This window comes from Methylorubrum aminovorans (genome assembly GCF_022179725.1).
Lineage (GTDB): Bacteria > Pseudomonadota > Alphaproteobacteria > Rhizobiales > Beijerinckiaceae > Methylobacterium > Methylobacterium aminovorans.
In genome coordinates, this window is sequence record NZ_BPRC01000001.1 from 504,434 (window position 1) to 618,199 (window position 113,766).

At 68.2% G+C, this 113,766-nt stretch carries 102 protein-coding genes and 1 other RNA gene (1 of these 103 running past the window's edge); 66 read left to right on the forward strand and 37 right to left on the reverse strand.

Going from position 1 to position 113,766, the window contains the following annotated elements; all coding sequences use genetic code 11:
- Positions 1-76: 76 nt before the first annotated feature.
- Together MFF24_RS02290 and MFF24_RS02295 are read left to right on the forward strand one after the other, a co-directional pair.
- The gene (locus MFF24_RS02290) at positions 77-403 is read left to right on the forward strand and encodes an EthD family reductase (RefSeq protein ID WP_238222090.1); all 327 of its coding nucleotides are present in this window, start codon (positions 77-79) and stop codon (positions 401-403) included.
- Positions 403-711 carry a hypothetical protein gene (locus MFF24_RS02295; RefSeq protein ID WP_238222092.1) on the forward strand — a complete coding sequence of 103 codons (309 nt, stop codon included), beginning with the start codon at positions 403-405 and terminating at the stop codon, positions 709-711. Before MFF24_RS02290 ends, MFF24_RS02295 begins: the two co-directional genes overlap by 1 nt.
- 73 nt (positions 712-784) lie before the next feature.
- Here the strand turns inward: MFF24_RS02295 and MFF24_RS02300 are convergent, their stop codons facing one another.
- Positions 785-2,158: a methyl-accepting chemotaxis protein gene (locus MFF24_RS02300; protein WP_238222094.1), complete on the reverse strand. Its 1,374-nt coding sequence runs from the start codon at positions 2,156-2,158 to the stop codon at positions 785-787.
- A gap of 407 nt (positions 2,159-2,565) precedes the next feature.
- Between MFF24_RS02300 and nadA the strand changes: the two genes are divergently transcribed.
- Genes nadA through nadC form a run of 3 tightly spaced genes read left to right on the forward strand, consistent with a single transcriptional unit; the run spans position 2,566 to position 5,988 of the window.
- Positions 2,566-3,609 (forward strand): quinolinate synthase NadA, encoded by a 1,044-nt coding sequence (gene nadA, locus MFF24_RS02305; protein WP_238222096.1) that lies wholly within the window; start codon positions 2,566-2,568, stop codon positions 3,607-3,609.
- Positions 3,609-5,135, forward strand: coding sequence for an L-aspartate oxidase (locus MFF24_RS02310; protein ID WP_238222099.1), 1,527 nt, complete (start codon positions 3,609-3,611; stop codon positions 5,133-5,135). The genes nadA and MFF24_RS02310 overlap by 1 nt, the downstream gene beginning before the upstream one ends.
- A complete protein-coding gene (gene nadC / locus MFF24_RS02315; RefSeq protein WP_238222103.1) occupies positions 5,128-5,988 on the forward strand; it encodes a carboxylating nicotinate-nucleotide diphosphorylase in 861 nt (286 codons plus the stop codon). The genes MFF24_RS02310 and nadC overlap by 8 nt, the downstream gene beginning before the upstream one ends.
- A gap of 4 nt (positions 5,989-5,992) precedes the next feature.
- Here nadC and MFF24_RS02320 read toward each other — a convergent pair whose 3' ends face one another.
- The gene (locus MFF24_RS02320; protein WP_238222108.1) at positions 5,993-6,490 is read right to left on the reverse strand and encodes a GNAT family N-acetyltransferase; all 498 of its coding nucleotides are present in this window, start codon (positions 6,488-6,490) and stop codon (positions 5,993-5,995) included.
- 202 nt (positions 6,491-6,692) lie between these two features.
- Between MFF24_RS02320 and MFF24_RS02325 the strand changes: the two genes are divergently transcribed.
- Complete coding sequence (locus MFF24_RS02325) at positions 6,693-7,352, forward strand: L,D-transpeptidase (RefSeq protein WP_133088588.1); 660 nt, start codon at positions 6,693-6,695, stop codon at positions 7,350-7,352.
- Between the two features lie 77 nt (positions 7,353-7,429).
- On the opposite strand, the gene MFF24_RS02330 is transcribed toward MFF24_RS02325, so the two are convergent.
- A complete protein-coding gene (locus tag MFF24_RS02330) occupies positions 7,430-7,630 on the reverse strand; it encodes a hypothetical protein (protein WP_238222915.1) in 201 nt (66 codons plus the stop codon).
- A gap of 100 nt (positions 7,631-7,730) precedes the next feature.
- Here MFF24_RS02330 and MFF24_RS02335 point away from each other — a divergent pair, with 100 nt between their 5' ends.
- A complete protein-coding gene (locus MFF24_RS02335) occupies positions 7,731-7,973 on the forward strand; it encodes a DUF2171 domain-containing protein (protein WP_238222111.1) in 243 nt (80 codons plus the stop codon).
- Positions 7,974-8,080: 107 nt separating this feature from the next.
- Positions 8,081-8,239 carry a hypothetical protein gene (locus tag MFF24_RS02340; RefSeq protein WP_238222113.1) on the forward strand — a complete coding sequence of 53 codons (159 nt, stop codon included), beginning with the start codon at positions 8,081-8,083 and terminating at the stop codon, positions 8,237-8,239.
- Positions 8,240-8,288: 49 nt separating this feature from the next.
- Here the strand turns inward: MFF24_RS02340 and MFF24_RS02345 are convergent, their stop codons facing one another.
- On the reverse strand, positions 8,289-8,717 hold the full coding sequence (locus tag MFF24_RS02345) for a gamma-butyrobetaine hydroxylase family protein (protein ID WP_108940550.1): 429 nt from the start codon (positions 8,715-8,717) through the stop codon (positions 8,289-8,291).
- Positions 8,718-8,860: 143 nt separating this feature from the next.
- On the opposite strand from MFF24_RS02345, the gene moaA reads away from it, so the two are divergent.
- Together moaA and MFF24_RS02355 are read left to right on the forward strand one after the other, a co-directional pair.
- Positions 8,861-9,895 carry a GTP 3',8-cyclase MoaA gene (gene moaA, locus MFF24_RS02350; RefSeq protein ID WP_238222115.1) on the forward strand — a complete coding sequence of 345 codons (1,035 nt, stop codon included), beginning with the start codon at positions 8,861-8,863 and terminating at the stop codon, positions 9,893-9,895.
- 448 nt (positions 9,896-10,343) lie between these two features.
- Complete coding sequence (locus MFF24_RS02355) at positions 10,344-11,210, forward strand: NAD(P)-dependent oxidoreductase (RefSeq protein ID WP_238222117.1); 867 nt, start codon at positions 10,344-10,346, stop codon at positions 11,208-11,210.
- Here MFF24_RS02355 and miaA read toward each other — a convergent pair.
- On the reverse strand, positions 11,188-12,141 hold the full coding sequence (gene miaA / locus MFF24_RS02360; RefSeq protein ID WP_238222119.1) for a tRNA (adenosine(37)-N6)-dimethylallyltransferase MiaA: 954 nt from the start codon (positions 12,139-12,141) through the stop codon (positions 11,188-11,190). The two genes, MFF24_RS02355 and miaA, sit on opposite strands and share 23 nt — an antisense overlap.
- An 11-nt stretch (positions 12,142-12,152) precedes the next feature.
- On the opposite strand from miaA, the gene serB reads away from it, so the two are divergent.
- On the forward strand, positions 12,153-13,049 hold the full coding sequence (serB, locus tag MFF24_RS02365) for a phosphoserine phosphatase SerB (protein ID WP_238222121.1): 897 nt from the start codon (positions 12,153-12,155) through the stop codon (positions 13,047-13,049).
- A gap of 45 nt (positions 13,050-13,094) precedes the next feature.
- Here the strand turns inward: serB and MFF24_RS02370 are convergent, their stop codons facing one another.
- The 6 genes from MFF24_RS02370 to MFF24_RS02395 form a co-directional block, all read right to left on the reverse strand.
- Positions 13,095-14,630 carry a DegQ family serine endoprotease gene (locus tag MFF24_RS02370; RefSeq protein WP_108940555.1) on the reverse strand — a complete coding sequence of 512 codons (1,536 nt, stop codon included), beginning with the start codon at positions 14,628-14,630 and terminating at the stop codon, positions 13,095-13,097.
- Positions 14,631-14,744: 114 nt separating this feature from the next.
- Complete coding sequence (gene hflC, locus MFF24_RS02375) at positions 14,745-15,707, reverse strand: protease modulator HflC (RefSeq protein WP_238222123.1); 963 nt, start codon at positions 15,705-15,707, stop codon at positions 14,745-14,747.
- Positions 15,704-16,846, reverse strand: coding sequence for an FtsH protease activity modulator HflK (hflK, locus tag MFF24_RS02380; protein WP_108940557.1), 1,143 nt, complete (start codon positions 16,844-16,846; stop codon positions 15,704-15,706). The genes hflC and hflK overlap by 4 nt, the downstream gene beginning before the upstream one ends.
- 279 nt (positions 16,847-17,125) lie before the next feature.
- On the reverse strand, positions 17,126-17,626 hold the full coding sequence (locus tag MFF24_RS02385; protein ID WP_238222125.1) for a dihydrofolate reductase: 501 nt from the start codon (positions 17,624-17,626) through the stop codon (positions 17,126-17,128).
- Positions 17,626-18,420 carry a thymidylate synthase gene (locus MFF24_RS02390; protein ID WP_238222126.1) on the reverse strand — a complete coding sequence of 265 codons (795 nt, stop codon included), beginning with the start codon at positions 18,418-18,420 and terminating at the stop codon, positions 17,626-17,628. Before MFF24_RS02390 ends, MFF24_RS02385 begins: the two co-directional genes overlap by 1 nt.
- A 94-nt stretch (positions 18,421-18,514) precedes the next feature.
- Positions 18,515-19,342, reverse strand: coding sequence for a CPBP family intramembrane glutamic endopeptidase (locus MFF24_RS02395; RefSeq protein ID WP_238222127.1), 828 nt, complete (start codon positions 19,340-19,342; stop codon positions 18,515-18,517).
- A gap of 42 nt (positions 19,343-19,384) precedes the next feature.
- On the opposite strand from MFF24_RS02395, the gene ssrA reads away from it, so the two are divergent.
- Positions 19,385-19,761, forward strand: a transfer-messenger RNA (tmRNA) gene (gene ssrA / locus MFF24_RS02400).
- 55 nt (positions 19,762-19,816) lie between these two features.
- The gene (locus tag MFF24_RS02405) at positions 19,817-20,482 is read left to right on the forward strand and encodes an SspB family protein (protein ID WP_238222128.1); all 666 of its coding nucleotides are present in this window, start codon (positions 19,817-19,819) and stop codon (positions 20,480-20,482) included.
- 46 nt (positions 20,483-20,528) lie between these two features.
- Here the strand turns inward: MFF24_RS02405 and MFF24_RS02410 are convergent, their stop codons facing one another.
- Positions 20,529-21,932 carry a cytochrome P450 gene (locus tag MFF24_RS02410; RefSeq protein WP_238222129.1) on the reverse strand — a complete coding sequence of 468 codons (1,404 nt, stop codon included), beginning with the start codon at positions 21,930-21,932 and terminating at the stop codon, positions 20,529-20,531.
- A 124-nt stretch (positions 21,933-22,056) separates the two neighbouring features.
- On the opposite strand from MFF24_RS02410, the gene fumC reads away from it, so the two are divergent.
- The 3 genes from fumC to MFF24_RS02425 are packed head-to-tail and all read left to right on the forward strand — an operon-like array spanning position 22,057 to position 24,032.
- A complete protein-coding gene (fumC, locus tag MFF24_RS02415; protein ID WP_238222130.1) occupies positions 22,057-23,475 on the forward strand; it encodes a class II fumarate hydratase in 1,419 nt (472 codons plus the stop codon).
- A 60-nt stretch (positions 23,476-23,535) separates the two neighbouring features.
- Positions 23,536-23,724, forward strand: a complete 189-nt coding sequence (locus MFF24_RS02420) for a DUF4169 family protein (protein WP_108940563.1) — start codon at positions 23,536-23,538, stop codon at positions 23,722-23,724.
- Positions 23,724-24,032 (forward strand): ribbon-helix-helix domain-containing protein, encoded by a 309-nt coding sequence (locus MFF24_RS02425; RefSeq protein ID WP_238222877.1) that lies wholly within the window; start codon positions 23,724-23,726, stop codon positions 24,030-24,032. The genes MFF24_RS02420 and MFF24_RS02425 overlap by 1 nt, the downstream gene beginning before the upstream one ends.
- Here MFF24_RS02425 and MFF24_RS02430 read toward each other — a convergent pair.
- The 3 genes from MFF24_RS02430 to MFF24_RS02440 form a co-directional block, all read right to left on the reverse strand.
- The gene (locus MFF24_RS02430; protein ID WP_238222131.1) at positions 23,955-24,440 is read right to left on the reverse strand and encodes an MmcB family DNA repair protein; all 486 of its coding nucleotides are present in this window, start codon (positions 24,438-24,440) and stop codon (positions 23,955-23,957) included. The genes MFF24_RS02425 and MFF24_RS02430 overlap by 78 nt on opposite strands.
- 84 nt (positions 24,441-24,524) lie before the next feature.
- The gene (locus MFF24_RS02435; RefSeq protein WP_238222132.1) at positions 24,525-25,304 is read right to left on the reverse strand and encodes a cobalamin-binding protein; all 780 of its coding nucleotides are present in this window, start codon (positions 25,302-25,304) and stop codon (positions 24,525-24,527) included.
- 6 nt (positions 25,305-25,310) lie between these two features.
- Positions 25,311-25,832, reverse strand: coding sequence for a DedA family protein (locus MFF24_RS02440; RefSeq protein WP_133088572.1), 522 nt, complete (start codon positions 25,830-25,832; stop codon positions 25,311-25,313).
- Positions 25,833-25,947: 115 nt separating this feature from the next.
- Here MFF24_RS02440 and pdxY point away from each other — a divergent pair, with 115 nt between their 5' ends.
- Genes pdxY through MFF24_RS02455 form a run of 3 tightly spaced genes read left to right on the forward strand, consistent with a single transcriptional unit; the run spans position 25,948 to position 28,468 of the window.
- Complete coding sequence (gene pdxY / locus MFF24_RS02445; protein WP_238222135.1) at positions 25,948-26,799, forward strand: pyridoxal kinase PdxY; 852 nt, start codon at positions 25,948-25,950, stop codon at positions 26,797-26,799.
- 18 nt (positions 26,800-26,817) lie between these two features.
- The gene (locus MFF24_RS02450; protein ID WP_238222137.1) at positions 26,818-27,747 is read left to right on the forward strand and encodes a PhzF family phenazine biosynthesis protein; all 930 of its coding nucleotides are present in this window, start codon (positions 26,818-26,820) and stop codon (positions 27,745-27,747) included.
- Positions 27,737-28,468 carry an NUDIX hydrolase gene (locus MFF24_RS02455; RefSeq protein WP_238222138.1) on the forward strand — a complete coding sequence of 244 codons (732 nt, stop codon included), beginning with the start codon at positions 27,737-27,739 and terminating at the stop codon, positions 28,466-28,468. The genes MFF24_RS02450 and MFF24_RS02455 overlap by 11 nt, the downstream gene beginning before the upstream one ends.
- A gap of 18 nt (positions 28,469-28,486) precedes the next feature.
- On the opposite strand, the gene MFF24_RS02460 is transcribed toward MFF24_RS02455, so the two are convergent.
- Complete coding sequence (locus tag MFF24_RS02460) at positions 28,487-28,819, reverse strand: hypothetical protein (RefSeq protein ID WP_108940571.1); 333 nt, start codon at positions 28,817-28,819, stop codon at positions 28,487-28,489.
- Between the two features lie 420 nt (positions 28,820-29,239).
- Between MFF24_RS02460 and MFF24_RS02465 the strand changes: the two genes are divergently transcribed.
- The 4 genes from MFF24_RS02465 to dgcA all read left to right on the forward strand — a co-directional run bounded on the left by MFF24_RS02465 (position 29,240) and on the right by dgcA (position 35,086).
- On the forward strand, positions 29,240-30,802 hold the full coding sequence (locus MFF24_RS02465; protein ID WP_238222140.1) for a 2-isopropylmalate synthase: 1,563 nt from the start codon (positions 29,240-29,242) through the stop codon (positions 30,800-30,802).
- A 156-nt stretch (positions 30,803-30,958) separates the two neighbouring features.
- Entirely contained in the window at positions 30,959-32,794 is a 1,836-nt protein-coding gene (gene ilvD / locus MFF24_RS02470) for a dihydroxy-acid dehydratase (RefSeq protein ID WP_238222141.1), read from the forward strand.
- 287 nt (positions 32,795-33,081) lie between these two features.
- Complete coding sequence (gene dgcN, locus MFF24_RS02475) at positions 33,082-34,092, forward strand: N-acetyltransferase DgcN (RefSeq protein ID WP_238222142.1); 1,011 nt, start codon at positions 33,082-33,084, stop codon at positions 34,090-34,092.
- Between the two features lie 13 nt (positions 34,093-34,105).
- Entirely contained in the window at positions 34,106-35,086 is a 981-nt protein-coding gene (gene dgcA, locus MFF24_RS02480) for an N-acetyl-D-Glu racemase DgcA (RefSeq protein WP_238222143.1), read from the forward strand.
- A 12-nt stretch (positions 35,087-35,098) separates the two neighbouring features.
- Here the strand turns inward: dgcA and MFF24_RS02485 are convergent, their stop codons facing one another.
- Complete coding sequence (locus MFF24_RS02485; RefSeq protein WP_238222144.1) at positions 35,099-36,217, reverse strand: transglycosylase SLT domain-containing protein; 1,119 nt, start codon at positions 36,215-36,217, stop codon at positions 35,099-35,101.
- 315 nt (positions 36,218-36,532) lie between these two features.
- Between MFF24_RS02485 and MFF24_RS02490 the strand changes: the two genes are divergently transcribed.
- The 14 genes from MFF24_RS02490 (at position 36,533) to MFF24_RS02555 (ending at position 53,062) form a co-directional block, all read left to right on the forward strand.
- The gene (locus MFF24_RS02490; protein ID WP_133088561.1) at positions 36,533-37,726 is read left to right on the forward strand and encodes an inositol-3-phosphate synthase; all 1,194 of its coding nucleotides are present in this window, start codon (positions 36,533-36,535) and stop codon (positions 37,724-37,726) included.
- A gap of 54 nt (positions 37,727-37,780) precedes the next feature.
- Positions 37,781-38,659, forward strand: coding sequence for an HD domain-containing protein (locus MFF24_RS02495; RefSeq protein WP_238222879.1), 879 nt, complete (start codon positions 37,781-37,783; stop codon positions 38,657-38,659).
- 25 nt (positions 38,660-38,684) lie between these two features.
- Positions 38,685-39,866 carry a class I SAM-dependent methyltransferase gene (locus MFF24_RS02500; protein WP_238222147.1) on the forward strand — a complete coding sequence of 394 codons (1,182 nt, stop codon included), beginning with the start codon at positions 38,685-38,687 and terminating at the stop codon, positions 39,864-39,866.
- Positions 39,866-40,894: a Gfo/Idh/MocA family protein gene (locus MFF24_RS02505; RefSeq protein ID WP_238222149.1), complete on the forward strand. Its 1,029-nt coding sequence runs from the start codon at positions 39,866-39,868 to the stop codon at positions 40,892-40,894. The genes MFF24_RS02500 and MFF24_RS02505 overlap by 1 nt, the downstream gene beginning before the upstream one ends.
- A 183-nt stretch (positions 40,895-41,077) precedes the next feature.
- The gene (locus tag MFF24_RS02510; protein ID WP_238222151.1) at positions 41,078-42,697 is read left to right on the forward strand and encodes a YcaO-like family protein; all 1,620 of its coding nucleotides are present in this window, start codon (positions 41,078-41,080) and stop codon (positions 42,695-42,697) included.
- Positions 42,694-43,587 carry a sugar phosphate isomerase/epimerase family protein gene (locus tag MFF24_RS02515; RefSeq protein WP_238222153.1) on the forward strand — a complete coding sequence of 298 codons (894 nt, stop codon included), beginning with the start codon at positions 42,694-42,696 and terminating at the stop codon, positions 43,585-43,587. The genes MFF24_RS02510 and MFF24_RS02515 overlap by 4 nt, the downstream gene beginning before the upstream one ends.
- Positions 43,584-44,822, forward strand: a complete 1,239-nt coding sequence (locus MFF24_RS02520) for a glycosyltransferase family 4 protein (protein ID WP_238222155.1) — start codon at positions 43,584-43,586, stop codon at positions 44,820-44,822. The genes MFF24_RS02515 and MFF24_RS02520 overlap by 4 nt, the downstream gene beginning before the upstream one ends.
- On the forward strand, positions 44,819-45,577 hold the full coding sequence (locus tag MFF24_RS02525; RefSeq protein ID WP_238222156.1) for a PIG-L deacetylase family protein: 759 nt from the start codon (positions 44,819-44,821) through the stop codon (positions 45,575-45,577). The genes MFF24_RS02520 and MFF24_RS02525 overlap by 4 nt, the downstream gene beginning before the upstream one ends.
- A complete protein-coding gene (locus MFF24_RS02530) occupies positions 45,561-46,187 on the forward strand; it encodes a uracil-DNA glycosylase (RefSeq protein ID WP_238222157.1) in 627 nt (208 codons plus the stop codon). Before MFF24_RS02525 ends, MFF24_RS02530 begins: the two co-directional genes overlap by 17 nt.
- A gap of 186 nt (positions 46,188-46,373) precedes the next feature.
- A complete protein-coding gene (locus MFF24_RS02535) occupies positions 46,374-47,429 on the forward strand; it encodes a lysylphosphatidylglycerol synthase domain-containing protein (protein ID WP_108940586.1) in 1,056 nt (351 codons plus the stop codon).
- 23 nt (positions 47,430-47,452) lie between these two features.
- Positions 47,453-48,745, forward strand: coding sequence for an ATP-binding protein (locus MFF24_RS02540; RefSeq protein WP_238222159.1), 1,293 nt, complete (start codon positions 47,453-47,455; stop codon positions 48,743-48,745).
- Positions 48,746-48,917: 172 nt separating this feature from the next.
- The gene (locus MFF24_RS02545) at positions 48,918-51,413 is read left to right on the forward strand and encodes a heavy metal translocating P-type ATPase (protein ID WP_238222162.1); all 2,496 of its coding nucleotides are present in this window, start codon (positions 48,918-48,920) and stop codon (positions 51,411-51,413) included.
- Positions 51,410-51,826, forward strand: a complete 417-nt coding sequence (gene cueR / locus MFF24_RS02550) for a Cu(I)-responsive transcriptional regulator (RefSeq protein ID WP_238222166.1) — start codon at positions 51,410-51,412, stop codon at positions 51,824-51,826. The genes MFF24_RS02545 and cueR overlap by 4 nt, the downstream gene beginning before the upstream one ends.
- A gap of 63 nt (positions 51,827-51,889) precedes the next feature.
- Positions 51,890-53,062, forward strand: coding sequence for a M20 aminoacylase family protein (locus MFF24_RS02555; RefSeq protein ID WP_166059601.1), 1,173 nt, complete (start codon positions 51,890-51,892; stop codon positions 53,060-53,062).
- A gap of 221 nt (positions 53,063-53,283) precedes the next feature.
- Here MFF24_RS02555 and MFF24_RS02560 read toward each other — a convergent pair whose 3' ends face one another.
- The 7 genes from MFF24_RS02560 to rimP form a co-directional block, all read right to left on the reverse strand.
- Positions 53,284-54,963 (reverse strand): methyl-accepting chemotaxis protein, encoded by a 1,680-nt coding sequence (locus MFF24_RS02560; protein ID WP_238222167.1) that lies wholly within the window; start codon positions 54,961-54,963, stop codon positions 53,284-53,286.
- Between the two features lie 162 nt (positions 54,964-55,125).
- Positions 55,126-56,151 carry a tRNA pseudouridine(55) synthase TruB gene (gene truB / locus MFF24_RS02565; RefSeq protein ID WP_108940592.1) on the reverse strand — a complete coding sequence of 342 codons (1,026 nt, stop codon included), beginning with the start codon at positions 56,149-56,151 and terminating at the stop codon, positions 55,126-55,128.
- A gap of 116 nt (positions 56,152-56,267) precedes the next feature.
- Entirely contained in the window at positions 56,268-56,705 is a 438-nt protein-coding gene (rbfA, locus tag MFF24_RS02570) for a 30S ribosome-binding factor RbfA (protein WP_108940593.1), read from the reverse strand.
- Between the two features lie 104 nt (positions 56,706-56,809).
- Positions 56,810-59,785: a translation initiation factor IF-2 gene (gene infB / locus MFF24_RS02575; RefSeq protein WP_238222168.1), complete on the reverse strand. Its 2,976-nt coding sequence runs from the start codon at positions 59,783-59,785 to the stop codon at positions 56,810-56,812.
- Positions 59,786-59,849: 64 nt separating this feature from the next.
- Entirely contained in the window at positions 59,850-60,581 is a 732-nt protein-coding gene (locus MFF24_RS02580; RefSeq protein ID WP_133088531.1) for an RNA-binding protein, read from the reverse strand.
- A 29-nt stretch (positions 60,582-60,610) separates the two neighbouring features.
- Positions 60,611-62,263, reverse strand: coding sequence for a transcription termination factor NusA (gene nusA, locus MFF24_RS02585; protein ID WP_133088529.1), 1,653 nt, complete (start codon positions 62,261-62,263; stop codon positions 60,611-60,613).
- A 113-nt stretch (positions 62,264-62,376) separates the two neighbouring features.
- Positions 62,377-63,132 carry a ribosome maturation factor RimP gene (gene rimP / locus MFF24_RS02590; RefSeq protein ID WP_238222169.1) on the reverse strand — a complete coding sequence of 252 codons (756 nt, stop codon included), beginning with the start codon at positions 63,130-63,132 and terminating at the stop codon, positions 62,377-62,379.
- 280 nt (positions 63,133-63,412) lie between these two features.
- Between rimP and MFF24_RS02595 the strand changes: the two genes are divergently transcribed.
- Positions 63,413-64,054: a CatB-related O-acetyltransferase gene (locus MFF24_RS02595; protein ID WP_238222171.1), complete on the forward strand. Its 642-nt coding sequence runs from the start codon at positions 63,413-63,415 to the stop codon at positions 64,052-64,054.
- Between the two features lie 30 nt (positions 64,055-64,084).
- Here the strand turns inward: MFF24_RS02595 and MFF24_RS02600 are convergent, their stop codons facing one another.
- The 3 genes from MFF24_RS02600 to MFF24_RS02610 all read right to left on the reverse strand — a co-directional run bounded on the left by MFF24_RS02600 (position 64,085) and on the right by MFF24_RS02610 (position 66,994).
- Positions 64,085-64,486 carry a hypothetical protein gene (locus tag MFF24_RS02600; protein ID WP_238222173.1) on the reverse strand — a complete coding sequence of 134 codons (402 nt, stop codon included), beginning with the start codon at positions 64,484-64,486 and terminating at the stop codon, positions 64,085-64,087.
- A gap of 746 nt (positions 64,487-65,232) precedes the next feature.
- Positions 65,233-65,517 carry a hypothetical protein gene (locus tag MFF24_RS02605; protein WP_238222175.1) on the reverse strand — a complete coding sequence of 95 codons (285 nt, stop codon included), beginning with the start codon at positions 65,515-65,517 and terminating at the stop codon, positions 65,233-65,235.
- 442 nt (positions 65,518-65,959) lie between these two features.
- Positions 65,960-66,994 (reverse strand): aspartate-semialdehyde dehydrogenase, encoded by a 1,035-nt coding sequence (locus tag MFF24_RS02610; RefSeq protein WP_108940600.1) that lies wholly within the window; start codon positions 66,992-66,994, stop codon positions 65,960-65,962.
- Between the two features lie 370 nt (positions 66,995-67,364).
- Between MFF24_RS02610 and MFF24_RS02615 the strand changes: the two genes are divergently transcribed.
- Together MFF24_RS02615 and MFF24_RS02620 are read left to right on the forward strand one after the other, a co-directional pair.
- Positions 67,365-68,210: a hypothetical protein gene (locus tag MFF24_RS02615; protein WP_238222177.1), complete on the forward strand. Its 846-nt coding sequence runs from the start codon at positions 67,365-67,367 to the stop codon at positions 68,208-68,210.
- A gap of 113 nt (positions 68,211-68,323) precedes the next feature.
- Entirely contained in the window at positions 68,324-68,737 is a 414-nt protein-coding gene (locus tag MFF24_RS02620) for a hypothetical protein (protein WP_238222179.1), read from the forward strand.
- 66 nt (positions 68,738-68,803) lie between these two features.
- On the opposite strand, the gene speG is transcribed toward MFF24_RS02620, so the two are convergent.
- The 3 genes from speG to zigA form a co-directional block, all read right to left on the reverse strand.
- On the reverse strand, positions 68,804-69,352 hold the full coding sequence (gene speG / locus MFF24_RS02625) for a spermidine N1-acetyltransferase (RefSeq protein ID WP_060770138.1): 549 nt from the start codon (positions 69,350-69,352) through the stop codon (positions 68,804-68,806).
- A gap of 81 nt (positions 69,353-69,433) precedes the next feature.
- Positions 69,434-69,727 (reverse strand): hypothetical protein, encoded by a 294-nt coding sequence (locus MFF24_RS02630; RefSeq protein WP_238222181.1) that lies wholly within the window; start codon positions 69,725-69,727, stop codon positions 69,434-69,436.
- Between the two features lie 5 nt (positions 69,728-69,732).
- Positions 69,733-70,953 (reverse strand): zinc metallochaperone GTPase ZigA, encoded by a 1,221-nt coding sequence (gene zigA / locus MFF24_RS02635; protein ID WP_238222885.1) that lies wholly within the window; start codon positions 70,951-70,953, stop codon positions 69,733-69,735.
- Positions 70,954-71,172: 219 nt separating this feature from the next.
- Between zigA and MFF24_RS02640 the strand changes: the two genes are divergently transcribed.
- The 7 genes from MFF24_RS02640 (at position 71,173) to glgB (ending at position 88,726) form a co-directional block, all read left to right on the forward strand.
- Positions 71,173-71,799, forward strand: coding sequence for a TetR/AcrR family transcriptional regulator (locus tag MFF24_RS02640; RefSeq protein ID WP_133088514.1), 627 nt, complete (start codon positions 71,173-71,175; stop codon positions 71,797-71,799).
- Between the two features lie 74 nt (positions 71,800-71,873).
- On the forward strand, positions 71,874-72,356 hold the full coding sequence (locus MFF24_RS02645; protein ID WP_238222183.1) for a DUF2852 domain-containing protein: 483 nt from the start codon (positions 71,874-71,876) through the stop codon (positions 72,354-72,356).
- A gap of 249 nt (positions 72,357-72,605) precedes the next feature.
- Positions 72,606-74,411, forward strand: coding sequence for a malto-oligosyltrehalose trehalohydrolase (treZ, locus tag MFF24_RS02650; RefSeq protein ID WP_238222185.1), 1,806 nt, complete (start codon positions 72,606-72,608; stop codon positions 74,409-74,411).
- Positions 74,408-79,348, forward strand: a complete 4,941-nt coding sequence (locus tag MFF24_RS02655) for a malto-oligosyltrehalose synthase (RefSeq protein WP_238222187.1) — start codon at positions 74,408-74,410, stop codon at positions 79,346-79,348. The genes treZ and MFF24_RS02655 overlap by 4 nt, the downstream gene beginning before the upstream one ends.
- Before the next feature lie 138 nt (positions 79,349-79,486).
- Positions 79,487-82,861, forward strand: a complete 3,375-nt coding sequence (locus MFF24_RS02660) for a maltotransferase domain-containing protein (RefSeq protein WP_238222189.1) — start codon at positions 79,487-79,489, stop codon at positions 82,859-82,861.
- Between the two features lie 170 nt (positions 82,862-83,031).
- On the forward strand, positions 83,032-86,298 hold the full coding sequence (treS, locus tag MFF24_RS02665; protein ID WP_238222192.1) for a maltose alpha-D-glucosyltransferase: 3,267 nt from the start codon (positions 83,032-83,034) through the stop codon (positions 86,296-86,298).
- Between the two features lie 70 nt (positions 86,299-86,368).
- Positions 86,369-88,726, forward strand: a complete 2,358-nt coding sequence (glgB, locus tag MFF24_RS02670; RefSeq protein ID WP_166273409.1) for a 1,4-alpha-glucan branching protein GlgB — start codon at positions 86,369-86,371, stop codon at positions 88,724-88,726.
- Positions 88,727-88,744: 18 nt separating this feature from the next.
- Here the strand turns inward: glgB and MFF24_RS02675 are convergent, their stop codons facing one another.
- Positions 88,745-89,074, reverse strand: a complete 330-nt coding sequence (locus MFF24_RS02675) for a YnfA family protein (RefSeq protein ID WP_238222194.1) — start codon at positions 89,072-89,074, stop codon at positions 88,745-88,747.
- A gap of 82 nt (positions 89,075-89,156) precedes the next feature.
- Complete coding sequence (locus MFF24_RS02680) at positions 89,157-89,429, reverse strand: hypothetical protein (RefSeq protein ID WP_108940610.1); 273 nt, start codon at positions 89,427-89,429, stop codon at positions 89,157-89,159.
- Positions 89,430-89,532: 103 nt separating this feature from the next.
- Here MFF24_RS02680 and MFF24_RS28950 point away from each other — a divergent pair, with 103 nt between their 5' ends.
- Positions 89,533-90,645: an SPL family radical SAM protein gene (locus tag MFF24_RS28950; RefSeq protein ID WP_308445585.1), complete on the forward strand. Its 1,113-nt coding sequence runs from the start codon at positions 89,533-89,535 to the stop codon at positions 90,643-90,645.
- Here MFF24_RS28950 and MFF24_RS02690 read toward each other — a convergent pair.
- A complete protein-coding gene (locus MFF24_RS02690) occupies positions 90,642-91,418 on the reverse strand; it encodes an endonuclease III domain-containing protein (protein WP_238222196.1) in 777 nt (258 codons plus the stop codon). The genes MFF24_RS28950 and MFF24_RS02690 overlap by 4 nt on opposite strands.
- A 49-nt stretch (positions 91,419-91,467) precedes the next feature.
- Positions 91,468-92,214, reverse strand: coding sequence for a GyrI-like domain-containing protein (locus MFF24_RS02695; protein WP_238222198.1), 747 nt, complete (start codon positions 92,212-92,214; stop codon positions 91,468-91,470).
- Positions 92,215-92,387: 173 nt separating this feature from the next.
- Here MFF24_RS02695 and dapF point away from each other — a divergent pair, with 173 nt between their 5' ends.
- Together dapF and mtaB are read left to right on the forward strand one after the other, a co-directional pair.
- On the forward strand, positions 92,388-93,278 hold the full coding sequence (gene dapF / locus MFF24_RS02700; protein WP_238222199.1) for a diaminopimelate epimerase: 891 nt from the start codon (positions 92,388-92,390) through the stop codon (positions 93,276-93,278).
- Complete coding sequence (mtaB, locus tag MFF24_RS02705) at positions 93,275-94,507, forward strand: tRNA (N(6)-L-threonylcarbamoyladenosine(37)-C(2))-methylthiotransferase MtaB (RefSeq protein WP_238222200.1); 1,233 nt, start codon at positions 93,275-93,277, stop codon at positions 94,505-94,507. The genes dapF and mtaB overlap by 4 nt, the downstream gene beginning before the upstream one ends.
- Positions 94,508-94,555: 48 nt before the next feature.
- On the opposite strand, the gene MFF24_RS02710 is transcribed toward mtaB, so the two are convergent.
- Entirely contained in the window at positions 94,556-95,266 is a 711-nt protein-coding gene (locus MFF24_RS02710) for an RluA family pseudouridine synthase (protein WP_238222201.1), read from the reverse strand.
- A 71-nt stretch (positions 95,267-95,337) separates the two neighbouring features.
- Here MFF24_RS02710 and ftsY point away from each other — a divergent pair, with 71 nt between their 5' ends.
- Positions 95,338-96,879, forward strand: a complete 1,542-nt coding sequence (ftsY, locus tag MFF24_RS02715; RefSeq protein ID WP_238222202.1) for a signal recognition particle-docking protein FtsY — start codon at positions 95,338-95,340, stop codon at positions 96,877-96,879.
- Positions 96,880-96,922: 43 nt separating this feature from the next.
- On the forward strand, positions 96,923-97,543 hold the full coding sequence (locus MFF24_RS02720) for a septation protein A (protein ID WP_133088490.1): 621 nt from the start codon (positions 96,923-96,925) through the stop codon (positions 97,541-97,543).
- A gap of 6 nt (positions 97,544-97,549) precedes the next feature.
- On the opposite strand, the gene MFF24_RS02725 is transcribed toward MFF24_RS02720, so the two are convergent.
- Entirely contained in the window at positions 97,550-98,410 is an 861-nt protein-coding gene (locus MFF24_RS02725; protein WP_238222203.1) for a carotenoid 1,2-hydratase family protein, read from the reverse strand.
- Positions 98,407-99,942, reverse strand: coding sequence for a 1-hydroxycarotenoid 3,4-desaturase CrtD (gene crtD, locus MFF24_RS02730; protein ID WP_238222204.1), 1,536 nt, complete (start codon positions 99,940-99,942; stop codon positions 98,407-98,409). Before crtD ends, MFF24_RS02725 begins: the two co-directional genes overlap by 4 nt.
- A 108-nt stretch (positions 99,943-100,050) precedes the next feature.
- Between crtD and MFF24_RS02735 the strand changes: the two genes are divergently transcribed.
- The 14 genes from MFF24_RS02735 to MFF24_RS02800 form a co-directional block, all read left to right on the forward strand.
- Entirely contained in the window at positions 100,051-100,917 is an 867-nt protein-coding gene (locus tag MFF24_RS02735; RefSeq protein WP_238222205.1) for a polyprenyl synthetase family protein, read from the forward strand.
- Positions 100,918-100,939: 22 nt separating this feature from the next.
- A complete protein-coding gene (locus MFF24_RS02740) occupies positions 100,940-102,079 on the forward strand; it encodes a methyltransferase (protein ID WP_238222206.1) in 1,140 nt (379 codons plus the stop codon).
- A gap of 105 nt (positions 102,080-102,184) precedes the next feature.
- On the forward strand, positions 102,185-103,123 hold the full coding sequence (gene bchC / locus MFF24_RS02745) for a chlorophyll synthesis pathway protein BchC (RefSeq protein ID WP_238222208.1): 939 nt from the start codon (positions 102,185-102,187) through the stop codon (positions 103,121-103,123).
- Entirely contained in the window at positions 103,120-104,124 is a 1,005-nt protein-coding gene (locus tag MFF24_RS02750; RefSeq protein WP_238222211.1) for a chlorophyllide a reductase iron protein subunit X, read from the forward strand. The genes bchC and MFF24_RS02750 overlap by 4 nt, the downstream gene beginning before the upstream one ends.
- A gap of 3 nt (positions 104,125-104,127) precedes the next feature.
- The gene (bchY, locus tag MFF24_RS02755; RefSeq protein WP_238222218.1) at positions 104,128-105,654 is read left to right on the forward strand and encodes a chlorophyllide a reductase subunit Y; all 1,527 of its coding nucleotides are present in this window, start codon (positions 104,128-104,130) and stop codon (positions 105,652-105,654) included.
- Positions 105,654-107,120, forward strand: coding sequence for a chlorophyllide a reductase subunit Z (bchZ, locus tag MFF24_RS02760; protein WP_238222220.1), 1,467 nt, complete (start codon positions 105,654-105,656; stop codon positions 107,118-107,120). Before bchY ends, bchZ begins: the two co-directional genes overlap by 1 nt.
- Before the next feature lie 68 nt (positions 107,121-107,188).
- Entirely contained in the window at positions 107,189-107,419 is a 231-nt protein-coding gene (locus MFF24_RS02765; RefSeq protein ID WP_108940626.1) for a hypothetical protein, read from the forward strand.
- Positions 107,420-107,536: 117 nt separating this feature from the next.
- Positions 107,537-107,767 (forward strand): light-harvesting antenna LH1, beta subunit, encoded by a 231-nt coding sequence (pufB, locus tag MFF24_RS02770; RefSeq protein ID WP_096485726.1) that lies wholly within the window; start codon positions 107,537-107,539, stop codon positions 107,765-107,767.
- Positions 107,768-107,778: 11 nt separating this feature from the next.
- Positions 107,779-107,967 carry a light-harvesting antenna LH1, alpha subunit gene (gene pufA, locus MFF24_RS02775; protein WP_017486009.1) on the forward strand — a complete coding sequence of 63 codons (189 nt, stop codon included), beginning with the start codon at positions 107,779-107,781 and terminating at the stop codon, positions 107,965-107,967.
- 78 nt (positions 107,968-108,045) lie between these two features.
- Complete coding sequence (gene pufL, locus MFF24_RS02780; protein ID WP_108940627.1) at positions 108,046-108,870, forward strand: photosynthetic reaction center subunit L; 825 nt, start codon at positions 108,046-108,048, stop codon at positions 108,868-108,870.
- A gap of 139 nt (positions 108,871-109,009) precedes the next feature.
- Positions 109,010-109,999: a photosynthetic reaction center subunit M gene (gene pufM / locus MFF24_RS02785; RefSeq protein WP_108942952.1), complete on the forward strand. Its 990-nt coding sequence runs from the start codon at positions 109,010-109,012 to the stop codon at positions 109,997-109,999.
- Positions 109,996-111,093 (forward strand): photosynthetic reaction center cytochrome PufC, encoded by a 1,098-nt coding sequence (pufC, locus tag MFF24_RS02790; RefSeq protein WP_238222224.1) that lies wholly within the window; start codon positions 109,996-109,998, stop codon positions 111,091-111,093. The genes pufM and pufC overlap by 4 nt, the downstream gene beginning before the upstream one ends.
- Positions 111,094-111,468: 375 nt before the next feature.
- The gene (locus MFF24_RS02795) at positions 111,469-113,229 is read left to right on the forward strand and encodes a type I secretion system permease/ATPase (RefSeq protein WP_238222225.1); all 1,761 of its coding nucleotides are present in this window, start codon (positions 111,469-111,471) and stop codon (positions 113,227-113,229) included.
- On the forward strand, positions 113,229-113,766 hold the 5' end (the start) of the coding sequence (locus tag MFF24_RS02800; protein WP_238222226.1) for an HlyD family type I secretion periplasmic adaptor subunit. The gene runs 839 nt beyond the window's last position; the window shows 538 of its 1,377 coding nt (coding positions 1-538); its start codon is at positions 113,229-113,231; its stop codon lies beyond the right edge, outside the window. The genes MFF24_RS02795 and MFF24_RS02800 overlap by 1 nt, the downstream gene beginning before the upstream one ends.

Here is a 113,766-nt window from a genome sequence, read left to right on the forward strand (position 1 = left end):
CGGCTTGATCCGGCGGAGGGGTGCGTCATGTTCCCGTTCCGCCGGCCTTAAGAAGAAGCCGGCGTAAGGAGACGCCATGATCCTCGTCAGCGTGATGTATCCGAGCGGCGCCGGCACCCGCTTCGATATGGACTACTATCTCAAGAAGCATATGCCGCTGGTCAGCGAGCGTTGGACCTCCAAGGGCCTGCACGACTACACGGTCGTGAAGGGCGTCGGCACGCCGGACGGCGGCGCGCCGCCCTATCAGGTCATGGCGCTGCTGCGCTTCGAATCCGCCGACGCGTTCAAGGCCGCCGCGACGGCGGACGGACCGGAGATCTTCGGGGATATCCCGAACTTCACCGACACGCAGCCGGCGGTTCAGCTCAGCGACATCGCGGCATCGGAAGTGAGAGGCTGATGATCGACATCATCAAGCAGATTCAGGACGCCAATCCGGCACTCGGCACGACGATCATCGTGCTGCGCTCCGACTCGCGGGCGCTCGCCGATCCGGCGACCCTGACGCCGGAGGCGAAGGCATGGCTCGATGCGAAGGCGCCCGATGCCCGCCTGTCACAGGAGACGGTATTGCTCGCGCCCTATCCCGGCGCCACACCGACGGAGCGCACCGTGACGGTGGTCGCTTTCTCCGACGCCCGTCATCTGGCCGCCTTCGCCACCGCCTGGACCGGCGATCCGACGCTTGATGACGACGAGGCCGCCTGATCGCGGCCGAGGCCGCTCCCGCCGGTTCGGCAGGGGCGGCCCCACGGTCTCGGTTTGAACGGACGCCTGCGGCTCACGCCGCTTCGATGATCCGGGCCGCGGCTTCGGCCATCTCCTTCATCGCCGCATTCGCGGCTTGGTAGGCCGGCGTTCCAACATCCCAATTGTTCTGGGCAATCGCCTTGACCATACGCTCGGCCTCGTCGTGGGCCGTGGCCTCGGCCTTCAGGAAGGCGTCCGCCCATTGCCCGCGGGCGGGGTCGGCGGTGAGACCCTGTGCGACCTGCCGGGCGGCGCGGTTACGAAGCACGGCGGCAGCCGGATCGGCGGGCGCCGCGCCGAGCAGGATCGTCGCGAGCCCGCGCTTCCACAGACCGAGATCGGCGGGCAGGCGTACCAACTCGTAGAAGCCGAGCCCGCTCGCATCCGCCAGCGCCGTCTGTGCCAGAGTCTCGGCTTTGACCAAGCGCTTGGTGATGCTGTCGATCTCGGTGCGGGTCTTGGCCGCCTTCGCGGCAATGTTCTGGACGCTGCTCGATATCTCCGCCGTTGCGCTGCTCTGCTGCGTGATGGCTGCGGCCAGCGCCGTGGTCATTTCGCTCGTGCGCGCGATCTGCTCGGCCGCGCCCTCGACGCGGGTTCCCAGGCTGTCGACCACGGAGCTGCCGGTCGAGACCGCCGAACGGCTCTCTTCGACGGCACGGGCGATCTGGCTCATCTCGCCCTGTAGCGTGTGGAGCCAGGTGCGGATTTGCTCGGTCGAGCGGGCGGTCTGCCCGGAGAGCGACTTCACCTCGGCCGCGACGACGGAGAAGCCGCGGCCCGCCTCGCCGGCGCGCGCCGCCTCGATGGTGGCGTTGAGTGCCAGCAGGTTCGTCTGGCTGGAGATCGTGGCGATGGTACCCGCCATCGTGCCGATCTCGGCGATGGCGTTCTGGAGCAACTGAAGCCGCTCATCGATCTGATGCGTGCGATCGCGAATCGAATCCATGGCAGAGCGGGCATTGCCGACGTCGGACATGCAGGCGGTCATCGCCTCGCGCGCCTGTGCGGCGCTGGAGCCGGCGGCCTCCGACGTCTCGGCGACTTCCGCGATGGAAGCGCCCATCTCCTCGATGGCGCTCGCGATCGTCTGCGTGGCTTGCGCAACCTCGCCGACATCGTAGGTCGTCCAGCCGATGTTGATGGCGCCTTCCGAGGCTTCCCGGGCGATGGCGGCGATATGGCTCCGCTCGGCACGCAGCCCATGATGCTGCGAGCGCTCGAGGTCGCTCAGAGCGACGTCCAACGCGCTCCCCGGCGTGGCGGTCACATCGAGCGCAGCACGATCCGCCAAGCGCTTGAGCGCGCTGATCAGGCGCGCCTCATCGGACGCTCCGGCAGGCGGAACGTCGGGTGTGGCAGATGCGGATGGTCCGGCATGGCGGCCGAGCTTGAAGGATAGCATGGCGTTAGAGGACCCCAACGTTCTTCTTTGCCACATATTCCGAACGGTAGACCCAAGATCGTTCCGCCTGAGTTGCGCTGCTCACCCGCAGGTTGACTCTTGGATCGGCGGAAAACTCTTCGTGGCGATAGCGAAGATGATGCCTTGGCAGGGGTTAACGTTGGCTTTCAATGATCGCTTAGGTGGCGAAGTGATCGTGGATGGTATCGTTCGCGAGGACCTTTGAACCTCTTATACTTCGTCTCATCGACATCGTCGGCCGCGCGCCGACGTTCAGGATGTGCAGTTGCAGCAGACCTTTTGCGTCGCAAAAACGTTATGCTCAGTCTCAGCATATCTGGACAAGGCGGATCACCACGCCTAAGTTAGGCGGCACAATGCTCACTTTGAGCATAAAGGAGACCGCGATGTCCCAGGCCGGATCCGCCTTTCGCGAGCCCGCCGGACGGGCCTTCCCGTTGCCCGACCTCTATGAGCGGGTGAGCCGCCATGTGCCGGCCATCGAGTGGCCGGCGCTTGCCCCGGACGTCGAGGCGATCCTCCGCCTGAAACGCGAGCGCAACGCCGTGGTTCTGGCTCATAATTATCAATCGCCGGAGATCTTCCACACCGTTGCGGACATCGTCGGCGACAGTCTCGCGCTGGCACGCGAGGCGGCGCGGGTGGATGCGGACGTCATCGTTCTGGCCGGCGTCCATTTCATGGCCGAGACCGCCAAGCTCCTGAACCCGGGCAAGACCGTGCTGATGCCCGATATGGCCGCGGGGTGCTCGCTCGCCGATTCAATCACCGCCGCCGACGTGCGCGCGCTCCGGGCGAAATATCCCGGCGTGCCGGTGGTGACGTACGTCAACACCTCCGCCGCGGTGAAGGCGGAGTCGGACGTGTGCTGCACCTCGGGCAACGCCGCCGATGTGGTGCGCGCGCTCGGCGTTCCGCGCGTTCTGATGATCCCCGACGAGTTCCTGGCGCGCAACGTCCAGCAGCAGGTGCCTGAAGTCGAGATGTTGACCTGGGCCGGCCACTGCGAGGTGCACGAGCGCTTCACCCCGGCCGACATCGCCGATGTGCGGGACAGTTATCCCGGCATCACCGTCATCGCCCATCCGGAATGCCCGCCGGAGGTGGTCGAGGCCTCGGACTTCTCCGGCTCGACGGCGATGATGATGAACTACGTCACCGAGAAGCGGCCCTCGCAGGTCGTGCTCGTGACCGAGTGCTCGATGGCCGACAACATTGCGGTGGCCAACCCGGACATCGAGTTCATCAAGCCCTGCAATCTCTGCCCGCACATGAAGCGGATCACGCTCGGTAACATCCGTCGTTCGCTGGAGACGATGACGCACGAGATCACCGTCGAGGAAGGGCTGGCCGAACGGGCGCGGCTCGCCGTCGAGCGGATGCTCGCGGTCAAGCCGACCCAGACCGTCTCACCGCGGCAGGCCGCCTGATGAGCATTTTCGCCCGGAGCCCTGCCGACCGGGTGATCGTGGTCGGCGCCGGGGTGGCGGGGCTCGCCACCGCCCTGCGGCTCGCGCCGCGGCCGGTCACCCTCATCACGGCAGCTCCCCTCGGCGCCGGCACCGCGACGGGTTGGGCGCAGGGCGGTATCGCCGCCGCGGTTGCCGCGGACGATGCGCCTTCCCTCCACGCGGACGACACGTGCGCGGCGGGGGCCGGACTCACCGAGCGGGAGGTGGCGCTCCGCGTCGCCGAGGCGGGACCGGGCCTGATCGACTGGCTCGTCGCGCTCGGCACGGGGTTCGACCGAGAGGCGAATGGTTCGCTGGCGCTCGGGCTGGAGGCGGCCCATAGCCGCCGCCGCATCGTGCGGGCGCGGGGCGACTCGACCGGCCGCACGGTGCTCGACGCGCTGGTCTGCGCGGCTCAGGCGACGCCCTCGATCGAGATCCTCGTCGCCGGCCTGCACGGCCTGATGCGGGACGCCGATGGACGCGTGCGCGGCGTCGTGTGCGAGCGCGACGGCGTCGCCTTCCGCCTGCCTGCCCGCGCGGTGGTGCTGGCAACCGGCGGCGTCGGCGCGCTCTACGCCTCGACCACCAACCCCCGTGGTGCCCTCGGACGCGGCCTGCTGGCCGCGGCCCGGGCCGGTGCGGCCCTGCGCGATCTGGAATTCGTGCAGTTCCACCCGACCGCCATCGCGGCCGGTCGCGATCCCATGCCGCTCGCGACCGAGGCCCTCCGGGGCGAGGGTGCGCGGCTGATCGACGAGTTCGGCGCGCCGGTGATGGCCGGCATTAAGGGCGGAGACCTTGCTCCGCGCGACGTGGTTGCCCGCGGCATCTTCCAGGCGCTCGGCCGCGGTCGCACCGTCTATCTCGACACGACCGGCCGCCTCGGCGAGCGCATGCCTCAGCGCTTCCCGACCGTTGCCGCGCTCTGCGCCGAGGCCCGGATCGACCCGGCGGTGCAGCCGATTCCGGTCCGTCCGGCAGCGCACTATCATATGGGCGGCATCCTCGTGGACGAAGCCGGCCGCAGCACCGTGCCGGGCCTCTGGGCCTGCGGCGAGGTTTCCTCGACCGGGCTGCACGGCGCGAACCGGCTTGCCAGCAACTCGCTTCTCGAAGCCCTGGCCTTCGCGCCCCGCATCGCGGAATCGATCGGAGACGCGTCGGTGCTCGCGGGAGCCGATCGGCCCGCGCCGTTACCCGAGATCCGGCCGGAGGATCCGGCGGTTCTGATCGCGACACGTGGTATCTTGGAACGCTACGTCGGCGTCGTGCGCGACGAAGCGGGGCTGTCGCAGGCCGTGGCGCAACTCACCGATCTGTCCGAGCGCGGCTCCGATGCAGCCGCGACCGGCCTGATGATCGCCCGTGCGGCGCTCGGCCGACGCGAGAGCCGCGGCGCCCATTGGCGCAGCGACTATCCGGGCCAGCTTCCGGCCCGGCACTCCGTGGTCACGACGGCCGCGGCGGACGCTCTCGTGCTTCAGGAACTCACCGATGCCTGACGACGTCCTGCTGCCGCTCCCCCGTCTCCTCGTCGAGCCGGTGGTGCGGGCGGCCCTTCTCGAAGATCTCGGCCGGGCCGGCGACATCACCACGGATGCCATCGTCCCGGCGGGCGAGCGCATGGAGGCGGTCATCGCTTCGCGGCAGGATGGCGTGATCGCCGGTACGGACGCCGCCGCCATCGCCTTCGCGTTGATTGACCCCAGCCTCTCGGTCTCGATCGAGCGGCCCGACGGCAGCCGCGTCGCGCCGGGCGATACGGTGATCCGCCTCTCCGGCCCGGCCCGCGCCGTGCTGACCGCCGAGCGTGTCGCCCTCAATCTGCTCTGCCGCCTGAGCGGAGTCGCTACGGCGACAGCCTCCCTTGTCGAAGCGGCGCGGCCGTACGGCAAGGCACGGATCGTCTGCACCCGCAAGACCACGCCGGGCCTGCGGGCACTGGAGAAGCACGCCGTGCGCGCGGGCGGCGGCTCGAATCACCGCTTCGGCCTCGACGATGCGGTGCTGATCAAGGACAACCACGTCGCGGTCGCGGGCGGCATCATCCCGGCCATCGAGCGGGCGCGAGCGAAGACCGGCCACCTCGTCAAGATCGAGGTCGAGGTCGATACCTTGGCGCAACTCGAACAGGCACTCTCGGTCGGCGCCGACGCGGTGCTCCTCGACAACATGAGCCCCGACACTCTGCGGCAGGCCGTGGCCATGGTCGATGGGCGCGCCGTGACCGAGGCATCGGGCCGGATCAACCGGGAGACGGTTGGGGCGGTCGCGGCCTCCGGGGTCGATCTGATCTCGGTCGGCTGGATCACCCACAGTTCGGCGATCATCGATCTGGGACTCGACGCGGCGTAGGCCGTCAGGCGCCGAGCCCGTCCTTCCGCATCCGGTAGCGCCGGAACGCCTGCCCGTTCCGGGCTACGGTTTCCGCCTCAACGACGTGGAAGCCGGCCGCTTCGAAGAAAGGTCGGGCGGTTAGGCTCGCCTCGGTTCGTAACGCGACGAGTCCAAGATCCACGGTGAGCGTCTCGACGTCTCGAAGCAGCGCCCGCGCGACGCCTCGGCGTCCATGCGTGGGATGGACGTAGAGCATGTCGAGGCGGCCGTCGGGTTCGAGATCCGCGAACCCTGCCGCTTCTGTGCCGATCCAGGCGACCCGGCAGCACCCCCGCAACCGCCGCTCCGCCCACACGGCGCGATCGATCCGCGACCAAGCCTCGATCTGCGCCGGATCGTATTCGGCTGAAGCGGTCTCGCGCAGGGCGGAATGGAAGATGCCGATCACGGCTTCCAGATCGCTTGCGCGATAGGGGCGACAATCGATCCGTCCCCAGTCCGATGCCTCGACCGGTTCCATCCGTCGACGATAATCCTTGCCTGTAAGGCCAAGCTGCCACAGTGTGGCCACCGTGTCACGAAGGCGGTCGAAGCAGTCGCGCAGCACAAATCAAGCTTGGCTTTGTACGGCGAGCGTTTACGCGTTGGCGAGGGTCCGCACGGCATCGTGCGGCGGTGTCTCCACCGCGTTCCCTGTTCTTCGCCTGCCCCGAGAGGCCCTAATGCGCCGTTTCGTCGTTGCCCTGAGCGGGCTTGCCTGCGCGACGGTCGCGCTTGCAAGCCCGGCTGCTGCCTATGAGATCGACCCGCTCACCCGTCAGCCGCTGACCGAGGTCCTGACGGTGCGCGTGCGCCCGCAGAACGCGGCTCTGCCGGCCGACGTCCCGGGCACGCCGGGCGCCGCGGCCGATCCGCTTGCCTCAACCGTACCGCAGATGACCGCGATCCCGCGTGAGACCGTGCCCTATGCCGGCCCCTACGCGCCCGGCACCATCATCGTCTCGACCAACGAGCGCCGGCTCTACCTCGTCCAGCCCGGCGGCGAGGCCCTGCGCTACGGCGTTGGCGTCGGCCGGCCCGGCTTCACCTGGGGCGGCACCCAGACCGTGACGATGAAGCGCGAATGGCCCGATTGGCGTCCCCCCGCCGAGATGCTGCGCCGCCGCCCCGATCTGCCGCGCTACATGAAGGGCGGCATCGAGAACCCGCTTGGCGCTCGCGCCATGTATCTCGGCAACACGATCTACCGCATCCACGGCTCCAACGAGCCGGAGACGATCGGCACCGCCGTTTCCTCGGGCTGCATCCGCATGACCAACGAGGACGTGACGGACCTCTACAGCCGCGTAAAGGTCGGCGCTCGGGTCGTGGTCCAACGCTGATCGCCTGTTCGAGGCAGTATGAGAAAGGGCCGGCAGAGATGCCGGCCCTTTTCTTTTTTTCGTCGATGCCGCTCGCCTCAGCCGATCAGGAGCAGGCTGAGCACGATGGCGGCGGCACCGCCCGCGACGGCAAGGCCGAGGATGACGACGCTGCTGAGTTGATCGACGGTATTTACGTCCTGACCGATGCGATGCCGTGGATCTGTGGCCGCCATGCGTTGCTTCCTGTCGATGCGGTTGATCTCGCACGCCAACGGCAATGCGGGCAGTTGGTTCAATGCCACGCTGTCGCGGGGCCGCGTTCGCCCGCGAACGAGGCGACGAGCGGAACCTGCATCCGCTCAGTCGGTTGGCCCCGCTCAACGCAGGAGGACTGCCATGGTCGATGTCAGCCAAATCCGCGAGCACGCCACCGTCGTCGGTTCGGACGGCGGGCATGTTGGCACCGTCGATCACGTCGCCAAAGGCGAGATCAAGCTGACGAAGAAGGACGCCGAAGCGGGCGGTCTCCACCACTACATCCCGCTCGATTTCGTCATCGCCGTCGAAGGCGATCAGGTCCGGCTCGACCGGAGCGCCGACGAGGTGAAGAAAGAGTGGAGCACATCGGGCGCCGCCTGACCGGTATGTCTGCCGCTTCCTGATCGAACGGCGGAGACTTCACCTGTTTTCAAAGACCGCAGCGGCATCACTTTGTCGCGGTCGGCGACATACGCAAGGAGAACGATGTGACCGCACAGAACGATCGGCCGCAATCCGAGACGGAGCCGAAGCCGGTTGGCGATCCGCCTCCTGCCTCCCAGCCGCCGGCCGGGGATCCTCCGGCGCCGCGGCCGGATGCGATCCCCGAGGAGGATCTCGAAGAGGTCGAGGAACAGCCGAGCTGAAATATCCTACGGGTCGTCTCATGAGACGGCCCGTAACGTCCTGAAAAAATCAGTGGCAGCCGCAGCTTCCGCTGCCGCAACCACCCGCGCCGTGACTCGTCTTGGCCGGTGCGCTGGCCACGCGGTCGCGCGTGAGACCGCGCTCCTCTAATTCGCGCAGATAGGTGGACCAGCGGTTGCGGTACTCGCGACCGAGGTCGAACAGGTAGTCCCAGCCGTAGATGCCGGTATCGTGCATGTCGTCGAAGAACAGCTTCACGGCATAGTTGCCGACCGGCTCGACCGAGAGGATCGCAACGTCGCGCTTGCCGCCGAGCACCTTGCGTTCTGCCGGAGAATGGCCTTGAACCTCCGCGGAGGGACTCGACACGCGCAAGTATTCGGCGGGCAGTTCGAAGCGGCCGCCCCCGTCGAAAGCCACGGTCAGGCTACGCTTGTCGCCGGACAGGCGGATTTCCGTGGGCCAGCGCTCACTCATGACGGTCCGTTCCACGCTCTCATGCCGGCATTGCACGCATGTGCTTGCCGGAAAATGTCACCGCCCTCATATGGATGGCGATGTTGGATCTGTCAGCCGACAAAACCGCCAACGCCGGAAACGAGTCAGGTTCAGAGGCGCGCATGTGGGGTCCCGCCGAAGATGCGCCTGCGCCTGTGCGCCCAGCGCCCCTGATCGACCCGTTCCAGCGGGCGATCACTTACTTGCGCATCTCGGTGACGGATCGCTGCGATTTCCGCTGTGCCTATTGCATGGCGGAAGACATGCAGTTCCTGCCCAAGCGCGATCTGCTGACCCTGGAAGAACTCGACCGGCTCTGCGGCGTCTTCATCGACCGCGGCGTGCGCAAGCTGCGGATCACCGGCGGCGAGCCGCTCGTGCGCCGGGATATCATGCATCTGTTCCGCCGGCTCTCTCGCCATCTGAAGAGCGGAGCGCTCGACGAACTCACGCTGACGACCAACGGCTCGCAGCTTGCGCGATTCGCGCCCGAACTCGCCGATCTCGGCGTGCGCCGGATCAATGTCTCGCTCGATACCCTCGACCCGCAGAAATTCCGGGACATCACCCGGCGCGGCGACCTTGCGGTGGTGCTCGCCGGCATCGAGGCGGCGCGGGCCGCCGGCATCAAGGTCAAGATCAACGCGGTGGCGCTCAAGGGCGTCAACGAGGACGAGATCACCGACATGATCGCCTGGGCCCACGGCCTCGGCATGGACATGACCCTGATCGAGGTGATGCCGCTCGGCGAGATCGAGGGCGACCGCACCGACCAGTTCCTACCGCTCTCGGTCGCGCGCGAGCGCCTGGAGCAGCGGTTCACCCTGACCCCGCTGCCCGACCGCACCGGCGGCCCGGCGCGCTACGTGCGGATCGAGGAGACCGGCGGACGGCTCGGCTTCATCACGCCTCTGACGCATAATTTCTGCGAAAGCTGCAACCGGGTGCGCCTCACCTGCACCGGTAAGCTCTACATGTGCCTCGGCCAGGAGGATGCGGCGGATCTGCGCGCGGCGCTCCGCGCCTCGCCCGACGACGCGCTGGTGACACAGGCCGTCGTCGAGGCGATCTCCCGCAAGCCCAAGGGCCACGACTTCGTCATCGAGCGCGCCCGCCCAGCCGCCGTGCCGCGGCATATGAGCGTGACCGGCGGCTGATCGCCGTCGTCCAAGGTCGGAGGTGCATTGATGACGATTGCTGGAGCTGTAAGCCATCCGTGACCGCGGTCGCGGCGCAATCCTGCAATCGGATGCTGCCGCACAATGAGGCGACTGGCAGAGTGCGGAAGAATCGAGCTATCCAGCTCGTTGAATAGTCTTTGTCGAATCTATCTGCCTTGCCTAATTTTCGGAGATCACATTTCGTGTTGCCTATTAGTTTGATTGATTGAAATATTTCGCAAGACGTTCAAGTCTCTGCCGGCCTTCAACATAACAATCACCGAGCCGCAATCGTTGGCATGAGGGTACGGTCCGCTTCAATCGAGCTATGATCGGTGATACGCCCCTCGGATCGAACGTCTCACCGGCGCGCTCGAACGTTGAAGATGGCCATCGTATCCATTCGTATCAACGATACTGGTTGGATGACGGAGAACGGAGTCCCATGGCGAAAGTCGCGTTTCTAGGCCTCGGCGTGATGGGCTCGCCGATGGCGGGTCACCTCGCGAAGAAGGGCCACGACGTCACCGTCTTCAACCGTACCGGCGCCAAGGCCGAGGCCTGGGTCGCCGCCAACGGCGGCCGGGCTGCCGCGACGCCGCGCGAGGCGGCGGCCGGATGCGCCATCGTCTTCGCCTGCGTCGGCAACGACGATGACCTGCGCTCGGTGGTGCTCGGCGCGGACGGGGCCTTCGCCGGCATGGCGAAAGGTGCGGTCTTCGTCGACCACACCACGGCGTCGGCCGAGGTCGCTCGCGAGCTGTCCGCGGCTGCTGACGCGGCTGGGCTCCGCTTCATCGATGCTCCGGTCTCCGGCGGTCAGGCGGGCGCCGAGAACGGCGTGCTCACCGTGATGTGCGGCGGCGAGGCGGCGACCTATGCCGAGGTCGAGCCCGTCATCATGGCTTACGCCAAGTCGTGCCGCCTGCTCGGGCCTTCGGGCTCGGGCCAGCTCACCAAGATGGTCAACCAGATCGCCATTGCCGGGCTGGTGCAGGGTCTGTCCGAGGCGATCCACTTCGGCAAGCGCGCTGGGCTCGACGTGGACGCGGTGCTCGACGTGATCTCGAAGGGCGCAGCCGGCTCCTGGCAGATGGAGAACCGCGGCCGCACCATGAACGCGGACAAGTTCGATTTCGGCTTCGCCGTGGAGTGGATGCGCAAGGATCTCGGTATCCTGCTCGCCGAATCCCGCCGCAACGGCGCCCGGCTCCCCGTGACGGCCCTGGTGGATCAGTTCTACGCCGAGGTCGAAGCCATGGGGGGCAAGCGATGGGACACCTCGTCCCTCATCGCCCGGCTGGAGCGGTGAGACGGCCGTGTGCGAGGGACCACGCAGCCTCCGGCGTGGTCCAGTGCCAGTCCTCGCCCATCTGGTGGCGGAACCACGTGAACTGGCGCTTGGCGTAGCGGCGAGTATCGCCCTGGCCGCGCCGAATCGCCTCGTCGCGGGAGATCGTTCCTTCGAGATAGGCGATCAGGCCAGGCACACCGTGGGCGCGCATCACTGGCAGCAAAGGGTCGAGGTGTCGCTCTCGTAAGTCGGCAACCTCTTCCAGGGCGCCTTCCTCCATCATCGTCAGAAAGCGCGCGTCGATGCGGTGGCGCAGGGTCTCGCGCTCGGCGGCGAGGAAGATCTTCAGGATCGGCCTCCCCGCGAGCGGGCCAGGTTCTCGGGCTTCGTAGAACGAGCCAATGGAACGCCCAGTCGCCTCAAAGATCTCCAAGGCCCGCATCACCCGCATCCGGTCCGAGGGGCGCAGGCGCCCTGCGCTCTCGGGGTCGCGGGAAGCGAGGGCGGCGTGCAACGCCTCGGTCGGCTGTCCCTCGGCCTCGGAACGGATTCTCGCGCGAACCGGCTCCGGGACCGCGGGCAGATCCGAGATCCCCTCGTCGAGGGAGCGGAAATACAGGCCCGTGCCGCCGACAAAGATCGGCAGGGTGCCGGCCTCGAATCCTGAGAGGACCGCGGCGGCCTGCCGCTGGAAGTGGCCGACCGAGAAATTCACCGCACCGTCCACGCTGCCGTAGAGGTAGTGGGGCGCCAACGCCTCGTCCTGCACGGTCGGCCGAGCCGAGAGCACGCGCAGGTCGGCATAGACCTGCATCGAATCCGTGTTGATCACCGCGCCGCCGAAGGCGCGGGCGATCCGCAGTCCCAGGGCCGACTTGCCCGACGCGGTGGGCCCTGCAATGAGGATGGCGGCCGGGCGCCCCGTCTCCTGCCCGTCCGAACTTTGCACGGCTGCCCTCCATGACCCTCGTTGCCACGCTGATAGCAAACCCGGCCCGGCCCGCCATCACGGATGCGGTGCTCGCCGAGGCGCGCCGGGTGACACGCACGGAGCATCAGCCACGGATTCTCCACGGCGAGGTGGCGGCGGAACTCCTGGTCGCAGGCCATCCCGAAGCGGCGCCGGCCCTCGCCGAATCCCTGCGCGGGGCGCTCGGGTCAGAGCCGATCGACGTGGCCGTGCTTCCCCACGATCAGCACCGCCGCAAGCGGCTGTTCCTGGCGGACATGGACTCGACCATGATCGAGCAGGAATGCATCGACGAACTCGCCGATGTTGTCGGGATCAAGGATCAGGTGGCGGCGATCACCGAGCGAGCGATGCGCGGAGAGGTCGCCTTCGAGCCGGCCCTGCGGGAGCGGGTGGGGCTGCTGAAGGGGCTGTCGGTCAGCGTGATCGACGGCCTGATCCGCGATGCGATCCGCCTGACTCCGGGCGGCAGCACTCTCGTTGCGACGATGCGGGCGCACGGCGCCTTCACCTGCCTCGTCTCCGGCGGCTTCACCCTGTTCACCGGGCCGATCGGAGCGAAGCTCGGCTTCGACGAGACCCGCGCCAACCGTCTCGACGTCGCGGACGGGCACCTGACCGGGCAGGTGGTCGAACCCATCGTCGGGGCTGAGGCCAAGCGGGCGAGCCTCATCGAACTACGCGAGCGGCTAGGCCTGAGCCCCGCGGATACGATCGCCGTCGGTGACGGTGCCAACGACCTGCCGATGCTCGGAGAGGCCAGCATCGGCGTCGCTTTCCGGGCGAAGCCGAAGGTGGCCGAGGCCGCCCGCGTGCGGATCGAGCACGGTGACCTGACGGCTTTGCTCTACCTGCAGGGATTCTCGGCGGCGGAGTTCGCGAAGTAGATCAGAGGGGAAGGGCGCAACGCGCGCCCTTCCCGGATCGGCGGCTCATTCCAGTCCAATCGCCACGAAACGCACGTCGCCGCTGGCGCTGGCGACCAGCAGCAGCACAGACTTGCGGCCCTCCTTCTTGAGGGCCTCGACCCGCTTCGTCACGTCGGCGGGGTTCGACACTGCCTCCTGGCCGACCTCGACGATGACTTCGCCCGGCTGGATGCGCTTGTCGGCGGCGGTCGAGTTCGGATCGACCTTGGTCACGACCACGCCGTTCTTGACGCTCTCCTTGATGTTGTAGCGGCGGCGCGCCTCGTCGCTGAGGCCGGACAGGTTGAGGCCGAGGATCTGACGGTTGACCGCTTCCGGCTCCGGCTGCTTGACGTTGGCAACCTGAGTCTTCTCGCCGTCCTCCAGGCGGCCGAGCAGTACCGACTTGGTCTGCTCCTCACCCTTGCGCACGATCTGCACGTCAACCGTCTTGCCAACCGGGGTCGCGGCGACGATGCGCGGCAACTCGCTCGACGACTTCACCGGCACGCCGTTGAACTTGACGATGACGTCGCCGACTTCGAGCCCTGCCGTCTTGGCCGGACCCTTCTCATCGACACCGGCCACCAGCGCGCCCTTGGCGCCCCCTTTGAGGCCGAGCGCCTCGGCGGTCGCCTCGTCGACGTTCTGGATGCGAACGCCGAGCCAGCCACGGCGCACCTCGCCGAACTGCCGCAACTGATCGACGACCTGGCTCGCCGTTCCCGATGGGACCGCGAAACCGATGCCAACCGAACCGCCCGAAGGGGAAAGAATTGCGGTGTTGATGCCGATCACCTCGCCGTCCATGTTGAACAGCGGACCGCCCGAATTGCCCTTGTTGATGGCTGCATCCGTCTGGATGTAGTTGTCGTAGGGACCCGACTCGATGTTGCGGCCGCGGGCCGAAACGATGCCGGCGGAGACCGATCCGCCGAGGCCGAACGGGTTGCCGATCGCCATCACCCAGTCGCCGGGGCGCATCTTGTCGGAATCGCCGAAGGGCACCGCCTTGAGCGGACGCTCCGCCGTCGGCTTCACTCGCAGCAGCGCGAGGTCGATCTTCGGATCCTTGCCGATGATCTCCGCCTTCAGCTTGGTGCCGTCGCTCAGGATGACCTGGATGTCGTTGGCGTCGCCGATGACGTGGTTGTTCGTCACCACGATGCCGGATGCGTCGATGATGAAGCCGGAGCCGAGCGAGTTCGACTTGCGCGACGGCCCACGCGGGCTGTCGTCGTCGCCCTTCGGGGTGCCCTGGCCGCGCCGCTTGAAGAATTCTTCGAAGAGATCCTCGAACGGCGTGCCCTGAGGCAGTTGCGGCATGGAGCGGCCGCCCCGGTTGCTCGCCTCGACCGTGGTCGAGGCCGAGATGTTCACCACCGCATCCGTCACCTTCTCGGCGAGGTCGGCGAGCGATTCCGGGCCGCGTGCGAAGGCGGGGAGTGGCAGGGCAGTAACCGTGACGGTGACGCCCAGCACCGCGGCGGCCAGGGCCGACGAGGCGCGCCGGGCAAGAGACGGCGTTCGGCCCCGGACGGCGTTCGCGGCGAGTCTCATGGACGTTTCCCCAAGCTCTTAAACGGTGCCTGATTCAGGCCGGCATATAAATTCGGCGGCCGGCACCCTCGATCAAGGGCGCCGGCCGCATCGGTCGGATCGGTCGCAGGCCGCTCAGCGCACGGCGCCGGTGGTCGCGCTGTTGCCGGAGGCGGTCGGCTGGGCCGCGCCGTCGCGGCCGCCCAGCGGTCGGCGGCCCTGCGGATCGTTGAAGTAGCGGAAGAAGTCCGAGCCGGGGCTCACGACCAGCCGCGTGTCCTGACCCTTCAGCGCGTGCTCGTAGGCCTGCATCGAGCGATAGAAGGCGAAGAAGTCCGCGTCCTGCCCGAAAGCCTCCGCGAGGATGCGGTTCTTGTCCGCATCGCCCTGACCGCGCAGCTCTTCCTGCTTCTGGTTGGCCTCGGCCAGGATCACGACGACGTCGCGATCGGCCTTGGCGCGGATCAGGGTGGCCGCCTGATCGCCGTTGGCGCGGATGTCGGTCGCCTCCTTCTTCCGCTCCGAGGTCATGCGGTCATAGACCGCCTGACTGTTCTTGGCGGGAAGATCGACGCGGGTCATGCGCAGATCGACGATCTCGACGCCGAGCCCCTTGGCCTGCCGGTTCACGTCCTCCTGGATCGTGTTCATGAGGTCGGAGCGCTCGGTGCGCACGATGGCGTCGCGGCTGGTGCGGGCCAGCACGTTACGCAGCGCCGAGTTGGTGAAGCTCGCCAAACGCTGGTTCGCCAGCGCGATCGTGCCGACCGACTGATAGAATTTCAGCGGATCGACGATGCGGTAGCGGGCGAAGGCGTCCACTTCGAGGTTCTGCCGGTCGGCGGTGAGCAGGGTCTGGACCGGCAGGTCGAGATCGAGCACCCGCTTGTCGAACAGCACGACGCTGTCGGTGAACGGCACCTTGAAGTAGAGGCCGGGCTTGTTCTGGCCCACCGGGTTCAGCACGTCGCGCACACGGCCGAGCTGAAGCACGAGCGCCTGCTGCATTTGCCCCACGGTGAAGACCGAGGCGTAGAGCCCGATCCCCACCACGGCGACGATAAGGAGCAGGCCGGTTCGGATTGCTGGATTGTTCATCGGCCCGCCGCTCCATTCGACTGCGCGCGGCCGCTGTCGAGCAGCGGAAGCACCGGGAGCACGCCCGCAGCGCTGGCGCCGCCGGCCACGCCGCCGTTCTGATCGATGATGACCTTGTTCACGGAGCCGAGCACTTTCTCCATGGTTTCCAAGAAGATCCGCTCACGGATCACCTCGGGTGCGACCTTGTAGGAATCGTAGACCTGACGGAAGCGGGACGCCTGACCCGTCGCCTCGGCCGTCGCCTGCGACCGATAGGCCTCGGCGGCCTGCACGACCTTACTCGCATTGCCTCGCGCGTCGGGGACGACACGGCTGGCATACGTCTCGGCCTCGTTGCGCACCTGCTGGGCGTATTGCTGCGCCGCGTTCACGTCGATGAAGGCGGGCCGGACCTCCGGGGGAGGGGTGACGCTGGTGAGCTGTACGACCTCGATGCGGACGCCGGCGCCGTACTCGTCGAGGGCGCTCTGGACGATCTCCTTGACCTCCTGGGCGATGCTCGACTGCTCGTTGGTCAGGATCGCCTGGATATTGCGGCGGCCGATGACCTCGCGCATCGCGCTCTCGGAGATCGCCTTGATGGTCCCTTCCGGATTGGCGAGGTTGAAGACGTAATCCTCCGCCTTGAGCGGATTGACGCGCCACTGCACCTCGAAATCGATGTCGACGATGTTCTCATCGGCGGTGAGCATCAGGCTCTCTTCCGCCACATCGCGCTGGCGCGTGGTACCGCCGGTGGGGATGTAGCCGATCGGAATCGAGTTCACGATGCCGACGTTGGGCTTCTGCACCGACCCGATCGGGTAGGGGAAGTTGTAGCGCAGACCCTCGCCGGACTGGCTGGTGTATCGCCCGAAGACCGTGTTGATGCCGACTTCGTTGGGCTTCACGATGTAGAAGCCGGTCAGCAGCCACGCGCTCAGCACGAGGCCTGCCGCCACGAGGATTCCCTTGCCGCCGCCAAAACCTCCGCCCGGCATCACGCCGCGGAGCCGATCCTGGCCGCGCCGGAGCAGATCCTCAAGATCGGGGGGCGTCTTGCCGCCGCCCCCGCCACCCCAGGGGCCGCCGCCATTGCCGCCGCCGGGACGGCCCCAGGGGCCCCCTCCGCCGCCGCTCTGATTGCTCCAAGGCATTCTCGACGTGAACTCCTGCTGAAGCCGGCCCCCGCGGATGCGGCAGGCTCTTGCCCTAAAACTCGATCCACCAGCCTGCCGACTCTCTGCCTGAGGGCAAAGAGAACCGGTTTTCCCAAGCGCCAGAACGCGTTTGCGGTGCCGCAAGGACGCCGCGCACCTGAGTGGCGTCGCGCCGTCCTGTCAAGGCTGGCAGGTGGGCCCGCACCGCGTCAACCGCAACGGCTGTCCGAGCCTCCAACTCTTCCCGCCCCTGCGGCCAAAGCGCCAGTTCCCCGGTCAACGATCGGTGATCCGCTCCAAATCCACGAATTCAAAGGCGAATTCGTCGCGGTCACCTGCCCCGTGCGCCTCGCGGAACGTTTCTCGGAAGGCCGTTCTGTCGAAGGGCGGAAAGTACGCATCGCCTTCCGGTGCGGCATCGACTTCGGTGAGGTGCAGCCGGTCGGCATGGGGCAGGGCGAGCCGGTAGATCTCGGCTCCGCCCACTACCATCAGCGGGTCGCTTCCGGCAGCGGCGAGCGCGGCGTCCCAGTCGTGCACGACGGTCGCGTCGGGAATAGCGAGGCTGCGGTCGCGGGTCAGGACGAGACTGCGCCGGCCGGGCAGGGGGCGGCCGATCGAATCCCAGGTCTTGCGGCCCATCAGGATCGGCTTGCCCATGGTGAGCGTCTTGAAGCGCTTCAGGTCGCTCGAGATCCGCCAGGCGAGATCGTTGTCGCGGCCGATGACGCCGTTGCGAGCAATCGCGACGACGAGGGCGATGCGGGGTGTTCCCATCAGACGGCCACCGGTGCCTTGATGGCGGGATGCGGTTCGTAGCCCTCGATCACGATGTCCTCGAAGCGGAAATCGAAGAGCGAACGCACCTCCGGATTCAGGCGCAGCCGGGGCAGGGGCCGCGGCGCGCGCGAGAGGAGGAGGCGGGTCTGCTCCAGATGGTTGGCGTAGAGATGCGCGTCGCCGAAGGTGTGGACGAAGTCGCCCACCTGAAGCCCCGTCACCTGCGCCATCATCGCGGTGAGGAGGGCGTAGCTCGCGATGTTGAACGGGACGCCGAGGAAGGCGTCGGCGGAGCGCTGATAGAGCTGGCAGGAGAGCCGGCCCTCCGCGACATAGAACTGGAACAGGCAATGGCAGGGTGCGAGCGCCATCCGGTCGAGATCGGCCGGGTTCCAGGCCGAGACAATCAGGCGGCGCGAATCCGGGTTGCGGGCGATCTCATCGAGAACCCAGGCGATCTGGTCGACGCTGCCGCCGTCGGGCTTGGCCCAGCTCCGCCACTGCTTGCCGTAGACGGGGCCGAGATCGCCGTCGGCGTCGGCCCACTCATCCCAGATCGTGACGCCGTTCTCCTTCAGGTAGGCGATGTTGGTCTCGCCCTTCAGGAACCACAACAGCTCGTGGATGATCGAGCGAAGGTGGAGCTGCTTGGTCGTCACCAGGGGGAAGCCGTCGGAAAGATCGAACCGCATCTGGTGGCCGAACACGGAGAGCGTGCCCGTGCCGGTGCGATCCTCCTTGCGGACGCCTTCGGACAGGATTCGGGTGAGCAGATCGTGATAGGCGCGCATGGCTCCTCAGATCTGGCGGGCGCCTCGGCCGATGTCGAGTGGGGCTTTCCCGCCGTCCCGTCTTTCCCGACGACTTGGTTACGCAGGGTCGCAGCTACCGCAGGAGGCCCGGCCCGATCTGGTAGGCGACCAGACAGAAATTGCTCCAGCCGTGAAGCAGGATGCAGGGCCAGAGCCGCCCCGTGCGCCAGCGCAGCCAGCCGAGGGTGAGCGCGAGCGGCAGCAGGGTCAGCGGCCGAGCGAGCGCGCTCTTGGCGCCGGGATCGAGGGAGACGTGGGCGAGGCAGAACAGCAAAGCCGTCGCGACGATCGTCCCGGCCGGCCCCATGAAGGCGCTGGCGCGGGCGAACGTCTGGCCCCGCAGCAGCAATTCCTCCGCGATCGGTGCGAGCACAACGACGAAGGCGAACCAGAGGGCGAGCATCCGCGGGCTGAGGAAAGGCGAGAGGCGCACGCCATTGCCGAAGTTCATGTTGAGGGCCGCGGCACTCGTCGTCACCCAGGCGATGTGGATCAGCGGCCAGAGGGCCAGCAGCAGCCAGAGCCGCCGCATCGGCGCCCGCGCCTCATCGGGCCGTGTCAGGCCAAGGCGTCGGCGCCATGCACCTCCCGCCGCCCAGACGGCCAGCGAGACGACGAGGCCAGCCATCAACACCTGCCGCAGGGCATCCACCGCGACGGCACGGCCGGCAACTTCAGAGAGGGGCAAGCGCGGGCGTGCAGCGGTGGCGAGGAACGGGTCGATCCCGAGGCGCAGGTCGCCGCCGATCCGGATGATGGCGATGGCAAGACCGCTGGCCAGAATCAGGATGAAGAGCGGGACCGCGATGAGCAGCAGCACCCGGCCGAGCCATAGAAGAGCCGATTTGAGATGGGCGAGCGGCGGCTTCGACGCACGCGCGTCGGCGAGGGCGGGCGGCATATCGGCCACGCTCGCAACGCGGAGCGGGTCTGAGCGCAGATCGCTCTTCAAAACCGCCGTCGGCCTCTCTATATTCACCTTGCCGGTCGTAAGGCCGGCTATGGCGATAAACGTTCTTCGAAATAAACCTATCGGACCCGGGGGCGGTACCCGGCGCCTCCACCCGAACCCAGGACCGATGGCCGCACGGCCTCCAGTGTTGGGTTCCGGCGGGGGCGAAATAGGATCGACGAGGGCGTAAAGGTAGAGCTTTCGCTCGGCATGGTTCCGCCGTTATCGGGCCTTTGCAATAGTTGCCAACGACAACTTTGCTCCGGTGGCTGTCGCCGCGTAAGCGGTGCCAAAAACCGACCTAAAGTCCTAGCGGGTAGCACCGCATAGGCGGGGTTCGGAGGTACCTGGCAACAGAAACCTCCACTCATTTCCACGACCCGGCGCAGCCCAATCCGGCCGTGACCGGTCAAGCGAGCGCCGATGGCCGAAGATCTGATCCGTTACGATCTCCTGGTTCAGGACGCCCTGCGCGGCGTCGTGCGCAAGGTGCTGACCGATGCGGCCCGTGAGGGGCTCTCGGGCGAGCATCACTTTTACATCTCGTTCCGCACCGAGGCGCCGGGTGTGCGGATGTCGCAGCGCCTGCGCGAAAAATATCCGCAGGACATGACGATCGTCCTGCAGCACCAGTTCTGGGATCTCGGCGTCACCGAGCACAGCTTCGAGGTGGGCCTGTCGTTTTCCGGCGTGCCGGAGCGGCTGCTGATCCCGTTCGACGCGCTGTCGGGTTTCTTCGACCCCTCCGTGCAGTTCGGCCTGAAATTCGATCTCAACGAGGGGGCCGAGGGCGAGCAGCCCGAGGAGGCGCAGCCGAACGCGCAGATCAAGACCGGTCCGCGCGGCGCGGCCTCCGAGCCTGCCGAGATCAAGCCGAAGGGCACTGGCCTCGCGACGGTTCAAGGTGGTCCGAAGATCGTTCCGGCGCTTCCCGCCGCGGGCAAAGCCAAGGCCGAAGGCAAATTGGCTGACGGTAAGTCGAACGACGGTTCCGAGGAGGGCGAGGCAAAGCCCGAGGCCGCCGAGAAGACCGACCGCGACGGCACCGCCGAGGTTGTGAGCCTCGACGCCTTCCGCAAGAAGAACTGATTTTTTCGCTCGCTCCGCGCCTCGTTTGGAGGCGCGGCCTGGTAAATTAGGAGCGTCTCTGCGCCACCATCCGCAGGCCCTCCTTCGGCCGCAGCGTCACCCGGTGCAGTGGCGTAACCGGCGGATGGTCCGCGGGCAGAGTGAGCCGCACCGCCCGCGCGATCTGCGCGAGAACCAGCGTCGCCTCCTGAATCGAAAAGCTCTGACCGATACAGACGCGCGGTCCGGCGCCGAACGGTAGGTAGGCGAAGCGCTCGACGCGCTCGCGCTGCTCTCCGAAGAAGCGCTCGGGGATGAACGCGTCCGGCTCGTCCCACAGCTTGCGGTGTCGGTGCATCACCCAGGGGGCGATGATGACGGTCGAGTTGCGGGGAATCTTGACCCGCCCGATCCGATCCTCGCGAAGGGCCTGGCGGCTGAGGAATGGCACCGGCGGAAAGAGCCGCATGGTCTCCTCCATCACCGCCTTGGTGAAGGGCAGCCGGTCGAGCCGCAGCGCCCCATCCTCGCCGGCCGCGTCATCGGCCTCCGCCTCGACGCGCTCACGCGCGGCCTCGTCCTGCGACAGGCAGTAGAGTGCCCAGGTCAGAGCGTTGGCCGTGGTCTCGTGTCCGGCGGCGATGAAGGTGACGATGTTGGCCTTCACCTCAATGTCGGAGAGGCCGCGACCGGTCTCCGGGTCCTGGGCCGCCAGCAGCAGGGTCATCAGATCGTGAGGCGCCTCGCCGCGGGCGAGCGCCGCCTTGCGCTCATCCAGCAGCGTATCCACCACCTCGGCGAAGAAGCGCAGGGCCGGTCGCGCCCGCAAGCGGCCGAGCCGCGGCACGAAGGCGGGAAAGCCGAACACGTCGAGCGGGTCGATCGGGCCGATCGATTCGAGCAGCCTCGTGATTGCGCGCCCGAGCGCGTCGGGGTCACCCGGCAGCCCTTGCGTGAAGATCGTCCGCTCCAGCACGTCGAGGGTGGCACGGGTCATCTCCAGGGCGACATCGACGGTAGCCCCGTCGCGCCGCGCCAGCCGCCGCCCGAGGCGCGCCCCGGCCGCATCCATCTGCGCGACGAAACCCGCGACGTGGCGGGCGGAGAAGATCGGTGCCAGCGTACGCCGCTGCAGGCGCCACTCGTCGCCTTCTGCCGTCAGCAGGCCGTTACCGAGGCCCGGCGCCAGCACACGCTTCTGAAGGTCGTCCTTGCGGTAGTGGACGGCCCGCTCCACCAGCAGGTAGCGCACCAGGGCCGGATCGCTGACGACGGTGATGCGCCCCATCGCCGTCTCACCCGCCACGACGAATTCCTCGAAATGCGCGTCCATCCAGGTCGTGATCGGATTCTCGCGCACCTTCTTCAGGAAGGCGAACAGGCCGAGCGGCTGCGTCAGCGGCGGTGGCACCTTCGGACGGAACGGCCCGGCTTGCGTGATGCGGGCCGGGTGGGTCGGCAGATCCAGCATGAAGAGGGGAGAACCTCGGTGGTAACGGAGTGCGCGATGCGTCATGCCCGGTTTCGGGCCGGCATCGCTCTCGGCAGCGTGCTTCGTTAAGTAGGGCCGCATCCGAGCCAACGAAGAGGCCACGATGTCGCCGCACGAGAACCCTGCCGTCGAGACACGCACCGAGTCAGACACCTTCGGCCCGATCGAGGTGCCCGCCCACCGCTACTGGGGCGCCCAGACCCAGCGCTCGATCCAGAACTTCAAGATCGGCACCGAGCGCCAGCCGGCGCCGCTCGTTCACGCTCTCGGCATCGTCAAGCAGGCCGCCGCCCTGGTGAACAAGGATCTCGGCTGCCTCGATCCCAAGATCGCCGACGCCATCGCCGAATCCGCCGCCGAGGTCGTCGCTGGCAAGCACGACGACGAATTCCCGCTGGTGGTTTGGCAGACCGGCTCGGGCACCCAGTCCAACATGAACGCCAACGAGGTGATCGCGAGCCTCGCCAACGAGCGGCTCGGGGGCAAGCGCGGCGGCAAATCGCCGGTCCACCCCAACGACCACTGCAACCGCGGTCAGTCCTCGAACGACACCTTCCCCACCGCGATGCACATTGCGGTCGCCCGCGAGGTGCAAGAGCGGCTTCTGCCGGCGCTCTCCCACCTGCACGCGGCGCTCGACGCCAAGGCGAAGGAATTCGAGAGCATCGTCAAGATCGGCCGCACCCACCTGCAGGACGCGACCCCGGTCTCGCTCGGCCAGGAATTCTCCGGCTACGCCGCGCAGGTGGCGCTCGGCGGCGCCCGCATCGCCGCAACGCTGCCCGGCGTGCTGGCACTGGCGCAGGGCGGCACCGCCGTCGGCACCGGACTCAACGCGCATCCGGAATTCGCCGAGCGGTTCGCGGCCAAGGTCGCGGAACTGACCGGTCTCCCCTTCACCTCGGCCGAGAACAAGTTCGAGGCGCTCGCCACCCACGACGCCCTCGTCTTCCTTCAGGGCGCCCTCACGGCTCTGGCCTCGGGCCTGTTCAAGATCGCCAACGACATCCGCCTGCTCGGCTCGGGCCCGCGCTCGGGTCTCGGCGAGCTTTCGCTGCCGGAGAACGAGCCCGGTTCCTCGATCATGCCGGGCAAGGTCAATCCGACTCAGTGCGAGGCGCTGACGATGGTCTGCGCCCAGGTGGTCGGCAACGGCACCACGGTGAGCTTCGCCGGCAGCCAGGGCCATTTCGAGCTCAACGTGTTCAAGCCGGTGATCGCCAACGCGGTGCTGCAATCGGTGCGGCTGCTCGCCGACAGCTCGATCAGCTTCACCGACAACTGCGTCGTCGGCATCAAGGCCAACACCGATCGGATCAACGACCTGATGAGCCGCTCGCTGATGCTGGTGACGGCGCTCGCCCCCTCGATCGGCTACGACAAGGCCGCCGAGATCGCCAAGACCGCGCACAAGAACGGCACCACGCTCAAAGAGGAGGCGCTGCGGCTCGGCTACGTCACGGACGAGGAGTTCGAGCGGGTCGTGCGCCCCGAAACCATGCTGGCGCCGAGCGCGGAATAAGCGCTAGACTCGCTTCCCGGCGCGGGCCTTCCGCGCCGGGTCGTCGGAGGGGCTGACGCGATGGCCGAGATCATCAACCTGCGCCAGGTGCGCAAGGACCGTGAGAAGGCGGCGAAAGAGGCCAAGGCAGCGGAGAACCGCGTCCTGTTCGGCCGGCCGAAGAAGGCGAAGACGCTGGCCGAGACGCGCAAGGCGATCGAGCAAGCCCGCCACGAGGGCCACCGCCTCGCTGATCCCGACAAGGAATGATGCGGGCGCCTCAGCGGGAGACCGCGAAGCGCTCCGTGATGATCGCAGGGCACCGCACCAGCGTCTCTCTGGAGGCGGAGTTCTGGGAGGCGCTTCAGGAAATCGCGCGGGGGCGCGGGCACTCGGTTCAAGCGCTGATCGGCGCGATCGATTCCGGGCGCGGCGAGCGCAACCTGTCCTCGGCGATCCGGGTATACGTGCTCAGCGCCTTTCGTGGCACCTCCGAAGTGTCAGAGAGCCCCCTCACGGATCGCGTCGGGATCGGCCAGGGCGTGCAGGAGCCCAGCGGCAGAGTGGGCGAAGCGTAGGGTGACCGCCTTGCGCCGGGCCGGGCTCAGCGGGTGGTCCGGCGGCTCGCGCAGAATCGCGGCGCCGAAGGAATCGGCGACGATCAGACCGCATTCGTCCGGAATCAGCGTCTCCGGCACCGTCTCGGGGATCGCGAAGAAGAAGCGGTCGCAATAGTCGCGGTAATCCGGCCATTTCCGGTCGGCGCGGAAATCGGCGACGCTCGACTTGATCTCGACGATGGTGAGCCGACCCGCGCCGCAGAGCGCGATCACATCGGCACGGCGCCCGTTGGCGAGCGAAAATTCCGGCAGGCTCACGCAGCCCATCTCGGCAAGCAGACGCCGCACCCCGCGCTGGATGTTCAGCGCGGTGGGCGACTGGCGGCGGTCGGGCGGCAGGACGATGTGGGCGAGGGCTGTGGACATGCCGGGCTGGTGGCTTGCGGATGCGGCCGAATCGAGTCGACCCATCCTGCCAGCCGGATCCCATCGGTGTCACCGGCCGCTTTGTCACAGCGCCAGGGCCGCCCGGATCGCCGCGAACCCATCCGTCAGCGCCGCCGGCCCCGGCTGGAGGATCAGCGGCGACTTGATTTCATGGATGCGCCCGGTCGCGATGGCTGGGATTGCGTCCCATCCGGGCCGGGCACGGATACGCTCCACGTTGACCCGCTTGCCGCACCACGAGGCGAGGATCACGTCGGGCGCCGCAGCGATCACCTGCTCGCTGGTGACGATCCGGTCCTTCGCGGCCTGAGCCCGACTCAGTTCCGGGAAGACGTCCTGCCCGCCGGCAAAGCCGATCAGGTCGGAGACCCAGCCGATGCCGGAGATCATCGGTTCGTCCCATTCCTCGAAATATACCCTTGGTCGAGGCCGCCCGGCGGTCTCGGCGGCGGCATCCGCAAGGCGCGCCTCGTATCCGCGGGCCAGCGCCTCGGCCCGCTCGGCGGCGTCGACCAGGGCGCCGACGGTGCGGATCATCGCGAGGCAGCCGGCCACGTCGCGCTGGTTGAACAGGTGGACCGCCACCCCCGCCCGAGCGAGATTGGCGACGATCTCCGCCTGAAGGTCGGAAAAGGCGAGGACGAGGTCCGGTTCGAGCGCGAGGATCTTGGGCAGGTCCGCACTCGTGAAGGCCGAGATCCGCGGCTTCTCACGGCGCACCTGCGGCGGGCGCACGGCGTAGCCCGAGACGCCGACGATGCGGCGATCCTCTCCGAGCAGGTAGAGTGTCTCGACGGTCTCTTCCGTGAGGCAGACGATTCGTTCGGGCGGAAAGCGGCGCATGGCGTCTCAATAATGCAGCCATGTCAGCAGCCCCGCACCGGGGGCGAGCATCACGAAGGCCCAGACGAAGCCCGAACTCCAGTTGGCGAGTTGGAACGGGATGCGCCGGAGGCCGAAGCTGCCGGCGACCAGCGGCACCACCGCCCGCGCCGGACCGATAAAGCGGCCGATGAGAATCGCGCCCGCGCCCCAGCGCCGGAGAAAGGCTTCGGCCTTGGCCGTCATCTCCGGGTGCCGACTCATCGGCCAGAGGCGTTTGATCCCGTCCTTGTAGTAGAAGCCGACCTCGTAGGAGACCCAGTCCCCCAGCCCCGCACCGATTCCGGCGCCGATCACCATCGGCCAGAATGGCAGGTCGCTGCCGCCGATCAGGGCGCCGATGCCGAGCAGGATCACGGTCGCCGGCACGAGCAGCGACAGCACCGCGAGCGATTCGCAGAACGCGATGACGCCGGTCACCACCGGCGCCCAGGCCTTGTGGGTCTCGATGAAGGTGAGCACGGATTGGCGGATGGCGTCGAAATCCATACTCACTCCGGAGGGCGGGTCGTGTCTGGCTGAGCCGTAACGCGTCGCCGCATCGATCGGATGCGCGCGTCCCTCTGCCGCGCTATCACGGCGCGGAAGCGGATATCGGAGCACCATGAAGGTCCTGTCGATCCAATCGCACGTCGCCTACGGTCATGTCGGGAATTCCTCGGCCGTCTTTCCGATGCAGCGCCTCGGCGTCGAGGTCTGGCCGGTGCATACGGTGCAGTTCTCCAACCATACCGGCTACGGGCAGTGGCGCGGGCGCGTCTTCGACGGGCCGGCGGTGGAGGAGGTGGTGCAGGGCGTGGCCGAGCGCGGCGCGCTGAAGGCGTGCGACGCGGTGCTCTCCGGCTATATGGGCTCGGCCGATATCGGCACCGCCATCCTGCGCACGGTTGCGGCCGTGCGCGCGGCCAACCGCGAGGCGCTCTATTGCTGTGATCCGGTGATCGGCGACACCTATTCCGGCGTCTATGTCCGCCCCGGTATCGCCGACTTCATGCGTGCGCAGGCGGTGCCGGCCGCCGACATCCTCACGCCGAACCAGTTCGAACTCGACCTGATCTCGGACGCACCGAGCGACACGCTGGAGGCGGCCAAGGCGGCGGCGGCGTCGGTGATGGCGCTCGGGCCGCGTGTCCTGCTCGTCACCTCGCTCGCCACCGCCGAGACGCCGCCGGACGCCATCGACATGATGGCGGCGGAGGGGGGCTCGTTCTGGCGCGTGCGCACGCCCCGGCTCGACCTGAAAGCGGTCTCGGGGGCGGGCGATGCCGTCGCCGCGCTCTATCTCGTGCATTACCTGCGCACCCGATCGGCCGCCCTGGCGCTCGGTATGGCGGCGGCCTCGATCCACGGCCTGCTGCGGCGCACCGCCGAGGCCGGCTCGGAGGAGCTGCTGACGGTGGCGGCGCAGGAGGAATTCGTCGCGCCGAGCGCGGCCTTCCCGGTCGAGATCGTCTGAACGCTGCAAGGAACCGTGATGCTGGAACGCCGCTTCGCCACCCTCGACGTGTTCACCGACACGCCGCTCGCCGGAAACCCGCTCGCGGTGGTGCTCGACGCCGAAGGGCTGAGCGGCGAGGCGATGCAGGCTATCGCCCGCGAGTTCAACCTGTCGGAGACGGTGTTCGTCTTGGCCCCTGAAGAGCCGCGCCACCGGGCGCGCCTGCGCATCTTCACGCCGGCCCGCGAGCTGCCCTTCGCCGGACATCCGACCGTTGGTTCGGCGGTGCTGCTGGCGCTGCGCGACCGCGCCGAGCGGCCGGCGGCGGCGCTCGCCGATGCCGCCGCCTTCGGCCTGGAAGCGGAGATCGGCACCCTCTCCTGCGCCGTCGAGGCGGGCTCGGACGGCCGCAGCGGCCGGGCCCGCTTCAAGCTACCCGTCCTGCCGACCTATCTCGGCGAGGCGGCCGCGAAGGACGCCCTGGCCACCGCCCTGGGGCTCAAGCCGAACGAGATCGGCTTCAACCGCCATCAGCCGAGCCGGCACGGCGCCGGCCCCCTCTTCACCTTCGTGCCGGTCGCATCCGGCGAGGCGCTGGCCCGCGCCCGGCTCGATGTTGGCCGGTTCGAGCGGCTGTTTCCCCAGGCGCAGGCCGACGCCGTCTATCTCTATGCCCTTGATCCGGAGGGGCTTGGGCACCGCTACCAGACGCGGATGTTCGCGCCACATCTCGGCGTGGCGGAAGATCCGGCGACGGGGAGTGCCGCGGCGGCCTTCGCGGGCGCGCTGATGCAGTTCGAGCCCCTGGGCGAGGGAACGCACGACGTGGTGATCCGCCAGGGCCTTGCCATGGGACGGCCGAGCACGATCGATCTCCAACTCGTCATCGACGGGGGTGCGCTCCGCTCCGTCGAGATCGGCGGGCAGGCGGTGGTGGTGAGCGAGGGCGTGCTGCGTGTCGGTTGAGATCGCGGGCGAAGCTGCCCCCGGCTTCAGCCTCACCCGCCTCGAACGCGTTTCGGCACGGCGGGTCGATCACGATTGGGCCTGGGCGCGGGACAATGCCGAGGCGATCGACCGCAATTGGCAGCGGCGCAAGGCGAAGACGCCGGGCCTGTTCGACGGGCCGGTCTACCTCGCCAGTGCTTGCGCCGTCATGGACGGCGCCTGCGAGGCGAGCCTGTTCGAGGTGCCCTACTCGCGCTTCATCGCCTTCCGCGATGCGGGCGTGCCCGACGCGCTGGTGGCGAACGCCTTCGCGGCGATCGTGCCCCATAGCCGCGACGGCGCCGTGCTTCTCGGCGCGATGGGCGCGCACACCGCCAATGCGGGCCAGATCTACTTTCCCTGCGGCACGCCCGACCCGGGCGACCTGCGCGAGGACGGCACGGTCGATCTCGCCGGGAGCGCCGTGCGCGAGTTTTTAGAGGAAACCGGCCTGACGCTGCCGGACGGCGCCGAGGAAGAGTGGGTGCTCCTGCGCGGCGACGGGCAGCTCGCCTTCCTGCGCCCGGTTCGCTTCGACAGCGATGCCGAGACCTTGAAAGCCCGCATCGAAGCCCATCGCGGCGGTGAGGACGAGCCGGAACTCGCCCACTCCATCATCGCCCGCTCGCGCACCGATATCGACGCCGCCCGGATGCCGGGCTTCGTACAGGCCTATCTCGCAAGCGTCTTCCCTGAGTGAAGACCGGGAGGCCGGCGGTTACCGGTAGCCGTAGCGCGCCTTGGCCGCCGCGAGCAGGCTCATCGCCTCTCCCTCGCGGCCGGCGGCGCAGGCGCCCGCGGCCTTGGACAGGTCGGCGCCGAAGCGGGTGCCGACTGCTGCGGAGAGATCGCCGGTCTTCACGTCGCCGTCGACGATGGCCTGGGTGCGGGCGATGGTGGGGCCGCAGCCGGTGCCGGTCGGTAGCGGCGCGACGGCGGCTGCGGGCGCTGCGGCGACAGCCGCGACCGGGGGCGGTGCGCTCGACTGGCAGGCGCTCAGCGCGCAGCCGAGGAGAGCGAGAGAAACGGCACGGTGAAGCGGCGCGGGCACGACGGGTCTCTCCGGTTGCAAGAGGAGGTACGCTGCAGCCAAGCTTGGCCGGCGGGTTGTGCCTCTCGCGCTCGGGCCGGTCAATCGTAACGGTGACGCGGTACAGGCATGTGCTTGTCACGATCCCTGCCAATCGGTACATACCGGCTCCCTGGTCGCAGGCGGTTTGCCGGCGAGTCAGCCTTTCAGGAGAATCGAGCGTGGCCCCTGGCCGCTCCGTGCAGACGAACGAGGGCGCCGCTTTTGCGGCTGCGCCGTCCTGCGCGCTCGTTCTCGTAGGCCTGCTTCTTAGCCGCCCCTGAGGGCCGTCCGGGCGCGATCGCCTGGGCTCTCAGGGGATGCCGCTCGTTAACCGGAAGACAGGTTTTCCGGCGCCGCTCCCGATGAGTCGAGCGCGCTGGCTGCGAGGAACGAAAACTCATGGCGAACACCACTCAGAGCGCGAAGGACCGCGTCGTCATCTTCGACACGACGCTGCGCGACGGCGAGCAGTGCCCCGGCGCCACCATGACGCTGGACGAGAAGCTGGCGGTGGCCGAGCTGCTCGACGGAATGGGCGTCGACATCATCGAAGCGGGCTTCCCCATTGCCTCCAACGGCGATTTCGAGGCCGTCTCCGAGATTGCCCGGCGCACCAAGCGCGCCACCGTGGCCGGCCTCGCCCGCGCCATCCCGGCCGACATCGCCCGTGCGGGCGAGGCGGTGCGCCATGCCGAGCGCGGGCGCATCCATACCTTCGTCTCGACCTCGGCGATCCACCTCGCCCACCAGATGCGCAAGACGCAGGACGAGGTGATCGAGATCATCCTGAAGACCGTGGCGCAGGCCCGCGACCTCGTCGAGGACGTGGAATGGTCCGCCATGGACGCGACCCGCACTGACATCGACTATCTCTGCCGCTGCGTCGAGGCGGCGATCCGCTCGGGCGCCACCACCATCAACCTGCCCGACACGGTGGGCTACGCCACGCCGCAAGAATACGGCGCGATGTTCCGTGCCGTGCGTGAGCGCGTGCCGAACGCAGACAAGGCGATCTTCTCGGTGCATTGCCACAACGATCTGGGATTGGCGGTGGCGAACTCGCTCGCCGGCCTGGAGGGCGGCGCCCGGCAGATCGAGTGCACGATCAACGGCATCGGCGAGCGGGCGGGCAACGCCGCGCTCGAAGAGATCGTCATGGCGATCCGCACACGCGCCGACGTGATGCCCTACGACACCGGCATCGACACGACGATGCTGACCCGCGCCTCGAAGCTCGTCAGCCACGCGGCGAACTTCCCCGTGCAGTACAACAAGGCCATCGTCGGCCGGAACGCCTTCGCCCACGAGAGCGGCATCCACCAGGACGGCATGCTCAAGCATTCCGAGACCTACGAGATCATGACCCCGGCCTCCGTCGGCTTGGCCAAGACCTCGCTGGTGATGGGCAAGCATTCGGGCCGGGCCGCGTTCAAGTCGAAGCTCGGCGAGCTCGGCATCTCGCTGTCCGACAACCAGTTCCAGGACGTGTTCGAGCGCTTCAAGGATCTCGCCGATCGCAAGAAGCACGTCTACGACGAGGATATCGAGGCGCTGGTCGATCAGAACCTCGCCACCGCCCGCGACCGCATCAAGCTGGTCTCGCTCTCGGTCATTGCGGGTACGCGCGGCCCGCAGCGCGCCACGATGAAGATCGAGATGGACGGCCGCACCTTCACCGAGGAGGCCGACGGCAACGGGCCGGTGGATGCGGTGTTCAACGCGATCCACGCCATCGTGCCTCACGATGCCATGCTCGAACTGTATCAGGTTCACGCCGTGACCGAGGGGACCGACGCGCAGGCCGAAGTCTCGGTTCGGCTCAAGGCCGGCGAGAGTTCGGTCACGGCCCGCGGCGCCGACCCGGACACGCTGGTGGCCTCGGCCAAGGCGTATCTGTCGGCGCTGAACAAGCTCTCGGCGGCCTCCGTACGGCTGCACGCCCAGCACGCTGCGGTGGTGTGATCACGCTCGCCGTCATTGCGAGCGGCAGCGAAGCAATCCAGCAGCGCGACCTGTCCGGATCGTGCAGTGCCCTGGATTGCCACGGCTTCGCCTCGCAATGACGGATTTGGCGCCGTGACGGCGCATCACGTTTTGAAGTCGCAAAGTCGATAAAGAATGCCCGCCTATCGCTCCCGCACCACCACCCACGGCCGCAACATGGCCGGCGCCCGCGGCCTGTGGCGGGCCACGGGCATGAAGGATTCGGACTTCGGCAAGCCGATCATCGCGGTGGTGAACTCGTTCACGCAGTTCGTGCCCGGCCACGTCCACCTGAAGGATCTCGGCCAGCTTGTCGCCCGCGAGATCGAGCAGGCCGGCGGCGTCGCCAAGGAATTCAACACCATCGCGGTCGATGACGGCATCGCCATGGGCCATGACGGGATGCTCTACTCGCTGCCGTCGCGCGAGCTGATCGCCGATTCCGTCGAGTACATGGTCAACGCGCATTGCGCCGACGCCATGGTCTGCATCTCGAACTGCGACAAGATCACCCCCGGCATGCTGATGGCGGCGCTTCGCCTCAACATCCCGGCGGTCTTCGTCTCCGGCGGGCCGATGGAGGCCGGCAAGGTCGTGATGAACGGCGTCACCCGCAAGTTCGACCTCGTCGACGCCATGGTGGCGGCGGCCGACGACCGTGTCTCCGACGAGGACGTCGCGGTCATCGAGCGCTCGGCCTGCCCGACCTGCGGCTCCTGCTCGGGCATGTTCACGGCCAATTCCATGAACTGCCTCACCGAGGCGCTCGGCCTGTCGCTGCCGGGCAATGGCTCGACGCTGGCCACGCATGCCGACCGCAAGCGCCTCTTCGTCGAGGCCGGGCACCTCATCGTCGATCTGGCTCGCCGCCACTACGAGCAGGACGACGCCAGCGTGCTGCCGCGCGCGATCGCAACCATGGCCGCGTTCGAGAACGCGATGACGCTCGACATCGCCATGGGCGGCTCGACCAATACGGTGCTGCACCTGCTGGCTGCCGCGCACGAGGGCGAGGTGCCGTTCACCATGGCCGATATCGACCGGCTTTCGCGCCGGGTGCCGGTGCTGTGCAAGGTCGCGCCCGCGGTCGCGGACATCCACATGGAGGACGTGCACCGGGCCGGGGGCATCATGGGCATCCTCGGCGAACTCGATCGCGCCGGGTTGATCGATCGCACCGTTGGCAATGTCGGTTCGGGCACACTCGGCGCAGCGCTCGACCGCTGGGACGTGACAAAGACCCAGAGTCCCTCGGTGCAGGAATTCTTCCGCGCGGCGCCGGGCGGCGTGCCGACCCAGGTCGCCTTCAGCCAAGCCTCGCGCTGGGATGAACTCGACCTCGACCGAGAAAAGGGCGTCATCCGCGACGCCGAGCACGCCTATTCGAAGGACGGCGGCCTCGCGGTGCTCTACGGCAACTTGGCGGAAGACGGCTGCATCGTGAAGACGGCCGGCGTCGACGCCTCGATCCTCACCTTCACCGGCACGGCCCACGTTTTCGAGAGCCAGGACGCGGCGGTGGACGGCATCCTCAACGGCCGGGTGAAGGCGGGCGAAGTGGTGCTGATCCGCTATGAGGGTCCCCGCGGCGGCCCCGGCATGCAGGAGATGCTCTATCCGACGAGCTACCTGAAATCGAAGGGCCTCGGCAAAGCCTGCGCACTGGTCACCGACGGCCGCTTTTCCGGCGGCTCCTCGGGCTTGTCCATCGGCCACGTCTCGCCGGAAGCCGCCGAGGGCGGGCTGATCGGACTCGTCGAACAGGGCGATCCGATCGAGATCGACATCCCGAACCGCCGCATCCATCTCGCCGTGGACGAGGCGGTGCTCGCCGAGCGCCGCGCTGCCCGCGATGCGGAGGGCTGGCGCCCGGCCGCTCCCCGCAAGCGCAAGGTCAGCACGGCCCTTCGTGCCTACGCGATGCTCGCCACCAGCGCCGCCAAGGGCGCGGTGAGGAAGATCGAGGATTAGTCGGCCCAAACGGTGGTTCTGGATCCTACCCCGCTCCTCATGCTGAGGCGCCTGCGAAAGCGCACCTCGACGCACGGCGCGCGGTTGATCCAGGCCCGGCGCATCGCGGAAAGCCGTGGCAGAACCGGTGGCGCGTGCTTCGAGGCTCGCGTGCCTCGAGCGCCTCAGCCAGAGGAAGGATGCGATTCCGCAGATTGCGGCGGCTCGCACTCGCGCATCGGGCACGGATCACGCATAGACGCGTTCTCAGGCCGTGCTTCGCACCGGATGGGAGAGACGTCGAACCCATGCAGATCGCCACGCCCTACCTGATGTTCCTCGGCGACGTGCCGGACCGGCTCGCCGCGAAGACCGCCTACGGCATCAACGATTGGCGTCCCGAATGGTGCGTCGGCCAGCTTCGGATGGAAGGCTGCGCCGCCGATCTCGGCATTCCCGACCTGACGCTGGAAGAGGCGGTCGCCAAGGGCTGCAAGACCATGGTGGTCGGTGTGGTCAATGCCGGCGGTGTGCTGCCCGAGCACTGGGTGACGGAGATCGTCACCGCGCTCGATGCAGGCCTCGACGTGGCCAGCGGGCTGCACGTGCGCCTCGGCTCGATCCCCCAGATCGCCGAGGCTGCGAAGCGCAATGGCCGCGCCCTGCACGATGTCCGCCACACCACCGAGACCTTCCCCACCGGCAAGGGCACGAAGCGGCCAGGTCGGCGCCTGCTGACCGTCGGCACCGATTGCTCCGTCGGAAAGAAATACACCGCGCTCGCCCTGGAGCGCGGCATGCGCGAGCGCGGCTTCGATGCCGACTTCCGCGCGACGGGCCAGACAGGCGTGTTCATCTCCGGCCGCGGTGTGGCCATCGACGCGGTGGTGGCCGACTTCATCTCAGGGGCCGTCGAGTGGGTGGCGCCCGCCGCTGATCTGAACCACTGGGATCTGATCGAGGGGCAGGGCTCGCTGTTCCATCCCTCCTTTGCCGGCGTCAGCCTCGGCCTGTTGCACGGGGCGCAGGCCGATGCCTTCGTTGTCTGCCACGAGCCGACCCGCACGCGGATGCGCGGCGTCGAGGCGAACCTGCCGACGATCCAGGACGTGATCGATCTGACGATTCGCTGCGGCTCCCTCACCAATCCCGGCATCCGCCCCGTGGGCATCGCCGTGAACACGCAGGCGCTCACCGAGCCGCAGGCCCTCACGCTGCTGCGCGAGACGGAGGCCGCCCATGGTCTGCCCGCCACCGATCCCGTGCGCTTCGGCGTCGGGGGGATCGTGGATCGAATCGCCGCCGAGTTCCCGGCCTGAGGGAGAGCTGCCGATGCCGCGTCTGACTGTTGCCGTCGAGTGCTTTCCCATCGCCGGATCGTTCACGATCTCCCGCGGTAGCCGCACCGAGGCGGTCGTCGTCGTCGCGACCGTCGAGGACGGCCGGTTTCGAGGCCGGGGCGAGTGCGTGCCCTACGCCCGCTACGACGAGACGGTCGAGAGCGTCGTCGCCGCGCTTGAACAGCAGGCGGATTGGATCGACGGCGGGGGAGGGCGCTTCGATCTCGCCGGCCGTATGAAGCCGGGCGCCGCCCGCAATGCGCTGGATTGCGCCCTATGGGATCTCGAGGCGAAGCGCACCGGTACGCCCGCCTATGAGCTCGCTGGCCTTGCCGCGCCGGTGCCGGTCACCACGGCCTATACCTTGAGCCTCGGGGGCCCTGAGGCGATGGAGGAGGCGGCCCGCGCGGCCGCGCACCGGCCGCTCCTAAAGGTGAAGCTCGGCGGCGAGGGCGATCCCGAGCGGATCGCCGCGGTGCGCCGAGGCGCGCCCGAATCCCGTCTCATCGTCGATGCCAACGAGGCGTGGCGGCCGGAGACGATCCGCGACAACCTCATGGCCTGCGCGGCGGCCGGCGTCGACCTGATCGAGCAGCCCTTGCCGGCGGGTGAGGACGAACTCCTGGCCGCGATCGACCGCACGATTCCGATCTGCGCCGACGAGAGCCTGCACGACCGTGCCGGGCTCGACGCCCTGGCCCGGCGTTACGACGCGATCAACATCAAGCTCGACAAGGCCGGCGGCCTCACCGAGGCGCTGAAGCTCGTGCACGAGGCTCGGGCGCGCGGCTTCGAGATCATGGTCGGCTGCATGGTCGGCTCGTCGCTCGCCATGGCCCCGGCGATGCTGCTCGCGCATCACGCCGCCTATGTCGATCTCGACGGGCCGCTCCTGCTGGGCCAGGATCGCGAGCCGGCCCTGCGCTACGAGGGCAGCACCGTCCATCCGCCGTTGCCCGAACTGTGGGGGTGAGACCGGAGGCGCCTACTGCACCGTGTGGAGCGCCAGCGAGGGCGCCACGGAGTCGTTGAGGCGCAGGCGGGCGTCGAGGATCGGCTCGGCCGACTCGTCGGTCATCTGCTGCGCGAGGTCGGCGATGGCTTGGTACTGGCTCATGCGCTGGTCGATCATGCCGTCGAGCTTCTCGTGGACTTCCGCCACGGTGAGGCTGCGGCGCTTGGCACCGTCCTTGGCGGTGAAGATGGCGCGGTTGGCGCGCGCGGCGCGGCCAAAGGCGGCCTGAGCGACCTTGTCCGGATCCTCGGCGCTGAGCGAGAGGAACTTGCCGGCGCTCGCCGTGCCGAGGAAATGCGCAAGGTAGAGTTCGGTTGTCTTCAACTCGCGGCCGATCCGGGCCTCGATCCGGCTGCGGTCGCGCTTGATCAGCTCACCCGCCATCAGGCCGGAGATGTAGGGGTCGTTGCGCAGGTCGAGCACACGCTTGCGCAGGCCCGCATCGGCGATGGTGATGCCCGTGCCCTGCCCCTTCACCGCCGCAGCCTCGGTGGCGAGGCCGTGCTTGGCGCCGTACTGGCGGATCATCTCCAGCCACGTGCCGGTGACGAACTGGAACAGGCCCTGTGCCGAGGAGGCCGAGGACTTCACGCTCGTGTCGAAGCTCGACTCCTTGTCGGCCAGCGCCATCATGTAGACCGGATCGACGCCGGTCACCTCGGAGGCCTTCAGGATCGTCTCCACCAGGGGACGCGGCACGCTCATGGTGCCGAAGCGCAGGATCTCGTCGTCGTTGTCCGAGCGCGGATTCGTGAACGACGCCTGCAGGCGCTCGATCGGGGCGGTCAGTCCGCCATCCTGGCCGAGCAGCGCGGTGCCGCCCCATTCCAGGTCCGCACCGGCGGGACGAAGATCGGCACGCACCATCATCGGGATCGATGCGGACACTTCTGCGTTCTCATAGGCCGACACCGCTTGGGGCGCGGCCATCAGCAGGGTGACGCCGGTGGCTACAGTGGCGAAGCCGCGCACGAGCAGAGAACGGCCGCGCGACGGGCGCGGGGCGAAGTCATTGCTGGCATTCGACCCGCACGGCACGAGTCGGCTCACGTCGTCGGCGCAGAGCGCCGGCTCCGGGTAAACCCCCATCGGTCTTCCTTGTTGATGCCTCGGCGTTCTTGGGTGCCGGGCTTCGTTTTGACCGGCGGAGGTTTCGCCGCCGGGTGTGACCACAATGGGACCACCGCGTGATCCAAACGTGATCCCGTTAATGCTGCGTTAAGCCATTGTGTTTACGATATTTTAACCAATCGATGCAGGTCGGCCGAATGCTGGCCTGCGGCAAAGATGGCAGTGTTGGTGCTGGAACGCTCTAGGTCGGTCACAGTTGTCATGGGCCGCGCGGCGACCAGTTAGGGCACAACCTAAGGCGTCAGCGCCACAGAGCAGAAAGATCGAGTTCCCATGGGCATTCAGACCGGTCGACGCGTCGGAGTGGCGTTCGTTGGCATGGGCGGTGCAGTCGCAACGACAGCTATCGCCGGCATCGAAACCATCAAATCGGGTTCGAACCGTCTGGATGGACTGCCGCTCGCGGGCGTGCCTGTCGCCGGCATGGCCGACTACAAGGATCTCGTCTTCGGCGGCTGGGACCTGAACGGCGACGACCTTGCCTCCGCCGCCACTGGTCACGGCGTGCTGACCCGCGAGGACATCGAGAACGGCGCCCAGGCCCTCAAGGGCATCACCCCCTGGCCGGCGGTCGGCTCGGCCAAGTTCTGTAAGAACATCGACGGCGGCAACCGCATCGTCGCCAAGGACCATCGCGAGACCGTCTCCGTCATCGCCAACGACCTCAACCGCTTCCGCAAGGAAAGTAACCTCGACGACGTCGTGGTGATTAACCTCGCCTCGACGGAGCGCTGGCCCGACCTCGCCGACCCGGTTCTCAACTCGGCCGAGGCTTTCGAGAAGGGGCTGGATTCGAGCGATGAGTCGATCTCGCCCGCGATGCTCTACGCCTACGCCGCCATCAAGAGCGGCGTGCCCTACGCGAACTTCACGCCTTCCGTCGCCGCCGACGTGCCGGCGCTGATGGAGCTTGCCCGCGAACTCAACGTCCCGGTGGCCGGCAAGGACGGCAAGACCGGCCAGACCATGATGAAGACGGTTCTGGCGCCCGCCCTGAAGGCCCGCCAGCTTCACGTCGACGGCTGGTTCTCGACCAACATCCTCGGCAACCGCGACGGTCTCGCGCTGAACGACCCGAACTCGCTGCAGTCGAAGCTCAACACCAAGGGCACGGTGCTCGATTCGATCCTCGGCTATCCCGTCGAGGACCACCTGGTTCACATCCACTATTACCGCCCGCGCGGCGACGACAAGGAAGCCTGGGACAACATCGACGTCACCGGCTTCATGGGTCAGCGCATGCAGATCAAGGTGAACTTCCTCTGCAAGGACTCGATCCTGGCCGCACCGCTCGTCATCGAGATCGCCAGGGTCCTCGACCTCGCCAAGAGCCGCGGCGATGGTGGCGTACAGGAGCAGCTCTCGACCTTCTTCAAAGCGCCCATGGTGAAGAACGGCCACGGCCCGGAGCACGATTTCGGCAAACAGCAGCGCATGCTGTTCGATTGGCTCGGCGTGCAGCAGTAACGGCTCGCGCCCGTGACGGGTTTCTCTGACGCCGGACCGGCAGCGCCCGTCGCCATGCGGGAATTGCTGGTCGAACTCGGCGATCTCAAGCGCGTCCGCTCGGCGGGGCGCGCGGGCTCGATCGCCGAACGCCTGTTCGCACAGGGCTGGTCGGCGCTCACCGGCGGCGCCGCGCCGGAGACGGTGGCTCTCGACATCACCGCTAAGGCGCTCGCCGCCTCACGGCTCTGCGATCTCGATGCCGCCTTCCTCGCGGCGGCGGGTCTCGACGAGTCGCAGGCCTCCGGGGTGCTGGTCGCAGGGCTCGATGCTGTCTCAGGCCCGGTCGATGCCGACCTGCGCGAGCGGCTGGCGGCGTGCCTGCGAAACCCTGCCGCGCTGCCGGCGGGGCCGGTGCCCGGCTTCGTCTCGGCCCTGGCGCAGCAGCCGCGGGCCGGCGTGACCTGTCCCGGCAAACCGCGGATCCTGCTGGAGCCGCCGGAGAATCACGCCGAGCACTGCCTCGTCGTTGCGGTCTACGGCGTGCTGCTCAGCCCGTTCTACCGGGCCGATGCGACAACCGTCTTCCTCGCGAGCATGGCGCACCACTTCCACAACGCGGCGATGCCGGATGCCGGCTTCACCGGTGAGATGCTGCTCGGCGACCACCTCTGGCCGATCGTCGGGCGCTGCTCGGAATGGGCGTTGGACGAACTGGCGCCGCCGCTACGCGAAACCGTCCGTGCCGCCCGCCTCGTCCTGCCGGACGATGCGACGGCGGAGGGCCGCGCCTTCCATGCCGCCGATTCCATCGACCGCGTCCTGCAGATCGCCCAGCATCTGCGGGCGGCCTCGCTGACCATGGACACGGTGCTCGGCGAGATGGAACTGGTCCATGCCGGGCCGGTCAAGGCTTTCCAGGATCGCGTTCTGACCGATATGCGCATCCCGTGACGTTTCGCGCTGTCCGGCAGTTCTCATGATCCCCTTCGATCTCCTCTCGCCGGAGACCGGCCACCGGCTCAAGGCCGACGGCGCGCACGCCCTGCGCGACGTCGAGACCGGGGCGCGCTGGCCGGTCATCGACGGCATTCCCTATCTTCGCACCGGCCGCGACAGCCTCGTCGCGGCCGCACTCGACCATCTCGATCATGATCGGGCGGAGGATGCCCTCGTCCTCCTGCTCGCCGATCAGGACGATTGGTGGACCGGCCCGCCGGCCGATCCCGACGCCCTGCGTCGGCTGGTGCGCGAACGCGAGAGTGCTTCGCTGCGCCAAGCCGTGGAGTGGCTCGGTTGGGGCCGCGTCGGCGATTACTTCGTCAACCGCTGGACCGACCCGACCTTCCTGGCGGGCCTGAGCCTGCTCGAGGCGCACTGGAACAATCCGGTTTGCGCGTTCGAGCTTGCCTGCGGCATCGGCCATTACCTTCGTGAGCTGAAGCGCCGCGGCGTCAAGGTCGCGGGCGCCGACGTGGTCTTCGCCAAGCTGTGGGTCGCCCGCCACTGGGTGGTGGGCGAGAAGGCGCAGCTCTTCTGCTTCGACGCCACGTCGCCGAACTGGCCGATCCCCGAGGCGCCCGTCGATCTCGTGATCTGCAACGACGCCTTCTACTTCCTCGACGACAAGCCCGGCATCCTCGCCTGCCTGCGCCAGACGGCCGGGGAGGAGGGCTGGCTCGCCCTCAGCCACATCCATAACAGCGGCCAGCCCGGCTTCTCAGCCGGCAAGGCGATCTCCTCGGCCGAGATCGAGGAACTGTTTCCCGACGGGCTCGTCTACGACGATGCCGAGCTGACCCGCGCCCTGGTCGAGGCCCGTACGCCACAGCCGCGCGAACCGCGCCATCTGCAGGCCTGCGAGGCCTTCTCCGTCGTGGCCGGCCCCGGCATGCGCCCGGCGCCCCGCGCGCTCGTCGACGGCATCACCCTGCCGCCGCCCGACGCTGCCCTGCATCTCAACCCGCTCTACGTGCCCGATGAGGGGGGGTTTGCGATACGCTGGCCGTCGGAGCGCTACGAGGCGGAATACGCGTCGCTGGCGACCTACCCCCTGCACTCGGACGGCCCGGAGGCCATCGACTGGGCTGGCAAGCCGGATGCGCCCGAGACGGACCGGGTGCGCCGCCGCGAATATGTCGACCTGCCGGAGCGCTGGTGATGGTGGAGAGCATCGGCTGGGGCATCGTCGGCTACGGATGGGTCGCCCGCGACTACATGGCGCCCGGCATTCGTGCCGCCGGGCACCGCCTCATCGCCGTGGCTGATCCGGGGGCGGATTCGCGCGCGGCGGCGGAGGCCGAGGGCGCGCGGGCTCATGCCGATCTCGCCGGCCTCATCGCCGAGCCTGAGGTCGACGCCGTCTACGTCGCGACCCCGAACCACCTGCATCGCGGCGCCGTGGAGGCGCTTTGCGCCGCTGGCAAGGCGGTGCTGTGCGAGAAGCCGATGGCGGCCTCGCTCGTCGATGCGGAGGCGATGGCAGCGGCGGTGCGCAGGTCGGGTGCCTTCTACGGCACCGCCTTCGACCAGCGCCACCATCCCGGCCACCGCGCCATGCGCGAGCTGATCTGCGAGGGCCGGCTCGGCACGGTGACGGCGGTGCGCATCGTCTATGCCTGCTGGCTCGACCGCGCCTGGACCTCGTTTCGGGGCCAGGACAACTGGCGCATTGACCCCGCCCAGGCGGGCGGCGGCGCGCTGATGGATCTGGCGCCCCACGGAATCGATCTCGTCGATTTCCTGCTCGGCGAGCCGATCGAAGACATTGCCGCCATGACCCAGGCCCGCGCCCAGGATTACGCCGTCGACGACGGTGCCCTGCTGATCGGCCGCACCGGATCGGGCGCCCTCGCCCAGCTCAACGTGGCCTATAACTGCCCCGACGCGCTGCCCCGGCGCCGCCTCGAAGTGGTCGGTACGCGGGGCCTGCTGACGGCCATCGACACGATGGGACAGACGGCGGGCGGCACCGTCACCCTCACCGACGGCGCCGACGGCCGGGCCGAGAACATCACCTTCGACGAGACCGCCTCGCCTTTCCTCGAACAGGTGCGCGCCTTCGGCCGTGCCCTGCGCGACCCCGAGGCCCGAAGGGCCTGGGACGCGGAGCGCGACCTCCACACCATGCGCCTGATCGCCCGCGCCTACGCGGCGGCGGGCACACCGGCCGGCCGCGACGCGGCCTGACATTTGGAAGGAGACCGGCGCATCCAACCAAAGCTCTCATCCTGAGCTGCCGCGTGAGCGGCCTCGATGGATCCTCCAGCCGCCGTGCGGGAATGAGAGGATCTTCGAGGCTTCGCTCCGCTTCGCACCTCAGGATGAGAGCTTTGGTTGGACGACGTCCGGTGAGCCGCGAGCAGGAAGACGATGACAGCGACCGACGCCCTCGACCGGGACGACCGCGCCCACCACCCGAGCCTCGCGGCGCCGCGCCCTTATCGCCGCGGTGCGCCGCGCCGGATCGAGGGGCTGCCGGAGCGGCTGCCGGAGGCGGTGCGGGCCTATCTCGACGTGCTGCCGGAGGGCCGAGTCGTCGGCTTCAACCTCGCCGGGCTCGACCGCACCGGCATTCCGGTCTGGTTCGTGGCGCTCTTCCTCGACGACCCGTTTTATGTCGGCGCCATGCCCTCGGGGATCGGCTACGGCGCCACCGACGACGAGGCGCTGATCGGCGCGGTGGCCGAGATCGCCGAGAATCTGATGCCCTCGGTCGCGCTGCTGCCGCGAAAGGGCGACAATCAGGCCGCCCTCTCCTATGCCGACCTCGTGCGGGTCTACGGCGCCTCCGCCGTCGCCGACCCGCTGACGCTGTGCCTGCCGGCCGGCTCCTCCGTCGGACGCGACACCCCGCTCGACTGGACCAAGGCGATCCGCGCTCGGACCGGCGAATCCGTCTGGATGCCGCTCGACATCGCCGCGACCGACTATTTCGAGCTGCGCCAGGGCTATCAGCCTTTCACCAACCTCATCACCAACGGCCTCGGCGCCGGTCCCGACGTGGATTTCGCCCTCGGCCACGGCCTGCTCGAACTGCTGCAGCGCGACGGCAACGGGTTGCTGTTCCGCGCCCTCGATCAGGGCGTGATGCTCGACCTCGACGGCATCGGCCCGGAGACGCGCGGCATGCTCGACCGGCTGGAGAGCCTCGGCATCCGGGCGCTACCGAAATTCGCCACCGACCAGTTCGGCCTCACGAATCTCTACGTCGTCGGCTACGACGTCGATCCGGCCCGCACGCCGGCACCGATCGCGCTCTCGGCCTGCGGCGAGGCCTGTGACCCGGATCGCGAGAGGGCCCTGCGCAAGGCGCTTCTTGAATTTCAGGCGGCGCGGGTTCGAAAGACCTTCGGACACGGCCCTCTGGCCCTCGCCGACACGGTGGCGCCGGAGGGCTACGTCGAGTCCTTCATCCAGAAGGCGCTGCCGAGCCTCGACCTCGAGGAGAGTCGCGCGCTCCAAGCCATGCTCGCCTGGATCGACCTGCCGGCGGCCGAGCTGCGCGAGGTTCTGAGTAACACGGTCTATTCCGAGAAGAGCACCAAGGCCTTTTCGGAGTTGCCGACGACAACGGCGCCGGACGGCCACGCCCGCGGGAGAATCGCCCGCGAGCGGCTCGAGGAGGCGGGTTTCGACGTGCTCTACGTCGATTGCTCACCGCCCGGCGGCGGGATCGGCGTGGTGAAGGCGATCGTCCCGGGGCTCGAAGTCGAGACCATGAGCTATTACCGCATCGGCGAGCGCAACACGCGCAAGCTCATCGAGCGCGAGCATCCGCTGATCCGCTTCGGCACGCCGAGCGACACGCTGCTGCCCGTGCGCCTGACGCCCGAGGCGGTCGAGCGGTTCGGCGGCCAGCCGCTCTTCGACGTGGCCTTGGCGGAGAAGATCGTCGGCTCGCATTACCCGCTCTACCGCGAGCCGGAATCGCACCACGCACCGTTCCGCTACGAGCGCCAGGGCCGCCGTGCCGAGCGGAGGCCGGCATGACCCTGCGCTTCGCCTACAACACCAATGGCACGGCCAATCACCGCATCGAGGACGCGATCCGCCTCATCAAGGATGCGGGCTACGACGGCGTCGCGCTGACCCTCGACATCCACCATCTCGATCCGTTCGCCGAGAACTGGGTGGTCGAGGCCGACCGCATCGCCAGCCTCCTGAACCGGCTCGGACTCGGCTCGGTGATCGAGACCGGCGCGCGCTTCCTCCTCGACCCGACCGCCAAACACGAGCCGACGCTGGTGACCGCCGATGCGGCGGGCCGCGCCCGGCGCGTCGGCTTCCTCAAGCGCGCCATCGAGATCGGCCGGATCCTGAACTCTGAAGCCGTCTCGTTCTGGGCCGGCGTGCCGAAGCCGGGCGTCGATCACCAAGACGCACGCGGCTGGCTCGTCGAGGGCTTGCGCGAGGTGGCCGACTTCGCCGCCGAGAAGGGCGTCGTCGCCGCGCTCGAACCCGAACCGGATATGCTGATCGAGACCCTCGACGACTTCGCCGGCCTCGACGTGCCGGGCTTGTCGCTGGCCCTCGATACCGGCCACTGCCTGGTGACGCAGGAGCGTGACCCGGCCGCGGCCGTGCACGAATTCGCTTCCCGCCTCGGCACGGTGGCGATCGAGGACATGAAGCTGGGCGAGCACATCCACCTACCGTTCGGCGAAGGCGACATGGATGTGCCGGCCGTGCTGGATGCCCTCGACGCGGTCGCCTTTTCAAAACTCGTCTGCGTGGAGCTCTCGCGCGATTCACACCGAGCCGACGTGATGGTGGGCCAAGCGCTCGAATTCCTGCACACCTGCCGCCGTCCGGGCCCCGGCCTGCCGACACCCGATACCGCGCCGCGCGAAACCGCGATCCCGGGACTGTCCCATTCATGAGAATCTGCTTCGTCAGCCGCCGCTACTTCCCGGCGATCTCCGGCATGAGCGTCTATGCCCAGAATCTCCTGCGCGAGGTGGCAGGGGCCGGCCACGACGTAACGATGATCTCGCAATATCGCGGCGATGAGTTCGGCACGCGAGTCTATGGCGGGGGCCCGCCGCCCCCGGTGCCGGGCGTTCATGTCATCGGCCTGGAGCAGAGGGGCGAGCAGGAGAGCGGCGACTTCGAGCGCGACATCGACGAGATCGTCGAGACGATTTGCGCCGAGCACGCGAAGAAGCCCTTCGACGTACTGCACGCCCAGTACGGCTACCCGACCGGTTGGGCGGTGCTTCTTGCGGGCAAGCGCCTCGGCGTGCCCACCATGGTCTCGATCCAGGGCGGCGACGGCCACTGGGTCGGCTCCTGCTGCGAGACTCATCGCCGGGCCATGGTCGAGGTGCTGGCCCATGCCAATGCCCTGCTGATCGGCGGGCCATCCTTCGTGAAGGAGGTCTGCGACCGGCTCGGCTCCGATCCGGCCCGCTTCACCATCGTCCCCGGCGCCGTCGATACGGCGCGCTTCACCCCCGGCGAGCGCTTCGGGGCCGAGCTTGAGGACGAGGAGCCGGTGCGGCTGCTCTACCATGGCCGTGTCGACCGCCGGAAAGGCGTGCTCGATTTCCTCGATGCCCTGGAGCGGCTGTGGGAGGCCGGCGTGCCGTTCGATGCGGCGATTTCCGGCATCGGACCGGATGTCGAGGCTGCCCGCGAGAAGGCCGACGCCATCGGTTTCACCTCGGCCCAGGTCCGCTTCACCGGCTACGCCGATTACGACACGGTGCCCGCCCTCTACCGCGAGGCGGACGTGTTCGTCTCGCCGACCTATGCGGAGGGATTCTCCAACACGATTCTGGAGGCGATGGCTGCCGGGCACGCGGTAGTCTCGACCCACTCGGTCGGCGTCTCGGACTGCCTTCGCGACGGCGAGAACGGCCTCTTGGTCGAACCCGGCGACGTCCGCGGCCTGACTCAGGCTCTGCGACGGGTGATCGAGGACGCGGAACTGCGTCAGCGCCTCGCCGAGAGCGGGCTCGAAGAGTGCCGCCGGGTCTATTCGTGGACGGCGGTCGGCCGGCAGATCATGGAGGTCTATGAGCGGGTCGCCCGCGAATCGCCGCACACCGACGTTCCCGACACGTTGCCCATCGATCCCGATTGCCGCTTCCGCAAGGAGCCGCACCTGCTGTGACGCGGACCGCACTCGCCATCTCGCCGCATCTCGACGACGCGGTTTTCTCAGCCGGCGGCACGCTGGCCCGGCTTGCTGCGCAAGGGTGGCAGGTCGTGATGGCGACGGTCTTCACCGCCTCGGTGGCGAATCCGCGCGGCTTCGCGCTCGCCTGCCAGCTCGACAAGGGGCTCGCGCCGGAGGTCGATTACATGGCCCTGCGCCGCGGCGAGGATCGCGACGCGGCCCGTGCGCTCGGCATCGAGCCGATCCACCTGCCGTTCCGCGAGGCGCCGCATCGCGGCTACGGCTCGGCGCCCGAACTCTTCGCCGAGCTTCGCTCCGACGACCGGATTGGAGCCAATCTCGCAGATGCTTTCGAGCGTCTCGTGGCCGATACGCGGCCCGACCTGATCCTGGCGCCGCAGGCGGTCGGCGGCCATGTCGATCATGTGCAGGTGGTGCGCGCCTTTCGCGGCGCGCAGCCGCCGCTGCCGGTGCTGTGGTGGCGTGACTTCCCCTACACCGTCCGCAGCACCGAGCCGAAGGAGCCGCTACGGGCGATCTTCGCGTCGTTCCCCGAGCAGGTGGTGCGGCTCGATGCGGAAGCCGAGCGGCGCAAGGCGGAGGGCTGCGCGGCCTACACGTCGCAGATCGGCTTCCAGTTCGGCGGGCCTGAGGGGCTGAAGGAGCGTTTGGCGGCGGAGGACGGTGTCGAGCGCTTCCGCCTCCAGGGACGGCTCTCGCCCGATCTGCGCGATGCCGGATTCGCCTGACGCACCCAAGAGCCTGCGCGATCCCGCCGTCCTCGACGCGCGCCGGGCGATGGCGGATGCTCCGCATGTGCGGCCGCTGCGCGCTTTCGCCCGGACGATTGCCGCCGAGCGCGGTGCCGAGGTGCCCGATCCCGATCCCCTCGATGGCGGGGTAGAGGCGCGCCTGCTGCTTCTGCTGGAGACGCCCGGTCCCTCGATCGGGCGCACTGGTTTCGTCTCCCGCGACAACGCCACCGGTACCGCCGCCAACCTGTTCCGCTTCCTCGCCGAGGCCGGCATTGCGCGGCGGGACACGCTGATCTGGAATGCCGTGCCGTGGGTAATCCACGCGCCGGGCGCCCTCAATCGAGCCCCGCGCCGCTCGGAGGCCACCGCCGCCGCGCCCTACTTTGCGCCGCTGCTCGCGCTTCTGCCGCGGCTCGCTGTGGTCGTTCCGGCCGGGCGCTTCGCGCACGAGGCGGCGGCCCCGCTTGCCGCCTTGCGACCCGACCTGCCGGTGGTACCGATCCCGCATCCGAGCCCGACCTATGTCTGTACCTCGCCGTCGGTCCGCGAACGCATCCTTGCAGGTCTGACGCAGGCGGCGAGCCATCTCGCCGGTCCGCCCTAACGGCCAAGATCGCGTGATTTCAGCCGCATTCCCGGTGCAGGGCAGTCCTGTGGCGACTGTCCTTCGCTGGCCTTTGGCGATCGAAGCACCTAAATGCGCGGGGGCGGTTCGGGACCGATGCCGCCCGGGACGACCCGCGCCCCATGCATCCTGCGGTCGACCAGCGGAGGCGGACGCCGTTCTCACATGAAAGCTGCCGGGAAGCACAGGACGGTCGTGGAGGCCGAGCCGGCCGATGCGGGCCGCGAGGCTGACGCCGGGTCGAAGCCGGCATCGCGGCGCGGGCGCTTTGCCTGGATCGGGACGGCCGCGAGCCTTGTTCTCATCCTCGTCTCACTCGGCGTCCTGTGGAAGCTCTCGGGCGAGATCAGTTGGGCCGAGCTGCAAACGGCTTTCACCGCCGTCGCAGCCGGCCGTCTCGGCGAGGCCTTCTTTTTCGTAGCGGTCAGCTACCTGTTCCTGACTTGTTACGACGCGCTCGCCCTGCGCCAGCTCCGGCTCAAGATGCCCTACCGCATCACGGCGCTCGCCTCCTTCACGAGCTACGCCGTGAGCTTCACCCTCGGCTTCCCGCTCATCACCGCGGCGACGATCCGCTACTGGATCTACTCGAAGCGCGGCCTGTCCGCGGCCAAGATCGCCGCTCTGACGGTGATCGCCGGCTTCACCTTCTGGCTCGGGATGGGGGTGGTGCTGGGCTTCAGCCTCATTATCGAGGCGGGCCAGCTCGCGAGCCTCACCTTCCAGAGTATCGGCGTCAACACCACCGCGCGCCTCAACCAGATCCTCGGCTTTGGCACGCTCGGCCTCGTGCTTGGCTATCTCGCCTGGGTCTCGGTGAAGCGGCGCTACATCAAGGTGCGCCACTGGCAGCTCGAACTGCCCGGCGCCACCGTCTCGTTCAGCCAGATGGTGGTCGGCATCGGCGACGTCTGCGCCGCGGCGGCGGTGCTCTACATGCTGATGCCCGAGGGCATGAATCTCGCCTTCACCACCTTCCTGGCGATCTACGTGCTCGCCGCCATGCTCGGCATCGCCTCGAATGCGCCGGGCGGCATCGGTGTGTTCGAGGCCACCATTCTGCTCGCCCTGTCCTACCTGCCGCGCGAGTCCGTCCTGGGATCGCTGCTGCTGTTCCGGGTCTGCTACTACGTCGTCCCCTTCGTCCTGGCCCTCGTAATGCTCGGCGTCTACGAGGGCTTTCAGCGGCTGCGGCGGCATCAGGCGGCGAACGATCCTTGACCCGCCAGACGGCCTGAGGCGCCATGCCCGCGAACTCGGCCCGCCCGATGTGGCTCGGCGTGACGATCGCCGTGGCGGTCATCGTCGTCGCGGAGGCGGTCGGCGGCACCGTCGATGTCGCCCTGATGATCTCGGCGAGCCTGGCGCTTCTCATCGGTGCGTTGCTCGGGCGCGGGGGGCAGGTCGCGCTCTTGCCCCCGGCCGAGTCCACGTCCCCGCAGCGCCACGCCATCGCCGAGGCCCTACTCGCCAACATCCCCGATCCCGTCATCCTCGTCGATCGCCGCGTGGTGGTGATCGAGGCCAACCCCGCAGCGCGTCGGCTCCTGCCGGGGCTGAAACTGCGCCACCCGCTCTCCTTCTCCCTGCGGGCACCCGACGTGCTCGACGGCATCGAGGAGGTTCTGCGCACCGGCACACCGGTGAGGACCGAGTACGCCACGCGCGTACCGACCGAGCGTGCCTTCGAGGTGCAGATCGGCGCCCTGCCGCTACCCGACATGCCGGGCGGCGGCGAGCCCAACATCGTGCTGTTCCTGCGCGACCTCACCGAGGCGCGCCGCCTGGAGGCGATGCGGGTCGATTTCGTCGCCAATGCCAGCCACGAGCTGCGCACCCCGCTCGCGGCCCTTCTCGGCTTCATCGAAACCCTTCAAGGTCCGGCCAGGGACGATCCCCGCGCCCGCGAGCAATTCCTCGGCATCATGCGCACCCAGGCCCAGCGCATGACCGGCCTCATCGACGACCTGCTCTCGCTCTCCCGCATCGAGTTGCACGAGCACGTCGTGCCGACCCGCATCGTCGATCTCGGCCGCATCGCCCGGCAGATGGTGGATATGCAGGCGCCGCTCGCCGGTGAGCGCGGCGTCGCGCTGAGCGTCGAGCGGCCGGAAGGGCCGCTCCCGGTTCTCGGAGATCGTGACGAGCTGCTGCGCGTCGTGGAGAACCTCGTCGAGAACGCGGTGAAGTATGGCGGCAGCGGCGGCGTGGTCGTTGTCTCTCTTCATCGTGTCGAGGATCCGAACGGACGCGGAGCGCGGATCGAGTTGCGGGTGCGCGATGAGGGGCCGGGCATCCCGGCCGAGCACATCCCGCGGCTCACCGAGCGCTTCTACCGGGTCGATACGGCGTCGAGCCGCCAGCAGGGTGGCACCGGCCTCGGGCTCGCCATCGTCAAGCACACGCTCAACCGCCATCGCGGCAAGCTCGTCATCGAGAGCGAGCCGGGCCAGGGCACCACGGTGCGCGTGAGCCTGCCGGAGCATCGGCCGGACGCAGAAGAAGCGGCGCTGCCGGAGCCTCCGGCGGGGCGATGACGCCGCCTTCCCCAGGTGGATGTGGGAACGGTGTTCTCCCGGCTGAGTTGCAAGATGAGATCTCACCCGAACGGCCCGTCGTTCAAGATGCGGCGCTGCATCGTATCATGCGACGCCATGACGAGACCGAGGTCTTGACCTTCCCATGATGGGAAGTGCCATCTGAGGCGGCATGGAATCTCATCTCGCCCCCCCTGCCATGCCGCCTGCGCCAGCGGGCGCCGACGCCCCAATCCGCATCACCCTGCCCGTGGAGGGCATGAGTTGCGCCTCCTGCGTCGGCCGTGTCGAACGGGCTCTCGCTGCCCTTCCCGGTGCGGCGGACGTTGCCGTCAACCTCGCCACTGGCCGCGCCAGCCTCGTACTGCCGGAGGGCACGTCGCCTTTCCGTGTCGTCGAGGCGATCCGTGAGGCCGGCTACGATGTGCCCGAGACGGTCACGGCCGTCACCGTCGAGGGGATGAGCTGCGCCTCCTGCATCGGGCGTGTCGAGCGCGCGCTTCTGGCGCTGCCCGGCGCGACCTCGGCGAGCGTCAATCTCGCTACCGGCCGGGCCGAGCTGCGCCATGTCACCGGTGCGGTCACGGTCGATGATATCGAAGCGGCCGTGCGGCTGGCCGGCTACGAGGCGCGCCGGCTTGATGCGCCGCAAGCGGCCTCTCCCGGGGAGAGGCAGGAGCGGGAGGCGGCCGCGCTCCGCCGCGACCTGATCCTCGCAGCGGTGCTGTCTGGTCCCATTGTCGTCCTCGACATGGGCGGCCACGTCCTGCCGGGCTTCCACCATGCGGCGACAAGCATGCTCGGTGCCGGTTACGCCTGGCTGCAGGCTGTGCTCGCGACCCTGGTGCTGGCCGGGCCCGGCCGCCGCTTTTTCCGGATCGGCGTGCCGAACCTGCTGCGCGGCCATCCCGACATGAACGCGCTCGTCGCCCTGGGGTCCGGGGCGGCCTATCTCTTCTCGCTGGTCTCGACCGTGGCCCCGTCCTGGCTGCCGGAAGGGTCTGCGCATCTCTACTTCGAGGCGAGCGTCCTCATCGTCACGCTGATCCTGCTCGGGCGCACTCTCGAGGCCCGCGCCAAGGGCCGTGCCGGAGCGGCGATCGCTCGGCTGATCGACCTCTCGCCCAAGACCGCGCGGCGGGTGGAGGGCGCGAGCGAGCACGAGGTGTCGGCCTTCGACCTCAGGATCGGCGACCGGGTGCGGGTGCGCCCCGGCGAGCGCGTGCCGGCCGACGGCACCGTGACGTCCGGTGCCTCCTTCGTCGACGAGAGCATGATCACTGGTGAACCGGTGCCCGTGAAGAAGGACAAGGGTGGCCGCGTCGTCGGCGGCACGCTCAACACCACCGGCAGCTTCGACCTCACCGTGGACCGCATCGGCGCAGACACCGCGCTGGCGCGGATCGTGCGGATGGTCGAGGAGGCGCAAGGCGGCAAGCTGCCGATCCAGGCGCTGGTGGACCGGGTGACCCTGTGGTTCGTGCCCGCCGTCATCGCCATCGCCGTGCTGACCTTCCTCGCCTGGCTCGCCTTCGGACCCGCGCCGGCGTTCGGCCATGCCCTCGTTGCGGCGATCTCCGTGCTCATCATCGCCTGCCCCTGCGCCATGGGGCTGGCGACGCCGGTCTCGATCATGGTCGGCACCGGCCGGGCGGCGGAGCGCGGCGTGCTGTTCCGCCAGGGTGCCGCGCTCCAGGCCCTGCGGAACGCCCGCGTCATCGCCCTCGACAAGACCGGCACCCTCACCGAGGGCCGTCCCCGCCTGACCGATCTCGTCACCGCGCCCGGCTTCACCCGCGAAGGCGTGCTCGCCCTGGCAGGCGCTGTCGAGGCGCGCTCGGAGCATCCGGTCGCCCGCGCGATCGCCGATGCGGCCCGGGAAGCCGGGGTTCTGCCCGAGGCCGAAGCCTTCGAGGCAGTGCCGGGTCACGGTGTCTCGGCCCGAGTCGAGGCGCGGAGCGTCGCCCTCGGCAACCGCCGCTACATGGAGCGGCTCCGCATCGCGACCGACGGGCTCGAAGGCGAGGCCGCCCGGCTCGCGGATGAGGGCAAGAGCGCCATGTTCGTCGCGATCGACGGCCGGCTCGCGGCTCTCGTCGCCGTGGCCGATCCGATCAAGCCGGAGGCGCGAAAGGTCATAGAGGCCCTGCGGACCCGCGGCCTCACGGTGGCGATGCTGACGGGTGATGCCCGCGCCACGGCCGTGGCCGTCGCCCGCTCGCTCGGTATCACCGAAGTCGAAGCCGAGGTGCTGCCCGAAGGCAAGGTGGCGGCCCTGCGCCGGCTGCGCGAGGCCCATGGACCAGTCGCCTTCGTCGGTGACGGCATCAACGACGCTCCTGCCCTGGCCGAGGCCGATATCGGCATCGCCATCGGCACGGGCACCGACATCGCGGTCGAGAGCGCCGATGTGGTGCTGATGTCGGGCGCGCTCGGCGGGTTGGTCGAGGCGGTGGTCCTATCGCGGGCGACGCTGGCCAACATTCGCCAGAACCTGTTCTGGGCGTTCGCCTACAACGCGGCGCTGATCCCGGTCGCTGCCGGACTCCTCGCCGCCTTCGGCGGGCCGCAGCTCTCGCCGGTGTTGGCAGCCGGGGCGATGGCCCTGTCCAGCGTCTTCGTTGTCGGCAACGCGTTGCGCCTGCGCCGGGCAGGAGCCGCTGCATGAGCAACCGATCCGCCACCATCGGTGAGGCCGCCCGCGCCACGGGCGTCTCGGCCAAGATGATCCGCTACTACGAGGAGACGGGTCTGCTCGGCCCAGCAGACCGGACCGCGTCCGGCTACCGCGTCTACGGCGAGAGCGACCTGCACGCCCTCCGCTTCGTGCGGCGTGCCCGCGATCTCGGCTTCTCGATGCGGGAGATCGCCGATCTTCTCGCGCTCTGGCAGGACCGCTCCCGCGCCAGCGCGGCGGTCAAGGCGGTGGCGCTCGACCATGGCGCCGACCTGCGCCGCCGAATCGGCGAATTGGAGGCGATGGCCCGTACCCTCGAACATCTGGCCGAGCGCTGCTGCGGCGACGACCGTCCGGACTGCCCGATCCTCGACGATCTGGCGGGAGGGGAGGTGGCACCCTGAGGCTTGGCCGTTGACCCGCGGTTGGCCTTCTGCTTGCTGGACCCCTCCGGAAAGGTTGGATCCATGCCCGTCATCGACCGCATCGCCGATCTCTCGGAGGAGATCACCGCTTGGCGGCACGATCTCCACGCCCATCCCGAGCTTCAATACGACGTGCATCGTACGGCGGGCTTCGTGGCGGACAAGCTGCGCGCCTTCGGCTGCGACGAGGTTGTCACCGGCATCGGCCGCACCGGGGTCGTCGGGGTGATCCGCGGCCGGGCCCACGGCTCGAACCGGGCGATCGGCCTGCGTGCCGACATGGACGCCCTGCCGATCCAAGAGATCCGCGACCTTCCCTACCGCTCGACCGCGCCCGGCAAGATGCACGCCTGCGGCCATGACGGGCACACTGCCATGCTGCTCGGCGCTGCCAAGTACCTCGCCGAGACGCGCGATTTCGACGGGCGCGCGGTTCTGATCTTCCAACCGGCGGAGGAGGGCGGCGGCGGCGGCGAGGCGATGGTGCAGGACGGGATGATGGAGCGCTTCGGCGTCGAGGCGGTCTACGGCCTGCACAACGTTCCCGGTCAGCCGCTCGGCACCTTCGCCATCCGCCCCGGCCCGATCATGGCCTCGACCGATCGCTTCACGATCCTCATCGAGGGCAGGGGAGGGCACGCGGCCCTGCCGCAGGCCGCCGTCGATACCGTGCTGGTGGCAAGCCATATCGTGGTGGCCCTGCAATCCATTGTCGCCCGCAACATCGATCCGCTCGATTCGGCCGTCGTCTCCGTCTGCGCCGTGGAGGCCGGCGAGGCCTTCAACGTGCTGCCGCAGACGGCGGAACTGCGCGGAACCATGCGGGCGCTGACCCCGGCCGTGCGCGGCCTGATGCGCGAGCGCCTCGCCGCGATCGCGGAGAACGTCGCCGCGGCCTTCGGCGCACAGGCGAGCGTCGATTTCGCCAGCGGCTATCCTGCAACCGAGAACCACCCGGCCGAGACCGACTTCATGGCCGACATCGCCGCGCAGATCGTCGGCGAAGAGCGGGTCGAGCGGGACGTGGCGCCGATGATGGCGGCGGAGGATTTCTCCTACATGCTCGCGCACCGGCCGGGCGCCTACATCTTCATGGGCAACGGCGACTCCGCCGGCCTTCACCATCCGGAATACGACTTCAACGACGCGGCCATCCCCTACGGTACGTCCCTCTGGGCGCGGATCATCGAGACGGGGTTGCCGGCGCGGGAGTGACAGGGTGTCCGTTCACCGGCTTCGGTGCCGTGCGCTTCATGACCCGGCGAGGCCGTGACAATCCAGAGCCCCGTGCTTCCGCCGAGCCGCGCGACGGCGTCAGACAATGCCGAAGCGATCCGCCGGACGGCCGAGTACTGAGCCGATTTGGATTGCCTCCCGACATCTCGCAGGCAGGCGCGGCGCGGAAGACGTGAACGGGTCATGCCGGCGGTCCGGTCTCAGGTCGCATGCACCCGCTCCATGAACGTCCCGATCGCGGCCTGCAGCGCCGCGCTGCCCTCGCCGACACGCTCGGCGCCGGAGCGGACTTCGTCCGAACGGGCCTCATTCGAGGCGGCGGCGGCACGGACGCCCGCGATGCTCTCTGAGACGGTACGGGCATCCGCCGCCGCGCCCGCGATCGCGCGGGCGATCTCCTGGCTGGCCTGACCCTGCTGCTCGGCTGCCGCCGCGACCTCGGCGGCGATGAGGCTGAGCTGCGCGATCGTCTGCCCGATCTCGCCAATGGCGCCGCTGGTGCCGCTCGCGGCCTGCTGAATCGCCGCGACCTGGGCCGAGATACGATCGGTGGCCGCCGCGGTCTGGCCGGCGAGCGCCTTCACCTCGCCCGCCACCACGGCGAAACCGCGCCCGGCCTCCCCTGCGCGGGCGGCCTCGATCGTCGCGTTCAGGGCCAGGAGGTTGGTCTGCTCGGCGACATCGTGGATCAGCGTTACGACGGCGCCGACCTCGTCAGCCGCACGCGCCAGGGCGGTGACGGTCGTCTTGAGACCACTGGCATCGGTCAGTGCGGTCTCGGCGATGCGGCTCGCGTGGCGCACCCGCTCGCCGATGCTTCGGGCCGAGCCGGACAGTTCCTCAGCGGCGCCCGCGATGCTGTCCACCACACCCGCGGACTGTTCGGAAGCGCCGGCCACCTCTCCGGCGCGCAGCGTGGTGTCGCCCGCCGTGTCCCGCAGCCGGTCGGCGGCGGCCCGCATCGCCTGCGCGGAGCCGGTGAGATCGGACACCGCCCTTCGGGTCTCGTCCTCGAAGGCCTGGGTCGCGGCAGCGAGCCGCGTGGCGCGCGCGCCATCCTGCGCCAGCCGCTCGCGTGCAGCCTGGTCGAGATTCCGCTTCTCGATCAGCGCCGCCTGGAACTGCGCGATGGTGGTGGCCATCTCGCCGACCTCGTCACGGCGGCCTGTGAAGGGCACGACCGCGTCGAGCCGGTCGTCGGCGAGCGCCTGCATGGTGTCTTTCAACCGATGCAGCGGGTGCTGGATCTGCGTGCGGATGATCCAGAACGCGGCGACGAGGGCGATGACGAGCGCCGCAGCGGGCGCCGCGATCAGGGTGATGAATCCGGCGCGCTGTGCCTGCGCCGCCGCCTCCCGCTGCCCGTCGAGGCGCGCGAGCACATCGCGGCCGAGCGTCCCGATCTCCGCCACCATGCGCTCGCGATTCTTCACCGTTGCCGGATCGCTTGCCTGAATCAGCGCCGCACGAGGCGACAGCGTGAGGCCAAGGTCGGCGGTTTCGGTCTGGTAGGCGATGAACTCCTTCACCGAGAGGTCGAGCCGACGCCGCTTCTCCGCCGGCAGATGGCCTTCCATGGCGGCGAGAAACGGCCCGCGCGCGGCTTCCACATCGCCGAGTGCGTTCTGAAGTGCCGAAAGACGCTGCTTGGCCTCCTCCGTGTCCGAGGCGGTGTAGACGGCGCTCGCCTTGACGACAGCGTGCTCGATTGCTTGGGCGAGCCCCCGCGCTTGCAATCCGGCATCCCAGAAGGATTCGGTGAGAGTGGCCCGTGCCTGCTCCTGTGCTGCCTGCCGCAGGGAGAAAGCGGAGATGCTGGCCCCGACGAGGCCGAGAAGACCAACGACGGTGGCCAGCTTGAAGCCAAGAGACACACGCATGAAAAAGCCCGCCGATCCGGAGAGTCGGCAGGCTTCTAGGAAGCGATCGATTGACCTCGCGTTAAATAGAGCCGGCTATTCTAGATCTACTACGATGAACACGCCGTGATCATCTTCCTTGTTTGTAGGTTGCTCGATCGATTTCGCCGGCAAAGACTCAGCTTAGTTTCTCTGCGGCGCCGTTCCACCGAGATGGAACACGCGGTGCGGCACCAGTTCGCCGCGCTCGACGTCGCCGACGGCGACGAGAACGCCGCCGCAGGTCGCGTAAGCCTTGCCGCCAACCGGCGCATCGTGACCGCGCAGGATCACCGGCTGGCCGCGCATCAGGCGCAGCCCCATGTCGCGGCTGACCGCCACCGACGGAATCTCCTCCAGAGCCGTTTCGACCGGATGGAGATGCATTTCCGTGCTCTCCTCCAGCGCGGCGACGGTGCAGGCCGTCGCCTCCTCGAAGGGTCCGACGCGGGTGCGCCGTAGCGCCGAAACATGGCCGTAGCAGCCGAGCACGCGGCCGAGGTCGCGAGCCAGGGCGCGAACGTAGGTGCCCTTGCCGCACTCGGCGGCGATGACGGTGCGGTCGCCGTGATGCTCGATGACCGAGAGGTGGTCGATGCGCACCTGCCGGGCGACGAGCTCCACCACCTCGCCGTCACGGGCGAGATCGTAGGCGCGCTCACCCTGGATCTTGATGGCGGAGAAGCGCGGCGGCACCTGCTCGATCTCGCCGACGAAAGCCGGGAGAGCCGCCTCGATCGCTTCGCGGGTCGGCCGGTTCTCGGAAGTCTCGACCGGACGCCCCTCCGCGTCGTCGGTGTCGGTCTCGATGCCCCAGGTCACCTCGAAGCGATAGGCCTTGCGCCCGTCCATCACGAACGGGACCGTCTTCGTCGCCTCGCCGAGCGCGATCGGCAGGATGCCGGAGGCCAGCGGGTCGAGCGTGCCGGCATGGCCCGCCTTCTTGGCATTGAACAGGCGCTTCACCACCGCAACCGCCTGGGTCGAGGTGATGCCGACGCCCTTGTCGAGCACCACCCAGCCGCTCACGTCGTTCTTCTTCGGGCGGTCATGCCGCGGCCGGCCGCGCTGAGGGCGGCGGGCGCCCCGCGGCGGCCCGTCCCGGCCCATGTCGCCGCGCGGACCCTGCGGTGCCTCGCTCGCGCGTTCGGAAGAAATCTCGTCCTGCATCCTGTCCTCGATCGACGGGCTTTATTGAGGGGCTTGTCCCGTCATGGGGCTGTCACAGGGCCGCCACGCGGCCCGCTGGGTGAACGGGCGGCATGGATGGGCCGCCCGGATCAACGTCAATCGCGCGAGGGCGAATCCGGTTCGGCCTCGTCGTCCGCACCGGGGGCGCTTTCCAAATCCCGCTGGACCTTCTCGCTCCGCAGGAGCTGGTCGATGCGGGCCGCCTCGTCGAAGGTCTCGTCGCGACGGAAGCGCAGGTCGGGGGCGTATTTCAGATTCACGCGCCGGGCCACCTCCTGGCGGAGGATCTTCTTGTGCCGCTCCAGCGCGGCGATCACTGGCGCCTCGTCCTGCCCGCCGAGCGGCATCACGTAGGCGGTGGCGAGTTTGAGGTCCGGCGACATCCGCACCTCGGGCACGGTGACGACGTGCGAGCCGAGCACCGGGTCCTGAATGTCGCCGCGCTGGAGCACTTCGGCCAGCGCGTGGCGGATGAGTTCGGCCACGCGCTGCTGGCGCTGCGAGGGACCGGAGGGAGTCTGCTTTTGGGCCATCGGCTGATCGACGTCGCTGAACCGTCAGGCTGGTGCCTGGAAACAAAGGGGGCCGCAGCTTTCGCCGCGGCCCCGCTTGAACAAGAGCGGTAGGGTAGGGCCGCTCAGAGCGTGCGCTTGATTTCCTCGACGTTGAAGCATTCGATGAAATCGCCGACACGCATGTCCTGGTAGTTCTGGAAGGACATGCCGCACTCGTAGCCGGCGGTGACTTCCTTGGCGTCGTCCTTGAGGCGCTTGAGCTGGGACAGCCTGCCCTCGTGGATCACCACGTCGTTGCGCAGCAGGCGGACATGGGCGCCGCGCTGGACCACGCCCTCCATGACGCGGCAACCGGCGATCTTGCCGACCTTCGACACGTCGAAGATCTGCAGGATCTGCGCTTCGCCGAGACGCTCTTCGCGGAGCGTCGGTGGCAGCATGCCCGACAGCGTGGCTTTGATGTCGTCCACGAGGTCGTAGATGATGCTGTAGTAGCGGATCTCGGTGCCGTCGCGCTCGGCCGCGTTGCGCGCTTCCTTGTGGGCGCGCACGTTGAAGCCGATCACCACCGCCTTCGAGGCGTTGGCGAGCGTGATGTCCGACTCGGTGATGCCGCCCACACCCGAGAGCAGGATGCGCACGCCCACCTCGTCGTTGCCGAGCGCGGTGAGCGCACCGACGATGGCCTCGACCGAACCCTGCACGTCACCCTTGATGATGATCGGCAGCTCCTTGCGGTTGGCGCCTTCCTTGGCCTCGCGCATCATGTCGACGAGCGAGCGGTTGGCGCCGCCCGTGCGGGCGTTCAGGCGCTCGCGCTTGATCCGGGCACGATACTCGGTGACTTCGCGGGCGCGGGCCTCGTTCGGCACCACGATGACGCGGTCGCCGGCATCCGGCGTACCGTTGAAGCCGAGCACCTCGACCGGCACCGACGGGCCGGCATAGGGAATGTGCTTGCCGGTGTCGTCGATGAGGGCGCGGATGCGGCCCCACTCGGCGCCGGCGACGATGATGTCGCCGGTGAACAGCGTGCCGCGCTGGACGAGCACGGTCGCGACGGGGCCGCGGCCGCGGTCGAGCTGCGCCTCGATGACCGTACCCTCACCGTCGCGCTTCTCGTTGGCGCGCAGGTTCATGATCTCGGCCTGGAGCTGCAGACCCTCGAGAAGCTCGGGCAGACCGTCGCCGGTCTTGGCGGACACTTCGAATTCAAGGGTCTCGCCGCCCATCGACTCGACCTGGATGTCGTGCTGCAGCAGCTCGGTGCGCACCCGCTGCGGGTTCGCATCCGCCTTATCGATCTTGTTGATGGCGATGATCATCGGGACGCCGGCCGCCTTAGCGTGCTGAATCGCCTCGACGGTCTGGGGCATCACGCCGTCATCGGCCGCCACCACGATCACGACAATGTCCGTCACCTTGGCGCCGCGGGCGCGCATGGAGGTGAAGGCGGCGTGGCCGGGGGTGTCGATGAAGGTGATGAGATCACCCGACGGTGCCGCCACTTGGTAGGCGCCGATATGCTGGGTGATGCCACCGGCTTCGCCCTCGACCACGTTGGCCGCGCGGATCGCGTCGAGCAGCGAGGTCTTGCCGTGATCGACGTGACCCATGATCGTCACGACCGGCGGACGCGGCTCCAGATCCTCCTCCAGATCCGGCTCGTCGGAGGTCAGACCCTCCTCGACGTCCGACTCGGCGACGCGGCGAACCGTGTGGCCGAGTTCCTCGGCGATGAGCTGGGCGGTGTCCGAGTCGATCACGTCGGTGATCTTGTGGATCTGGCCCTGCTTCATCAGCAGGCGGATGACATCCACGGCTCGCTCCGACATGCGGTTGGCGAGTTCCTGGATCGTGATGGTCTCGGGAATAATCACGTCGCGGGCGATCTTCTCCTTGGCTTCCTCGTGCCGGTGGCCGCTCATCCGCTGCTGACGGCGGCGGAAGGAGGCCACGGAACGGGTGCGCTCGTCTTCGCCCGCCGTAGCGTTGGCGATGGTGAGGCGGCCGCGGTTACGGTCGCCGCCCGGCGATTTCGGCGTCTTGGGCGGCGTGATGATCTTCAGCGGCATGCCGGGACGACGGATCACCCGCTTGGTGTCCGACTCTTCCTCGGCGGCAGCCGCACCGGGACGGCCAGCCGGACGCGCCGCCGCACCCGTGCCCGCAGGACGAGCGGCAGTGGTCGGGCTCGGCGCCTTTTCCGGCTCCGGCGCGGGTGCCGGGCGGGCCATGAAGTTCAGGTCGCGCGGCTTCTTCACATCCGCGGTGATGGTGCGGCGCGGCTCGGCAGGCGGCTGGGGTGCCGGCGGACGGGCCGCCGTCGATGCCGGGCGCACTCCGGCTGTACCGGGACGCGCACCGGTGGCGGCCGGACGCTGCGGCGCGGCGCTCGGGCGAGAAGCCGGGGCGGCTGCCGCCGGGCGGGCCGGCGCGGGAGTCGGACGGGCTGCCGGGGCAGGGGTCGGCGCGGCGGTAGGCGCTGCGTCCGAAGCCTGAGCAGCCGGCGCAGCGGGTGCCTGAGCTGGCGCTTCGGGAGCGGCGGCGGCACGGGCCGCTTCTTCCTCGGCGGCGCGGCGACGAGAATCCTCCGCGGCCTTGCGGCGAAGTTCGTCCTCCTGACGGCGACGATCCTCCTCCTCGCGGCGGCGCGCTTCGGCGGCCTCGCGCTCACGGCGCTCTGCTTCCTCGCGGTCGCGGCGGGCTTTCGCCTCGGCCTCGGCGCGGGCGCGGGCTTCGGCCTCGCGGCGCTGCGCGTCGGCCAGCGCGGCGGCGCGGGCATCGCGCTCCTGCTCGCTCAGGGTGCGCAGCACGACGCCGGAGGCGCTGCGGCCGGACGGACGCGCGGGCGCGGCGGGAGCCGGTGCAACGGAGGCGGGACGCGGCGGAGGCGCAGCGGTGGGCTCACGGGGCGCGACCGCTCCGGGGGCGGCGCCGATCGTGCGCCGCTTCACCGTCTCGACCACGACGGACTTCGACCGCCCGTGGGAGAAGCTCTGACGGACCGTCCCCTGCTCGACCGGGCGCTTCAGCGTCAACGGCTTCGAGGGAGCTCTGGTCTGCGTCTTGTCACCCGGATTGTTCGTATCGCTCATTCAGTCTGAACCCTGAGGGTTTCCATCGTCCCATCGGCCGGCGGCGGGCATGCCCGGCCGAGTGTCATGTCAATTCGTCGTCGTGCGAATCGAAGGCGGTCGCGCCAGCAGCAAGCGGGGCGTCCTCTTCAGACGCCGACGCCATACCCTCGAAGGTGCGGAACCGACGCCAACGCGCGAGATAGCCGGTAGTGCCGGCTCCCGCGATAAGGGCAGCGTGTATCACATGATCCCGGCCCAATGCCATGTCCAATTCGGCGTTGGACAGGTCATCGACAACGGGAATAACCGATATGGCATCGCCGTAGCGCCGCCGCAAGGCGGCGGCCAGCTTGCGCCGGCCGTCCGGTGCGGCATCGCTGGCGTGAATCAATCCCCTGACGCCCTCGGCGCCGAGGATCGCCGACTCGACCTTGCCGAAACCGGTCACCACGCAGCCCGCCTTGTTGGCCAGAGCCAGCGCCTGACGCAGATCGGTGCGCAGCCCCTCGGCGACCTGATCGGCGAGATCGGGCGCGGCCTTCACCTCGCCGGTCTTGAAGGCGCGGTGGAAGGCGCGGCGCTTCACCGCCGCCTCGACTGTGGCGCGGGTCGCCGTCACCCAAGCGCCGCGGCCCGGGAGACGCGCGCGCAGGTCCGGCACCACCGCGCCGTCCGGTCCCAGCACGAAGCGAATCATCGCGTTCGGGGATTGCGCTGTCCGGGTGACGATGCAGGTGCGCACGGGCTCCCGGCCGCGGCCGGGGCCGCGGTCGAGTTCCGGACCGGTTTCGGCCGTCTCGCCCTGCGTGATCATGTCCTGCACCGTTCCGCGTCGTTCCCGACTCAGGCCTGCTGCGGCTCGGCAGACGCCGCCTCGGTCGACTCGCCTTCCGCGATCTCGGCCTCGTCCGCCTCACCCTCCGCCGCCTCGCCCTCCGGCTCCGGCAGCGACTCGATCCAGCCGGCCTTCAGACGGGCAGCCATGATCAGGGCCTCGGCCTCGGCCCGCGACAGCTCGAAACCATCGAGGTAGCCGGCGTGGCGCACGGCCTCGGGGCCGCGGCCTTCGGTGTAGCCGACGAGGTCGTCGGTGGCGCAGCCGGCGAGATCCTCGACGGTCTTCACCTCGTTCTCGCCCAGCGCCACCATCATCGCCGTGGTGATGCCGTCGATCTCGCGCAGCTCGTCCTCGACGCCGAGCTCACGGCGACGATCGTCCTGCTCCTGCTCGATGCGGGCGAGGTAGTCCTGGGCGCGGGCCTGGATCTCGGCACCGGTCTCCTCGTCGAGGCCCTGGATGTTCGAGAGTTCGGCAACATCGACGAAGGCGATCTCCTCGACGTTGCGGAAGCCTTCGGCCGCGAGAAGCTGGCCGACGGTCTCGTCCACGTCGAGCGCTTCCATGAAGACCTGGGTGCGCTCGGCGAATTCCTTCTGGCGGCGCTCCGATTCCTCGGCCTCGGTCAGGATGTCGATGTCCCAGCCGGTGAGCTGCGAGGCGAGACGCACGTTCTGGCCGCGTCGGCCGATGGCGAGCGAGAGCTGGTCGTCGGGCACGACGACCTCGATACGGTCGGCCTCCTCGTCGAGCACCACCTTCACGACCTCGGCCGGCTGGAGCGCGTTGACGATGAAGGTCGCCTGATCTTCCGACCACGGGATGATGTCGATCTTCTCGCCCTGAAGCTCGCCGACCACCGCCTGAACGCGGGAGCCGCGCATGCCGACGCAGGCGCCGACCGGATCGATCGACGAATCACGCGAGATGACGGCAATCTTTGCGCGCGAGCCCGGATCGCGGGCCACTGCCTTCACCTCGACGATGCCGTCGTAGATCTCAGGCACTTCCTGGCCGAACAGCTTGGCCATGAATTGCGGGTGAGAGCGCGAGAGGAAGATCTGCGGCCCACGCACTTCGGAGCGGACGTCGAACAGATAGGCGCGAATACGGTCGCCGGGGCGGAAGGTCTCGCGCGGGATCATCTCGTCGCGACGCACGATGCCCTCGCCGCGGCCGAGATCGACGATGACGTTGCCGTACTCGACGCGCTTGACCACGCCGTTGAGGATCTCGCCGATACGGTCCTTGTACTCGTCGTACTGGCGGGCGCGTTCGGCGTCGCGAACCTTCTGCACGATGACCTGCTTGGCCGATTGCGCGGCGACGCGGCCGAAGTCGAAGGGCGGCAGGGTGTCGGAGATCACGTCGCCGACGAGCGCGCCGGGGTTGTAGCGGCGGGCCTGATCGAGGGTGATCTCGCGGGCATCGTTCTCGACCTGATCGACCACGAGCAGGTGGCGCGACAGGCGCAGCGCACCGCTCTTCGGATCGATCTCGGCGTGGACGTCGGTCTCGGCGCCGTAGCGGGAGCGGGCGGCCTTGGCGATCGCCTCTTCCATCGCCTCGATGACGATCTGGCGGTCGATCACTTTCTCGCGGGCCACCGCGTCGGCGATCTGCAGGAGTTCGAGCCGGTTGGCGCTGACGACGGCCATGGTTCCTGGTCCTTCCTTCAGTCGTGCTTTTGCAGTCGTACTTTTGCAGTTCGGACGTGCAGAGCTTGTGTTCGGATCGCGCGCCAGTCCCTCGGGCCGAGAGCGCGAAAATGTCAGTGCAGCGTGTCGCGGTTCTTCAGGCGGGCGGCCTTGGTGACGATGCCGCCCCCGGGCTTGGGCTTCTTCGCCTTCACCGGCTTGCCGGCATTCTTGTCGGCCTTGGGCTTGGGCCGCTTCGGCTGCGGGATGAAGCGGATCTGCGGCGCCTCGTCCTCGGCCTCCTCGCCCTCTTCCTCATCGGCCGCATCGCCGTCCTGCGGCGGGGCGGAGCCGCGGCGCAGCGACTCGCGAATCAGGTCGTCGGTGAGGACGAGATGCGCCTCGCCGAGATCGCGAAGCGGCACGTCGATGCGGCTCGGTAGGCCCGGCTTCACGTCGGGCAGGTCGATCGGCACCGTGGCGCCGTCCGCACTCGGCACGCCGATGATGCCGCGGAAGCGCTTACGCCCGTCCATCGGTACGGCGAGCTCCACCTTGGCCTCGTAGCCGGCCCACCGCTCGAAATCCGAGACACGCACCAGCGGCCGGTCGATACCGGGCGAGGAGACTTCGAGGTAGTAGGCGCCGCCGACCGGATCTTCGAGATCGAGGATCGGCGAGATCGCCCGGCTCACCGTCTCGCACTCGTCGACGCCCATCGTGCCGTCGGGCCGCTCGGCCATGATCTGCACGGTGCAGCCATTGGTGTTCGAGATCTTCACCCGAACCAGGCGGAAGCCGAGGCCCTCGATCGGTCCCTCGACGATCTGGGCGACGCGCGCGGCGACGCCGGTCTCGCTGACAAGACGTTTCTCGGTGGGCTCCGCCATGCTGTCGTTTTCCGAAAGTCTCAGTCGGGTGGTTAAGCTTGGCAAATCCGGCACAGGAGGCGCTTGCGGAAATAAAAAAGAGCGGACCCCGGGGGGCCCACTCCCGCAAGCAGCCTATCGACTGCACCAGAAATGTTGAGCCGTGACTTAACCCCGGCGCGCGGCGAATTCAAGCGTCTCGACGCGCCGTCCCCGGCCTGTGGTGCCGCGAGATGGCCATCTCCGGCTGCAAACAGTCTTTTGAGCGCGCGCGACAGGAGAGGGGACCTTGGGGGCAACGATGAACGGGCCGGATCCGGACAAGCTTCACCCAATGCCGGGGCACGAGCGTGTCACCTTCATCCGCAATCTCGACCTGCCAGAGAACGTCGAAGTCGGCGCCTATACGTATTACGACGATCCGGCCGGTCCGCAGGCCTTTCTCGACGCGATCCTTTACCACTTCCCCTTCATCGGCGACCGCTTAGTGATCGGGAAGTTCTGCGCAATCGCCGCGGGTACGCGCTTCCTGATGAACGGCGGCAATCACCGCCTCGACGGGCTCTCGACCTATCCGTTCCCGATCTTCGGCGGCGACTGGATCGGTCGTTTCGAGGGCGAACTCAGTTTTCCCAATCGCGGCGACACGATCATCGGCAACGACGTCTGGCTCGGCTACCGCAGCACCGTGATGCCGGGCGTCACGATCGGCGACGGCGCGGTGGTGGCCGCGCACGCGGTGGTGAGCGCCGATGTCCCGCCCTACACGATCGTGGCCGGCAATCCGGCCCGCGCGGTGCGCCGCCGATTCTCCGAGGAGGATGCGGCGCGACTGCAGCGGATCGCGTGGTGGGACTGGCCGGTGGAGCGCATCACCGCGCATCTGCCGCTGATCGGCGGTGGGGATGTGGGAGCGCTGGAGGCGGTGGCGCGGAAGGGCTGACCGGCCCCGCCACCTCGGCGATGCGCCCGCTCAGCCCGCCTCCTCCAGCGGAAACGGCGTCGGCGCCCACATCGCTTCGACTTTAGCGCAGGCAACGTTCTCGCGCTCCCACCGATGAAGGATCGCGGCGAGCGCCGCGCGGTTGTCGTCCATCAGCGGCTTGCCCAGGGAGCGGATGCGCAGGTTCCACGTTCGCCAAGGCCCTTCTTGCGGAAGGTGCTGCAATTCAGGCGAAGCTTTGACCTCTTGCCACCAGCATCGTGCCAAATTCAGGTTTCCCATAGCAATATCGTAGACAAGATTTTCAAAACAATCCTTTCCCCATGTATAATCAATCGCCGCCTCCGTCAAAGAGCGACAGGCATGCAACGTATCGACGCTTCGGAGGAGCTTTATCACTCTTTCAGTTTTTGTAATGAATTCTTTCGGCATATCCGGATCGTCCCAACACCAACCTCTACCCTGCCCGTCAATATCAGCCGATCGATAAATGTACTCCCAGCAAAATCCAGCATTAGTGATTGGCTTAACATATGGAAGGAAGAGGGGGTTCAGCGTCCATTGTGGCGTAAAATAAAGTGCCGAGGAAGTTCGATCGATCCAAATTTCTCTAGTCACGTGAGCAATAGGCACCAGCATGAGCGTGCGACTATTGACGAGCGTAAGATCAGGGTGTCGTTCCAGTAGCGGGCGAACGAGTTGGCGGACCTGTCGAGCGGTCGTCATCAGCGGGGCTTCACCTGCGTTACAATGATCCGGATCGTACCAGGGAAGTGCTTATTCGACATGGTCGCAAGGGTACGGGCACGCTCCAGAGTGAGCTTAGCATTGCCTGTCTTGTAATCGTAGATGCAGGTCGTCTGAGGGACGCTTCTCTCAAGCAAATCCAACCGAACCGGCCCGGGCGTCCCATATGTTGCTACCCCCACTGGTCCAGCATCGAACGAAATCTCTGATTTGAAATCTGGATCGCCCAATGCTTTGACATGCCGATCAATTTCGAAATGAACTCTGTTCGCATAGGATTGCGCGGTTCTTTACAACCCACTGGCACGAACTTGGCGCGCAGTTTGGTTGGTCATGGCCTCAATCTGACCGTTGCGTTGGCAGGCGGCATCAAGGGCTGACGGGTTGATGGGCCCGACCCAGATCGCGGGAGCGGTGATACCCTGCGGGTTCTACAAGAACTCTTGAGCCGACAGACCGAGCACGGTCCTGCTGTACGGGTCGTTCTGTCCAGACCGGACGGCATAAAGGGCGAGGGCGAGTTCGACCGTGGCAATCGCAACCGGCGCCGCGGGTAGGAACGCCGGTTGCGCGAAGGCCTCTGGCTCCGCGCCGGCGGCCGTGAAGGTGCTGCGCCCGAGCACCGCCCCGGTCTCGCCGTCGCGGATCGTCTGCGTCAGCCCCGAGGTCTCGAAGATCCGGCTCTGGCCGTCCGGCGCCGTGACGATGTCCTGCACGTCGTAGTCGCGGCGACCGGCCCGAATGCGTAGCGAGAGGACGCGCGTCCCGTCGTCCAGAATCGTCTGCTCGCGGTGGACGATGTCGCCATCGGTGTCGTTGGATCGTCCACCGACACCTTGGCCGCCACTGCCCGACGGAACCCTTTGCCCGCCATCCGGCTCGCCCGCGGCTGAGCCTCCGAAAATTTGCGTCGCAGGGTCTGTTCGAGCCGAATCGCTCCGAGATCAAGCACTGTTCCTGCCAACAGACCCCGTACAGCCGCGACCTCGACCCTCCTGCCCCTGGAGCAGGAATAAACGCATATTAGGACTTAAATCACCCAACAAGATCTTGCTTCGAAAATGGCTCCACTACGCTCCTGTCGCCCCCGGCTACCCAAACGAAAACGCCGCCCCGAGGGGCGGCGCTTCGCGACGTCTTCGATGGAGGGCTTGCAGGTCAGGCCGCCTGACGCGCCTTATTCAGCAGCTTGCGATTCACCAGCACCTCGGCGATCTGCACCGCGTTGAGCGCCGCGCCCTTGCGCAAGTTGTCCGAGACGCACCAGAAGTTCAGGCCGTTCTCGACGGTCGCGTCCTCGCGGATGCGGGAGATGTAGGTGGCGTCCTCGCCCGCCGCCTCGTGCGGGGTCATGTAGCCGCCGTTCTCGCGCTTATCGATCACTAGAACGCCGGGGGCCGAGCGCAGGATCTCGGTCGCCTGTTCGGGCGAAAGCGGACGCTCGAACTCGACGTTCACCGCCTCGGCATGGCCGATGAAGACCGGCACGCGCACCGCGGTCGCCGTGAGCTTGATCTTGGGATCGAGCATCTTCTTGGTCTCGGCGACCATCTTCCACTCTTCCTTCGTGTAGCCGTCCTCCATGAACACATCGATGTGCGGGATGACGTTGAAGGCGATGCGCTTGGTGAACTTCTTCTGCACGACTTCGCCGGCGGTGAAGACGGCGCGGGTCTGGCTGAACAGCTCGTCCATGGCATCCTTGCCGGCGCCGGAAACGGACTGGTAGGTCGAGACCACGACGCGCTTGATCGTCGCCGCCTCGTGAAGCGGCTTGAGCGCAACGACGAGCTGCGCCGTCGAGCAGTTCGGGTTGGCGATGATGTTGCGCTTGGTGAAACCCACGACCGCGTCGGCGTTCACCTCGGGCACGATCAGCGGCACGTCGGCGTCGTAGCGGAACGCGGACGAGTTATCGATCACCACGCAGCCCTGCTGTCCGATGCGCGGGCTCCACTCCTTCGACGCGTCGCCGCCCGCCGACATCAGGCAGATGTCGGTGTCGGAGAAGTCGTAGGTGTCGAGCGCTTTGACCTTCAGAATTTTGTCGCCGAAGGAGACTTCCTGGCCCAGGCTGCGGCTGGAGGCCAGAGCCACGACCTCGTCGGCCGGAAAGGCGCGCTCGGACAGAATGTCGAGCATCTCGCGGCCCACATTGCCCGTGGCTCCGACGACGGCGACCTTGTAACCCATCTCACCAAACTCCGCTGCGCGGGCGGGATGCAACCGGCCCGCCTCTTCCCCTGGCCGGCGGACGCACCGCGCAAGCCCTTCGTCGGGGAAGATTCCATAGGCTGACGAGCCCGCCCCGACTCGGTGTCGAGGTGGGCCCGTCAGCCGCCGGGAGCAAGATGCCTGCCGCGCCGGACTGTCAAGAGGTGGGCGCGTGCCGGAGCGACGGAGACGTGACAGCTCCCTGCCATCGGCAGCCGAGGATTCACCATAGGTCGAGAATTGCGAGGATGGCCCGCACCGGCGCAACCTGCTGGTGGTCGGCCGCACGGCAGAGGTTGGAGAACGGCGAGGGCTCGTTGGGCCCCGCGGACCCGACGAAGGCCTGCGCATGCTCCCCCATCCGGACGACGCCCCCGACACATTCGACGATCTCCACGTTCAGTCTGCCCCGCCGCTGCGCCGCCGCGGTCCTTTGGTAGCCAAACTCGTGCTGAGCGCGGCCCTGATCGCCGGCCTCTCCCTCGTCGCGCGGGATCGGGTCACCGTCCCCGAGCCGCAGCGCGTCTGGAGCGAGCCGCCCCGAGCCGCCGAGGGCGCGCGGCGGGCCATCGCCGCGACGGAACCGCTCCTGATCCTGCGCGGGGACGCGGCCGACTTGCCGCCGCAGATCGAGCCGACGCGCTGGAATTCCGGCAACGGGCAGCGCGAGGACAGCGTGAGCCAGGGCGCATTCGACCTCATCGAGGCGCCCTATCTCCTCGTCACCGCCACCGATGCGGGCGGCCGGATCGAACCCGGTTCGAGCCTGTTCGTCACCCTGGTCCGCCGAGCGGCCGACGGGCGCGGCCTGTCGGTCCTCCGAACCGGCGAGCGCGGCGTCGTGGCAACCCGCCTCGGCGCCTTCGAGACCGTCGAGACGACGCTCTCGGCCATGGGAAAGCGCGGCTGCATCGGCTTTCGCAGCCTGGATCTGAAAACCGTGTCCATCGACGGCTGGCTGTGCGGCATCCTCGGGCAGGCGCCCGAGCCCCGCACCGTTGCCTGCGCCATCGACCGCGTCACGCTCGCCGGCCGCGTGACGGCGACGCTCGGCACCGATCTCTTCCCCGGAGCGAGCGCCTGCCGGAGCGAGGAAGTGGCCGCTTCGGGACCCGGCGACAGCACCGGCTCGATCACGGTCGCCGAGGCCATGGAACCGCCGAAAAACAATGCGGCGAAATCGCGGCGAAAATGATGAAGCGCGGCCATATTTCGGGAACAACGGCCACGCCAGAACGTCTACTCTGCAACAAGCGGGATTCTTAACGAACGGCCCGTACAGTCGCCTCTCACACGACAAGGTACGCCATGCGCTTTTCCAAGCTCGCCCTGTTGGGCGCCATGACCCTCACCGCGATCGGCTTCGGAACCAGTGCTGAGGCTCAGGGCCCCTACGGCAATCCCGGCTACGTGCGCGTGAGCCAGCCGCTGCCGATCCGCATTCGTCCGCGCTCCTGGCTCGATGCCGGCAACGTGGTCGAGCCGGGCAACGGCTCGGTGTCGAACCCGGCCACCAACCCCGCCTTCATTGCCGCCTCGAATGCGCTCAACCCGGTCTATGGCCGCACCGACCGCTACGGCGAAGGCTTCCTGCCCGATCCGATCACCAACGGGCCCTTCATCGGCGCCCGCTCGACGGCGATCCGCAACGTCGATTTCTCGGCCATCGACGCGATCGACCCGACCTCTTACGTCGCCCGCTACGGCAACCCGTACCGGTAGGATCGTCTGTCTCTCTATGGTGAAGGAAGCGGGCCCTACGGGGCCCGTTTTCGTTGCGGGACGGGCTCAGGTCTTGAGCACCGGCTCGGCCACGTCGCCCGCGCCACGCTCGGCGAGATAGTGCGGCTGAAACAGGCACATGCGCACCGCGTCCCGGTAGCGACCATTGACGAAGAACTCGTCCCTGAGGATGCCCTCGGGACGGAAGCCGCAGCTCTCATAGATGCCGGCCGCGCGCTTGTTGTCCTTGTCCACGTGCAGATAGAGCTTGTGGATGTTGAGCACCTTGAAGGCGTAGTCGATGGCGATGCGGGTGGCGCGCTTGGCGTAGCCCTTCCCCTGATGATCGGGGTGGATCGCGATCTGGAACTCGCAGCGCCGATGAAGGTGGTTGATCTCCACCAGCTCGACCATTCCCGCCGGCTCGCTGCGCTCCGTGGCGATGATGAAGCGCCGCTCGGTCTGATTGTGGATGTTGCGCTCGTAGAGCTGCGCCAGCTCGGCGAAGGACTCGTAGGCCTCCTCGAACCAGTAGCGCATGATGCTGTCGTTGTTGTTGAGCTGGTGCACGAAGAGGAGGTCTTCGCGCTCCAGCGGTCGCAGTTTGATACTCATATCCGCACTCGGCCAGGGCTGAACGGGGTTGCCCTGAGGCCTACTCCCACGCCGACCAAGACGGAATGATGAAAGCCGGCTTCATGCCTCGCGAAGCCGGACCTCCTCCGCCGCCAGGACGCGGGCCGCGGCCTCGTCGAGGTCATCGAGCGGTCCGCGGAAGCGCAGCGCTCGTGTCGGCTCGCCGGCCCGCATCACCAGCACCACCGTCTCAACGTCGGGACAACCGGGATCGGCGCAGGCAATCTCGTTGACGGAGAGAGCATCTGCCTCCCTCAGCACCAACGCCGGGCGCAGCAGGGATTTCGCCCGTGCCGCCGCCTGCGCCAGCCCGGCCGAACGGGCACGCCAGTCCTTCAGGCTGATGAAACCCATCGGGATCAGGCAGCCGCGCGGCGCCAGGCCGGGAAGGGATCGGGCAAGTCGCGATAGGCATCGGGATCGAATCGCCGAATCTCGGCCGAGCCGACGAGGCATGCATCGAGCGCGGCCGTGATCGCGTCGCGGTCCATCCCGCGGCCGATGAACACGAGTTCCTGGCGCCGGTCGCCCCAGACCTCGCTCCAGACCGAGTGGAGGCGCTCGCGAAAAACCTCTTCCTCCGGCCAGCGCTGACGCGGCACCGCCGCCCACCAGAACCCCATCGCGCCGATATGCGCGACGGCACCGGCGAGCGAGAACTCACCGACCCATTCCGGCCGGGTCGCGAGCCAGAAATGGCCCTTCGCCCGGATCAGGCCCGGCCAGGTCGTGTTGACGAAGCGTTGAAACGTCTGCGGATCGAACGGCCGCCGCGCCCGATAGACGAAGGAACCGATGCCGTATTCCTCGGTCTCCGGCACGTGCTCGTGCGCGCCGTAGAGTTCCTTGAACCAGAGCGGATGTTCCTGCGCCTTCTCCTCGTCGAACAGTCCGGTGTCGAGGATCGCCTCCGGGGCGACCTGTCCGTGCGAGGCTTCGATGATGCGCGCATCCGCGTTCAATCCCCGAACCACCGAGCGGACGAGGTCGAGTGTCTCCGGCGCGACGTCGCGGGCCTTGTTGATCACCACCACGTCGGCGAATTCGATCTGCTCGACGAGAAGATCGACCAGGGTTCGATTGTCCTCGGCGCCCGCCGTCTCACCGCGCTGGCGCAGGAAGTCGTTCGAGCCGTAATCCTTCAGGAGGTTCACCGCATCGACCACGGTCACCATCGTGTCGAGCCGGGCGACGTCGCTCAAAGCCGCGCCGGCCTCGTCGCGGAAGGAGAAGGTGCTCGCCACCGGCAGCGGCTCGGCGATGCCGGTGCCCTCGATCAGCAGATAGTCGAACCGGCGTTCGGCGGCGAGGCGGCGAACCTCGGCGAGCAGGTCGTCGCGCAGGGTGCAGCAGATGCAGCCGTTGGTCATCTCGACCAGACGTTCGTCCGTGCGCGACAGGTCCGCGCTTCCCTCGCGGACGAGGTCGGCATCGATGTTCACCTCGCTCATGTCGTTCACGATGACCGCGACGCGCCGGCCCTCACGGTTATTGAGAACGTGGTTGAGCAGCGTCGTCTTGCCGGCGCCGAGGAAGCCGGACAGCACGGTGACAGGAAGGCGAGCATCGGTCCGAGACATCATCATCCGCGGGATCGGGTGGCAAGTGTTACTTTATAACGTTTCATTTTGCTGGTGCGGTCAAGCCTCGCCGATGGAAAAGATGGTCGACTCCTCGACCGACTCGAAGGAAAAGGCTGAAGCGGGATCAAACCGAACGAATGACAGTGGTGGCGTGCGACCGACGCAGGGTTCGGTCGGTTACAGACACGCGATCGGGCAGCGCGGAGGAACGAACGGGTGCGACCCTGGCGCGAGGGACCGGGAGACCGGCGCAGCTACCATCACGGCAACCTCAAGGAGGCCCTGATCGAGGCCGCGCGCCGCTTCATTGCCGAGCGCGGCATCGGTGGCTTCACTCTGGTTGATGCCGCCCGGCTGGTCGGCGTCACGCCCGCAGCGCTCTACCGCCATTTCCGTGGCCGGGAGGCGCTGCTTGAGGAGGTTGCCGGCCGCGGTTTCGCTGATTTGGCCGATCGCTTGGCGCGGGCGTTGACAGGCCGCGGCACACCGTTGGAGCGCTTCACCCGCATGGGCGAGGCCTATCTGACCTTCGCCGAGGAGGAGCCGGGCTATTACGCGGCGATCTTCGAGGTGCGCGGCCAAGCCGTGCCCGCCCCGGCCTCCGAGAGGCCGAATCCGTTCGACCTTCTGGTCGAGGCTTTGCGCTCGACCTTTCCTGACGGGTTCGACGGTGTCGATCCGCGTTTTCTCGCCCTGGAAGTCTGGGCCCTATCCCACGGCATCGCCACGCTCGCTGCCGCCGGCCAACTGCCGAAGCCCGGCCCGGACAAATACGAGCTGCTGCGTGCAGGCGTTCTGGCACTCGTTCATGGAGCCGGCGGCCGGGCGAGAGAAAAGCCTTGAACCCCGGCTCTTGAAACAGCTGAGGCGGGTCCGCATGTGAATGTTGTTCACATTCACACCCGGAGCCCTCAGCCGTGAACACGTCCTCCACCACGTCTCCCTGGTCCTGCGGCGCGTCTCGCCGGAGTGGCCCGTTTCCCAAGCGTTCACTCGAAATCGGCGCGATCGTCGTCGCTTTCGTCTATTGGTGGCCGATCGCGGTCGCCTACGTCGCGTGGAAGATCGCGGGCTATCCCGCGCTCAGCCAGATGAAGGAGTTCGCCAACAATGGCAGCTTCAGCTTCGCGGGCGGTGATGGCCGGTCGCGCTTTGCCCGCGCCTTCGAGGCGGCCAGGGGTTATTCCGGCACCGCTGCCACCTCCGGCAACTGGGCCTTCGAGGAGTACCGCCGGGCCGAGTTGGAGCGACTGGAGGCGCGCCGCCGCGCTCTCCAGGAAGAGAGCCAGGCCTTCGCCGAGTTCGTCGAGGAGCTGAAGCGGGCCAAGGACCGCGAGCAGTTCGACGCCTTCATGGCGAAGCGTCGCTCCGAAGGCGGCGGTCCGACCATCGAAGCCTGATCCTACAGCACGCCGGAAGACGATCGTTAGGAGGGCTCCCCACCGACCTCGGTGGGGAGCCTTTCGCATGTCCGGACGGTTTTGCGTGCAGTGCAGCGATTCCGTCACGCCGCGAGGTTGTCGCAGCCCTTCGCCGCCATAACTGCCGCGGCTGGGAACAAGCGGGCGCCGGGCGCCTTGTGAGACACAGAAACGGCCGCCCAGCCTGAGCGACGATCGATTTTGACTCCAGTGGAGAGCGGTGGCCTGATGCGGCGCGCCCATGCGATGCGGTTCGGCAGCGAGTTTGCCGAGGACGGTGTGCGGTTCGCCCTGTGGGCGCCGACCGCCAAGGACGTGACTCTCGTCGTGGATGGGACCGACCATCCGATCCCGGATGTCGGCGAGGGCTGGCGCCGGACCACGCTGCCCGGTGTGAAGGCGGGCGCCCGCTATGGCTTCCGCATCGACGGCGATCTTGTGGTGCCCGACCCGGCTTCGCGCTTCCAGCCGGAGGACGTCTCGGCGCCGTCCGAGGTGATCGACCCGAACGCCTACGCGTGGTCGGACGGCGAGTGGACTGGACGGCCTTGGGAAGAGGCGGTCGTCTACGAGCTGCATGTCGGCACGGCGACGCCCGAGGGCACCTATGCCGGCCTTGAGAAGCGACTCGACGATCTCGTCGATCTCGGCGTGACGGCTATCGAGCTGCTGCCGCTCGCCGACTTCAAGGGCACCCGCAACTGGGGCTACGACGGCGTGCTGCCCTACGCCCCGGATTCGGCCTATGGCCGCCCGGAGGACCTCAAGCGCCTGATCGACACCGCCCACGCCAAGGGCCTGATGGTGTTGATTGATTGCGTCTACAATCACTTCGGCCCGGCCGGGAACTACCTGCACGCCTACGCCAAGACGTTCTTTACCGAGCGCCACCAGACGCCGTGGGGCGCCGGCATCAATTTCGACGGGGCGGAATCCGGCCCGGTTGTGCGCGACTATTTTATCGAGAACGCGCTTTACTGGCTCAAAGAGTACCACTTCGACGGCATCCGCTTCGACGCGGTGCACGCAATTCTCGACGACTCCGAAAAACACTTCCTGGCCGAACTCGGCGAGACGATCCGCAAGGCGCTTCCGGATCGGCACGTCCATCTAATTCTGGAGAATGAGGCCAATCAGGCTCGGTGGTTGGAGCGCGACGACACGGGCCAGCCTGTGCTCCACAGCGCGCAATGGGCGGACGACCTGCACCATTGCTGGCACGTGCTGCTGACCGGCGAGGATGCCGGCTATTACGAGAGCTTCGCCGATAAGCCGGTGGAACATCTCGCCCGCTGCCTCGCGGAGGGCTTTGCCTATCAGGGCGAGCCGTTCCCGACCCTCGACAATCATCCCCGCGGCGAGCCCTCGGGGCACCTGCCGCCCTCGGCCTTCGTCACCTTCCTCCAGAACCACGACCAAGTCGGCAACCGCGCGCTCGGCGAGCGGCTGAGCCACCTCGCGGACCCGAAAAAGCTGGCGCTGGCCCGCGCCGGGCTGCTGCTGGCGCCGCAGATCCCGATGCTGTGGATGGGCGAGGAATGGTCGGCCTCGGCGCCGTTCCTGTTCTTCGTGGATTTTGCGCCGGATGAGGAGTTGAACAAGGCCGTGCGCGAGGGGCGCCGCCGCGAGTTCAAGAGCTTCGCAGCATTCGCCGACGACACCTCCGTCATCCCCGATCCGACGGACGCCAAGACCTTCGAGGATTCGAAGATCGATTGGGACGAAGCCGAGACCGAGCCGCACCGCGCCGTCTGGGCCGACACCCGCAATCTTCTCCAGATCCGCCGGCAGAGCGTCGTGCCGTTGACCAAGAGCCGCTTCCTCGGCGCCAAGGCCACGATTCCAGCACCCGGCGTGGTGGACTGCACCTGGCGCTACGAGGACGGCTGGCTGCGCTTCGTCGCTAATGTCGGCGACGACGAGTACGCGGCAGACGCCGAGGGCGGTCAGGTGATCTGGTCGAACGGCGCCTCGCGGCAGGCGATGCAGCTTCCGTCCTGGACTGGCGTGTTCCTGATCGGGGGCAGCAAGTGAGCAGCTCGGACGTGAGTGTTTCGAACGTGAATGCCCTTGAACGCCTCGCCGACCTCGTTGGCATCGCTGACGGTTTCACCGACGCCTTTGGGCAGAGGGTCGATACGCCGCTCGATGTCCGCCGCGGCATGCTGGAAGCTCTCGGCTTCTCCGCCGGCGACGATGATGCCGTTGGGCGGAGCCTTGCGGCCGTCGAGGCCGTGCGCGCCAACGTGGTCCCGCCTCTACTGGCGGCCGAGGCGCGGCGCGGCCTGCGCGTGCCGGTGCGGATGGGCGTCACTTCGGGCGCCATCGCGTGGCGGCTCGTCGACGAGCACGACCGCTCCCGTGAGGGGCGCGCTACGCTCAATGCCTCGGAGGAGGGCACCGGTTTCGACCTGCCGCCGCTAACGCCGGGCTACCACCAGCTCACGGTGACGGTTGGCGACCGCCGGGCGCAAGCCTGGATCGTCGCCGCCCCACGAAAGTGCTGGCGCCCGCGCGCCTATGCCGAGGACGGCGCCCGCGACTGGGGCCTCGCCGCACAGCTCTACGGTCTGCGCTCGCCTGCCAATCTCGGCATCGGCACCTACGCCGATGCCGGCCGCGCCGCTCGCGATGCGGCCCTGCGGGGTGCCTCGTTCCTGGGGCTCAGCCCGGCTCACGCCCTGTTCCCGACCGACCGGGCGAAGATCTCGCCCTACTCGCCGTCTTCGCGGCTGTTCCTCGAAACCCTCTACATCGAGCCGGGAGCGCTGCCGGGCTTTGCCGGCAGCCGCGCCGAGGCGCTACTGGAGAGCCACCGGGCCCGCATCGAGGCGCTGCGTGACACCTCGCTGGTCGATCATGCCGGCGTGTGGGAGGTGCTGTCTCCCATTCTCGAAGCCTATTGGGAGAGCTCGGAGGCGAAGGCGGGCAAGGATGCCGGCTTCGTTGCGTTCCGCGAGGAGGGCGGCGAGAACCTCGAATCGCACGCGACCTTCGACGCCCTGTCCGAGCACTTCCGGGCCCAAGGTGCGCATTGGCTCGGCGAATGGCCGGAGGCGTACCGTCGCGCCGGCACCGACGCCGTTCGGGCCTTTGCGCAAGAGCACGCTGAGCGCATCACCTACCACATCTTCCTGCAATACCTCGCCGACAGCCAGCTCAAAGCCTCTTCCGAACTGGCGCTCAAGGCCGGCATGCGACTCGGGCTCTACCGCGATCTGGCGGTCGGCGCCGACCGGGGCGGCTCGGAGATCTGGTCTCACCCCGAGCGCTTCGCCAACGGAGTCTCGATCGGCGCGCCACCGGACCTGCTCGCGCCCAAGGGCCAGGATTGGGGCCTGCCGGCCTTCGATCCGCTGGAGATGGAGCGCGACGGCCTCAAGGCATTCCGGGCCCTGGTGAGGGCCAATATGCGCCATGCCGGCGCGATCCGCATCGACCACGCCTTCCAGCTCGCTCGCCTGTTCCTGATCCCGCTCGGCCGTTCGGCCCGCGAGGGCGCCTATGTGGCGATGCCGTTCGAGCCGATGCTGGCGGTGTTGCGTCTGGAGAGCCACCGCGCCAAGTGCCTCGTCATCGCCGAGGATCTCGGCACGGCGCCAGAGGGCTTTTCCGATGCGTTGATGCAATCGGGCATCCTCAGCTACCGCATTCTTGCCTTCGAGCGGGAGAACGGCGGTGCCTTCAAGGCGCCCGACGCCTATCCGAAGGACGCGCTCACGGCGATCACCACACACGACCTGCCGACCTTCGTCGGCTGGTGGCGCGGCGTCGATACCGACACGCGCCAATCGCTCGGCCTCTACGATGCCGAACGGGCCGAGGCGGAGCGCACGGAGCGCGTCGCCGAGCGGTGGCGTCTGTCGGAAGCGCTGGCCGCCCAGCAGCTCCTGCCGAGCTCCGAGCCGCCGGAGCACGCGCCGCTCGAGGCCGCCGCCCGTTACCTCGCCCGTGCGCCCTCGATCCTGACGGCCGTGCAATACGAGGATGTCGTCGGCGAGCTGTCGCAGGCCAATGTGCCGGGCTCGACCGAGGGCTACCCGAACTGGCGGCGCAAGCTCGATCGCAATCTCGAGGACATTGCCGCACCGGGCGGCCCGCTCGCCAAGCTCGCCGCCGCCCTCTCGGCGGAGGAGCGCGGGCCGCGCTCCGGCGCCGCGCGCCTCTCTTCGGCCCCGCCGCGGGCGACCTACCGCCTGCAGTTCCACGAGGGCTTCACCTTCGCGGATGCGGAGAAGATCGTTCCGTACCTCGCAAGGCTCGGGGTGAGCCACGTCTACGCCTCGCCGCTTCAGCGGGCGCGGCCGGGTTCGACCCACGGCTACGACATCGTCGACCACTCGCAGATTAATCCGGAAATCGGCGGCGAGGAGGGCTTCCGCAGCTTCACCGACGCGCTCCACGCGCACGGGCTGAAGCTCCTGCTCGACATCGTGCCCAACCACATGGGCGTGGGTGGTGCCGACAATCCGTGGTGGCTCTCGGTGCTCGAATGGGGCGGCCTCTCGCCCGCGGCCAACGCCTTCGACATCGACTGGGAACGGCTCGGCGCCAACGGTAAGCTCGTCATTCCCTTCCTCGGCGAGCGCTACGGCGAGGCGCTGGAGAAGGGCACGCTGGAGCTGAGGTTCGACGAGGCGGCCGGCGCCTTCAGCGTCTGGCACTACGAGCACCAGTTCCCGATCTGCCCGCTGCAATATCCGACGATCCTCAACCGGGCGCTCGCGGCCCTCGGCGAGATCGGCGACGACATGTCGGCGGAAGTGCTCTCGATCACCGAGCGCTTGCGCGCCATGGGCGAGGAGACGAACCTTGAGCGCCGCCGGGCCATGCCCGAGGCGGCCGAGGAGTTGAAGCGCCAGCTCGCCGGCGCCGTGCGGGCCTCGCCGCAGATGGCGGCGTCGATTTACCGCGCGCTGCACCTGCTCAACGGCAACCGCGACTATCCCGACAGCTTCGGGCCGTTGCACCGATTGCTGGAACAGCAATCCTACCGCCTCGCCCATTGGCGGATCGCATCGAGCGACATCAACTACCGCCGCTTCTTCGACGTGAACTCGCTGGCAGGACTTCGGGTCGAGCTGTCGGACGTGTTCGTTCGCTCGCATGATCTGCTGTTCCGCCTGATCGGCGAGGGTCGTATCGACGGCCTGCGCATCGATCACATCGACGGACTCGCCGATCCGCTCGGCTACGCCCGGGCACTTCAGGCGGCAGTCGGCCCCGGCTTCTACATCGTGGTCGAGAAGATCCTCGAGCCTGGGGAGAAGTTGCGCGACTGGCCGGTCGCCGGCACCACCGGCTACGACGTACTGAATCAGCTCGACGGCATTCTGGTCGATAAGGCATTGAAGCCGCGCATCGAGAAGTTCTATCGGTGGGCCACCGATATGGACGAGCCCTACGGCTTCCAGTTCCGGGCGGCCAAGGCGGAGATCCTTGAGATCAGTTTCGCCTCGGAACTGGAGGTGATGACGGGCGACCTCAAGCAGATCGCCGATTCCGACCGGCGCACCCGCGACTTTTCCACCAACGCCATCCGCCGGGCGCTGATTGAGATCGTCTCGCGCTTCCCCGTCTACCGCTCCTACCTGCCGGGCGATCTCGAGGAGACTGAGATCGAGCTGGAGGATGTGCGGTTGATCGAGGGGGCCGTGCGCAAGGCCAAGCGCTGGAGCGCCTTGCCGGATCGATCGGTGCACGACTTCGCCGCCGATGCCCTGCTCGGGCGCATCGATGTCGGCGGCGCGGGGCATCCCGATCAGCAGGTGGTGCTGCGCTTCCGCCGCCGCTTCCAGCAGCTCACCGGCCCGGTAATGGCCAAGAGTCTGGAAGACACGCTGTTCTACCGGTTCGTCGAACTGCTCGCCCTCAACGAGGTCGGCGGCGATCCCGGCGAGTACGGCATCGACGCGGAGCATTTCCACGCGCTCCAGGCGGCGCGCGCCCGCGACTGGCCGAACGCGATGATCACCACGGCCACCCACGACACCAAGCGCGGCGAGGATGCCCGCTCGCGCCAGCTCGCCCTCTCCGAACTGCCGGAGGAGTGGGCCCGTGCCTGGGACACGTGGCGCCGCGCCTCGGAAGGCCACATCAAGCAAGTCGAGGGCGAGCCCGCCCCCGATCCCAACGATCAGTGGATGTTCCTCCAGGCGATCCTCGGCGCGTGGCCGCTGGAGCTTCTGGAGCGCGACGATGCCGACGCGATCGAGGATTTCCGCAAACGCCTCGACGCCTATGCCGAGAAGGCGTTGCGCGAAAGCAAGCGCCGGTCGAGCTGGGTCAACGTGGACGAGGGCTACGAGAGCGCCGTCCACGCGCTCTTCGCTGCCCTCATCACCCCCGGCTCGGATTGCCTCCAGCGCCTCCGGCCGCTGGTGCGGCGGCTCGCCTTCCTCGGCATGATCGCCGGGCTCGGGCGCACTGTGCTCAAATGCACCCTGCCGGGCATCCCCGACACCTACCAGGGCACCGAGTTCTGGGACTTCTCCTTCGTCGATCCCGACAACCGCCGGCCGGTCGATTACGAGGAGCGGGCGCGTGCTCTGGAAGCTGGCGGTGCTCCGGCCAAGCTCATCGGTGCGTGGTCCGACGGCCGCGTGAAGCAGGCGACGCTCGCACGCCTGCTCGCCGACCGGGCAGCACGCCCCGCCTTCTACGCCGATGCCGATTACCGGCCGCTCGCGGCCGAGGGCGCGCGCGCCGACCATGTCATCGCCTTCACCCGCTCCGCGGCGACCTCCGGTGCCGACGATCTGCTGGTGGCGGTGCCCCGCCTCGTCGCACGGCTGACGCCCGAATCGGTTTGGTCGGGCGAGGCTTTCGCCGGAACCGTCTTGCCGGTGCCGGAGGGCAGCCGGTGGACCGACGTGATCGGCGGCGGCGAGATCGGTGCCGAGGGCGATCGGCTCGATCTCGGTCGGCTCTTCGCGGCCGTGCCCTATGTGGTTCTGCGGCGGACCGCTTGAGGGCAGTGCACGACTTTTCGGTCATCGGCGCTGCCGCGGTGACCGAACCGGAGCCGCGGGCGTTTCCGGACGGACACTCTGCGGCTCAAGACCCATCAGAACGCGCCAAGGCGTGAAGCGACAAGACGGAGGCGATCGATGAACGCACCGAACACCGCGATGGCGCCCGCGACCCGGACCGGGGCGGAGACGGTGGCCCTGCCCGCCGCCTTCGCGCCCCGCGCCGAGGGGCCGCGCATCTACAACCTGTTCCCGCTCCTTGTCGGCACGGTCTCGGCATGGACGGCGGAGCTGCCACGCATCGCCGGTCTCGGCTTTGATTGGGTCTATCTCAACCCGTTCCACCAGACCGGCGGCTCGCGCAGCCTCTACGCCGTGGCCGATCTCGACGCGCTGGATGAGCGGTTCCGCGACCCCGACGGCACGCCCGATGACGAGCAGATTACCCGCTTCTGCCGGGCGGCCGAGTCGCACGGCATCTCGGTGATGAGCGACCTCGTCATCAACCACACCGCCGACAACGCCCGCCTGTTCCACGAGCGGCCCGACCTGTTCGTGCGCGACGCCGAGGGCAAGCCGGTGAGCCCGGCGGCGATCGATCCGGACGATCCGTCGAAGCGCACGGTCTGGGGAGACCTGATCGAGCTCGATTACCATTCCGAGCATGCGAGGGGCGAGCTGACCCGCATCTTCGACGGCTACATCGCCCGGCTGCAACGCCTCGGCGTACGTGGCTTCCGCTGCGATGCGGCCTACAAGGTGCCGCCGGATGTCTGGCGCGCCCTAATCGAGGCCGCCAAGCAGCGTGAGCCGGACACGCTGTTCGCCGCCGAAACCCTCGGCTGCACCTTCGAGGAGGCGCAGGCGACGGCCGGTGCGGGCTTCGACTATCTGTTCAACTCCTTCGCGTGGTGGAATCTCAAAGCACCCTGGGCCCTGGAGCAGTACGAGCGGCTGCGGGTGGTCGCCCCCTCCATCGCCTTCCCCGAGAACCACGACATGAGCCGGCTCGCCGCTGACATCCCCGGCGGTGCCGAAGCAATCGCCTGGCGGCTCAAGACGCGCTACGCGCTGGCGGCCTTCTTCTCGGCCGGCGTGCTGATGCCGATCGGCTACGAGTGGGGCTATCGCCGCGCACTGCACGTCGTCGAGACCGATCCTGGCTCGCGCGAGCACGAGACCGGCATCGACATCTCGGGCTTCGTGGCGGCAATTAACGCCTTGAAGGCCGAGATCCCGGCAGCTAATGTCGAGGGCGCGCAGATGCGCCTCTCGGCACCCGACGCGCCCTTCACCGCCCTGTTCCGCACCGATACGGGGCATCCGGCCTCAGCGCATTCGGCGACGCTGGTCCTGTCCAATCCGGGTGAGGCACCGGCCCCGATCGATGCCGGCCGCCTCATCGAGCGGACTGGCGGCCAGCTCGGCACCTTCATTGACCGCACACCGGAAGCCGAACCCATCGCCTTTCATCCGGGTGCCAGCATCGATCTGCAGCCGGGCGAGATCCGCATCCTCGTGGCAGAGCGCGCCAAGGTCGCCGCCCCGCCACCTCCGACGACACCGGAAGGCAAAGGCCGCGTCGTCATCGAGGCGGTGACGCCGGAGATCGACGGCGGCCGCTCGGCGGTGAAGCGCATTGTCGGCGAGCAGGTGCGCGTCGAGGCCGACATCTTCTCCGACGGCCACGAGATCATCAACGCGGCGATCCTCTCCCGCGTCGTCGGTGAGGAGACGTGGCGGCGCGACCCGATGGTGTTCGTCGACAACGATCGCTGGGCCGGCCACTTCCCGCTGGAGAGGAACGCCCGCTACGAGTTCACCATCGAGGCGTGGCGCGACGGCTTCTCCTCATGGGTGCGCGATACCCTGAAGAAGCGCGATGCAGGCGTGGATGTGCGTCTGGAAACGATCGAGGGCGTCGAGCTGATCCAGATCGCCGAGGATCTGGCGAGCGGTGCCGACAAGCAGCGGCTCGACGCGCTGATCCGTTCGCTCGCCGCTGAGCCCGAGGGCTCGCCCGTGATCCTCGAAAAGATCCTGGCTCCTGAATCGACGGCGCTCATCCGGCGCAACGCCGAGCGGGTGAATCTCTCGCGCTATCCGGTGAACATCCCGGTCATCGCCGACCGCCTCGCCGCCCGCTTCTCGGCTTGGTACGAGATCTTCCCGCGCTCGCAATCTGGCGACCCGAACCGCCACGGCACCTTCGCGGATGTGATCCGGCGCCTGCCCGAGATCCGCGAACTCGGCTTCGACGTGCTCTACTTCACGCCGATCCACCCGATCGGGAAGACCAACCGCAAGGGCAAGAACAACACGCTCAAGGCGCAGCCCGGTGATGTCGGCTCGGTCTATGCGGTTGGCTCGGAGGAAGGCGGCCACGAGGCCGTGCATCCCGAGCTCGGCACACTGGAAGATTTCCGCCAGCTCGTTGCCGCAAGCCACGCTCACGGCATGGAAGTCGCGATCGATTTCGCGATTCAGTGCTCGCCCGACCATCCGTGGATCAAGAACCACCCGGAATGGTTCGAATGGCGCCCCGACGGCACGCTGAAATTCGCTGAGAATCCGCCCAAGAAGTACGAGGACATCTCCAACGTCCACTTCTACGGCGGGGCGCTGCCGTCGCTCTGGATCGAGCTGCGCGACATCGTCCTCGGCTGGTGCGCGCATGGCGCCCGCATCTTCCGGGTCGACAACCCGCACACCAAGCCGATCCCGTTCTGGGAATGGATGCTGCGTGAGGTGAACGCCCAGTACCCCGACGCCATCTTCCTGGCGGAGGCCTTCACCCGGCCGAAGATGATGAAGAAGCTGGCCAAAGCCGGCTACCAGCAGAGCTATACTTACTTTACGTGGCGTAACACGAAGGCGGAGCTGACCGAGTACGCCCTGGAACTGGCCGGCGAGATGGGCGAGTACTACCGCCCGAACTTCTTTGCCAACACGCCCGATATTAACCCCTACTATCTTCAGACCAGTGGACGGCCGGGTTTCATCGTGCGCGCGACGCTCGCGGCCACGCTGTCCTCGATCTACGGCATCTACAACGGCTTCGAACTGTGCGAGGCCGCGCCGTATCCGGGCAAGGAAGAGTACCTCGATTCGGAAAAATACGAGCTGAAGGCGTGGGATTATCACCGCCCCGGCAATATCCGCGAGCACATCATCAAGCTCAATCAGGCGCGCCGGGACAACCCGGCTCTATGGGACTTCCGGAACATCCACTTCACGGGCGCCTGGAACGACAACATCATCGCCTACGCGAAGGTGACGCCGGAGCGCGACAATTGCGTGTTCGTGATGGTCAACCTCGATCCGAAGAACCGCCAGGAATGCACCTACGAGGTGCCCCTACATCTGCTCGGCCTGCCCGACGACGGGGCGGTCGAGGTCGAGGATCTGCTCGCGGGCTACAAGTTCGAGCTCTACGGCAAGAACCACCGGATCGCCCTCGACCCCGCCGACCGCTCGGCGATCGTCTGGCGTCTGCGGCCCCGGCGGGGCTGACACGCGCGCCCGCGCCGAGCCGGCCTCCACTTTCGGCGCGGGGCGCTCTAGTTCCGGCGGAATACGGCGCTCACCGTCGTCTTCTTGCCAAGAAGCGGGCCGAGGAGGCTCGCAGCCCGGTGCCACACGGCCCGGTTCCGCTCTCGAAAGTGACGTGAGGCAGCGACGGGATGATCGATCGCAGCGATCCGCAGTGGTACCGTGACGCCATCATCTACCAGATCCACGTCAAGTCGTTCTTCGACTCGTCGAACGATGGGATCGGGGACTTCGAGGGCCTGACGCAGAAGCTCGACTATGTCCGCGACCTCGGGGTCACGGCAATCTGGCTGATGCCCTTCTATCCCTCGCCGCTGCGCGACGACGGCTACGACATCGCCGACTACCGCGACATCAACCCGTCTTACGGGACGATGGAGGATTTCAGGGCCTTCGTGGCGGCGGCGCACGAGCGAGGCCTGCGCGTCATCACCGAGCTGGTCATCAACCACACCTCGGACCAGCACCCCTGGTTCCAGCGCGCCCGCGAGGCGCCTCCCGGTTCTCCCGAGCGGAACTTCTACGTCTGGTCGGACACCGACGAGCCGTACAGCGACACGCGTATCATCTTCCTCGACACGGAAGTCTCGAACTGGACCTGGGACCCGGTCGCCAAGCAGTATTTCTGGCACCGCTTCTACTCGCACCAGCCCGACCTGAACTTCGACAATCCGGCCGTGTTGGAAGCCGTGATCGAGGTGATGCGCTACTGGCTCGACATGGGCGTCGATGGCCTGCGGCTCGACGCGATCCCGTACCTGATCGAGCGCGACGGAACGAACTGCGAGAACCTCGCGGAGACGCACGACGTCATCAAGAAGATTCGCGCGGCGCTCGACGAGAGCTACCCCGACCGAATGCTGCTGGCCGAGGCCAATCAGTGGCCGGAGGAGACGGCGCAGTATTTCGGAGAGGGCGACGAATGCCACATGGCATTCCACTTCCCCCTGATGCCGCGGATGTACATGGCGATCGCCCGCGAGGACCGGCACCCGATCACCGACATCATGCGCCAGACCCCGGAGATCCCGGAGGGCTGCCAGTGGGCCATCTTCCTGCGCAACCACGACGAGCTGACGCTCGAAATGGTGACGGCCGAAGAGCGTGACTACCTCTGGTCGTTCTACGCCGCCGAGCGGCGCGCCCGCATCAATCTCGGCATCCGCCGCCGCCTCGCGCCGCTGCTGGAGAACGATCGGCGCAAGATCGAGTTGATGAAGTCCCTCGTCCTGTCGATGCCCGGCACGCCGGTGCTCTATTACGGCGACGAGATCGGCATGGGCGACAACATCTATCTCGGCGACCGCGATGGCGTGCGCACGCCGATGCAGTGGTCGCCGGACCGCAACGGCGGCTTCTCGCGGGCCAACCCGCAGAAGCTGTTCCTGCCCTCGATCCAGGACCCGATCTACGGCTACGACGCGATCAACGTCGAGGCGCAGATCCAGGCGCAGACCTCGCTCCTGAACTGGACGCGGCGCATGATCGCGATCCGCAACAACTCGGTCGCGCTCGGGCGCGGCGCGATCCAGTTCCTCTATCCGGCGAACCGCAAGGTGCTTGCCTGGATTCGCGAACACGAGAACGAGCGCATCCTCTGCGTCGCCAACCTGTCGCGGGCTCCGCAGGCGGTGCAGCTCGACCTGTCCGATCTGCGCGGAGCGATTCCGATCGAGCTGACCGGCGGCACCGCCTTCCCGGCGATTGGCGAGCTGCCCTACCTGCTGACGCTGCCGGCCTACGGCTTCTACTGGTTCTCGCTCTCGGTCGCGAAAACCGGCGAGATCGGCCCGCAGCCGCAGAGCCCCGAACTGTTCACGCTGGTGCTCACCGGCGGTATCGAAACCCTGATCAAGGGCCGCGAGCGCACCGCCTTCGAGCGCACCGTGGCGCCGCCCTTCATCGGCTCGCGCCGCTGGTTCGGCGCCAAGGGCTCGCGCATCAAGTCGGTTCAGGTCGATGACAGCGCGATCGTCAAGGACGCTGCCGGCGAGGGCAAGTTCCTGCTGCCGCGTGTGGCGGTGACGCTCGCCAACGGCGAACGCCAGGACTATTTCGTGCCGCTCGCGGTCGAGGAAGGCCGTGAGGACGAGGCGCTGCTGGACCACGCGGTCGCCCGCGTGCGCCGCGGCCCGCGCACCGGCCTGCTCTACGAGGCCGCCGCCGCGGCCCCCTTCACGGTCGCCCTGATCGAGGCGATGCGCGACGGCGTGACGATCCCGTCCGAGCGCGGCAGCATCGTCTTCTCGACGACCTCGGCCTACGATCCGGAGGTACCGTTCGAGGCCGCCGACGTGCGCCGCCTCTCGGCCGAGCAGAGCAACACCTCGATCGCCATCGGCGCGCGGATGATGCTCAAGCTCCTGCGCCGCCTCCAGCCCGGCACACATCCGGAAATCGAGATCGGGCGCTTCCTCACGGAGCAGGCGCATTTCGCCAATACGCCCGCGCTGCTCGGCGTCGTCGAGCACGTCGCCGAGGACGGGACCCGCACGGCGCTGGCGCTCCTTCAGAAGTTCGTCCTCAACCAGGGCGATGCCTGGACGCTGATGCTGGAGGGCCTGCGGCGCGACTTCGAGACGGTGGTGCTCGTCCCTGAGAGTGAGGCGCCGTCGCCGGAAGACGCCTTCAACGCGCATCTGCGCTGGGCGGTTCTGCTCGGCCAGCGCACGGCGGAGCTGCATCGGGCCTTCGCGATCGAGACCGACGACCCGGCCTTCGCGGTCGAACCCTTCGAGGCGGACGATCTCGCCATGCTGGCGAAGGATGCCCGCCATCAGGCGGCCCGCGCCTTCAAGGGCCTCGACGCGATCACGGCTTGGTCTCCGGGTTCGGCCAGCGAGGCGCTGGCCGCACGCCGCGGCGAGGTCGAGACGCTCATCGACGAGCTGGCCGCCGGTCCGCTGCGCGGTGCCACCAAGACCCGCATCCACGGCGACTATCACCTCGGCCAGGTGCTCGCCTCCGAGGGCGATCTCATCATCGTCGATTTCGAGGGCGAGCCGTCGCGCCCTGTGGAGCAGCGCCGGGCTAAGTCGACGCCGCTGCGCGACGTGGCCGGCATGCTGCGCTCCTTCGCCTACGGCGCCGAGACTGTGGTGCGCGAGATCACCGCCCGCTTCGGCGACAGCGAAGAGCGGGCTCGCAACGCGGCGATCGCGTGGCGCGGCATGATCGATGCAGCGTTCCTCGACGGCTACGGACAGGCCGTGGCCGGCAGCCGGGCGGCGGTGGAAGATGCGGAGACGCATCGCGGCTTGCTGCGCCTAAGCCTGCTGACCAAGGCGCTTTACGAGGTCGACTACGAGGTCAACAACCGCCCCGACTGGATCGAAATCCCGGCACGGGGTGTTCTCAACATACTGGATGAGGCCAAGCGCGACCGCGCTTCGGTCTGACGATCACGCCCTCGCGCCGGGCTCGATCCCCGCGCCGGCCCGAGGGCGAATCCCTGGAAGAGGTGACTGGATGACGGCTCTGGACGAGAAGGCCGCGGCTCGAAACGAGGGGCAGGCGGCCGCCAACGTCCCGAACAGGTCAGGTTCGACCGAGGCGCCCCGCGCGCCCCGGCCGGCGGATTCGTTGGGCGGAGATGGGGGAGCGCCGCGCGTCGGCCGTCCCGCGTCACAGCCCCGCGACGGCCATCTCCATCCCGATGCGGTCGCCGCCATCATGGCGGCCGACCACGGGGATGCCTTCGGTGTGCTCGGTCCGCATCAGGTCGGACCCGGCACCTGGGAAGTCCGTGCGATCCTGCCCGAGGCGAAGTCGGCTCGGCTCGTGACCGGCGGCCAGAGTATCCCGTTCGAACGCGTCCACCCGGATGGATTCTACGTCGCCAGCGTGAAGAGCGAGGGCCGTCCGCTCTATGAAATCGAGGTCGAGGCCTGGGATGGCACCAGCGCCCGCCGCCACGATCCCTACGGCTTCGGCCCCTCGCTGGAACAGAGCGAGATTGACGGCCTTCGTCAGATCGGCAGCAACCTCGTCTACCGCGTGCTCGGCGCTCACGCGGGTGAACTCGACGGCATTTCCGGCTTCCGCTTTGCGGTCTGGGCCCCGAATGCCCGCCGGGTCAGCGTGGTCGGCGACTTCAACGATTGGGACGGCCGGCGCCACCCCATGCGGCTGTGGCTGAACGGCGGCGTGTGGGAGCTGTTCGTGCCAGGTCTCAAGGCCGGCCAGAACTACAAATTCGAGATCCGCGGCCCCGACGGGGCGTTGCAGCCCCTCAAGGCCGACCCGGTCGCCTTCCGCGCCCAGCACCCGCCGCAGACGGCCTCCGTGCTGCAGGGCCTCAACGAGCCGCAATGGCACGACAGCGCCTGGATGGACTCACGCGGCGAGAAGGACCCGCGCCACGCCGCGATGTCGGTCTACGAGGTCCATCTCGGCTCCTGGGCGCGGGTTCCCGGCGAGGGCAACCGCTACCTGACCTACAAGGAGCTGTCCGACCGGCTGATCCCTTACGTCAAGGAGCTCGGCTTCACCCACATCGAGCTTCTGCCGATCACCGAGTACCCGTTCGACGGCTCCTGGGGCTATCAGCCGGTCTCCCTGTTCGCGCCGACCAGCCGCTTCGGAACACCCGACGACTTCGTCGCCTTCGTCAACGCCGCCCACGCGGCCGGCATCGGTATCCTTCTCGATTGGGTGCCCGGCCACTTCCCCCTCGACGCCCACGGCCTCGGCCTGTTCGATGGCACGCATCTCTACGAGCACGCCGACCCGCGCCAGGGCTTCCACCAGGATTGGGGCACCTACATCTACAATTTCGGCCGCACGGAAGTGTCGGCCTTCCTCACGGCCAATGCCCGGTTCTGGCTGGAGCACTACCATCTCGACGGCCTGCGCGTGGATGCGGTGGCCTCGATGCTCTACCTCGACTACTCGCGGCGCGCGGGCGAGTGGATCCCGAATCAGTACGGTGGCAACGAGAATCTCGACGCCATCAACTTCATGCGCAAGACCAACGAGGCGACCTACAGCCACGCCCCGGGCACGATCACGGTGGCCGAGGAATCGACCTCATGGCCGGGCGTCTCGCACCCGACCTACACCGGCGGCCTCGGCTTCGGCTTCAAGTGGAACATGGGGTGGATGCACGACACCCTGAAATACATGTCGGAGGATCCGATCCACCGGCGCTACCACCACCACAACCTGACCTTCGGCCTGCTCTACGCCTTCTCCGAAAACTTCGTGTTGCCGCTCTCACACGACGAGGTGGTGCACGGGAAGGGCTCGCTGCTCGGCAAGATGCCGGGCGACCGCTGGCAGAAATTCGCGAATCTGCGCGCCTATTTCGGCTTCATGTGGGGCCATCCCGGCAAGAAGCTGCTCTTCATGGGCGGCGAGTTCGGCCAGGAGCGCGAGTGGAACCACAACCAGTCGCTCGACTGGCACCTGCTCGACGATCCGCTGCACGCAGGCGTCAAGGATCTGATCCGCGACCTGAACCACGTTTACACCTCGACACCGGCGCTCTACGCCCGTGACGTCGAGCCTGGCGGATTCCAATGGCTTGTGGCGGACGATTCCGACAACTCGGTCATCGCCTGGGCCCGCAAGGGCAAGGCGGACGGGGAAGTCGCCATCGTCGTCTCCAACTTCACGCCGGTGCCGCGTGAGGGCTACCGTGTCGGCGTGCCGGCGGCGGGCTATTACCGCGAGGCGATCAACTCCGACGCCGAGCGCTACGGCGGCTCGAATGTCGGCAATATGGGCGGCGTGCAGAGCCAGCCCGAGCAGAGCCACGGCCAGCCGCACTCGCTGAGCCTGACCCTGCCGCCGCTCTCGACCCTGATCCTGATCCGCGAGGGTTGACCGTGGGGTCGGGGCGGCTCAGCCGCCCCGCGGACCGAACAGGATGACCGCCATCCCGGCGAGGCAGATCGCCCCGCCGGCGATGTCCCAGCGGTCGGGCCGATGCCCCTCGATCCCCCAGAGCCAAAGGATCGAGGCGACGATGTAGACGCCGCCATAGGCGGCGTAGGTACGCCCGGCGGCGTCGCTCTCCACCAAGGTGAGAAGCCACGCAAACAGGGCCAGGGAGGCCATTCCCGGCGCGATCCACCAGGCAGACCGCTCCAGCCGCAGCCAAGCCCAGAAGGCGAAGCACCCGGCAATCTCGGCCAGCGCGGCTCCCGAATAGGCGAGAAGGGTTCTACTCATCGGCAACGCTTGGCCCGGTTCAGGGCTGGCGCCAAGTCATGTGGGGCGATCGAAGAGGTAGGATGCTGGGACCGAGTCCCGGCTAAGCATCATCCTCCGGCGCGAACACCTCGCCCTTCTCCGCCAGCCGCACGTTGGCGCGGTCGGCTGGTAGATCCCGCAGGTCGCGGTAATCCCTGAGCAGCCGGTGGAGATCGGCGCGCGCCGGATCTGTGGGTTCGGGGGCTCCGGGATCGAAGCCGTCCACCGCCCTCTCGACCCGCTGGTCCAAAACGGCTCGATTCTGCGGGTCGAGTCCCTCAATGCGCGCGAGAAGGTCGGCAACGGCCGCGCGCTTCGTCTCCAGTTCCGTCATCCGCCGCCCTCCTCATTACGCGCGAGAACAGCGCTCGAGTCCGGCCTCGGTTCCGAAGCGACGCACCCGCGGACCCCGAACCGACGACGCGGGTTGGACCGGCATGACCCTTCACATCACCGAGGAAGCGCCTTCCCCAATTGTGGTGCGCCGGCGGCCCACTCGGCTCTGGCGTCCGCGGCGGGTGCTGGTGACGCCAGCCGCGCTCGACCATGCCCATGGCCGGCAGATCGTCGCGCGGGCGGAAGACCTTGGGCTGCCGGTCGAGCGGCTGAAGAGCAACCGGCTGACCGGCCTGCGCGACGAGAACCCGCGCCGCGCCTACACACAGGCCAAGTCGACGCTCGCCGTCGTCACCGCGCCGCCAACGAAGTTGAAGCTCCAGCCGATCCCACCGAGCGCCGACTGGCGCTTCGACCTTGCCGAGGGCTGCCCGGCGCATTGCCAGTATTGCTATCTCGCCGGCTCGCTCTCGGGGCCACCGGTGACGCGGGTTTACGCCAATCTCGATGCCATCCTCGGCAATCTCGAGAACTATTTGGGCCAGGGCGGTGTCACCAGCGCCTCGCAGACGCGAGCGGCTGAGGGCACGACGTTCGAGGCCTCCTGCTACACCGATCCGCTCGGAATCGAGCACCTTACCGGATCGCTCTCGGCGGCGATCCGGTATTTCGGTGCCTGGGAAGCGCCGGTGCAACTGCGCTTCACCACGAAATTCGCCGCGCTCGAGCCGCTCCTCGGCTTGCCGCATCGCGGGCGGACCCGCGTCCGCTTTTCGGTCAATGCCGCGGCGGCTGCGCATTACGAGGGCGGCACCGCGCCGCTCGCCGACCGACTCGCCGCCATGGGCGCGCTCGCCGGCGCCGGTTATCCGATCGGCCTGACCATCGCGCCGATTCTGCCGGTCGAAGATTGGCGGGAAGCCTACGACGCACTTTTGCGTGATGCTGCCGAGGCATTGGCAGACGTGAGGGAGCCCGACCTGACGGTCGAACTCATCACCCACCGCTTCACGCCGGGCTCGAAGACGGTGTTGGAGGGCTGGTACCCCGGCTCTGACTTGCCCATGCGCGAGGCTGAGCGGACGCGTAAGCTCACCAAGTTCGGCTCGGTGAAGTACGTGTTCCCCGGCGACTTGATGAAGACGATGCGGGCGCATCTCACGGAACGGATCGCGGTTCGCCTGCCGACCGCGCGCATCCTGTACTGGACCTAACGTCCCTCGGTCGCCTTTGCCTGACGGGCTTGTCCCGTCGGGCAGATGTCGAGCAGCACGCAGCGTCCGCAGGCGGGCGAGCGGTGGAAGCACACCTGCTGCCCATGCAGCATCAGCACTTCGTGATTGTCGTAGAGCGCCTGCGCCGACCAATCATCGGGCAGCTGCGCCCGCAACACGGCGTGGCTCGGCCCGACATCGACCTTCGGGCCAATCAGTCCGGTGCGCTGAGCGACGCGGTGATGGTGGCTGTCCACCGGCAGGGCCGGCATCCGCAAGGTCGAGAACGACAGCACCGCGGCACTCGTCTTCGGCCCAATGCCGGGAATGGCTTCGAGCCATCCGCGCGCCTCATCGACGCTCAGGGTCTCCAGGAAATCGAGAGACAGCTTACCCGCCCGCGCCCGTACGGCGCTCAGCACCGCCTTGATGCGCGGCGCCTTCAGTTCCGGCCAGGTGACGCCGCGGATCGTCTCCTCAATCTCTGCTACCTCGGCCTCCTCGACTGCATTCCAATCGGGCCAGCGCGCCCGCAAAGCTTTGAAGGCACGCCCGGAATCGGCATTGCGCGTCCGGTGCGACAGCAGCGAGGAGATCAGCTCCGACAGCGGATCAAGGCTGTGGAAGTACGGGATTGGGCACCCATAGACGCCGCAGAGACGGCGATGGACCTCCAGCGCCTTGTCCTTGAGGGGCTCGGAGGACGTGGCCGGCGCTTCGAGGCGTCGACGACGCGGGGCGGTCGAAAGGGCGGGATCGGAAAACAGCGGCATGAAAGCCGAATCCGCGAGGGGATTCGGCAGTTCCGGACCCGCGACAACACTACTTGGCGAGCGCGTATATGTTGATGTCGAGCTTGTCGTCCCCACCCTCGCCGAGATCGGTCACGTATTCTTCGAGAAAGCGGTCCTGGACCGGGATCTCCTTCGCATCGAGATAGGCGGTCAGCGTCTCGTAGGTGCCGTCGATCTCCTCGTAGGTGCCGCTGTGCCGATAGCGCAGGGCCTTCCCGCTCGGGCTTGAGCCGAACTTCACCTCGCTGCCGTCCGGGCTTTGCGTCGGAACGGCCTCGATCGGGATCATCGCCTCGAACTGAAAGCCATCATCCTCGGTCTTGGTGAAGAGGGCGATCGGCCGGCCTGCCGGCTTTGAGTTCAGCTTGGTCAGCGTCTCGCCGATGGTCTTGAAGGCCTTACGCAGGTTCGCCCGCGCATCGTCCCACTTGGTCGATCCGGTGAGGATCGCCACGGGCTTGGCCGGCAGCGTCACCTCATCGACGTCGTTCGGTTCGCCCGGCGTCGTGACCAGCGTCGGCAGCGTCGAGGGCGGCGGCGTGACCGTCTGCGCCGCGCCGGATTGCGCCGGGCGGGGGATCGGCACCTGCTGAGGCGTCGGCGACGCCGGATCGGGGCCGGATTTGGAGGTATCCGGCACGGTCGTGGTCGGCAGCGGATTTGTCTCGGCGGGGGAGGGGGCGGTGCTGGGCGGCGGTGCGTTCTGGGCGAGCGCCGCCGAGGTCAGGGCGGGGACGAGAGCGAGGACGCCCGCGAGGGTGGCGAGACGGGTCAAGGCGGTGAGGCTCCAAGTGGCCGATGCCGACAGGGTAGGGCCGAAACGCGCTCCGCGCGAGACCGTTGCGGCGCGACGATGCGGGCCATACCTCCCGACTCGCAGGCGGGCGGCTTTTGGCCTATACGCCGCGCCATCCCCCAGATCGCCCAGACAAGGTCGTCAGAGGTCCGATGAGCCCTCTCGCAGATCGCCGCTTCCTGAAGATGCACGGCGCCGGAAACGCCATCGTCGTGCTCGACCTGCGCGGCACCCCGGTGCGCGTCACCCCGGCCGAGGCGCGGGCGATCGCTGCCGACGCGCATTCGCGGTTCGATCAGCTCATGGTCATCCACGATCCCGTCACGCCCGGCACCGATGCCTTCATGCGCATCTACAACACCGACGGCTCGGAATCGGGTGCCTGCGGCAACGGCACCCGCTGCGTCGGCTACGCGCTGCTCGACGATCCGGCCATGGCGCGGCCGGCCGAGAACGGTGCTCTGACGCTGGAAACGAAAGCCGGTTTGGTCGCGGTCAAGCGCGTCACCGAGCGCTCCTTCACCGTCGATATGGGCCAGCCGCGTCTGCGCTGGGACGAAATCCCACTCGCCGAGCCCTTTCCCGATACCCGCCGCATCGAGTTGCAGGTCGGGCCGATCGACGATCCGATCCTGCACTCGCCCGCCGCCGTCAGCATGGGCAACCCGCACGCGATCTTCTTCGTCGAGCGCGATCCCGACGGCTACGATCTCGGCCGCATCGGACCGCTGCTCGAAGCGCACCCGATCTTCCCCGAGCGCGCCAACATCTCCATCGCCCAGGTGAGCGGCCGCGACACGATCAAGCTCCGGGTGTGGGAGCGCGGCGCCGGGCTGACGCTTGCCTGCGGTACCGCCGCCTGCGCCACGGTGGTGGCGGCCGCGCGCCTACGCATGATCGGCCGCGCCGCCCGCGTGGCGTTGCCGGGCGGCGAACTCTCGATCGAGTGGCGCGCCGATGATCACGTGCTGATGACCGGTCCCGTCTTCCTCGAGGGCGAAGGCACCTTCGCGCCCGAACTCTTTGCCGGGCTCGACGTTTGAGCGTCGAGACGCTCACCTTCGGCTGCCGGCTCAACACCGTCGAATCCGAGGTGATGCGCGGCCATGCCGAGGCCGGAGCGGAGGGCCGTGACCTCGTCGTGGTCAACACCTGCGCGGTCACGGCGGAAGCCGGGCGGCAGGCCCGCAAGGCGATCCGCCGCCTCGCCCGCGAGCGGCCGGGCGCCGAGATCGTCGTGACCGGCTGCGGCGCCGAAGTCGAGCGCGCGCACTATGCCGAGATGCCGGAGGTGGCGCGCCTCGTCGGCAACGCGGCGAAGCTGAGGCCGGAGAGCTGGCGCGACGGCGCCGTGCCTCTGCCCGAGGACATCATGGCAGTGCGCCGCGCCGAGCCGACGCGCATCGCTGCGATGAGCGGGCATACCCGTGCCTTCGTGCCGGTGCAGAACGGCTGCGACCATCGCTGCACCTTCTGCGTCATTCCGTTCGGCCGCGGCAATTCTCGCTCGGTCCCCCTCGCCGAAGCGGTGGCGCAGGTGCGCCGGATCGTCGAGCATGGCGGTCGCGAGGTGGTGCTGACCGGCGTCGATCTCACGGCCTACGGCCGCGATCTCGATTCGGATCTGAGTCTGGGGCGCCTCGTCCGCACGATCCTCGCCGAGGTGCCGGATCTTCCCCGCCTGCGCCTCTCCTCGATCGATTCGGTGGAGGCCGATGCCGCCTTGATCGCGGCCTTTGCCGAGGAAGCACGGCTGATGCCGCACGTCCACCTCTCGCTCCAGGCAGGCGACGATCTGATCCTCAAGCGGATGAAGCGGCGCCACACCCGTGCCGACGCGATCCGTCTTTGCCGGACTCTGCGAGCCTTACGTCCCGGTCTCGTCTTCGGCGCCGACCTGATCGCCGGCTTTCCGACAGAGACGGAGGCGCAATTCGTCCGCTCCCTCGATCTCGTGGCGGAATGCGAGCTGACGCATCTCCACGTCTTTCCCTACTCGCCGCGCCCCGGCACGCCGGCTGCGCGGATGCCGGCGGTGGCCGGCGACGTGATTCGCGCGCGGGCCGCGCGGCTGCGGGAGGCGGGGGCGGCGGCGCTCGCCCGCCACCTCGATGCCGAGGTCGGTGCGCGCCACCGGGTTCTGACCGAGCGGGGTGGTACGGGGCGGACGGAGGCGTTCACGCCGGTGCGTTTCACGGAGATCGTCCCGGCGGGAGAGATCCGCGACGTCGTCGTGACAGGGCATGACGGGCAGGCTCTGCTCGCGGCGTGAGAAAGCCCGAGCAATCCCTCTCCCGCTGGGGCAAAAGAGGTTCGGCGGTTACGCCGCCATCCCGCACGCCTCTAGACCCGCCCGCATATGCGCCGGCGCGGGCGCTTCCACAGTGATGGCCTCGCGCTTCGGATAGAGCGGCAGGCTCAAACCCCGCGCATGGAGCTGCAGCCCAGGCCCTTCCCGCGGGGCATCCCCGTAGATCGCGTCGCCGCGGATCGGCCAGCCCATCGCCGCGCAGTGGACCCGGAGCTGGTGCGTGCGCCCGGTCACCGGCTTCAGTTCGAGCCATGCCATCCCCTCAGCCCGCCCGAGCACCCGGTACAGCGTCAACGAGGGCGCCCCGGCCGGGTCGGTCTTCATCCACCAGCTGCGCGGATCGTCCGAGCGCTTGGCGAGCGGCAGGTCGATGCGCCCCTCGGTCTCCTCGGGACCGCCCTCGACAAGGGCCCAGTAGGTCTTGTCCACCTTGCTCTCGGCGAACAGGCGGTTCAAACGCGCAAGCGCCTTGGCGTGGCGGCCGAGCACGAGACAGCCCGACGTGTCGCGGTCGAGCCGGTGGGCGGCCTCGGGCCGGCGCGGCAGGCCGAAGCGGAGGGCATCGAGACGGTCGGTTAGGGTCGGCCCGCCCTTCGGGCCCGGATGCACCGGCAAACCCGCCGGCTTGTCGATGACGAGCATCAGGGCATCGCGGTAGAGCAGGGAAAGACCTATTTCCGGTTCGACGGTGCGATCCGGCACTGAAACACGCGCGTTCATGCCTCACGGGCTAAGATGCCGGATCGTCGCGGGCAAGACTGAAACAGGCAAGTTTCGAGCAAGGAACGGGGATGAGCGACGACGAGAAGCCCGGCTGGTTCGGACGCCTGTTCGGGCGCAAGGGCACGCCCGAGACGAAGCCCGCCGAACCGGTGCCCGCCGAGGACCAGCCGGCCCATGAGGCAGCCCATGAGACGGCTCAGGAGCCGACCGACGCGTCGGTTAGGCCGGATCCGCTGTCGCCGGCTTCCCAGTCGGAGGGATTGCCGGACTTCGCCACCGCGGCGGACGACGTTTCCCACGTGCCGCCGCCGGCCAGCGAGCCGGCGCCCGATGATCCCGACAAGAACCGCATCCCGGACGAACTGGAGGGGGCCGACCTCCAGCCGGAGCCGCAGCCGCCGTCGGGAGAGACGCCGCAGCCGGACGAACCCGAGACAGAATCGGTGGCAGAGAACCCGGCGCCCGTGGCCGCGCCGGCGGAGAAGCGGAACTGGTGGTCGCGCCTGACCGGCGATGAGGCGGCCGAGGCTACTCCGGCGGCCCAGCTGCCCACCGAAGTTCAAGTGCCCACCGAAGTTCAAGTGCCCGCCGAGTCCCAAGCGCCTGCCGAGGCCGACATCCAGCCCGTCGATTCCGCCGCGGCACTGGCCAGCGATGCGATCTCCGGCGCCGTCGAGGGCACGGAGAAGCGGGGCTGGTGGTCGCGGCTCACCGCCGGAATGCGCCGCACCTCGTCCGCCCTGTCGGACCGGGTCACGGGCCTGTTCACCAAGCGCAAGCTCGATGCGACCACCCTGGAGGATCTGGAGGACGCGCTGATCCAGGCCGATTTCGGCGTGGAGACGGCGATGCGCATGTCGGAGGCGGTCGGCAAGGGCCGTTACGAGAAGGGCATCTCGCCGGACGAGGTGCGCGCCATCCTCGCCACAGAGATCGAACGGTCGCTTGAGCCGGTGGCCAAGCCGATCGAGATCGATTCGGCCAAGAAGCCCTACGTGATCCTGACGGTCGGCGTGAACGGCGCCGGCAAGACGACGACGATCGGCAAGCTCTCGCTGAAGTTCAAGGCGGAAGGGCGCAGTGTCATGCTGGCCGCGGGCGACACGTTCCGCGCCGCGGCGATCGAGCAGCTCCGCGTCTGGGGCGATCGCACCGGGACGCCCGTCATCAGCCGCGAACAAGGGTCCGACGCGGCCGGCCTCGCCTTCGACGCCTTCAAGGAGGCGCGGGAGAACGGCACCGACGTGCTTCTGATCGACACCGCCGGCCGCCTGCAGAACAAGGCCGGGCTCATGGCCGAGCTGGAAAAGATCGTCCGCGTCATCCGCAAGCTCGATCCGGACGCGCCCCACGCCACCCTGCTGGTGCTCGACGCGACTGTCGGCCAGAACGCGCTGAGTCAGGTCGAGCTGTTCTCGCAGGCGGCCCCCGTCTCGGGGCTCGTGATGACGAAGCTCGACGGAACCGCTCGAGGCGGTATTCTGGTCGCACTCGCCGCGAAGTTCGGCCTGCCCGTGCATTTCATCGGGGTCGGCGAGGGTGTGGAGGATCTGGAGCCGTTCGCCGCGCGGGATTTCGCTCGAGCGATCACCGGTCTTCCCAAGGAGTAACCGATTGCCTGCTGCCCCCTCGGAGCCGTGTGAGAACCTCAGCATGAAGGTCGAGAGCGTTCCGCCGCGCCGGCATCTGCCGCCGCTCCTCAAGCTGGCGTTGGAGGTCGGCCCGCTCGCGGTCTTCTTCTTCAGCAACGCCTATGCCGAGCGTTTCGGCGTCACCGCCGACAGCAAGCTGTTCGTGGCGACCGGCGTGTTCATCCTCGCCACGACGATCGCCCTCGGCGTGCATTTCGCGCTGCTGCGGCGGCTGCCGATCATGCCGCTCGTCTCCGGGGTCGTGGTTCTCGTGTTCGGCGGCCTGACGCTGGCACTTCAGGACAAGACCTTCATCATGATGAAGCCGACCATCGTGAATACGTTGTTCGGCCTCGTCCTGCTCGGTGGGCTCGCCTTCAACAAGTCGCTGCTCTCGGTCGTGCTCGACAGCATGTTCGCCTTGACGGACGAGGGCTGGCGCAAGCTCACCTTCCGTTGGGGCCTGTTCTTCCTCGCGCTCGCCGTCCTCAACGAGGTCGTCTGGCGCACGCAGACCGAGGATTTCTGGGTGAGCTTCAAGGTGTTCGGCATCATGCCGATCACTATTGCCTTCGCGCTCGCGCAGACGCCGCTGCTGCTGCGCCACGAGCGCAAGGACGAGGCCGGTGCGAAGATCGGCTGATCGATCTCAACCGATGCGTCGCGGCATCCGGAACGGCAGCATCAGCCGCACCAGCGGGTTGCGGAAGCGCGTGAGCGAGAGGCTCTCGTGCACGGGCTGCACCGCCTCACCGTCGAGCGTCGAGGCCAGCAGCGAGCGGGCGTAGAACGGCGTATCCTCGAAGGTGCGCACGACCTGGGCACGGGCATCCTCGCTGCGGGTGGTGCGCGGCATCCGCCACAGGCCGGTCGGCGGCAGGCTGGCCGCGAGCGGCGGGCGCATCTCGCGGCGGGTGCCGTCGGTGTCGAAGCGCAGCGTCAGGTTCTGGCCGCTGCCGTCGGTCCGGCGCACGTCATAGAGAATGGCCGAGCCACGTTTGAGCGGCGCGCGGCACCACGTCCAGTCCGTGAAGGCATCTTCCAGGGCGCCATCGCCGTCATTGGTGTCGTGGTAGCCGCTGCCACGCCATGAAATCGCGGGCGCGGAGAACGACGCCTCGACCTCGCAATCCGGCGCCATCGGCCACCAGCGGTGCAGGCCGTGCGCGTCGAGGATGAAGGGCTGCGCGGTCAGTGCCCTCGGCCGCACCCGCACGGTGCCGCGCACGGCCTGCGGCAAAGGCGCACCGCGCTCGTCGAGATGGATGGTGAGCACGCTGCCGTCCCAATCGAGCGAGGACGGCCCCAGGCTGAAGCTTGCCGCGTCTCGGGCGAGGGCGGCCGCGTTGCGCTCGGTCATGGCGAAGCGATTCGCCCGCTCGCCGTAGAGCACGACGTTGACGGCGCAGTGGGCGAACGGGTCGCGCTTCGCGTCCCAGGCATAGTAGGGCGAGAACACGCTGCCGATGAAGGCGATGATCGTGAGCCCCTGGCGCCCGTCCTCGCTCACCGCATCGACGTACCACCAGACATAGCCACCCTGCGCGACCGTGCGGTTGAATCGAGGTCCGCGCGCAGTGCCGCCGCCGCGAGCCGGCCCGATTGCGCCGCCATCGGGACCCCCGGCCCCGGATGCACGCTCCCCCCCGCGAGGTAGAGCCCCGGCACCCGGGTCCGCGCCCCCGGCCGCTTGAAGGTCGCCGTCCAGCCGTGTGAGGCCCGGCCGTAGAGTGCGCCCCCCGTCCCCGGAAACAGCCGCGCGAAATCCTCCGGCGTCGTGATCGTCGCCGGTCGCGTCGGCTCGAGGGTCAGTCCGCAGGCCGAGAGCTTGCGAAGGATGTTCGTCTCGCATGCGGCGATCTCCCGAGAAGCAAGTGGGCGTTCCCCGCCATCGGCCGGGGCGTTGACGAGGAGGAGTAGGCGTTCCGGGCCGTCCGGCGCCGATCCGCCATCACCGTCCCGGTCCTGGGCGCAGACGTAGACGGTCGGGTCCGGCGGCAGGCGGCGTCCGCGCAGGATCGCGTCGAACTCCGCCCGGTAATCGGCCGAGAAGAAAACGCTGTGGTGGGCGAGGTCGAAGTCCGTCGCCCGCGCCGTCAGGCAGAAGGTCGCCGCCGAGAGCGAGCGCTCGCGGGCCGGGACGCGGTCCCCGGCGGCGCTCGCGCCGGAGCCGAGCAGGCCTGCGCCCAGCGCAGCAACGTCCACATTGGCGATCACCGCGTCGGCTGCGATGCGCTCGCCATCGGCCAACTCGACCCCGGCGACGCGCCCGTCCTCGACCACGATTCGCGCCACCGGCGAGTCGGTGCGGATCGTGCCGCCCTGCCGCTCGACCAAGTCGGCGACCGCGCCCGCGAGCCGGCTCAGGCCGCCCTCGACGGTCCAGACGCCTGCCTGCTCGACATGGGCGACGAGCATCAACGTGGCCGGCGCCTCGAACGGCGAGGCGCCGCAATAGGTGGCGTAGCGCCCGAAGAGCTGGCACAGGCGCGGATCGCGAAAATACTCGCCGAGTGCCGACCAAAGTGTCGCGAAGGGCTGGATGCGCCAGAGGCTGCCGATCCCCGACAAGCCGACGCGCTGGGCGAGATCGACAGGGCTCGGCCGGTCGGCGCGGATGAACGGGCCTTCCAGTGTCCGGTAGACCTCCGAGGCGCGGGCGCAGAAGCGGCGATAGCCGTCCGCCTCCCGTGCGCCCGCAAAGGTGCCGATGGCGTCGGCAGATGCATCGATATCGGCGAACAGATCGAGCCGTTCGCGCTCGTTCCAGGCGTGACGGGCGAGCAAAGAGGCCGGCTGCAGCCCGATTTCCGCCTCGAGGCTGGTGCCGGCCTCGGCGAAGAGCTCGTCGAACACCCAGCGCATCGTGAAGACGGTCGGGCCTGCCTCGACCGGAACGCCGCCAACGCAGACTGACCGCATCTTGCCGCCGATGGATGGCGCCCGCTCCAGCACCGTCACGTCGAGGCCTTTCGCGGCGAGGCTCGCCGCCGCCGCAAGACCGCCGATCCCGGCGCCGATCACGATGACGCGCTTCTCCATCGAAAGATGCCCGCTTCACCCCACGATCGGCGTTGATCCGATCCGCGATTAGTGTCAATCATAATTGACACATGAGCAAGACAACATGAATTGACCCGGGAGGTCGCTATGGACGTCGGTCGGCGGATCGAGGCGGTGCTTGACGTGGCAGTGTCACACGCGGAGGCGCCGGGCGCTCCGCCGCTTCTCGCCGAGGCGATCCGCTACGCGGTGTTTCCGGGTGGTCACCGAATCCGTCCGCGCCTCTGCCTCGCCGTTGCTCAGGCCTGCGGCGACGACGACCCCACCGCCTCCGACGCCGCAGCGGCGGCCATCGAACTGCTGCACTGCGCCTCCCTCGTCCACGACGACCTGCCCTGCTTCGACGACGCGCCGATGCGCCGACGGAAGCCCTCGGTCCACGCCGCCTTCAGCGTGCCGCTCGCCGTTCTCACCGGCGATGCGCTGATCGTCGCGGCCTTCGAGACGCTGGCGCGGGGGGCGGCCCGCTCGCCCGCCCGGCTCGTCTCCCTGGTCGGCCTCGTGGCCCGCGCCGTCGGCTCCCCATCGGGCATCGTCGCGGGACAGGCCTGGGAATCCGAGCCGCATGTCGATCTCGTCGAGTACCAGCAGGCCAAGACCGGCGCGTTGTTCGCCGCCGCCACCGTCGCAGGGGCGGCGGCGGCGGGCGCGGCACCCTTGCCCTGGCGCCTGCTCGGCGAATGCCTCGGCGAGGCCTACCAAGTCGCCGACGATCTGCGCGACGTGGCCTGCCGCCAGGAGGAGATCGGCAAGCCCGCCGGCCGTGACGCGACCCTCGGGCGCCCGAACGCTGCCGCCCTGCTGGGGATGAGCGGCGCCCTGGAGCGGCTCCGGCGGTTGACACGAGAGGCGATCGAAGTGATCCCGGCCTGTCCGGGTCAGGCCTTGATGCGTGCCGAGATCGAGGCGCAGACGCGACTGTTCCTGCCCGCCTCCCTGCGCGAAGCGGCCTGAGTCTGCCGTGGCGCCGGCTGCGATGACGGAGATCGGGCAGGCGCCCCGGCATCACGGCTGGCGCGAGCGCTGGCTCGCCCTCCGCAACCGGCTGGTGGCCTCCCCCCGCTTTCAGCGCTGGGCGGCCGGGTTTCCGCTCATTCGCCGGACCGCGCACCGCAACACGCGGGCTCTCTTCGATCTGTGCGCCGGCTTCGTCTACGCGCAGGTTCTGTTCGCCTGTGTCCGGCTCGACCTGTTCGGATTGCTGCGGGACGGTCCGCTCCCCTCCGAGACCATCGCCCGCCGGCTCGACCTGCCTCCAGAGCGATGCCTGACCCTGCTGCGGGCCGCGGTCTCGCTCGAGCTGATCGCGCGTCTGCCCGATGGCCGTTTCACCCTCGCCGACCTCGGCGCGGCCCTGATCGGCAACCCTTCGGTCGCCCTGATGATCGAGCACCACGCGATGCTCTACGCGGATCTGGCCGATCCGGTCGCGCTGCTGCGCGGCGAGGCGGGACCGACCCGGCTGGCGGGCTACTGGCCCTATGCCGATGACGGGAGCACCGCGACGATCGATCCTGATTCGGTCGCCGCCTATAGCGGGCTGATGGCAGCCTCGCAGGCGCTGATCGCAGGCGACGTGCTCGATGCGCTGCCGCTCACCGACCGCGCTTGCCTGATGGATGTCGGGGGCGGCGAGGGCGTCTTCCTGACCCACGCCGCCCGCCGATACCCGAACCTGGCGCTGCGCCTGCTCGATCTTCCTCCCGTCGCAGAACGGGCGGCGGCGCGGCTCTCGGCCGAAGGCCTCGGCGACCGCGTGGCCTGCTTTGGCCAGACCTTCCTCGACGCTTCCCTGCCGGTGGGCGCCGACATCATTACGCTTGTGAGAGTGCTTCACGACCACGACGATGCCAGGGCCATGGCGCTCCTGCGCGCGGTGCACGCGGTACTGCCGCCGGGCGGCGGCCTCGCGATCGCCGAACCGCTCGCCGGCACGGCCGGCGCCGAGCCCGTCGGTGACGCCTATTTCGGCTTCTATCTCCTGGCGATGGGCAGTGGCCGGCCTCGCACCGCCGGAGAGATCTCCGCGATGCTGACGCAGGCCGGCTTCATCGGAATCCGTGAGCATTCAACCCGCCGCCCCCTTCTGGCGCGGCTTATCACGGCATCGCGCTGATCCGACCGTAATCAACGCTTGACGTTCCATAGTGTCTATCTAGGATGACACAAAGCGATCCTGCAGCCCGTAGAGTCGCAACCTGAACAGGGCGGAGACAGGGACATGGACGCATTGGCCGTCGTCCTTGAACGACCGGAGCACTTGGCGCTCAGCCGCCTCGCGCTCACGCCCGCGGTCGAGGGTGATGCGATCGTCGCCGTGTCCTGGAGCGGGATCAGCACGGGCACCGAGCGCCTGCTCTGGTCGGGCCGGATGCCGCCCTTTCCGGGCATGGGCTACCCGCTGGTGCCAGGCTACGAGTCGGTCGGAACGGTGATCGAGACGGTGGCCGGCAGCGGCCTGCGCGTCGGGCAGACCGTGTTCGTCCCCGGTGCCCGCTGTTTCGGCGAGGTCAACGGCCTGTTCGGCGGCGCAGCCTCGCACCTGATCGCCCCGGCCTCTCGCCTCCTGCCCGTGGACGCCGCGCTCGGCGACCGCGCCTGTCTGATGGCGCTCGCGGCGACCGCCTACCATGCCCTGTCCGGCATCGTCCCCGGCGAGCGCAGCCTGATCGTCGGCCACGGCGTACTTGGACGGCTGCTCGCGCGACTGACTGTGGTCGCGGGCGGCGAACCGGTGGTCTGGGAGCGCGAGACGCTGCGGGCCGAGGGCAGCTTCGGCTATTCCGTGCTCGCGCCCGAGGACGATCCGGCGCGCGACTATTCCACCATCACCGATGTCAGCGGCGATTCGAGCGGGCTCGACACGCTGATCGGCTGTCTCACCCCCGGCGGCGAGATCGTGCTCGCCGGCTTCTACGAGGCGCCGCTGGCCTTCGCCTTCCCGCCCGCTTTCCTGCGCGAGGCCCGCATCCGGGTCTCGGCGGAGTGGCGGCCGGGCGACCTCGCGGCGGTCCGGACCCTGATCGAGTCCGGACGCCTGTCGCTCGACGGACTGATCACCCACCGGTTGCCCGCCACGGAAGCAGGCGAGGCCTACCGCACGGCCTTCGCCGATCCGGCCTGCCTCAAGATGATCCTCGATTGGAGGACCTGCTCATGAACCTTCAGCTCAACAAGGCGGCGCTGAACGCCGCGGCGACGCTGCGGGCCGAGGCTGCCATCGAGCCCGATCCGGTCGTCACCGGCGAGGTCAAGCGCGAGACGCAAGTGATCGCGATCTACGGCAAGGGCGGTATCGGCAAGTCCTTCACCCTGGCCAATCTCAGCTACATGATGGCCCAGCAGGGCAAAAAAGTGCTGCTGATCGGCTGCGATCCGAAGAGCGACACCACCTCGCTCCTGTTCGGCGGGCGCGCCTGCCCGACCATTATCGAGACCTCGACCAAGAAGAAGCTCGCGGGCGAGGCGGTCGACATCGGAGACGTCTGCTTCAAGCGCGACGGCGTCTACGCGATGGAACTCGGCGGGCCGGAGGTCGGGCGCGGCTGCGGCGGGCGCGGGATCATCCACGGCTTCGAGCTTTTGGAGAAACTCGGCTTCCACGAATGGGGCTTCGACTACGTCCTGCTCGACTTCCTCGGCGACGTGGTCTGCGGCGGCTTCGGCCTGCCGATCGCCCGCGACATGTGCCAGAAGGTCATCGTCGTCGGCTCCAACGACTTGCAATCGCTCTACGTCGCCAACAACGTCTGTTCGGCGGTCGAATACTTCCGCAAGATGGGCGGCAATGTCGGCGTCGGCGGCCTCGTCATCAACAAGGACGACGGCACGGGCGAGGCGCAGGCCTTCGCCGATGCGGCGGGCATTCCGGTGCTGGCCTCCATCCCGGCCGACGACGATATCCGGCGCAAGAGCGCGAATTACGAGATCATCGGCAAGCCCGACGGTCGTTGGGGCTCGCTCTTCACCGACCTCGCGCAGAACGTGGCGGAGGCTGCGCCGCACCAGCCGACGCCGCTGAGCCAGGACGCGCTGCTCGGCCTGTTCTCCAGCGAAGCCACCGGGCGCGACGTGGTGCTGGAGCCCGCCACCCTCGAGGACATGTGCGGACGCACCACCCTCGCCAAGCCGTCCCTCGAAGTCGTCTACGACGAGGTCTGAGCCATGGCGGTCAGCCTCGACATCACCGCGCTTCGCGCCCGCCGCCCCGAGGGCATCGATCTCGCCGCAACGCAGGGCGACGGACTCGGCTGCCACGCCGGCAAGGACACGATGCGCACGGCCGCCGAGGCCGCCGGCCTGTCCGGAACGCTGGAGCAGTACCGGCGGGACTACCCGGCCGGTCCGCACGATCAGCCGCAGAGCATGTGCCCGGCCTTCGGCTCCCTGCGCGTCGGGCTGCGCATGCGACGGACGATGACGATTCTGTCGGGTTCGGCGTGCTGCGTCTACGGCCTGACCTTCACCTCGCATTTCTACGGCGCGCGCCGGAGCGTCGGATACGTGCCGTTCAATTCCGAGACGCTCGTCACCGGAAAGCTGTTCGAGGACATCCGCGAGGCGGTCCACGCCTCGGCCAACCCGCAAGACTACGACGCGATCGTCGTCATCAACCTCTGCGTTCCGACCGCCTCGGGCGTGCCGCTGCGGCTGCTGCCGAAGCAGATCGACAGCGTGCGCGTCATCGGCATCGACGTGCCGGGCTTCGGCGTGCCGACCCATGCCGAGGCCAAGGACGTGCTGGCCGGCGCGATGCTCAAGTTCGCCCGCAGCGAGGCGGAGACCGGCCCGGTCCAGGCCCCGCGCGGCGGCCGTTCGGAGCGCCCGGCGGTCGCGCTTCTCGGCGAGATGTTCCCCGCCGATCCCGTGGTGATCGGTGGCTTGCTCGAACCGCTCGGCCTCAGCGCCGGCCCGGTCGTGCCGACCCGGGAATGGCGCGAACTCTACGGTGCCCTCGACGCGGCGGCGGTGGCGGCGATCCATCCGTTCTACACCGCGAGCGTACGCGAGTTCGAGTCGGCCGGGCGGACGGTGGTGGGTTCTGCCCCCGTCGGTCACGACGGCACCGCCGACTGGCTCGCCGCCATCGGCAATGCCTGTGACGTCCCGCCGAACACCATCGCCGCGGCACAGAATCGGCTTCTGCCGGCGATTCGGGGAGCGCTGTCCGCAGCGCCGATCCGCGGGCGCATCACGCTCTCCGGCTACGAGGGCTCGGAACTTCTGGTCGCCCGCCTCCTCGTCGAGAGCGGCGCCGAGGTGCCTTATGTCGGCACCGCCTGCCCGCGCACGCCCTGGTCCGAGTCGGACCGGGTCTGGCTGGAGGAGCGCGGCGTCACCATCCGCTACCGCGCTTCGCTGGAAGACGACCTCGCCGCGTTCCATGACTTCCGGCCGGATCTCGCCATCGGCACGACCCCGGTGGTGCAGAAGGCGAAGGAAGCCGGCACGCCGGCGCTGTACTTCACCAACTTGATCTCGGCGCGTCCGCTGATGGGCGCGGCCGGAGCCGGGTCGCTGGCGAAGGTCGTCAACGCCGCGCTCGCCAACCGGCCGCGCTTCGATGCCATGCGCGCCTTCTTCGAGGGCGTCGGCACCGGCCACGCCGCCGGCATCTGGCAGGAGGTGCCGACCCTCAAGACGGCGCCGAAGGCGGCGGCTCCCCTGAAGCCGATCGGGGAGATGATCTGATGCTCGTCATCGATCACGACCGCGCCGGCGGCTACTGGGGGGCGGTCTACGTCTTCACGGCAATCAAGGGCCTGCAGGTGGTCATCGACGGCCCCGTGGGCTGCGAGAACCTGCCGGTCACCTCGGTGCTGCACTACACCGACGCGCTGCCGCCGCACGAGTTGCCGATCGTCGTCACCGGTCTGGCGGAAGAGGAACTCGGCCGCCACGGGACAGAGGGCGCGATGAAGCGGGCGCATGCCACGCTCGATCCCGGCCAGCCCAGCGTCGTCGTGACGGGCTCGATCGCCGAGATGATCGGCGGCGGCGTCACCCCGGAGGGCACCGGGCTCCAGCGCTTCCTGCCGCGCACCATCGACGAGGACCAGTGGCAATCCGCCGACCGGGCCATGAGCTGGCTCTGGCAGGAATACGGCGCCCGGCGCTTCGCCAAGAAGGGCATTCCGGCCCGGCCCGAGCGCAAGGCCGGGGAGCGGCCAAGGGTCAACATCATCGGCTCGGCCTACGGCACCTTCAACATGGCCTCGGACCTCGCCGAGATCCGCCGCCTCGTGGAGGGGATCGGCGCCGAGGTGAACCTGACCTTTCCGCTCGGATCGCATCTCGCCGACGTGCCCAAGCTCGTCAACGCCGATGCCAATATCTGTCTCTACCGCGAATTCGGCCGCCTGCTCTGCGAGAGCCTGGAGCGGCCCTATCTCCAGGCGCCGATCGGCGTGCTCTCGACCACCAAGTTCCTGCGCACTCTGGGCGACATCCTCGGAATCGACCCCGAGCCCTTCATCGAGCGCGAGCGCCACACCACAATCAAGCCGGTCTGGGACTTGTGGCGCTCGGTGACGCAGGACTTCTTCGGCACCGCGAGCTTCGGCATCGTCGCCACCGAGACCTATTCCCGCGGCGTGCGCCACTTCCTCGACGAGGAGATGGGTCTGCCCTGCCACTTCGCCTTTTCGCGTAGCGCAGGCACCAAGCCCGACAACGCCGCCGTGCGCGAGGCGATCAAGGCGAACCCGCCGCTCGTCCTGTTCGGCTCCTTCAACGAACGGATGTACCTCGCCGAAGCCGGCGGGCGGGCGATCTACGTGCCCGCCTCGTTCCCCGGTGCCATCATCCGGCGGCACACCGGCACGCCGTTCATGGGCTATACCGGCGCGACCTACCTCGTGCAGGAGGTCTGCAACGCCCTGTTCGACATGCTCTTCCACATCCTGCCGCTCGCGCGCGACATGGATGCAGTGGAGGCGACGCCCGCCCGGACGCACCGCGAATTGCCCTGGGACGAAGCGGCCCGTGCCCGGCTCGATGCGCTGGTCGAGCGGCATCCCGTTCTCACCCGCATCTCGGCCGCCAAGCGCCTGCGCGACGCCGCCGAGCGCGCCGCGCGCCGGGCCGCCGCCGAGCGTGTGGCGATCGCCCATGTCGAGCGGGCGCAGAGCGATCTCACCACGGGAGCGACCGCATGAGCGCGCTCCTGCATTCCCTTCACCCTCCGGCCCCGTGCGGTGCCGGAAAGCCTGCGGAGAGACTTGCCATGGGAGTCGTCATGCACCGATCGATGCCCGCGTCGCGCCTGCACAGCGAGGCGATCCAGTTCCGGATCATCCTCGCCGCGACCTACCCGTTCTTTCTCGCTGCGGCGGTGGTGCAACGCGTGCTGCCGGGGCAGGCGCCGCGGCGCGGTCTACCGCCAGTCAGGCGCTCCGTGTTCGGCGAGGCCAAGGCCATGGCCGTCTCGGCCATCCCCTTCGCCTTCATGGGCTGACGAGACTCAGAACTTCCGTGCGGTGACACGGGGGATCCCTGCGCCGTGATGTCATCGAGTCACGGCGACACCCGCCACGCCTGTCAACGCGCGGCATAACCAGCGGAGGTTCGATCGATGGCGAACGGTATCACTGAAAGACCGAGCAGCCTGTCCGGGCTGACGGAACCCGAAGCCAAGGAATTTCACGCGATCTTCCTCACGAGCTTCATCATCTTCACGGCGATCGCTGTGGTCGCCCACATTCTCGTCTGGCTGTGGCGGCCCTGGCTCCCCGGAGAGAAGGGCTACGCCCTCCTCGACGGCGTGACGAACGCCGCCCACGGCCTCGTGACGATGATCGGCTGAGGAGACGCGCGATGCACAAGATCTGGCTTCTGTTCGATCCGAGGCGCACCCTCGTCGCGCTCTTCACCTTCCTCTTCGTCCTGGCGCTGCTGATCCACTTCATCCTGCTCAGCACCGACCGGTTCAACTGGCTGGAAGGCCCGAAGGCCGCCAAGTCCGCAGCCGCGCACAGCCTCGTCCTTCCGACGATGCCGGGCTGACCGGCCCCGACCCGGTCCTGCCGCGGGCGGGCGCGCCTGCCCCGGCACCCTCCATCCTCATCCCCGGGGATCTCCGCCATGGCAATGCTGAGCTTCGAGCGCAAATACAGGGTCCGCGGCGGCACCCTGCTGGGCGGAGACCTGTTCGATTTCTGGGTCGGCCCGTTCTACGTCGGCTTCTTCGGCGTCACGACGATCTTCTTCTCGGTGCTCGGCACCGCGCTGATCCTCTACGGCGCCGCGATCGGCCCGACCTGGAACATCTGGCAGATCAACATCGCCCCACCCGACCTGAAATACGGGCTGGCGCTGGCGCCCCTGAAGGAAGGGGGCCTATGGCAGATCATCACCTTCTGCGCGATCGGGGCGTTCTCGTCCTGGGCCCTGCGCGAGGTCGAAATCTGCCGCAAGCTCGGCATCGGCTACCACGTGCCGTTCGCCTTCGCGGTGGCGATCTTCGCCTACGTTTCGCTGGTGGTGATCCGCCCGTTCCTGATGGGCGCCTGGGGCTACGGCTTCCCCTACGGCATTCTCTCTCACCTCGATTGGGTGTCGAACACCGGTTACCAGTATCTGCATTTCCACTACAATCCCGCGCACATGCTCGCCGTGAGCTTCTTCTTCACGACGACCTTCGCGTTGGCGCTCCATGGCTCGCTGATCCTGTCCTCGACCAATCCGGCCAAGGGCGAGACGGTGAAGACGCCCGAGCACGAGGACACCTATTTCCGCGACACGATCGGCTACTCGATCGGAACGCTCGGCATCCACCGGCTCGGGCTGTTCCTCGCCCTGTCCGCAGGGTTCTGGAGCGCGGTCTGCATCGTCATCTCGGGCCCCTTCTGGACGCAAGGGTGGCCGGAATGGTGGGGCTGGTGGCTCAATCTGCCCGTGTGGCGGTGAACCGGAACGCCGGCCGGCATCCGCGCCGACCGGCCTGGGGCGCAAGTCCGATCTGAGGCGCAAGTCCGATCTTCGGGCGCGGGGATCTCCGCCGACGGCGTGAGCCTCGAACGACCGCAGGTCCATGGAGGGAGACGCCGTGGCCTATTATCAGAACATCTTCACCCAGGTGCAGGTGCGCCCGGTCGAGCCGGAACACGGCATCCCGATTTCGGTCGATTCCCGCATCGGCCGGCCGTTCAACAGCTACCTGTTCGGGCTGATCGGCAATTCCCAAGTCGGACCGATCTACGGCGGCTATCTCGGGGCCCTGTCCTTCGCCTGCGGGCTGATCGCCTTCGAGATCATCGGCCTCAACATGTGGGCCAGCGTGAACTGGGATCCGATCCAGTTCGTGCGCCAGTTGCCCTGGCTGGCGCTGGAGCCTCCGCTGCCCAAATACGGGCTCAAGGTGCTGCCGCCGCTCAACGAGGGCGGCTGGTGGCTGATCGCCGGCTTCTTCCTCACCGCCTCGATCCTGCTGTGGTGGGTGCGGATGTATCGCCGCGCCCGCGCACTCGGTATGGGCACGCATGTGCCCTGGGCGTTCGCGAGCGCTATCTGGCTCTACCTCGTGCTCGGCTTCATCCGCCCGCTGCTAATGGGCTCGTGGAGCGAGGCGGTGCCCTTCGGCCTCTTCCCGCACCTCGATTGGACCGCCGCGTTCTCGCTGCGCTACGGCAACCTGTTCTACAACCCGTTCCACATGCTCTCGATCGTCTTCCTCTACGGGTCGACGCTGCTGTTCGCGATGCACGGGGGCACGATTCTCGCCACCAGCCGCTACGGCGCCGAGCGTGAGATCGATCAGATCGTCGATCGCGGCACCGCCACCGAGCGCGCCGCTCTGTTCTGGCGCTGGACCATGGGTTTCAACGCCACGATGGAATCGGTCCACCGCTGGGCGTGGTGGTTCGCGGTGCTCACGACGCTGACGGGCGGAATCGGCATCCTGCTGACCGGCACCGTGGTGGACAACTGGTACCTCTGGGCGGTCAAGCACGGCGTCGCACCGGCCTACCCGCAGATCTACGGACCGATCACCGATCCGCTCGCCGTGCCGGGCGGAGCCGCAGGGGGGACGCCATGAAGACGCTGCTCGTCGTCGCGGGCGCCGTCGTCGCCCTGTTCCTCACCATCGCCCAGTTCGGCACCGCCGGCTGGACCAAACCTCCGATCCTCGCCCAGCAGCACGGCTTCCGTGGCACAGGCATGGATCAGATTCAGACGAAATCCGGCGCGGCGGCGCTGAAGGCCGCCAACCTGCCGCCGGCCCCGGCCGATCCGGTCGAGCCCGGCACCGAGAAGGCCGGCGCGGTCTACGAGAACGTGAAGGTTCTGAAAGACCTGAGCGTGGAGGAGTTCAACCGCCTGATGACCTCGATGACGGAGTGGGTCAGCCCGGAGCAGGGCTGCACCTACTGCCACAACACCGAGAACATGGCCGATGACAGCCTCTATCAGAAGCAGGTCGCCCGGCGGATGATCCAGATGGTGCAGCACATCAACACGACCTGGAAGGAGAAGCATGTCGGCGAGGCGGGGGTAAACTGCTACACCTGCCACCGGGGCCAGCCTGTGCCGACGAACATCTGGTTCCAAAATCCGGGACCGAATTACAAGACCGGCTTCATCGCCCGCAACAACGGGCAGAACATGGCCTCGCCCTCCGTCGGTCTCGCCTCGCTGCCGTACGACACGCTGAGCGAATTCTTTGGCAAGAAGGACGTCGACGAGAACCTGATCCGCGTCAACGCGACGACGGCTCTGCCGGAAAGCAAGGGCAAGCCGATCCAGGCCGCGGAGAAGACCTACGGCCTGATGATGCACATGTCGTCGTCGCTCGGCGTCAACTGCACCTACTGCCACAACACCCGGGCAATCTCGAATTGGGAGCAGAGCACGCCGCAGCGCACGCTGGCTTGGCACGCCATCCGCATGGTGCGCGATCTCAACGGCGACTACATCGAGCCGCTGACCTCGACCTTCCCGGCCAACCGCCTCGGCCCCACCGGTGATGCGCCGAAGCTGAACTGTGCCACCTGCCACAACGGCCAGAGCAAGCCGCTGGCAGGCGCGCACGTGATCGAGACCTACCCCGAACTGGCGAAATCGACGGCCGAGATGGCGGTGCCCGTGGCCCCGGCCGACCCGGCGCCGCAGTCACCGGCGCCCCCACCCTAAGGCAGGAGCGGGAACCGCTGCCGGTTTGGCGAGATCCCTCGTCGAGAGCCGCTGGTCCATCGGGCTGGCGGCTCTTTTTTTGGCTCGCGATGTCATAACAACTTTTTTGAAAGCCTGTAATCGCAAGCAATCCGATACTCGCCAGACCTAACGCTTGGCTGAGGCATCGTATTCAGTCGATCTTCGAACCTAGTCAATATATCTTAAGTGTTCGTTCAAGATATCCGTAGTTCGAATGGCGTAAACCATTGTGATTAGTGACGATATGCTGAAATTTGGTCGCATTTCGCGCTAACACCTGCCCCTTCGATAGGGGCCACGAGACGCATGGACCGGTGGCTCGTTCGAGGGCCGTTGAGCTGAGGGGATGAGACGGTGAGCGACAGGCGCGACAGGAACGAGATTGCCGCCGCACTCCGACAGTGCAAGACGGCCTTCGTGGGGGTGGCCGTGATTAGCGGCCTGGTGAACATCCTCTATCTCACCGGCTCGTTCTTCATGCTCGAAGTCTACGACCGGGTGATTCCGAGCCGCTCGGTGCCGACCCTGATCGGCCTCGCAGCCCTCGCGCTGGCGCTCTACGCCTTCCAGGGCGTGCTCGAAGCCATCCGTGGCCGCATCCTCGCCCGCATCGGTGCGTCACTGGACGAATCCTTGAGCGGGCGGGTGTTCGACCTGGTGGTGCGCGCCCCGCTGAAGGGCGTAACCCAGGGGGACGGCCTCCTGCCCCTGCGCGACCTCGACCAGATCCGCGCCTTCCTGTCCGGCTCCGGCCCGTCGGCCTTCTTCGATCTGCCGTGGATGCCGTTCTATCTGGCGATCTGCTTCCTGTTCCATCCGCTGATCGGCGTCGCCGCCCTCATCGGCATGGGCATTCTGGTCGTCCTGACTGTCCTCACCGATCGCGCCAGCAAGGGCCCGACGCAGGAGGCCACGGGCCATGGCATGCGGCGCAACGGCCTCGCCGAGGCCGGCCGCCGCAATGCCGAGGTGCTGGCCGCGATGGGCATGCAGGAGCGCCTCGCCGCGCGCTGGGCCGGGGCCAACCGCGACTACATGAGCGCGCACCAGGCGGTGGCGGACGCCGGGAGCGGCTTCGGCGCCGGCTCCAAGGTGTTCCGCATGGCGCTGCAATCGGGCGTGCTCGCGCTCGGCGCCTGGCTCGTCATCCACAACGAGGCCAGCGCCGGCGTCATCATCGCGAGCTCGATCCTCGTCTCCCGCGCGCTCGCGCCGGCAGAGCTCACCATCGCCAACTGGAAGGGTTTCGTGGCCGCGCGCCAGAGCTGGTTCCGGCTGTCCGAGTTGCTGGCCCGGATGCCGCAGAGCGAGCGGCCGCATGCCCTGCCGGCGCCATCCGAGACCATCACCGTCGAGGGCGCCAGCATCGCCCCGCCCGGCACGCCGCGCCTCGTGGTGCAGGATGTGAGCTTCGGCCTGCGCGCGGGGCAGGGGCTCGGCATCATCGGCCCCTCGGCCTCCGGCAAATCCTCCCTGGTGCGGGCGCTCGTCGGCGTCTGGCCGCCGGTGCGCGGAAAAGTCCGCTTCGACGGCGCCGCCCTCGATCAGTGGACGAGCGGCGATCTCGGGCCGCATATCGGCTTCCTGCCGCAGGAGGTAGAGTTGTTCGCCGGCAGCGTGGCCGAGAACATCGCCCGCTTCGAGCCGGACGCCCCGGCCGAGGCGATCATCGCGGCGGCCAAGGCGGCGGGCGTGCACGAGCTGATCCTGCGGCTGCCCGAGGGCTACGACACCCGCATCGGCGAGGGCGGCACCGGCCTCTCCGCCGGGCAGCGCCAGCGCGTCGGGCTGGCCCGTGCGCTCTACCGCGACCCCTTCCTCGTGGTGCTCGACGAGCCCAACGCCAACCTCGACAGCGAGGGCGAGAACGCGCTGACGCAGGCGATCCTCGGCGTGCGCCAGCGCGGCGGCATCTGCGTCGTCGTTGCCCACCGACCGAGCGCGCTCGCCGCCCTCGACCTGATTCTTATGATGGCCGACGGCCGCGCCCAGGCCTTCGGGCCCAAGGACGAGATCCTCAAGCGCGTGCTGCGCCCTGCGCCGACCCCTGTTCCGGTCGCTGCCGAGGCTCCGGCGGCGCAGGTGGCCGCGCCCACGATTCGTGAGAGTGCCTGATGTCCTCGACGCTTGCCCCTTCGTCCCTTGCCTCCTCGTCCCTTGCCCCTCGCGGCGGCCTCGCCCCGGCACTGCCGCGACCGGTCGCCCAGGGCTCGATCCGGCGCCATCTCGCCGTCGCCATCGGGCTCTCGGTCGCCCTCGTCTTCGGCGTTGGCGGCTGGGCCGTCTTCACCGATATCTCGGCCGCGGTGATCGCGCCGGGCCAGCTCGTGGTCGAGACCGACGTGAAGAAGGTCCAGCACCCCACCGGCGGCGTCGTCGGCCAGCTCCTCGCCCGCGAGGGCCAGCGGGTCGCTGCCGGCGACGTGCTGATCCGCCTCGACGAGACACAAACGCGGGCCAACCTCGACATCGTGCTCAAGGCCATGGACGAGCTCTCCGCCCGCCGCGCCCGCGACGAGGCCGAGCGCGACGGCCTCAAGATCATCACCTTCCCGCCCGATCTCGTGTCGCGCATCGACACCGATCCCACCGTGGCCCGATTGATCGACGGCGAGTCGCGCCTGTTCGCCGCCCGCGTCGCCGGCCGCGAGG

Coding starts and splice junctions, on each gene's coding strand:
- MFF24_RS02540 (WP_238222159.1), top strand. CDS start 47,453: ATGCCCGCGAACTCGGCCCGCCCGATGTGGCTCGGCGTGACGATCGCC.
- treS (WP_238222192.1), top strand. CDS start 83,032: ATGATCGATCGCAGCGATCCGCAGTGGTACCGTGACGCCATCATCTAC.
- MFF24_RS02765 (WP_108940626.1), top strand. CDS start 107,189: ATGGGAGTCGTCATGCACCGATCGATGCCCGCGTCGCGCCTGCACAGC.
- pufA (WP_017486009.1), top strand. CDS start 107,779: ATGCACAAGATCTGGCTTCTGTTCGATCCGAGGCGCACCCTCGTCGCG.
- MFF24_RS02295 (WP_238222092.1), top strand. CDS start 403: ATGATCGACATCATCAAGCAGATTCAGGACGCCAATCCGGCACTCGGC.
- MFF24_RS02320 (WP_238222108.1), bottom strand. CDS start 6,490: ATGGAACCGGTCGAGGCATCGGACTGGGGACGGATCGATTGTCGCCCC.
- cueR (WP_238222166.1), top strand. CDS start 51,410: ATGAGCAACCGATCCGCCACCATCGGTGAGGCCGCCCGCGCCACGGGC.
- MFF24_RS02420 (WP_108940563.1), top strand. CDS start 23,536: ATGGCCGAGATCATCAACCTGCGCCAGGTGCGCAAGGACCGTGAGAAG.
- MFF24_RS02530 (WP_238222157.1), top strand. CDS start 45,561: ATGCCGGATTCGCCTGACGCACCCAAGAGCCTGCGCGATCCCGCCGTC.
- ilvD (WP_238222141.1), top strand. CDS start 30,959: ATGCCCGCCTATCGCTCCCGCACCACCACCCACGGCCGCAACATGGCC.
- moaA (WP_238222115.1), top strand. CDS start 8,861: ATGTGGGGTCCCGCCGAAGATGCGCCTGCGCCTGTGCGCCCAGCGCCC.
- serB (WP_238222121.1), top strand. CDS start 12,153: ATGACCCTCGTTGCCACGCTGATAGCAAACCCGGCCCGGCCCGCCATC.
- dgcA (WP_238222143.1), top strand. CDS start 34,106: ATGCCGCGTCTGACTGTTGCCGTCGAGTGCTTTCCCATCGCCGGATCG.
- MFF24_RS02555 (WP_166059601.1), top strand. CDS start 51,890: ATGCCCGTCATCGACCGCATCGCCGATCTCTCGGAGGAGATCACCGCT.
- bchZ (WP_238222220.1), top strand. CDS start 105,654: ATGCTCGTCATCGATCACGACCGCGCCGGCGGCTACTGGGGGGCGGTC.
- MFF24_RS02740 (WP_238222206.1), top strand. CDS start 100,940: ATGACGGAGATCGGGCAGGCGCCCCGGCATCACGGCTGGCGCGAGCGC.
- hflC (WP_238222123.1), bottom strand. CDS start 15,707: ATGAACAATCCAGCAATCCGAACCGGCCTGCTCCTTATCGTCGCCGTG.
- MFF24_RS28950 (WP_308445585.1), top strand. CDS start 89,533: ATGACCCTTCACATCACCGAGGAAGCGCCTTCCCCAATTGTGGTGCGC.
- MFF24_RS02440 (WP_133088572.1), bottom strand. CDS start 25,832: ATGGATTTCGACGCCATCCGCCAATCCGTGCTCACCTTCATCGAGACC.
- MFF24_RS02390 (WP_238222126.1), bottom strand. CDS start 18,420: ATGCGCGCCTATCACGATCTGCTCACCCGAATCCTGTCCGAAGGCGTC.
- MFF24_RS02630 (WP_238222181.1), bottom strand. CDS start 69,727: ATGGGTTTCATCAGCCTGAAGGACTGGCGTGCCCGTTCGGCCGGGCTG.
- pufL (WP_108940627.1), top strand. CDS start 108,046: ATGGCAATGCTGAGCTTCGAGCGCAAATACAGGGTCCGCGGCGGCACC.
- nadC (WP_238222103.1), top strand. CDS start 5,128: ATGCCTGACGACGTCCTGCTGCCGCTCCCCCGTCTCCTCGTCGAGCCG.
- MFF24_RS02495 (WP_238222879.1), top strand. CDS start 37,781: ATGCGGGAATTGCTGGTCGAACTCGGCGATCTCAAGCGCGTCCGCTCG.
- MFF24_RS02660 (WP_238222189.1), top strand. CDS start 79,487: ATGAACGCACCGAACACCGCGATGGCGCCCGCGACCCGGACCGGGGCG.
- MFF24_RS02450 (WP_238222137.1), top strand. CDS start 26,818: ATGCTGGAACGCCGCTTCGCCACCCTCGACGTGTTCACCGACACGCCG.
- treZ (WP_238222185.1), top strand. CDS start 72,606: ATGCGGCGCGCCCATGCGATGCGGTTCGGCAGCGAGTTTGCCGAGGAC.
- MFF24_RS02735 (WP_238222205.1), top strand. CDS start 100,051: ATGGACGTCGGTCGGCGGATCGAGGCGGTGCTTGACGTGGCAGTGTCA.
- pufC (WP_238222224.1), top strand. CDS start 109,996: ATGAAGACGCTGCTCGTCGTCGCGGGCGCCGTCGTCGCCCTGTTCCTC.
- MFF24_RS02720 (WP_133088490.1), top strand. CDS start 96,923: ATGAAGGTCGAGAGCGTTCCGCCGCGCCGGCATCTGCCGCCGCTCCTC.
- MFF24_RS02500 (WP_238222147.1), top strand. CDS start 38,685: ATGATCCCCTTCGATCTCCTCTCGCCGGAGACCGGCCACCGGCTCAAG.
- MFF24_RS02465 (WP_238222140.1), top strand. CDS start 29,240: ATGGCGAACACCACTCAGAGCGCGAAGGACCGCGTCGTCATCTTCGAC.
- MFF24_RS02620 (WP_238222179.1), top strand. CDS start 68,324: ATGCGCTTTTCCAAGCTCGCCCTGTTGGGCGCCATGACCCTCACCGCG.
- rimP (WP_238222169.1), bottom strand. CDS start 63,132: ATGGCGGAGCCCACCGAGAAACGTCTTGTCAGCGAGACCGGCGTCGCC.
- crtD (WP_238222204.1), bottom strand. CDS start 99,942: ATGGAGAAGCGCGTCATCGTGATCGGCGCCGGGATCGGCGGTCTTGCG.
- MFF24_RS02520 (WP_238222155.1), top strand. CDS start 43,584: ATGAGAATCTGCTTCGTCAGCCGCCGCTACTTCCCGGCGATCTCCGGC.
- MFF24_RS02600 (WP_238222173.1), bottom strand. CDS start 64,486: ATGCCGAAAGAATTCATTACAAAAACTGAAAGAGTGATAAAGCTCCTC.
- MFF24_RS02545 (WP_238222162.1), top strand. CDS start 48,918: ATGGAATCTCATCTCGCCCCCCCTGCCATGCCGCCTGCGCCAGCGGGC.
- MFF24_RS02485 (WP_238222144.1), bottom strand. CDS start 36,217: ATGGGGGTTTACCCGGAGCCGGCGCTCTGCGCCGACGACGTGAGCCGA.
- MFF24_RS02615 (WP_238222177.1), top strand. CDS start 67,365: ATGCTCCCCCATCCGGACGACGCCCCCGACACATTCGACGATCTCCAC.
- MFF24_RS02690 (WP_238222196.1), bottom strand. CDS start 91,418: ATGCCGCTGTTTTCCGATCCCGCCCTTTCGACCGCCCCGCGTCGTCGA.
- MFF24_RS02300 (WP_238222094.1), bottom strand. CDS start 2,158: ATGCTATCCTTCAAGCTCGGCCGCCATGCCGGACCATCCGCATCTGCC.
- pdxY (WP_238222135.1), top strand. CDS start 25,948: ATGAAGGTCCTGTCGATCCAATCGCACGTCGCCTACGGTCATGTCGGG.
- ftsY (WP_238222202.1), top strand. CDS start 95,338: ATGAGCGACGACGAGAAGCCCGGCTGGTTCGGACGCCTGTTCGGGCGC.
- MFF24_RS02345 (WP_108940550.1), bottom strand. CDS start 8,717: ATGAGTGAGCGCTGGCCCACGGAAATCCGCCTGTCCGGCGACAAGCGT.
- MFF24_RS02435 (WP_238222132.1), bottom strand. CDS start 25,304: ATGCGCCGCTTTCCGCCCGAACGAATCGTCTGCCTCACGGAAGAGACC.
- MFF24_RS02410 (WP_238222129.1), bottom strand. CDS start 21,932: ATGCTGGATCTGCCGACCCACCCGGCCCGCATCACGCAAGCCGGGCCG.
- MFF24_RS02515 (WP_238222153.1), top strand. CDS start 42,694: ATGACCCTGCGCTTCGCCTACAACACCAATGGCACGGCCAATCACCGC.
- MFF24_RS02680 (WP_108940610.1), bottom strand. CDS start 89,429: ATGACGGAACTGGAGACGAAGCGCGCGGCCGTTGCCGACCTTCTCGCG.
- speG (WP_060770138.1), bottom strand. CDS start 69,352: ATGAGTATCAAACTGCGACCGCTGGAGCGCGAAGACCTCCTCTTCGTG.
- nadA (WP_238222096.1), top strand. CDS start 2,566: ATGTCCCAGGCCGGATCCGCCTTTCGCGAGCCCGCCGGACGGGCCTTC.
- fumC (WP_238222130.1), top strand. CDS start 22,057: ATGTCGCCGCACGAGAACCCTGCCGTCGAGACACGCACCGAGTCAGAC.
- dapF (WP_238222199.1), top strand. CDS start 92,388: ATGAGCCCTCTCGCAGATCGCCGCTTCCTGAAGATGCACGGCGCCGGA.
- MFF24_RS02325 (WP_133088588.1), top strand. CDS start 6,693: ATGCGCCGTTTCGTCGTTGCCCTGAGCGGGCTTGCCTGCGCGACGGTC.
- MFF24_RS02290 (WP_238222090.1), top strand. CDS start 77: ATGATCCTCGTCAGCGTGATGTATCCGAGCGGCGCCGGCACCCGCTTC.
- MFF24_RS02510 (WP_238222151.1), top strand. CDS start 41,078: ATGACAGCGACCGACGCCCTCGACCGGGACGACCGCGCCCACCACCCG.
- truB (WP_108940592.1), bottom strand. CDS start 56,151: ATGCAGGACGAGATTTCTTCCGAACGCGCGAGCGAGGCACCGCAGGGT.
- MFF24_RS02355 (WP_238222117.1), top strand. CDS start 10,344: ATGGCGAAAGTCGCGTTTCTAGGCCTCGGCGTGATGGGCTCGCCGATG.
- hflK (WP_108940557.1), bottom strand. CDS start 16,846: ATGCCTTGGAGCAATCAGAGCGGCGGCGGAGGGGGCCCCTGGGGCCGT.
- MFF24_RS02580 (WP_133088531.1), bottom strand. CDS start 60,581: ATGATCACGCAGGGCGAGACGGCCGAAACCGGTCCGGAACTCGACCGC.
- dgcN (WP_238222142.1), top strand. CDS start 33,082: ATGCAGATCGCCACGCCCTACCTGATGTTCCTCGGCGACGTGCCGGAC.
- glgB (WP_166273409.1), top strand. CDS start 86,369: ATGACGGCTCTGGACGAGAAGGCCGCGGCTCGAAACGAGGGGCAGGCG.
- bchC (WP_238222208.1), top strand. CDS start 102,185: ATGGACGCATTGGCCGTCGTCCTTGAACGACCGGAGCACTTGGCGCTC.
- pufB (WP_096485726.1), top strand. CDS start 107,537: ATGGCGAACGGTATCACTGAAAGACCGAGCAGCCTGTCCGGGCTGACG.
- MFF24_RS02595 (WP_238222171.1), top strand. CDS start 63,413: ATGAACGGGCCGGATCCGGACAAGCTTCACCCAATGCCGGGGCACGAG.
- MFF24_RS02710 (WP_238222201.1), bottom strand. CDS start 95,266: ATGAACGCGCGTGTTTCAGTGCCGGATCGCACCGTCGAACCGGAAATA.
- infB (WP_238222168.1), bottom strand. CDS start 59,785: ATGAGCGATACGAACAATCCGGGTGACAAGACGCAGACCAGAGCTCCC.
- MFF24_RS02385 (WP_238222125.1), bottom strand. CDS start 17,626: ATGGGAACACCCCGCATCGCCCTCGTCGTCGCGATTGCTCGCAACGGC.
- MFF24_RS02675 (WP_238222194.1), bottom strand. CDS start 89,074: ATGAGTAGAACCCTTCTCGCCTATTCGGGAGCCGCGCTGGCCGAGATT.
- MFF24_RS02335 (WP_238222111.1), top strand. CDS start 7,731: ATGGTCGATGTCAGCCAAATCCGCGAGCACGCCACCGTCGTCGGTTCG.
- MFF24_RS02750 (WP_238222211.1), top strand. CDS start 103,120: ATGAACCTTCAGCTCAACAAGGCGGCGCTGAACGCCGCGGCGACGCTG.
- MFF24_RS02405 (WP_238222128.1), top strand. CDS start 19,817: ATGGCCGAAGATCTGATCCGTTACGATCTCCTGGTTCAGGACGCCCTG.
- MFF24_RS02560 (WP_238222167.1), bottom strand. CDS start 54,963: ATGCGTGTGTCTCTTGGCTTCAAGCTGGCCACCGTCGTTGGTCTTCTC.
- MFF24_RS02425 (WP_238222877.1), top strand. CDS start 23,724: ATGCGGGCGCCTCAGCGGGAGACCGCGAAGCGCTCCGTGATGATCGCA.
- MFF24_RS02505 (WP_238222149.1), top strand. CDS start 39,866: ATGGTGGAGAGCATCGGCTGGGGCATCGTCGGCTACGGATGGGTCGCC.
- nusA (WP_133088529.1), bottom strand. CDS start 62,263: ATGGCCGTCGTCAGCGCCAACCGGCTCGAACTCCTGCAGATCGCCGAC.
- bchY (WP_238222218.1), top strand. CDS start 104,128: ATGGCGGTCAGCCTCGACATCACCGCGCTTCGCGCCCGCCGCCCCGAG.
- MFF24_RS02395 (WP_238222127.1), bottom strand. CDS start 19,342: ATGCCGCCCGCCCTCGCCGACGCGCGTGCGTCGAAGCCGCCGCTCGCC.
- MFF24_RS02310 (WP_238222099.1), top strand. CDS start 3,609: ATGAGCATTTTCGCCCGGAGCCCTGCCGACCGGGTGATCGTGGTCGGC.
- MFF24_RS02430 (WP_238222131.1), bottom strand. CDS start 24,440: ATGTCCACAGCCCTCGCCCACATCGTCCTGCCGCCCGACCGCCGCCAG.
- MFF24_RS02370 (WP_108940555.1), bottom strand. CDS start 14,630: ATGAGACTCGCCGCGAACGCCGTCCGGGGCCGAACGCCGTCTCTTGCC.
- MFF24_RS02535 (WP_108940586.1), top strand. CDS start 46,374: ATGAAAGCTGCCGGGAAGCACAGGACGGTCGTGGAGGCCGAGCCGGCC.
- rbfA (WP_108940593.1), bottom strand. CDS start 56,705: ATGGCCCAAAAGCAGACTCCCTCCGGTCCCTCGCAGCGCCAGCAGCGC.
- zigA (WP_238222885.1), bottom strand. CDS start 70,953: ATGTCTCGGACCGATGCTCGCCTTCCTGTCACCGTGCTGTCCGGCTTC.
- MFF24_RS02610 (WP_108940600.1), bottom strand. CDS start 66,994: ATGGGTTACAAGGTCGCCGTCGTCGGAGCCACGGGCAATGTGGGCCGC.
- MFF24_RS02490 (WP_133088561.1), top strand. CDS start 36,533: ATGGGCATTCAGACCGGTCGACGCGTCGGAGTGGCGTTCGTTGGCATG.